92 protein-coding genes and 2 pseudogenes (1 of these 94 only partly in view) are annotated in these 115,343 nt (G+C 69.9%); 28 read left to right on the top strand and 66 right to left on the bottom strand.

Going from position 1 to position 115,343, the window contains the following annotated elements; all coding sequences use genetic code 11:
- A protein-coding gene (locus AC5DRG_RS39875) for a glycosyltransferase family 2 protein (RefSeq protein WP_491804722.1) crosses the window boundary here: on the bottom strand, positions 1–949 show its 5' portion. 134 nt of this gene lie to the left of the window's left edge; the window shows 949 of its 1,083 coding nt (coding positions 1–949); the start codon lies at positions 947–949; the stop codon falls past the left edge of the window.
- A gap of 607 nt (positions 950–1,556) precedes the next feature.
- Between AC5DRG_RS39875 and AC5DRG_RS39870 the strand changes: the two genes are divergently transcribed.
- The 4 genes from AC5DRG_RS39870 to AC5DRG_RS39855 are packed head-to-tail and all read left to right on the top strand — an operon-like array spanning position 1,557 to position 4,728.
- Positions 1,557–2,645 carry an LCP family protein gene (locus AC5DRG_RS39870; protein WP_491804721.1) on the top strand — a complete coding sequence of 363 codons (1,089 nt, stop codon included), beginning with the start codon at positions 1,557–1,559 and terminating at the stop codon, positions 2,643–2,645.
- A 20-nt stretch (positions 2,646–2,665) separates the two neighbouring features.
- Positions 2,666–4,189, top strand: a complete 1,524-nt coding sequence (locus AC5DRG_RS39865; RefSeq protein WP_491804720.1) for an FG-GAP-like repeat-containing protein — start codon at positions 2,666–2,668, stop codon at positions 4,187–4,189.
- The gene (locus AC5DRG_RS39860; RefSeq protein ID WP_491804719.1) at positions 4,137–4,340 is read left to right on the top strand and encodes a hypothetical protein; all 204 of its coding nucleotides are present in this window, start codon (positions 4,137–4,139) and stop codon (positions 4,338–4,340) included. Before AC5DRG_RS39865 ends, AC5DRG_RS39860 begins: the two co-directional genes overlap by 53 nt.
- Before the next feature lie 22 nt (positions 4,341–4,362).
- Positions 4,363–4,728 (top strand): PIN domain-containing protein, encoded by a 366-nt coding sequence (locus AC5DRG_RS39855; RefSeq protein WP_491804718.1) that lies wholly within the window; start codon positions 4,363–4,365, stop codon positions 4,726–4,728.
- A gap of 4 nt (positions 4,729–4,732) precedes the next feature.
- Here AC5DRG_RS39855 and AC5DRG_RS39850 read toward each other — a convergent pair whose 3' ends face one another.
- From AC5DRG_RS39850 to ngcE, 10 genes are all read right to left on the bottom strand, one after another.
- Positions 4,733–6,208, bottom strand: coding sequence for an ArnT family glycosyltransferase (locus AC5DRG_RS39850; RefSeq protein ID WP_491804717.1), 1,476 nt, complete (start codon positions 6,206–6,208; stop codon positions 4,733–4,735).
- 73 nt (positions 6,209–6,281) lie between these two features.
- Complete coding sequence (locus tag AC5DRG_RS39845; RefSeq protein ID WP_491804716.1) at positions 6,282–7,808, bottom strand: amino acid permease; 1,527 nt, start codon at positions 7,806–7,808, stop codon at positions 6,282–6,284.
- A gap of 148 nt (positions 7,809–7,956) precedes the next feature.
- Positions 7,957–9,885: a 1-deoxy-D-xylulose-5-phosphate synthase gene (gene dxs, locus AC5DRG_RS39840; protein WP_491804715.1), complete on the bottom strand. Its 1,929-nt coding sequence runs from the start codon at positions 9,883–9,885 to the stop codon at positions 7,957–7,959.
- A 192-nt stretch (positions 9,886–10,077) separates the two neighbouring features.
- On the bottom strand, positions 10,078–11,400 hold the full coding sequence (locus AC5DRG_RS39835; RefSeq protein ID WP_491804714.1) for a sugar ABC transporter permease: 1,323 nt from the start codon (positions 11,398–11,400) through the stop codon (positions 10,078–10,080).
- The gene (locus AC5DRG_RS39830) at positions 11,397–12,188 is read right to left on the bottom strand and encodes an ATP-binding cassette domain-containing protein (RefSeq protein ID WP_491804713.1); all 792 of its coding nucleotides are present in this window, start codon (positions 12,186–12,188) and stop codon (positions 11,397–11,399) included. Before AC5DRG_RS39830 ends, AC5DRG_RS39835 begins: the two co-directional genes overlap by 4 nt.
- 246 nt (positions 12,189–12,434) lie before the next feature.
- Positions 12,435–13,535 (bottom strand): sugar ABC transporter substrate-binding protein, encoded by a 1,101-nt coding sequence (locus tag AC5DRG_RS39825; RefSeq protein WP_491804712.1) that lies wholly within the window; start codon positions 13,533–13,535, stop codon positions 12,435–12,437.
- 122 nt (positions 13,536–13,657) lie between these two features.
- Positions 13,658–14,857, bottom strand: coding sequence for an ROK family transcriptional regulator (locus tag AC5DRG_RS39820; protein ID WP_491804711.1), 1,200 nt, complete (start codon positions 14,855–14,857; stop codon positions 13,658–13,660).
- A 202-nt stretch (positions 14,858–15,059) separates the two neighbouring features.
- On the bottom strand, positions 15,060–15,995 hold the full coding sequence (locus tag AC5DRG_RS39815) for a carbohydrate ABC transporter permease (protein WP_491804710.1): 936 nt from the start codon (positions 15,993–15,995) through the stop codon (positions 15,060–15,062).
- A 17-nt stretch (positions 15,996–16,012) separates the two neighbouring features.
- Positions 16,013–16,948, bottom strand: a complete 936-nt coding sequence (locus AC5DRG_RS39810; protein WP_491804709.1) for a carbohydrate ABC transporter permease — start codon at positions 16,946–16,948, stop codon at positions 16,013–16,015.
- A 30-nt stretch (positions 16,949–16,978) separates the two neighbouring features.
- The gene (gene ngcE, locus AC5DRG_RS39805; protein WP_491804708.1) at positions 16,979–18,424 is read right to left on the bottom strand and encodes an N-acetylglucosamine/diacetylchitobiose ABC transporter substrate-binding protein; all 1,446 of its coding nucleotides are present in this window, start codon (positions 18,422–18,424) and stop codon (positions 16,979–16,981) included.
- Positions 18,425–18,749: 325 nt separating this feature from the next.
- Here ngcE and AC5DRG_RS39800 point away from each other — a divergent pair, with 325 nt between their 5' ends.
- Positions 18,750–22,565 carry a GH92 family glycosyl hydrolase gene (locus tag AC5DRG_RS39800; protein ID WP_491804707.1) on the top strand — a complete coding sequence of 1,272 codons (3,816 nt, stop codon included), beginning with the start codon at positions 18,750–18,752 and terminating at the stop codon, positions 22,563–22,565.
- A 54-nt stretch (positions 22,566–22,619) separates the two neighbouring features.
- On the opposite strand, the gene AC5DRG_RS39795 is transcribed toward AC5DRG_RS39800, so the two are convergent.
- From AC5DRG_RS39795 to AC5DRG_RS39785, 3 genes are all read right to left on the bottom strand, one after another.
- The gene (locus tag AC5DRG_RS39795; protein WP_491804706.1) at positions 22,620–25,892 is read right to left on the bottom strand and encodes a GH92 family glycosyl hydrolase; all 3,273 of its coding nucleotides are present in this window, start codon (positions 25,890–25,892) and stop codon (positions 22,620–22,622) included.
- 363 nt (positions 25,893–26,255) lie between these two features.
- Complete coding sequence (locus AC5DRG_RS39790) at positions 26,256–27,326, bottom strand: lytic polysaccharide monooxygenase (protein WP_491813278.1); 1,071 nt, start codon at positions 27,324–27,326, stop codon at positions 26,256–26,258.
- Positions 27,327–27,571: 245 nt separating this feature from the next.
- A complete protein-coding gene (locus tag AC5DRG_RS39785; RefSeq protein ID WP_491813277.1) occupies positions 27,572–31,651 on the bottom strand; it encodes a bifunctional nitrate reductase/sulfite reductase flavoprotein subunit alpha in 4,080 nt (1,359 codons plus the stop codon).
- Positions 31,652–31,909: 258 nt separating this feature from the next.
- Between AC5DRG_RS39785 and AC5DRG_RS39780 the strand changes: the two genes are divergently transcribed.
- Together AC5DRG_RS39780 and AC5DRG_RS39775 are read left to right on the top strand one after the other, a co-directional pair.
- Positions 31,910–32,842, top strand: a complete 933-nt coding sequence (locus AC5DRG_RS39780) for a LysR family transcriptional regulator (RefSeq protein ID WP_491804705.1) — start codon at positions 31,910–31,912, stop codon at positions 32,840–32,842.
- A gap of 131 nt (positions 32,843–32,973) precedes the next feature.
- Complete coding sequence (locus tag AC5DRG_RS39775) at positions 32,974–34,134, top strand: NAD-dependent formate dehydrogenase (protein WP_491804704.1); 1,161 nt, start codon at positions 32,974–32,976, stop codon at positions 34,132–34,134.
- Positions 34,135–34,164: 30 nt separating this feature from the next.
- Here the strand turns inward: AC5DRG_RS39775 and AC5DRG_RS39770 are convergent, their stop codons facing one another.
- Both AC5DRG_RS39770 and AC5DRG_RS39765 read right to left on the bottom strand, forming a co-directional pair.
- Positions 34,165–35,700 (bottom strand): sensor histidine kinase, encoded by a 1,536-nt coding sequence (locus AC5DRG_RS39770; protein WP_491804703.1) that lies wholly within the window; start codon positions 35,698–35,700, stop codon positions 34,165–34,167.
- Positions 35,697–36,422 (bottom strand): response regulator transcription factor, encoded by a 726-nt coding sequence (locus AC5DRG_RS39765; protein ID WP_491804702.1) that lies wholly within the window; start codon positions 36,420–36,422, stop codon positions 35,697–35,699. Before AC5DRG_RS39765 ends, AC5DRG_RS39770 begins: the two co-directional genes overlap by 4 nt.
- Before the next feature lie 204 nt (positions 36,423–36,626).
- Here AC5DRG_RS39765 and AC5DRG_RS39760 point away from each other — a divergent pair, with 204 nt between their 5' ends.
- The 3 genes from AC5DRG_RS39760 to AC5DRG_RS39750 all read left to right on the top strand — a co-directional run bounded on the left by AC5DRG_RS39760 (position 36,627) and on the right by AC5DRG_RS39750 (position 41,088).
- A complete protein-coding gene (locus AC5DRG_RS39760) occupies positions 36,627–40,295 on the top strand; it encodes a S8 family peptidase (RefSeq protein ID WP_491804701.1) in 3,669 nt (1,222 codons plus the stop codon).
- Positions 40,296–40,370: 75 nt separating this feature from the next.
- A complete protein-coding gene (locus tag AC5DRG_RS39755) occupies positions 40,371–40,658 on the top strand; it encodes a hypothetical protein (RefSeq protein WP_491804700.1) in 288 nt (95 codons plus the stop codon).
- Between the two features lie 22 nt (positions 40,659–40,680).
- A complete protein-coding gene (locus AC5DRG_RS39750) occupies positions 40,681–41,088 on the top strand; it encodes a hypothetical protein (RefSeq protein WP_491804699.1) in 408 nt (135 codons plus the stop codon).
- Here the strand turns inward: AC5DRG_RS39750 and acnA are convergent.
- Positions 41,078–43,792: an aconitate hydratase AcnA gene (acnA, locus tag AC5DRG_RS39745; RefSeq protein ID WP_491804698.1), complete on the bottom strand. Its 2,715-nt coding sequence runs from the start codon at positions 43,790–43,792 to the stop codon at positions 41,078–41,080. The genes AC5DRG_RS39750 and acnA overlap by 11 nt on opposite strands.
- A 369-nt stretch (positions 43,793–44,161) precedes the next feature.
- On the opposite strand from acnA, the gene AC5DRG_RS39740 reads away from it, so the two are divergent.
- Both AC5DRG_RS39740 and AC5DRG_RS39735 read left to right on the top strand, forming a co-directional pair.
- Positions 44,162–44,359 carry a DUF4236 domain-containing protein gene (locus AC5DRG_RS39740; RefSeq protein WP_491804697.1) on the top strand — a complete coding sequence of 66 codons (198 nt, stop codon included), beginning with the start codon at positions 44,162–44,164 and terminating at the stop codon, positions 44,357–44,359.
- A 64-nt stretch (positions 44,360–44,423) separates the two neighbouring features.
- Positions 44,424–45,953 (top strand): helix-turn-helix domain-containing protein, encoded by a 1,530-nt coding sequence (locus AC5DRG_RS39735; RefSeq protein ID WP_491804696.1) that lies wholly within the window; start codon positions 44,424–44,426, stop codon positions 45,951–45,953.
- Between the two features lie 154 nt (positions 45,954–46,107).
- Here the strand turns inward: AC5DRG_RS39735 and AC5DRG_RS39730 are convergent, their stop codons facing one another.
- From AC5DRG_RS39730 to AC5DRG_RS39670, 13 genes are all read right to left on the bottom strand, one after another.
- Positions 46,108–47,577 (bottom strand): FAD-dependent oxidoreductase, encoded by a 1,470-nt coding sequence (locus AC5DRG_RS39730; RefSeq protein ID WP_491804695.1) that lies wholly within the window; start codon positions 47,575–47,577, stop codon positions 46,108–46,110.
- The gene (locus AC5DRG_RS39725) at positions 47,574–48,575 is read right to left on the bottom strand and encodes an ABC transporter ATP-binding protein (RefSeq protein ID WP_491804694.1); all 1,002 of its coding nucleotides are present in this window, start codon (positions 48,573–48,575) and stop codon (positions 47,574–47,576) included. The genes AC5DRG_RS39730 and AC5DRG_RS39725 overlap by 4 nt, the downstream gene beginning before the upstream one ends.
- Positions 48,572–50,302, bottom strand: coding sequence for a dipeptide/oligopeptide/nickel ABC transporter permease/ATP-binding protein (locus AC5DRG_RS39720; RefSeq protein WP_491804693.1), 1,731 nt, complete (start codon positions 50,300–50,302; stop codon positions 48,572–48,574). The genes AC5DRG_RS39725 and AC5DRG_RS39720 overlap by 4 nt, the downstream gene beginning before the upstream one ends.
- The gene (locus AC5DRG_RS39715; protein WP_491804692.1) at positions 50,299–51,240 is read right to left on the bottom strand and encodes an ABC transporter permease; all 942 of its coding nucleotides are present in this window, start codon (positions 51,238–51,240) and stop codon (positions 50,299–50,301) included. The genes AC5DRG_RS39720 and AC5DRG_RS39715 overlap by 4 nt, the downstream gene beginning before the upstream one ends.
- 2 nt (positions 51,241–51,242) lie before the next feature.
- Positions 51,243–52,634, bottom strand: coding sequence for an ABC transporter substrate-binding protein (locus AC5DRG_RS39710; RefSeq protein ID WP_491804691.1), 1,392 nt, complete (start codon positions 52,632–52,634; stop codon positions 51,243–51,245).
- Positions 52,635–52,820: 186 nt separating this feature from the next.
- Positions 52,821–53,135, bottom strand: a complete 315-nt coding sequence (fdxA, locus tag AC5DRG_RS39705; RefSeq protein WP_491804690.1) for a ferredoxin — start codon at positions 53,133–53,135, stop codon at positions 52,821–52,823.
- Entirely contained in the window at positions 53,132–54,217 is a 1,086-nt protein-coding gene (locus AC5DRG_RS39700) for a 2-oxoacid:ferredoxin oxidoreductase subunit beta (RefSeq protein ID WP_491804689.1), read from the bottom strand. Before AC5DRG_RS39700 ends, fdxA begins: the two co-directional genes overlap by 4 nt.
- Complete coding sequence (locus AC5DRG_RS39695) at positions 54,214–56,097, bottom strand: 2-oxoacid:acceptor oxidoreductase subunit alpha (protein ID WP_491804688.1); 1,884 nt, start codon at positions 56,095–56,097, stop codon at positions 54,214–54,216. Before AC5DRG_RS39695 ends, AC5DRG_RS39700 begins: the two co-directional genes overlap by 4 nt.
- Positions 56,098–56,183: 86 nt before the next feature.
- Positions 56,184–56,906, bottom strand: coding sequence for a nuclear transport factor 2 family protein (locus AC5DRG_RS39690; protein ID WP_491804687.1), 723 nt, complete (start codon positions 56,904–56,906; stop codon positions 56,184–56,186).
- Positions 56,907–56,943: 37 nt separating this feature from the next.
- On the bottom strand, positions 56,944–57,666 hold the full coding sequence (locus AC5DRG_RS39685; RefSeq protein WP_491804686.1) for a nuclear transport factor 2 family protein: 723 nt from the start codon (positions 57,664–57,666) through the stop codon (positions 56,944–56,946).
- A gap of 10 nt (positions 57,667–57,676) precedes the next feature.
- The gene (locus tag AC5DRG_RS39680) at positions 57,677–58,417 is read right to left on the bottom strand and encodes a nuclear transport factor 2 family protein (protein WP_491804685.1); all 741 of its coding nucleotides are present in this window, start codon (positions 58,415–58,417) and stop codon (positions 57,677–57,679) included.
- Between the two features lies 1 nt (position 58,418).
- Entirely contained in the window at positions 58,419–59,117 is a 699-nt protein-coding gene (locus tag AC5DRG_RS39675) for a nuclear transport factor 2 family protein (RefSeq protein ID WP_491804684.1), read from the bottom strand.
- 282 nt (positions 59,118–59,399) lie between these two features.
- Positions 59,400–59,702, bottom strand: coding sequence for a hypothetical protein (locus AC5DRG_RS39670; RefSeq protein ID WP_491804683.1), 303 nt, complete (start codon positions 59,700–59,702; stop codon positions 59,400–59,402).
- Between the two features lie 457 nt (positions 59,703–60,159).
- Here AC5DRG_RS39670 and AC5DRG_RS39665 point away from each other — a divergent pair, with 457 nt between their 5' ends.
- Positions 60,160–60,900, top strand: a complete 741-nt coding sequence (locus AC5DRG_RS39665; RefSeq protein WP_491804682.1) for a multicopper oxidase domain-containing protein — start codon at positions 60,160–60,162, stop codon at positions 60,898–60,900.
- Here the strand turns inward: AC5DRG_RS39665 and AC5DRG_RS39660 are convergent.
- The 6 genes from AC5DRG_RS39660 to AC5DRG_RS39635 all read right to left on the bottom strand — a co-directional run bounded on the left by AC5DRG_RS39660 (position 60,841) and on the right by AC5DRG_RS39635 (position 68,621).
- Entirely contained in the window at positions 60,841–61,686 is an 846-nt protein-coding gene (locus tag AC5DRG_RS39660; protein ID WP_491804681.1) for an SDR family NAD(P)-dependent oxidoreductase, read from the bottom strand. The genes AC5DRG_RS39665 and AC5DRG_RS39660 overlap by 60 nt on opposite strands.
- Positions 61,687–61,742: 56 nt before the next feature.
- Entirely contained in the window at positions 61,743–63,251 is a 1,509-nt protein-coding gene (locus tag AC5DRG_RS39655) for a sensor histidine kinase (protein ID WP_491804680.1), read from the bottom strand.
- A gap of 8 nt (positions 63,252–63,259) precedes the next feature.
- Positions 63,260–64,003: a response regulator transcription factor gene (locus tag AC5DRG_RS39650; protein WP_491804679.1), complete on the bottom strand. Its 744-nt coding sequence runs from the start codon at positions 64,001–64,003 to the stop codon at positions 63,260–63,262.
- A 50-nt stretch (positions 64,004–64,053) separates the two neighbouring features.
- Positions 64,054–66,312: an ArnT family glycosyltransferase gene (locus AC5DRG_RS39645; RefSeq protein ID WP_491804678.1), complete on the bottom strand. Its 2,259-nt coding sequence runs from the start codon at positions 66,310–66,312 to the stop codon at positions 64,054–64,056.
- A 17-nt stretch (positions 66,313–66,329) separates the two neighbouring features.
- On the bottom strand, positions 66,330–67,619 hold the full coding sequence (locus tag AC5DRG_RS39640; protein ID WP_491804677.1) for a bifunctional glycosyltransferase family 2/GtrA family protein: 1,290 nt from the start codon (positions 67,617–67,619) through the stop codon (positions 66,330–66,332).
- Positions 67,620–67,772: 153 nt separating this feature from the next.
- Entirely contained in the window at positions 67,773–68,621 is an 849-nt protein-coding gene (locus tag AC5DRG_RS39635) for a DUF2236 domain-containing protein (protein WP_491804676.1), read from the bottom strand.
- 212 nt (positions 68,622–68,833) lie between these two features.
- On the opposite strand from AC5DRG_RS39635, the gene AC5DRG_RS39630 reads away from it, so the two are divergent.
- From AC5DRG_RS39630 to AC5DRG_RS39620, 3 genes are all read left to right on the top strand, one after another.
- Positions 68,834–70,060 carry a glycosyltransferase gene (locus tag AC5DRG_RS39630; protein ID WP_491804675.1) on the top strand — a complete coding sequence of 409 codons (1,227 nt, stop codon included), beginning with the start codon at positions 68,834–68,836 and terminating at the stop codon, positions 70,058–70,060.
- Between the two features lie 202 nt (positions 70,061–70,262).
- A complete protein-coding gene (locus tag AC5DRG_RS39625) occupies positions 70,263–71,852 on the top strand; it encodes a right-handed parallel beta-helix repeat-containing protein (protein ID WP_491804674.1) in 1,590 nt (529 codons plus the stop codon).
- Between the two features lie 245 nt (positions 71,853–72,097).
- A complete protein-coding gene (locus tag AC5DRG_RS39620; RefSeq protein WP_491804673.1) occupies positions 72,098–72,979 on the top strand; it encodes a hypothetical protein in 882 nt (293 codons plus the stop codon).
- Between the two features lie 82 nt (positions 72,980–73,061).
- On the opposite strand, the gene AC5DRG_RS39615 is transcribed toward AC5DRG_RS39620, so the two are convergent.
- The 12 genes and pseudogenes from AC5DRG_RS39615 to AC5DRG_RS39560 all read right to left on the bottom strand — a co-directional run bounded on the left by AC5DRG_RS39615 (position 73,062) and on the right by AC5DRG_RS39560 (position 83,760).
- The gene (locus AC5DRG_RS39615) at positions 73,062–74,510 is read right to left on the bottom strand and encodes an MFS transporter (protein WP_491804672.1); all 1,449 of its coding nucleotides are present in this window, start codon (positions 74,508–74,510) and stop codon (positions 73,062–73,064) included.
- A gap of 80 nt (positions 74,511–74,590) precedes the next feature.
- Positions 74,591–75,415: an SDR family oxidoreductase gene (locus AC5DRG_RS39610; protein ID WP_491804671.1), complete on the bottom strand. Its 825-nt coding sequence runs from the start codon at positions 75,413–75,415 to the stop codon at positions 74,591–74,593.
- 134 nt (positions 75,416–75,549) lie between these two features.
- Positions 75,550–76,257, bottom strand: a complete 708-nt coding sequence (locus AC5DRG_RS39605; RefSeq protein ID WP_491804670.1) for a response regulator transcription factor — start codon at positions 76,255–76,257, stop codon at positions 75,550–75,552.
- Between the two features lie 72 nt (positions 76,258–76,329).
- Positions 76,330–76,836, bottom strand: coding sequence for a MarR family winged helix-turn-helix transcriptional regulator (locus tag AC5DRG_RS39600; RefSeq protein ID WP_491804669.1), 507 nt, complete (start codon positions 76,834–76,836; stop codon positions 76,330–76,332).
- 103 nt (positions 76,837–76,939) lie between these two features.
- Positions 76,940–77,441, bottom strand: a pseudogene (locus AC5DRG_RS39595) (gluzincin family metallopeptidase); the annotation flags it as partial.
- Positions 77,442–77,486: 45 nt separating this feature from the next.
- Positions 77,487–78,212: a GntR family transcriptional regulator gene (locus AC5DRG_RS39590; RefSeq protein WP_491804668.1), complete on the bottom strand. Its 726-nt coding sequence runs from the start codon at positions 78,210–78,212 to the stop codon at positions 77,487–77,489.
- Between the two features lie 98 nt (positions 78,213–78,310).
- Complete coding sequence (locus AC5DRG_RS39585) at positions 78,311–78,577, bottom strand: hypothetical protein (RefSeq protein ID WP_491804667.1); 267 nt, start codon at positions 78,575–78,577, stop codon at positions 78,311–78,313.
- A gap of 22 nt (positions 78,578–78,599) precedes the next feature.
- On the bottom strand, positions 78,600–79,601 hold the full coding sequence (locus AC5DRG_RS39580; RefSeq protein WP_491804666.1) for a proline racemase family protein: 1,002 nt from the start codon (positions 79,599–79,601) through the stop codon (positions 78,600–78,602).
- 46 nt (positions 79,602–79,647) lie between these two features.
- A complete protein-coding gene (locus tag AC5DRG_RS39575) occupies positions 79,648–80,550 on the bottom strand; it encodes a dihydrodipicolinate synthase family protein (protein WP_491804665.1) in 903 nt (300 codons plus the stop codon).
- A gap of 111 nt (positions 80,551–80,661) precedes the next feature.
- Positions 80,662–82,086: an FAD-dependent oxidoreductase gene (locus tag AC5DRG_RS39570; RefSeq protein WP_491804664.1), complete on the bottom strand. Its 1,425-nt coding sequence runs from the start codon at positions 82,084–82,086 to the stop codon at positions 80,662–80,664.
- A 193-nt stretch (positions 82,087–82,279) separates the two neighbouring features.
- A complete protein-coding gene (locus AC5DRG_RS39565; protein ID WP_491804663.1) occupies positions 82,280–82,594 on the bottom strand; it encodes a (2Fe-2S)-binding protein in 315 nt (104 codons plus the stop codon).
- Positions 82,591–83,760 (bottom strand): NAD(P)/FAD-dependent oxidoreductase, encoded by a 1,170-nt coding sequence (locus AC5DRG_RS39560; protein ID WP_491804662.1) that lies wholly within the window; start codon positions 83,758–83,760, stop codon positions 82,591–82,593. The genes AC5DRG_RS39565 and AC5DRG_RS39560 overlap by 4 nt, the downstream gene beginning before the upstream one ends.
- A gap of 164 nt (positions 83,761–83,924) precedes the next feature.
- Between AC5DRG_RS39560 and AC5DRG_RS39555 the strand changes: the two genes are divergently transcribed.
- Positions 83,925–85,277, top strand: coding sequence for an aminopeptidase P family protein (locus AC5DRG_RS39555; RefSeq protein ID WP_491813276.1), 1,353 nt, complete (start codon positions 83,925–83,927; stop codon positions 85,275–85,277).
- A gap of 5 nt (positions 85,278–85,282) precedes the next feature.
- Here the strand turns inward: AC5DRG_RS39555 and AC5DRG_RS39550 are convergent, their stop codons facing one another.
- Positions 85,283–85,705 carry a DUF6299 family protein gene (locus tag AC5DRG_RS39550; RefSeq protein ID WP_491804661.1) on the bottom strand — a complete coding sequence of 141 codons (423 nt, stop codon included), beginning with the start codon at positions 85,703–85,705 and terminating at the stop codon, positions 85,283–85,285.
- A gap of 255 nt (positions 85,706–85,960) precedes the next feature.
- Here AC5DRG_RS39550 and AC5DRG_RS39545 point away from each other — a divergent pair, with 255 nt between their 5' ends.
- On the top strand, positions 85,961–86,155 hold the full coding sequence (locus AC5DRG_RS39545) for a DUF5999 family protein (RefSeq protein ID WP_491804660.1): 195 nt from the start codon (positions 85,961–85,963) through the stop codon (positions 86,153–86,155).
- 31 nt (positions 86,156–86,186) lie between these two features.
- On the opposite strand, the gene AC5DRG_RS39540 is transcribed toward AC5DRG_RS39545, so the two are convergent.
- The 3 genes from AC5DRG_RS39540 to AC5DRG_RS39530 are packed head-to-tail and all read right to left on the bottom strand — an operon-like array spanning position 86,187 to position 88,258.
- Positions 86,187–86,696 (bottom strand): hypothetical protein, encoded by a 510-nt coding sequence (locus tag AC5DRG_RS39540; RefSeq protein ID WP_491804659.1) that lies wholly within the window; start codon positions 86,694–86,696, stop codon positions 86,187–86,189.
- 9 nt (positions 86,697–86,705) lie between these two features.
- The gene (locus AC5DRG_RS39535; protein WP_491804658.1) at positions 86,706–87,104 is read right to left on the bottom strand and encodes a RidA family protein; all 399 of its coding nucleotides are present in this window, start codon (positions 87,102–87,104) and stop codon (positions 86,706–86,708) included.
- Positions 87,101–88,258 (bottom strand): acyl-CoA dehydrogenase family protein, encoded by a 1,158-nt coding sequence (locus AC5DRG_RS39530; RefSeq protein ID WP_491804657.1) that lies wholly within the window; start codon positions 88,256–88,258, stop codon positions 87,101–87,103. Before AC5DRG_RS39530 ends, AC5DRG_RS39535 begins: the two co-directional genes overlap by 4 nt.
- Before the next feature lie 160 nt (positions 88,259–88,418).
- Between AC5DRG_RS39530 and AC5DRG_RS39525 the strand changes: the two genes are divergently transcribed.
- From AC5DRG_RS39525 to AC5DRG_RS39505, 5 genes are all read left to right on the top strand, one after another.
- The gene (locus AC5DRG_RS39525) at positions 88,419–90,044 is read left to right on the top strand and encodes an AMP-binding protein (RefSeq protein WP_491804656.1); all 1,626 of its coding nucleotides are present in this window, start codon (positions 88,419–88,421) and stop codon (positions 90,042–90,044) included.
- A 31-nt stretch (positions 90,045–90,075) separates the two neighbouring features.
- Positions 90,076–90,888 (top strand): PaaX family transcriptional regulator, encoded by an 813-nt coding sequence (locus tag AC5DRG_RS39520; RefSeq protein ID WP_491804655.1) that lies wholly within the window; start codon positions 90,076–90,078, stop codon positions 90,886–90,888.
- Between the two features lie 116 nt (positions 90,889–91,004).
- Positions 91,005–91,568 carry an adenylyl-sulfate kinase gene (gene cysC / locus AC5DRG_RS39515; RefSeq protein WP_491804654.1) on the top strand — a complete coding sequence of 188 codons (564 nt, stop codon included), beginning with the start codon at positions 91,005–91,007 and terminating at the stop codon, positions 91,566–91,568.
- A 5-nt stretch (positions 91,569–91,573) separates the two neighbouring features.
- Entirely contained in the window at positions 91,574–92,509 is a 936-nt protein-coding gene (gene cysD / locus AC5DRG_RS39510; protein ID WP_491813275.1) for a sulfate adenylyltransferase subunit CysD, read from the top strand.
- A 2-nt stretch (positions 92,510–92,511) separates the two neighbouring features.
- Positions 92,512–93,750 (top strand): sulfate adenylyltransferase subunit 1, encoded by a 1,239-nt coding sequence (locus AC5DRG_RS39505; RefSeq protein WP_491804653.1) that lies wholly within the window; start codon positions 92,512–92,514, stop codon positions 93,748–93,750.
- A gap of 20 nt (positions 93,751–93,770) precedes the next feature.
- On the opposite strand, the gene AC5DRG_RS39500 is transcribed toward AC5DRG_RS39505, so the two are convergent.
- Complete coding sequence (locus tag AC5DRG_RS39500) at positions 93,771–96,053, bottom strand: bifunctional salicylyl-CoA 5-hydroxylase/oxidoreductase (RefSeq protein WP_491804652.1); 2,283 nt, start codon at positions 96,051–96,053, stop codon at positions 93,771–93,773.
- A gap of 65 nt (positions 96,054–96,118) precedes the next feature.
- Positions 96,119–96,946, bottom strand: coding sequence for an enoyl-CoA hydratase family protein (locus AC5DRG_RS39495; RefSeq protein WP_491804651.1), 828 nt, complete (start codon positions 96,944–96,946; stop codon positions 96,119–96,121).
- 262 nt (positions 96,947–97,208) lie between these two features.
- Here AC5DRG_RS39495 and AC5DRG_RS39490 point away from each other — a divergent pair, with 262 nt between their 5' ends.
- Positions 97,209–97,664, top strand: coding sequence for an ATP-binding protein (locus tag AC5DRG_RS39490; protein ID WP_491804650.1), 456 nt, complete (start codon positions 97,209–97,211; stop codon positions 97,662–97,664).
- Between the two features lie 21 nt (positions 97,665–97,685).
- Here the strand turns inward: AC5DRG_RS39490 and argF are convergent, their stop codons facing one another.
- Both argF and AC5DRG_RS39480 read right to left on the bottom strand, forming a co-directional pair.
- Positions 97,686–98,693 (bottom strand): ornithine carbamoyltransferase, encoded by a 1,008-nt coding sequence (gene argF, locus AC5DRG_RS39485; RefSeq protein WP_491804649.1) that lies wholly within the window; start codon positions 98,691–98,693, stop codon positions 97,686–97,688.
- Between the two features lie 109 nt (positions 98,694–98,802).
- Positions 98,803–100,026 (bottom strand): arginine deiminase, encoded by a 1,224-nt coding sequence (locus AC5DRG_RS39480; RefSeq protein WP_491804648.1) that lies wholly within the window; start codon positions 100,024–100,026, stop codon positions 98,803–98,805.
- Positions 100,027–100,165: 139 nt separating this feature from the next.
- On the opposite strand from AC5DRG_RS39480, the gene AC5DRG_RS39475 reads away from it, so the two are divergent.
- The gene (locus AC5DRG_RS39475) at positions 100,166–101,203 is read left to right on the top strand and encodes an SPFH domain-containing protein (RefSeq protein WP_491804647.1); all 1,038 of its coding nucleotides are present in this window, start codon (positions 100,166–100,168) and stop codon (positions 101,201–101,203) included.
- Positions 101,200–102,102: a hypothetical protein gene (locus AC5DRG_RS39470; protein WP_491804646.1), complete on the top strand. Its 903-nt coding sequence runs from the start codon at positions 101,200–101,202 to the stop codon at positions 102,100–102,102. Before AC5DRG_RS39475 ends, AC5DRG_RS39470 begins: the two co-directional genes overlap by 4 nt.
- Here the strand turns inward: AC5DRG_RS39470 and AC5DRG_RS39465 are convergent.
- The 8 genes and pseudogenes from AC5DRG_RS39465 to AC5DRG_RS39430 form a co-directional block, all read right to left on the bottom strand.
- A complete protein-coding gene (locus AC5DRG_RS39465; protein ID WP_491804645.1) occupies positions 102,041–103,336 on the bottom strand; it encodes an MFS transporter in 1,296 nt (431 codons plus the stop codon). The two genes, AC5DRG_RS39470 and AC5DRG_RS39465, sit on opposite strands and share 62 nt — an antisense overlap.
- Positions 103,337–103,339: 3 nt before the next feature.
- Entirely contained in the window at positions 103,340–103,933 is a 594-nt protein-coding gene (locus tag AC5DRG_RS39460) for a DUF5825 family protein (protein ID WP_491804644.1), read from the bottom strand.
- Positions 103,930–105,864 (bottom strand): RiPP maturation radical SAM C-methyltransferase, encoded by a 1,935-nt coding sequence (locus tag AC5DRG_RS39455; RefSeq protein WP_491804643.1) that lies wholly within the window; start codon positions 105,862–105,864, stop codon positions 103,930–103,932. The genes AC5DRG_RS39460 and AC5DRG_RS39455 overlap by 4 nt, the downstream gene beginning before the upstream one ends.
- 241 nt (positions 105,865–106,105) lie before the next feature.
- Positions 106,106–108,649, bottom strand: coding sequence for a polynucleotide kinase-phosphatase (locus AC5DRG_RS39450; RefSeq protein ID WP_491804642.1), 2,544 nt, complete (start codon positions 108,647–108,649; stop codon positions 106,106–106,108).
- Positions 108,646–110,124, bottom strand: coding sequence for a 3' terminal RNA ribose 2'-O-methyltransferase Hen1 (locus tag AC5DRG_RS39445; protein ID WP_491804641.1), 1,479 nt, complete (start codon positions 110,122–110,124; stop codon positions 108,646–108,648). Before AC5DRG_RS39445 ends, AC5DRG_RS39450 begins: the two co-directional genes overlap by 4 nt.
- 101 nt (positions 110,125–110,225) lie before the next feature.
- Positions 110,226–110,432 carry a serine/threonine kinase C-terminal domain-containing protein gene (locus tag AC5DRG_RS39440; protein ID WP_491813274.1) on the bottom strand — a complete coding sequence of 69 codons (207 nt, stop codon included), beginning with the start codon at positions 110,430–110,432 and terminating at the stop codon, positions 110,226–110,228.
- A gap of 15 nt (positions 110,433–110,447) precedes the next feature.
- Positions 110,448–110,938, bottom strand: a pseudogene (locus AC5DRG_RS39435) (serine/threonine-protein kinase); the annotation flags it as partial.
- A gap of 139 nt (positions 110,939–111,077) precedes the next feature.
- The gene (locus tag AC5DRG_RS39430) at positions 111,078–111,752 is read right to left on the bottom strand and encodes a TetR/AcrR family transcriptional regulator (RefSeq protein WP_491804640.1); all 675 of its coding nucleotides are present in this window, start codon (positions 111,750–111,752) and stop codon (positions 111,078–111,080) included.
- 175 nt (positions 111,753–111,927) lie between these two features.
- Between AC5DRG_RS39430 and AC5DRG_RS39425 the strand changes: the two genes are divergently transcribed.
- Positions 111,928–113,409, top strand: a complete 1,482-nt coding sequence (locus tag AC5DRG_RS39425) for an MFS transporter (protein WP_491804639.1) — start codon at positions 111,928–111,930, stop codon at positions 113,407–113,409.
- 90 nt (positions 113,410–113,499) lie between these two features.
- Here AC5DRG_RS39425 and AC5DRG_RS39420 read toward each other — a convergent pair whose 3' ends face one another.
- Positions 113,500–114,423 carry an LLM class F420-dependent oxidoreductase gene (locus AC5DRG_RS39420; RefSeq protein WP_491804638.1) on the bottom strand — a complete coding sequence of 308 codons (924 nt, stop codon included), beginning with the start codon at positions 114,421–114,423 and terminating at the stop codon, positions 113,500–113,502.
- A gap of 77 nt (positions 114,424–114,500) precedes the next feature.
- Here AC5DRG_RS39420 and AC5DRG_RS39415 point away from each other — a divergent pair, with 77 nt between their 5' ends.
- Positions 114,501–114,656: a hypothetical protein gene (locus tag AC5DRG_RS39415; RefSeq protein WP_491804637.1), complete on the top strand. Its 156-nt coding sequence runs from the start codon at positions 114,501–114,503 to the stop codon at positions 114,654–114,656.
- Between the two features lie 75 nt (positions 114,657–114,731).
- On the opposite strand, the gene AC5DRG_RS39410 is transcribed toward AC5DRG_RS39415, so the two are convergent.
- Positions 114,732–115,199 carry a DUF6099 family protein gene (locus AC5DRG_RS39410; protein WP_491804636.1) on the bottom strand — a complete coding sequence of 156 codons (468 nt, stop codon included), beginning with the start codon at positions 115,197–115,199 and terminating at the stop codon, positions 114,732–114,734.
- Between the last annotated feature and the right edge of the window lie 144 nt (positions 115,200–115,343).

Genomic DNA, 115,343 nt, shown 5'->3' with positions numbered 1-115,343 from the left:
TCTCGCGCGCGGAGTTGATCAGGTTGGCGCGCTTCTCACCCATCTCGTCCAGGGTCTTGTCGAGCAGTTGCTGCGGCAGCCGGTCGAGCGACCGCGCCACGCCCGTCTTCAGCTTGGCCCTGACGTCGTCCTCGTACGTGTCCGCCCGGTCGAGGTGGATGGCCATCATGGCGCAGTACGTCCGGATCACCTTGGGCATGATGTTGCGTCCCCAGGGGTGCGCCGCCACTTCCTGGACGACCTGGTCGAAACACGGCATGAAGTCGAGCTGACGCTCGTCGGGGATACGAGTCAGGGACGTGGTGACGTCGCGCCGGTAGAAGATGCCCGCGAGGTCCACCGCCACATAGCTATGCGTGTAGAGGTGCAGCCGCCAGGTCCACATTCGGTCCTCGGCGGTGCGCAGCTTCTGGTCGAAGAACAACAGCCCGCGACGCGCGAGCACCTCCCGGTTGAAAATGCCGGCCCAGACCAGCGGATAGTCGACCATGGTCGACGCGTCCACCGGCATGATCGACTTGATCGGCGGGAGCAGGGTGTTGCGCACGGCCTGCGGCGAGCGGACGATCTCCCGCTTCTTGCCGACGACTCGAATGTGATCGGTCCGTACGAAGTCGGCGCCGAAGTGCTCGATCGCGTCGACCAGTTGGCTCAGATAGCCGGGTGCGAACCAGTCGTCGCCGTCGAGGAAGGCGATGTACTGCCCCCTGGCCATCCTCAGCCCGGTGTTTCGGGTGGCCGAAATACCCGAGTTCTGCGGATTTTGATACAGCACCCCACCGGGGACCTTGCGGATCTCTCGCTGGAGGAGCTCGAAGGTGCCGTCGGTGGAACAGTCGTCAACGACGATGAACTCGAAGTCGCGCCGAGCGTTGAACGCCAGCGACTTCAAGGTGGTGACGGCGTAGTTGCGCACGTTGTACATCGGCACGATGACGGAGAGCTTCACGGGCTGCGCCTCGACTCCCAATTCTCTTGGCCAGCCGGAACGCCTCCGGTCAGCGGACTCACAACACGAGCAGCGGGGTCGTACGCGACATCACTGTCCTTGCTGAACTCCACCTGCCCCCCTGAGCACCCTTTGCGCATCACCGTGCACACCGAGCTGCCTCACGAGATATTCACACCAGATTCAAGCTTCTGTCTAGAACAGATCTGATCACCCGGGCACTTCTGCCCCTTTTTGATCACTTTTCTCACTAGGGCTGACCCATGTGAAGGTGCTCACTCAAGCCATCAACCACCTGTCATTCACACCTGGGCCCGCCCCCAGGGGCCTCGGCACCACCTGTCAGACCGGCGTTCCGAAATCACGGAAGCCCTGTCTATAGTTCTCCGGCACCAGCCTGAATCATCGCGGGCTCTGGCCACTCCCCTCGCGATGACGTCCCGCACGGACCCCCCACACGGTGCGCACTCGCGCGCCGAACCGCTCGGGGCTGCCGATGCCGCGGCACATCACGCGGCGGCTCAGTACCAAACCGTTTGCGGTACCAAACCCTTGTCGACCACCGTGCGGTCGCGCATGATCGCCGGGCACAAAGGAATCGAGCGAAATGAGCCTGGACACCGCCGCTGCCACCAAGCACCGCGGAGTTCGCCGCGTGCGCAAGAACCGCACCGGCAAGCCCCGCCGACTGCGTCGGGTGATCGGCTGGGGGCTACTCGTCCTGGTGCTCGCCGGTGCCGGCACCGGCTACTGGCTCTACAGCAGCATCGACGGCAACATCAAGGGCGTCGACATCGACAAGGCGCTCGGCGACGACCGTCCCGAGAAGCTGGCGACATCGGGCCAGAACATCCTGATCCTGGGCTCCGACTCCCGCTCCGGACGGAACGCCTCGCTCGACACGGGCAACGTCTCCGGCGCCCGCTCCGACACCGCGCTGGTGATGCACATACCCGAGGGCCGCAAGGAGGCCGTCGCGATCAGCATCCCCCGCGACACGCTCGTCACCCGCCCGAAGTGCACCAAGTCCGACGGCTCCACGCTCGCCTCCGCGAAGCGCGTGATGTTCAACTCCGTGTACTCGCTGGCTGGTCCGGCCTGTGTGGTGAAGACCGTCGAGCAGATGTCCGGGGTCCGCATGGACCACTTCGTAGAGATCGACTTCGCCGGTTTCAAGGGGCTGGTCGACGCGATAGGCGGCGTCACGGTCACCCTCGACGAGGCCATCGAGGACGGGGCCAGCGGCCTCGACCTGAGCGCCGGCACGCACAAGCTGGACGGCACCCAGTCCCTCGCGTTCGTCCGGACCCGGTACGGCGTCGGCGACGGCAGCGACCTCGGGCGCATCGGCCTCCAGCAACAGTTCATGCTCGCCCTGCTCAGCGAGATCAAGAAGCAGGACCTGCTGGGCAGCCCCACCAAGTCCTTCAAGATCGCAAACTCGCTGACCGAGGCGCTCACCACCGACTCCGACCTCGCCTCGCTCACCGCACTGGCCAAGTTCGGCCGCAGCCTGAACGGCATCGACCCGTCCACCATGGAGACGATCATGCTCCCGGTGGAGTACGACAAGACCGACCCGAACCGGGTCGTGGCCGCCCAGCCGCAGGCGAAGACCCTGTGGAAGGCGATCCGCACGGACTCCGAGATCCCGGAGTCGGCGAAGAAGTCGCCGGCCACGGGCGGGACTTCCTGACGCGTCACATCCCCTGGCTTGTGGCAGGGCTCGCGCTCTGCGCGGCCCTGTTGCTGCCGGGGACCGCACGAGCGGACGAGGTCGATCCGGCGACGGCGCCCACGGTCCGCTCGCTCACCTACAACGTGTGCGGCGCGTACAGCGTGTGCCAGGACGACTCCTCCACCGCGGTCTGGGTGGACGCGATGGTCGGCCAGATCGAGGCCTGGGACGCCGACGCGGTGATGCTCCAGGAGTTGTGCATCGGGCAGTGGATCGGTCTGCGGGACGCGCTGCCCGGCTACAGCGCGGTGTGGACGGGCACGACGACGGCGTCGGGCTGCGCGAAGTGGGACGCCGACGGTGACAGCCGCTTCGACCTCGGAGTGGTGGTGAAGGCCGACTCCGTGGAACGGTACGCGGCGAGCCTGACCGTCCCGAGCGGCGAGGAACCCCGCTCCGTGCTCTGCGCGAAGGGTCCGACCGACGGCCGTACGACGGTGGCGTGCACCACGCACCTCGCCCAGTACATCGGGCCGGACAACGGCTCCGCCGAGGCCCTCGCCCACATCGACGGCTGGGCCCTGGGCCTGCCGGTAATCCTGGGCGGCAACTTCAACGCCGGGCCCGACTACAGCGCGCTGGACCCCATCCGTACGGGGGTTCCCGGCACCGGGCGCTTCGCCGAGGTCGACGAGAACGACAAGGACTACTTCACGGCCGCCTGCCTGACCGCCTCCGCCCCGGAGTGCCGCTCGGGAGAGCCGACCGTGGACATCAACGGCACGCCGAAGAAGTTCGACCACGTCTTCGTCACCGCCGGCGACTTCTACGGCGTACGCGGTGATGTCGTCGACGGCGGTCTCTCCGACCACCAACTCCCGCGCGGCGCCGCCTATCCCGAGCCCCGGCCCGGCTCCGGTGTGCCGGGTGACCTCACCAACGACGGCCGGCCCGACCTCGTCGCGGTCCAGGACGAGGGCAACCTGCGTCTGTACTCCGGGCTCGGTGACGGCCTGCTCGCCGACGGCTACCGGCAGATCGGCACGGGCGGCTGGACGAACGCCCTGGTCACGCATCGCGGCGACTGGACCGGTGACGGGCGCGAGGATCTCGTCGTACGCATCGGCGACCGGCTGTGGGTCTACCCCAACACCGGGAGCGTCGCTCTCGGCACGCGTATCGCGATGGGCGGCCGGCCCACCGGCTGGACCTCCGCCACCGCCGTGGTGAGCGCCGGCGACCTGGACGAGGACGGCACCGGCGACCTCGTGGTGCGCGACGGCTCGGGGCTGTGGCTGTACCCGGGCGATATGGCCGCCACCGCACCCGCCCTTTCGACCAGTACGCCCGTGCGGTTGAGCGACACGGACTGGAGCGGGCTCGACGTGCTCGCGCCGGGCGACGCCGACGGGGACGGCGCCCTGGACCTCTGGGCGCGGGACCGGACCACCGGCACGCTGTGGCTGTACCCGAACCAACGGCGACGGAACGCTCGGGACGCGTCAGACGGTGGCCGGCGGCACCTGGACCGCCGCCGACCGTCCCCTGCTGACGGCGGGTGACGTCAACACCGACGGCCGTCCCGGCCTGTGGGCGACCACGAACCCCGGCACGTCCAGTTCGCTTCTCTTCCATCCCGGCACGGACACTGGTCTCGGTGAACCGACCACGGTGGGTACCGGCGGTTGGCAGTGGATCCTGCGCCTGGCCTGAGGCGGAGCCGAGGAGGCAGCACGTGACGACTCTCGTGATCATCGACGCCGCCAACGTCGTAGGCTCCGTCCCCGACGGCTGGTGGCGCGATCGTCGCGGCGCCGCCGAGCGGCTGCGGGACCGGCTGGCCCGGGACGGCATCCCGGGTCACGATGAGCCGGTGGAGCTCGTGCTCGTGGTGGAGGGCGCGGCCCGTGGTGTGGAGTCCGTCCCCGGTCTACGGGTCGAGTCGGCACCCGGCAGCGGCGACGACCGCATCGCGGAGCTGGCGGCCGCCGCCCACGGCCGCCCCTGTCTCGTCGTGACCGCGGACCGCGAACTGCGGCGCAGGGTGACCGAGTCGGGCGCCGAGGTCACCGGGCCGCGTGCGCTGCGGGCGGAGGGCTGAGGCCTTACGGCCGGATTCCCGGCACCCTGGCGTACAACACCGCCCCCTCCACCCGCCCCACCTCCTCGTACTCCGCCGCCAGGATCCGCCGTAGCGACGGCAGTCGGTCGGGGGCGTAGCGCTCGCCCCGGGAGTCGTCCACGATCAACGCCGGGGGGTGGGTTGCCAGTTCCTCGCGGAAGGTTGACCAGGTGCCTTCCACCGCGTATTTCTCGCCTACCTGGGGGCCGTCTCTGCCTCCGCTGTAGTTCGTGAGGAGGCCCGCCGTGAGGTAGCGCGAGGCGGGGGTGCGGGCGGACAGCCAGTACGTCTCCGGGTGTATGCCCCAGAAGAGGACGCGGTCCGACGGGGTGGTGCGGCCGGCCGCCGTGGCCGCGAGGCGTTGGGCGTGGGTCAGTTCGGGGTGGGGGGTCAGCAGGCCCCAGGTGAGGAACAGGGTGCAGCATGCCGCCGATGTGAGGATCGCGCTCATCAGGCGGTCGCGGGGCAGGATTTGCAGGGCTGCGGTCGCCAACAGGGCCACTGGCGGGATGAGTTGCAGGTAGTAGTGGCCGAAGAAGTGGAGGCCGAGCAGGACCGCCCCGGCCGAGGAGGCGAGCCACAGCCACAGCTCCGCCGAACCCGTGCGGGCGCTGCGCAACACCCGTACCACCGGCGGGATCAGGCCCGCGCAGGCCACGGCCAGGATCGCGGTGTTGGTCAATCCCCGTGCCAGTACGTGGAGTTCGGAGCCGGTGAAGGTGGCGTACGCGCCGGATCCCGTGACCGTCCAGAACAGGAAACCGGCCGGGTCCGTGAGCAGGGCCGCACAGAGGACGGGGGCTGTCAGCCCAACGCCCAGGCGTAGCAGGGCACTTCTCGGGGCGCCCGAAGTGACGTACAGCCATGCCACCGGGACCAGGACCGCCCCGCCCGTCTGTTTGGTGAGGAAGGCGCACGCGACGGCCGCTCCCGCTCCCGCCCAGTGGCGGCGGTCCGCGCACCACATCGCGGCCGCCGTGCAGGGCAGCATGAACACCTCGAAGCCGGCGGCCTGGGCGTCCTCGGGGTTGAGGCCGACCGAGACGAGGAGGTACAGCACGCCTGCCGTACGGCCCGCTGTGTCGCCCCAGCGGCGGCGGGCGAAGGAGGACAGGAGGACGGCCGTGAGGAGCTGGGCCAGGACCGCCAGGACGCGGACCGAGGTGAGCGACTCGGAGCCCGTCAGCGCGAACGCCGCCTCGTACAGCCACGGCACGAGCGGTGGCTTGCGGTCCACGACCGTCTCGTACAGCTCTCCACCGTGTGCCAGCAGCCTTGCCTGTACGGCGAGATAGCCCTCGTCGGGGTTCCACAGCGGTACCGCGAACGAGGGGATCCGGGTGACGCAGGCCAGTGCCGCCAGCAGGGGCGCCAGTCGCTTCCAGTAGCCGTGGTCCGGGGGTGGTGCGTGCGGTACGGCGCGTGGTGGGTCCAGACAGGCCTGGGGCTCGGCGAGCATGAGGTGCACGCTATCCGGCCCCGCAGTCTCCGCCGAAACGGGACATACGGGGCCGGAGCGCAGGCTGGGTCGACTACTCGGTGTCCCCGGAGGCCGGCGGCTTCATCACCTGGCCGAGCGTGGTCTCCTCGTGCAGGCCGAGACGGCTGTGGGAGCGGCCGTAGAGGAAGTACACGAAGAAGCCGACCACCATCCAGATGCCGAACCGCAGCCAGGTCTCGGCGGGCAGGTTCAGCATCAGCCACAGACAGGCCAGGACGGAGAGGACAGGGAGGAACGGTACCCAGGGGGTGCGGAAGGCGCGGTGCAGGTCGGGGCGGGTGCGGCGGAGGATGATCACGCCGAGTGCGACGACGACGAAGGCGAACAGCGTGCCGATGTTGACCAGTTCCGCGAGTTCACTCAGGCTGGTGAAGCCCGCGAGGATCGCGATGACCACGCCGAGCAGGATGGTCGGCCGGTGCGGGGTCTTGAAGCGCGGGTGGACCTGGGAGAAGAAGCGGGGCAGCAGTCCGTCGCGGCTCATCGCGAAGAAGACCCGGGTCTGGCCGAGGAGCAGGATCATGCAGACCGTGGTCAGGCCGACGGCGGCGCCGAAGCTGATGAAGCCCGCGAACCAGGGGTGGCCGGTGGCCTTGAACGCGTCGGCGAGCGGGGCGTCCACGGAGAGCTGGGTGTAGTTCTGCATGCCGGTGACGACGATGGACACGGCGACGTAGAGCACGGTGCAGATGAGCAGGGAGCCGAGGATGCCGCGCGGCATGTCCCGCTGGGGGTTCCTGGTCTCCTCGGCGGCGGTGGCGACGACGTCGAAGCCGATGAAGGCGAAGAAGACGACCGACGCGGCGGTGAAGATGCCCATCGCGCCGAAGTTGGAGGGCGCCCAGCCGAACATCAGCTGGATCAGCGGCGCCTGGAGGTTTCCGCCGGCCTCCACGGTCTGCGACTTGGGGATGAACGGGTCGTAGTTGTCGCCCACGATGAAGAAGGAGCCGGCGATGATCACGACGAGTACGACGGTCACCTTGATCGCGACGACCAGCGTGGTGATCCGCGCGGAGAGCTTCATGCCGAGGACGAGGATGCCGGTGAGCACCAGGACGAGCGCGGCGGCGAGGAGGTCGAAGCCGAACCCGTCGGCGCCCTCCCGCCCGCTGAGCGCCTCCGGCAGATGCCAGCCCGCGTTGTCCATCAGCGAGGCGATGTAGCCGGACCAGCCGACGGCGACCACCGCCGTGCCGAGTGCGAACTCCAGGACGAGGTCCCAGCCGATGATCCAGGCGGGCAGTTCACCGAGGGAGGCGTACGAGAAGGTGTACGCGGAGCCCGCCACCGGCACCGTGGACGCGAACTCGGCGTAGCAGAGCGCGGCGAGCCCGCACACGACGCCGGCGACGACGAAGGACAGGGCGACGGCGGGGCCGGCGTTGTTCTTGGCGACCGTGCCGGTGAGGACGAAGATGCCGGTGCCGATGATGACACCGACGCCGAAGACGGTCAGATCCAGCGCCGACAGGGACTTCTTGAGCGCGTGCTCGGGTTCCTCGGTGTCGAGGATGGACTGCTCGACCTTCTTCGTCCTGAAGAGGGTGTTGCTCACGGGCGTACCTCCCACGCTGTGTCGTCCCGGACATGATCGAGAGGGGGCGTGGTCCGTATGCCCCGGCACGGGGAGTTTCACGCGAATGGGCCGGTTTCACCACCGTGACGGGTGCTGAAACCGGCCCACATGGACGCGGAGAGCCGTGTCAGTCGCGCGCGGGCTCCACCGAGTCGACCTCGGCGGCGGCACGGTCGAACCGGCCGTCGAGCTTGGAGACGAGCCCCGTGACCTGGCGGGCGATGTCGGGTGCGGTGAGGCCGATCTCCGCCATGACCTCGGCGCGGGAGGCGTGGTCGAGGAAGCGGGGCGGGATGCCGAAGTCGCGCAGCGGGATGTCGACGCCCGCGTCGCGCAGGGCCTGCGCGACGGCCGAACCGACGCCGCCCACGCGGGAGTTGTCCTCGACGGTGACGACCACGCGGTGCTGCTCGGCGAGCGGGGCCATCGCCTCGTCGACCGGCTTGACCCAGCGCGGGTCGACGACGGTCGTGGAGATGCCCTGCTTGTCGAGGAGGTTGGCGATCTCCAGGCACATCGGCGCCAGGGCGCCGACGGAGACCAGGAGCACGTCCGGTGCGTCGGTGCCCGGCTCGCGCAGTACGTCCATGCCGCCGACGCGGCCGACGGCGGGTACGGCGGGGCCGACGGCGCCCTTCGAGAAGCGGACGACGGTCGGCGCGTCGTCGACGGCGACGGCCTCGCGCAGTTGGGCGCGGACCTGGTCGGCGTCGCGCGGGGCGGCCAGTCTGAGGCCCGGGACGACCTGGAGGATCGACATGTCCCACATGCCGTTGTGGGAGGCGCCGTCGGTGCCGGTGACGCCGGCCCGGTCCAGGACGAACGTCACACCGCACTTGTGGAGGGCGACATCCATCAGGACCTGGTCGAAGGCACGGTTGAGGAAGGTCGCGTACACCGCGAAGACGGGATGCAGACCGCCCGTGGCGAGGCCCGCCGCGGAGACGGCCGCGTGCTGCTCCGCGATGCCCACGTCGTAGACCCGGTCCGGGAAGGCCTTGGCGAACTTGTCGAGGCCGACCGGCTGGAGCATCGCGGCCGTGATGGCGACGATGTCCTCCCGCTCCTGGCCGAGCTTGACCATCTCAGCGCCGAAGACGGAGGTCCAGTCGGCGCCGGAGGAGGCGATCGGCAGGCCCGTGTCGGGGTGGATCTTGCCGACGGCGTGGAAGCGGTCCGCCTCGTCCTGGAGGGCGGGCTGGTAGCCGCGGCCCTTCTCGGTGAGGCAGTGCACGATCACCGGGCCGCCGAAGCGCTTGGCGCGGGCCAGCGCCGACTCCAGGGCCTCGATGTCGTGGCCGTCGATGGGGCCGACGTACTTCAGGCCGAGGTCCTCGAACATGCCCTGCGGGGCGATGAAGTCCTTCAGGCCCTTCTTGGCCCCGTGGAGCGTCTCGTAGAGGGGCTTGCCGACGACCGGGGTGCGCTCCAGGAGGTCCTTGCCGCGGGCCAGGAAGCGCTCGTAGCCGTCGGTGGTGCGCAGGGTCGCGAGGTGGTTCGCGAGGCCGCCGATGGTCGGCGCGTAGGAGCGCTCGTTGTCGTTGACGACGATGACCAGCGGGCGGTCCTTGGCGTCGGCGATGTTGTTGAGCGCCTCCCAGGCCATACCGCCGGTCAGGGCGCCGTCACCGATCACGGCGACGACGTGGTCGTCGCGTTTGAGCACCTCGTTGGCCTTCGCGAGGCCGTCGGCCCAGCCGAGGACCGTGGAGGCGTGCGAGTTCTCGATCACGTCGTGCTCGGACTCGGCCTGCGCGGGGTAGCCGGACAGGCCGCCCTTCATCTTCAGCTTGGAGAAGTCCTGGCGGCCGGTGAGCAGCTTGTGGACGTAGGACTGGTGCCCCGTGTCCCACAGGACCTTGTCCTTGGGCGAGTCGAACACACGGTGCAGGGCGATGGTGAGCTCGACCACACCGAGGTTGGGGCCGAGGTGGCCGCCGGTCTTGGAGACGGCGTCGACGAGGAAGGTCCGGATCTCCTCTGCCAGCTGGTCCAGCTGCTCCAGGCTGAGCCGGTCCAGATCGCGCGGTCCCCTGATGCGGGTCAGCAGCGGCACCCGTGCCTCCTTGCAGTAGAGCTGATCGAGCTTTCGCCGGGCTTGTCGAGTCTAATGTTCCGCCTTTGAAGTCGGCGCCCGGGCTGTGCGTCGTACATCACGCGAACGGCCGTACGACAGGACTGTGCCCGGCGCCGCCATTGGCACCGGGCACAGGTCTGAAGGGGCAGTACCGCAGCTTGCCCGACCGCGCTACGCGCGACCCGCGGCCTTCTGGCTCCTACGGGAGACGGAGTCGATGACGACCGCACCCAGCAGCACCGCACCGGTGATCATGTACTGGATGGACGTGTTCATGTTGAGCAGGTCGAGACCGGTCTGGATCGACTGGATGACCAGCATGCCCAGCAGGGCCGACCAGACACTGCCCCGGCCACCGAAGAGGCTCGTACCGCCGATGACCGCGGCCGCGATGGCCAGCATCAGCGTGTTGCCGCCACCGGCGTTCAGCGTCGCACTGGCCGTCTGACCGGCGAAGAACATACCGCCGATCGCCGCGAACATGCCGGAGATGGCGAACACGGTGATCCGGACCATGGGCACGTTGATACCGGCACGACGGGCCGCCTCGATGCCGCCGCCGACCGCGAAGACCTTGCGGCCGTACGTGGTGCGCCGCAGCACGAAGTCCACGATCACCAGCGCCGCGAGGAAGAGCACCAGGGAGTTGGACACACCGGCGGCGTTGTTCAGCACGGCCGCGGCGGCGAAGGCCGCCACCGCGAGCGCGACGACGCGCACCAGGATCTCGCTGGTGGGCCGGAAGGGCACTCCGGCCGCCTTGCGGCGACGCTGCTCACCGAAGGAGCCCACGAGCATGGACAGGACGGCGAGGCCGGCCAGCAGGTAGGCGCCGATGACGGCCTGGTCCATGAAGAAGGAGCTCTGGCCGAACAGGTGGATCGGACCGTCGTCGGACGGGATGTTGATGGTGCCGCTCGAACCGAGCAGCCACAGCATCATGCCGTTCCAGCCGAGGAAGCCGGCCAGGGTGACCACGAAGGCCGGTACGCCGATCTTCGCGAAGAACCAGCCGTGCAGCGCGCCGATGGCGATACCGGTGATGACCGCCAGGAACAGCGCCAGCCAGGTGTTCATCCCGTGGTTGACGACGAAGACGGCGAAGACCGTGGAGGCCAGACCGCTGACCGAGCCGACGGACAGGTCGATCTCGCCGAGCAGCAGCACGAAGACCAGGCCGATGGAGAGCATGCCGGTGGCCGACAGGTAGTAGCTGATGTTGGAGAGGTTGTCGGCGCTGAGGAAACGGTCGTTCTGCAGCTGGAAGATCGTCCAGATGACGATCAGGCCGATGAAGACCGGCAGCGAGCCCAGCTCGCCGCCCTTCACCTTGCGCTTGAACTCAGTGACGTAGCCCTTCAGGCCCTCGTCACGGATGAGGAGGCGCGGGTCGACGACGGTCACCGCCGCGGCCGTGGGGTCGTCAGAGGGGGCGACCGTGGTCTGATCCTCCACCACGCCGTCCGACTTCGAGATCTTGGACGTGTCGCTCACTTTGCCGCCTCCGTGGTGCGACGCCCCGCACGACGGGTCACGGCGTTGTCCGTGGCTCCCGTGATCGCGGCGATGATCTCTTCGTGACTGGTGCTCTTCACCGGGAAGGCGCCGTTGTTCCTGCCGAGGCGCAGGACGTGGACGGTGTCCCCGACCGCCTTCACGTCGGCCATGTTGTGGCTGATGAGGATGACGCCGAGGTCCCGCTCGCGCAGCCGCTCGACCAGGTCGAGGACCTGAGCGGTCTGCTCGACGCCGAGGGCGGCGGTGGGCTCGTCGAGGATGACGACCTTGGGGTCACCGATCAGGGCGCGGGCAATGGCCACGACCTGGCGCTGGCCACCGGAGAGGCTCGCGATCGGGATGCGCACGCTCGGGATGCGGATGGAGAGCGTGCTCAGCAGCTCCCGGGCGTTCTTCTCCATCGCCACCTCGTCGATGACGCCGCGGCGCAGCAGCTCACGTCCGAGGTAGAGGTTGCCGACCACGTCGAGGTTGTCGCAGAGCGCGAGGTCCTGGTAGACGGTGGCGACGCCGAGGCCCTGGGCGTCGTGCGGCTTGTTGATGCTGACGGGCTTGCCGTCCCACTCGATGACGCCCTCATCGATGGGGTGGACGCCCGCGATCGTCTTGACCAGGGTGGACTTTCCTGCGCCGTTGTCGCCCACCAGGGCGACCACTTCTCCGGCGTGAACCTCCAGATCGACATCGGTGAGGGCCTGAACCGCACCGAATCGCTTGGAGACTCCGCGCAACGCCAACACGGGCGTAGCGGACACGTGAACCATCTCCTTCGCCGCCTGACCGGCGGGGATGCCGCGCTTGGGGGTGAGGCAAGGCGCGGAGGGGTGTGCGAAATGCACAAGTTTACAAGATGAACATGCGCGAATCCGCTGCCCTTGGCAACGGTTCCGTCCGACGCCCGGCCCGGCAGCGGGGTATGAAAGCCGGGGCGGGCGTCGGAGGGGTTCGCGGGACCGCCGGGCGGTTTACCCCCGGGGGATCGCTCCCCCGGGACCGGCGGTGTGGTGCGCTTACTCCAGGCCGGCGGTCTTGCAGGCCGCGGCGTAGTCGGCGGTGCAGATGTCGGCGACGGTGTACAGCCCGTCCTTGACCACGGTGTCGTTGATGTTGTCCACGGTCACCGAGACCGGGGTCAGCAGCTGCGAGGGCACCTTGTCGCCGGAGCCGCTGGTCTGCGTCGAGGTCGCGAGCGAGTCGATGCTCTTGCCCTGGAGCAGGTTGACCGCGATGGTCGCTGCGGCGTCCGCCTCCGGCTTGTAGGCCTTGTAGACGGTGCTGGACTGGGTGCCGGCGATGATGCGCTGGATACCCGCGAGCTCCGCGTCCTGACCCGTCAGCGGGATGCCGCTGATGCCGGCGCCCTTGAGGGTGTTGGCGATACCACCGGCCATGCCGTCGTTGGCGGCGTAGACGCCCGCGATGTTCTTGGCGCCGAGCTGGGTGATGGCCGCCGACATCTTCTGGGCGGCGACGGTGTCCTTCCAGAGGCCGGACTGCTCGTAGGCGATGTCGACCTTGCCGTCGAGGGCCTTGTGCGCGCCCTCCTTGAACATCGCGGCGTTCGGGTCGGCGTCGTCACCGTTGATCATGACGACCTTGGACTTGGTGGTCGCCTTGTCGCCGAGCGCGGAGAGCAGGGCCTCACCCTGGAGCTCGCCGACCTTGACGTTGTCGAAGGAGACGTACGCCGAGACCGGGCCCTGGGCGAGACGGTCGTAGGCCACGACCTTGACGCCCTTGTCGACGGCGGTCTGGATCGAGGACTTGATCGCGGCGGAGTCCTGGGCGCTGATCGCGATGACCTTGACGCCCTTGGTGATCATGCTGCTGACCTGCTGGGCCTGCTTGGCCGTGTCCGCGCCGGCGTTGGCGTACTCGACGGTGCAGTCGGAGCAGAGCTCCTTGACCTTGGCCTCGAAGTACGGCTTGTCGAACTTCTCGTAGCGCGCGGTCACGCTGTCGGGGAGCAGCAGGCCGATCTTCTTGCCACCGGTGTCGCTGCTGCTACCAGAGTCGCTGTCGTTGTCCCCGGCCTTGCCGCAGGCGGCCATGGCCAGTGCCATGGAAACCGCGGCGGTACCGATCACGACTCTACGCATCGTTGCGTTCATTTGGGGGTGCCTCCCTGACAGGGCCGCAACGCTGCGGCCGAGGTGGCTGGAAGTCAACTCGGCCACGCGTGCGACGTCAAGAAGTAAATACTTAACGAGATGGCAACGGCCTCGTGCGTTCTCTAAGTGAAGGCAGGGGTTGCCGCATGCAGCGTGCCGTCCAAAAGGGTCGAATCGCCCATCTCGCTAAGTGCGAGAGCGAGCGCTCCGAGCACCTCCGCACGGCCCCCAAGTGCCCCCGGGAGAACGGACAGTTGGCGTGCCGCACTGGGGATCGCGTAGCGGCCGACCGACTCCCTGATCGGCCCGAGCAGCAGCTCACCGGCCTCGGCGAGATCACCGCCCAGGACCACCCGGCTCGGGTTCAGCAGATTGCAGAGATTCGCGACTCCACTGCCGACGTGTCGGCCGACGTCGGCGATCACCCGACGGCAGCCCGGGTCTCCGTCCCTGGCCAGCCGTACGACGCCTTCCATGGTCAGGTCGGTGCCGTGACTGGACTGGAGCAGCGGGAGCACATAGCGCGCGGCCGCGAAGGTCTCCAGGCAGCCCCGGTTTCCGCAGCGGCAGACAGGGCCGGACTCATCAAGAGTAATATGCCCGATTTCTCCCGCAGTGCCACCCGGGCCCCGGTAGATCTTGCCGTCGATGACCAGGCCGGCGCCGACACCGCTTGCGACCTTGATGTACGCCAGGTCCCTGACCCCCCGGCCGCTGCCCCAGACCATCTCGCCCAGGGCGCCCAGGTTGGCGTCGTTGTCCACGTGCACGGGCACCCCGAGCCGGGCTCTGAGCTCCTCGGCGGGTCTGGTGCCGCTCCAGCCCGGCAGGATCGCGCCGGAGCCCAGGGTGCCGGACTCGACGTCGATCGGACCGGGCACACCCAGGCCCACCCCTGCGATCTTGGAACGGTCGACTCCGGTCGCCGCGATCAGGCGGTTGACCAGCTCTTCCGCCCGGTCGAAGCCCTGCGCCGAGGAGGCGTCCACGTCCAGCGGCTCGGACTCCTCGGCCAGCACCTGGTGGGCCAGGTTCCCGACCGCGACGCGCAAATGCGTGTGCCCGAAGTCCACGCCGATCACGATGCCGGCGTCCCCGCTCAGCGAGACGCTGCGGGCCCTGCGGCCACCCGACGAAGTGGGCGTGACCTCGACGGTTCCGCCGTCCTTGAGCTCCCGCACGATGTTCGAGACCGTCGCCGCGGACAGGCCGGTCGTCCGAGCGATCTCCGCCTGCGTGAGCGACCCGGCCAGGCGTACGGCGCGTACGACCCGCTCCAGGTTGGCTCGGTGCAGCGACGACTGCGACCCTGGAGTCTCCACGACGACCTCCTGCGCACGGGGCCGCTTCGATGAGACCCCGTCTATGTCCAACTAGTGAACTCTAAGCTGAGCCGTTCGGGTTGCCTCCCGTCAAGAGGTTGAACTGTTTCCAGGGCGTTGCGGACGCGCGCGCACCCCGCTCCCGGGGGCGGGAACGGCGTGCGCGCGGATGGTCGCGGAGCGTTAGTTCAAGATCCAAAGGCTACTTCAGGGTCGCCGAGGTCAGACCCGCCTGCACCTGCCTCTGGAAGGACAGATAGACCACCAGCATCGGGATCATCGCGATCGTCACACCCGCGAAGAGGACGGGCAGGTCGGAGGCGTACCCCTGCTGCTGTTGCAGCTGGATGAGGCCCTGGGTGAGGACGTAGCGCTCGGGGTCGTCGCCGCTTTGCGGCTGCATCAGGACCGTCGGCAGGATGAACTGGTTCCACTGGCCCAGGGTGTTGAAGATGCCGACGCTGATCAGACCCGGCTTCGCCATCGGCAGCATCACCTGGAAGAAGGTCCGGGTGTGCGAGGCGCCGTCCAGGATCGCCGCCTCGAAGATCGCCGTGGGCAGGGTCCGGAAGAAGGCGTGCATGAAGAACACCGTGAACGGCAGCGAGTAGGCGACGTACACCAGGATCAGACCCTGGTAGGTGTTCAGCATGTCCAGCCGCTTGACCATGAAGAACAGCGGGACCAGCGCCAGGAACACCGGGAACATCGCGCCCGCGACGAAGAAGTAGTACAGGAGCCGGTTGCCCCAGAACTGGTAGCGGGCCAGCACATAGGCGGCCATCGAGCCGAAGAGCATCGTCAGCGGCACCGAGAAGGCCAGCACGATGACGGTGTTCAGGAAGTAGTCGCCGATGCCCTTGTCCCAGGCGCGGGAGAAGACGTCCAGCGACCAGTTCTGCGGCCAGCCGAAGGCCGAACCGCCGATCTGCGTATCGGTCTTGAAGGAGCTGAGCACCAGCCACAGCAGCGGCAGCACGATCAGCAGGGCCCACAGGGCGAGGAAGCCGTGCGAGAAGGCGTTCAGTACGACGCCCTCGCCACGCTGGTCACCGGGGCGGCCGGCGGTCTTGGTCACCGGGGGCGGGGGCGGCACGGCGTCGCTCGTGGCGGCCGTCTCCTTGAGGGGTGCGCTCATCGTCTCGTCTCTCCCGCTCAGAACTCGATGCGCTCGCGGCGGGTGGCGCGCAGCGTGATCACGGACAGGACCAGGGTGAGCAGGAGCATGACCACGCCCATGGCGCAGGCGTAACCGCTCTTTCCGAAGTAGAGGAAGTTGCGCATCATCACGGTCGACATGACGTCGCTGTGGTGGTCCGGACCGCCGCCGTACGCGCCCATGTTGGCGGTCATGGAGGAGACCAGGACGAACATGTCCATCGCGACAATGCCCAGGTACACCCAGGCCGTCTGCACGGAGTCCCACAGCAGGGGAAGCGTGATCCGGAAGAAGGACTGGGAGCGGCCCGCGCCGTCGATGAGGGCGGCCTCGTAGATGTCCTTCGGGATGGACTGCATGGCGGCCGAGAACAGCACCAGGTAGAAGCCGACGCCGTGCCAGATGACGACCACCATCAGCGCCCACAGCACGATGTTGGGCTCGTTGAGCCACTCCACCGGGCTGTCGGTATCGACCAGGCCGATTTTGATCAGAAAGCCGTTCAGCAGTCCGCCGCCGTCGCTGCGATACACCGCGTTGAACAGGACCGCGAGAATCGCGAGCGACAGGACCTGCGGAAAGAAGTAGACGATTTTGTAGAACTTGGACCCGCCGACGCCCTGCACGCCTCCGGCCCGGCTGCGCCCGCCCGCGTTCAGCATGAAGGCGAAGAACAGGGCGAGCAGAATGGTGATCACCGGGATGAACACCAGGAACAGGATGTTGTGCCAGATGGCCTTCAGGAAGACATCGTCCTCGAACAGCGCCTTGTAGTTGTCCAGGCCGATGAAGTTGAAGGTCTGCGACTGTCCTCTCCAGTCGGTCAGCGAATAGCCGAACGTCTGGATGTACGGCCAGATGACGAAGATCAGATAGAGCGCCACGGGAACGAAGAGAAATCCCGCGACGAACCGATACTGCCCTTTGCGCATGGCGTTCCTGTCCCTGGTGTCCCGCACGAATCAGTCGCGGTGGTTCTTCTTCGAGGCCGGGTCCTTGGCCTGCTTGTCGACCGCGGCCTGGCACCGCTTGAGCCATTCCGCGGGCTGAATGCGCTTGGCCATCAGCTCGTTGGACGCGGCCTCGATGGCGGCGCCCATCTCGCTGTACCACTCCGTGTACAGGAAACGGAAGGTGTTGTCGCCGGCCGCCTTGGACGCCTCGACCGTGGACTGGGTACCGGGACGCAGCTGGACGCCGGAGTCGACACCGTCCTTGAGGATGGTCAGCGAGTTGGCCTCCTTGGCGAACAGCGTCGACCACTCCTTGGAGAGCATCAGACGCATGAACTCCTTGGCGCCGGCCAGGTTCTGGGCCTTGGCCGGGATGATGAAGGGCTCGCCGGAGCCGGCCCGGATCGCCTCGAACGGCAGCACGCTGTCCGGCAGCAGCGGCATTGGCAGGAACTTCATGTCGAAGTCGTCCGGCGTCTGCTTGAGCTGCTCGTTCTCCAGCCAGGAGCCGCTGGTGATGAAGACGGCGTCGTACTGGTTCCAGCGGGTCTGGGACTCGGTGTGGGTCAGGCCGTTCGTTCCGGGCATCAAGTAGCCCTTCTCGACGACCTCGTAGATCGCCTCGACACCGGCCTTCGCGGCGTCGGAGCCGACGAACGCCTTGGGGTCGAGGTTGTCGATCGCCTTCATGGCGTCCAGGCCGCCCGTCTTGGCGATCAGGTCCATGATGGCGACGTTGATGTAGTACGGGTACTTGCCCTGGTGCGCGAGGCCGCCGATGCCCTGGGACTTGGCGTCCTTGCAGATGGCGAGGAAGTCGGCCCAGGTCTTGGGCTCCTCCCAGCCCTTCTCCTTGAAGAGCTTGCCTGAGTACCACAGGCCCCACACCGTGTAGATGTAGTTGAGGGCGACGACCTTGCCCTCCTGCAGGCCGGCGTCGAGCGTGCCGGCGATGAGGGTGTCGCGCACCTTCTTCGAGGGGTCGTCGACCGACGGGGCGTCCAGGACCTCGGCGAGGTCGAGGAGTGCTCCGTTCTTGTAGAGGACGTCCACCTTGATCTGCTGGGCGCCGGAGTCGTCGACGATGTCCGGCGGGGTGCCCGCGTTGAGGCGGGGCTGGAGCTTGCCCGTGATCTCCTGCGTGCCGGTGTGGGTGGAGGTGACGCCCCACTTGGTCTTGAAGGCGGCCTCCCATGCCTTGGCGTAGTCGTCGCCGTAGCCGCCCTTGAAGATCATGACGTCGAGCTTGCTGCCCTTCTTCACACCGAAGGGGTTCGACTCGGACGTCTTGCCCGTGCTGTCGTCGGAGGCGGAGTCGTCGCCTCCGCCGCTGGCGCACGCGGACAGGAAACTCATGGTGGGGACGGTGATCAGGCCGAGTGCGGCAGACTTCTTGATCAGATCGCGGCGGCCGACGCCGTTGGAGTCATTGTGATCGGCGGAAGTGGATCCCATGCTCAAGTCCTCGCCTTCTCCAGGACTCAGGCGGTGAACCGGATCCCCGGCACCGCGGTCAGGTCAAGCAGGGTCGAACGCCGACAGGTATAGTCCACTTCCCGCCAGCGGAGCAAGATCGAATGCACTTTTGGTCGTTGGTCTTATCCGAGTTGAGACCTCGCGGAAATGTGGGCCGTCTGTGAGTTTCGATGCGGAGAAATCCCGGCCATTGCCCCCGAATGCCCCACCCAACACCCTTGACATCACTCACCACTTGACGCACTACTGGTCCTTGCGCACCGAGTTGACAACGTTGTCTGGTGTTCAGGGAGGGTGCCCGCACATGAAGCGGAGTATTCGGCACAGATGGGGTTCGGCGGTCGTGTTGGCGACCGCCTTCGCTTTGGCCGTGGGCTCGCAGGGCGTGGCGGTCGCCCTGCCCGTGCAGGCCGCTGCCGCCGACCGGGAGTTCGCGTCCTCCTTCGAGGCGGACGATCCGGCGCCGGACTGGCAGAGCACCGTCGACACGGCGGCGGACGGCACGAAACGCGCGTCGGGCGTCGACGGCGGATACAGCAGCGGCATTCCGGGCAATGTGACCGACCATGTCACGGACGTCAGGGCGAGCGCCGAGAACACGGCGGGCGGCGAGGTGAAGGAGAACCTCGTCGACGGCGAGCCGAGCACCAAGTGGCTGGCCTTCGAGGCCTCCGGCTGGGCCGAGTTCGACCTGGACGAGCCGGTCAAGGTCGTGACGTACGCCCTCACCTCGGCCAACGACTACGCCGAACGCGACCCGCGCGACTGGACCCTCCAGGGCTCCACCGACGGCACCGACTGGAAGACCCTGGACACCCGCACCGGCGAGACCTTCGCCGAACGGTTCCAGACGAAGACGTATGCCATCGACGCTGTCGCCGACGCGGCCGCCGAGTACCGGCACTTCCGGCTCGACATCACCCGGAACAACGGCGCTTCGGGCATCACGCAGCTCGCCGACGTCCAGTTCTCCAAGGGCGGCAGCGCCGACCCGGTGCCGCCGGACATGCTCTCGCTGGTGGACCGCGGCCCGAGCGGCTCCCCGACCGCGAAGGCGGGCGCCGGCTTCACCGGCAAGCGGGCGCTGCGCTACGCCGGCCGGCACAACGCCGACGGGAGGGCGTACTCGTACAACAAGGTCTTCGACGTGAACGTGGCCGTCCGCCGGGACAGCGAACTGTCGTACCGGATCTTCCCGTCGATGGCGGACGGTGACCGCGACTACGACGCCACGAACGTGTCCGTGGACCTCGTCTTCACCGACGGCACCCATCTGAGCGACCTGTCCCCGACCGACCAGCACGGCTTCCCGCTCACCCCGCAGGGGCAGGGCGGCGCCAAGGGGCTCTACGTCAACCAGTGGAACAACGTCGTCTCGGGGATCGGGTCGGTCGCTGCGGGCCGGACCGTCGACCGGATCCTGGTGGCGTACGACTCCCCCGGCGGGCCGGCGAAGTTCCGGGGCTGGCTGGACGATGTGGCGATCAGGTCGGTCGCGCCCGAGAAGCCGAAGGCGCATCTGTCCGACTACGCGCTGACGACCCGGGGCACCAACTCCAGCGGCGGCTTCTCGCGCGGCAACAACTTCCCGGCGACAGCCGTGCCGCACGGGTTCAACTTCTGGACGCCGGTGACGAACGCGGGCTCGCTGAGCTGGCTGTACGACTACGCACGTGCAAACAACGCGGACAACCTGCCCACCATCCAGGCGTTCAGCGCCAGCCATGAGCCGAGCCCCTGGATGGGTGACCGGCAGACCTTCCAGGTCATGCCGTCGGCCGCGTCAGGCACCCCGGACACGGGGCGCACGGCACGGGCGCTGGCCTTCCGGCACGAGAACGAGACCGCGCGGCCGTACTACTACGGGGTGACCTTCGAGAACGGTCTCAAGGCGGAGATGACTCCGACCGACCACGCGGCCGCGCTCCGCTTCACCTACCCGGGCGACGACGCGAGCGTCCTCTTCGACAACGTCACCGACCAGGCCGGGCTGACGCTCGACAAGGAGAGCGGGACGTTCACCGGCTACTCCGACGTGAAGTCCGGGCTGTCGACCGGGGCCACCCGACTCTTCGTATACGGGGTGTTCGACGCGCCTGTGACGGACGGGAGTTCCTCGGGGGTCAAGGGCCATCTGCGGTTCGACGCCGGTGCCGACCACGCCGTCACGCTGCGCATCGCCACCTCGCTCATCAGCGTCGACCAGGCCAGGGACAACCTGGCCCAGGAGATCCCGGACGGCACCCCGTTCGACGCGGTCAAGGTGGCCGCCCGGCGGCAGTGGGACCGGCTGCTCGGCAAGGTCGAGGTTCAGGGCGCGACGCCCGACCAGCTGACCACGCTGTACTCCAGCCTGTACCGGCTGTACCTGTATCCCAACTCCGGCTTCGAGAAGGTCGGTTCGAAGTACCAGTACGCGTCGCCCTTCTCCCCCATGCCCGGCCCCGACACCCCGACGCACACCGGCGCGAAGATCGTGGACGGCAAGGTGTACGTCAACAACGGCTTCTGGGACACGTATCGGACGACCTGGCCGGCGTACTCGTTCCTGACGCCCAGTCAGGCGGGTGAGATGGTCGACGGGTTCGTGCAGCAGTACAAGGACGGCGGCTGGACCTCGCGCTGGTCCTCGCCCGGGTACGCCGACCTCATGACCGGCACCTCCTCGGACGTCGCCTTCGCGGACGCCTACGTCAAGGGCGTCGACTTCGACGCGGAGTCGGCGTACGACGCGGCCGTGAAGAACGCGACCGTCGTCCCGCCCTCGTCGGGCGTCGGCCGCAAGGGCATGAGCACCTCGCCCTTCCTCGGCTACACCAGCACCGACACGCACGAGGGCCTGTCGTGGGCGCTGGAGGGATACCTCAACGACTACGGCATCGCGCGGATGGGACAGGCGCTCTACAAGAAGACGGGCGAGAAGCGCTACCAGGAGGAGTCCGAGTACTTCCTCAACCGCGCCCAGGACTACGTCAGTCTCTTCGACACGAAGGCCGGCTTCTTCCAGGGCCGGGACGCCGACGGAAGCTGGCGGGTGGAGTCCTCGGCCTACGACCCGCGCGTGTGGGGCTACGACTACACCGAGACCAACGGCTGGGGGTACGCCTTCACCGCCCCGCAGGACAGCCGCGGCCTGGCCAACCTGTACGGCGGCCGGAGCGGCCTCGCGGACAAGCTCGACGAGTACTTCGCGACCCCCGAGACCGCCTCACCCGAGTTCGTCGGCTCCTACGGCGGTGTCATCCATGAGATGACGGAGGCGCGGGACGTCCGGATGGGCATGTACGGGCACTCCAACCAGGTGGCCCACCACGTGAATTACATGTACGACGCGGCCGGACAGCCATGGAAGACACAGAGGAACGTTCGCGAGGTCCTCTCCCGCCTCTACACCGGCAGCGAGATCGGACAGGGCTACCACGGCGACGAGGACAACGGCGAGCAGTCCGCCTGGTACCTGTTCTCCGCGCTCGGCTTCTACCCGCTGGTGATGGGCAGCGGCGAATACGCCGTCGGATCACCGCTGTTCAAGAAGGCGACGGTCCATCTGGAGAACGGCAGGGACCTGGTGGTCAGGGCGCCGAAGAACAGTGCGCGGAACGTGTACGTGCAGGGTCTGAAGGTCAACGGCCGTACCTGGACGTCGACTTCACTCCCCCACTCGCTGCTGGCGAAGGGCGGGACCCTGGACTTCGACATGGGGTCGCGGCCGTCGTCGTGGGGCACGGGCAAGAACGCGGCGCCCGTCTCCATCACCCAGGACGACAAGGTGCCGACGCCTCGGACGGACGCGCTCAAGGGGGAGGGTGCCCTCTTCGACAACACGTCGGCGACGGACGCGACGGTGACGTCGGTGGACCTTCCGGTGTCCGGGCCGGTCAAGGGAGTCCAGTACACGCTGACTTCGTCCTCGGACCACACGAAGGCGCCGACCGGCTGGATCCTCCAGGGTTCGGACGACGGGGCCGAGTGGACGACGCTCGATGAACGGTCGGGCGAGTCCTTCGCCTGGGACAGCCAGACACGGGCGTTCAGCGTGGGGTCTCCGGGTACGTACGGGAAGTATCGACTGGTGCTCGACGGCGAGGCGGTCGTGTCGGAGGTCGAACTGCTCGCCTGAGCATGCGTGTTGGGGGGGAGGCGTCGAGTGTGACGCCTCCCCCGGCCCGTTCGTTCAGCTCACGGCGAGCGCGAACACGTGCAGGTCCGCGTTGCCCGGCAGCTTCACCGACTTGATGCTCTTGCCTTCCGGCGCCGCGAAGGGCTTGGTGGCGAAGACGTACGTCGCCACCGGGTCCCGGTCCGCGCCCGCGACGTTCCGGTACGCGGTCCTCGCGACGATCTCGTTGCCGTACTGAACGCTGCCCCCTCCGCCCCCGACGGTCCAGTCGGTGAAGGAGAGGTCGACGGGGGCGGTGGTGCCATCGGTGTAGGTGACGGTCGCCGTCGTCTGCTGGTTGCCGTTGACCGCGCTGCCGACAAAGGACAACTGGGTTGCGGGAGTGGGCAGTTCAATGGACTGGCCGTTCGCCGAGGCGTTGTCCGGGCGGGCCGCCGGTGAGTTCGGCCAGGTGAAGGTGAGGCCGTTCACCGTCCCTTGCGCACCCGCTGTCAGGCCCGCCGCCGCGAGGGCCTGGCGGGAGTAACTCCAGCCGCCCCCGTCGTAGTCGGCCTCGTCGTGGTCGCCCTCGTCGTCCGAGACACCGGTGTTGTTGTAGGCGGCGAGGAGGGAACCCGGTGCGGCCACCGTCAGGGACACCGGCTGCTCGTACGAGGTGTCGCCCGACGTCACCGTGATCCTGACGTCGTAGAAGCCCTGCGGGGTGTCCGTGGCGGTGGTGAGGGTGATCTCCTGGGAGCCGTCGACGACCGTTCCCTCCGCGGGAGTCGACTGGATGCCGTCGGGTGCGTCGACGCGGAAGCGCACCTCGGGGCCCTGGCCGCCGCTCAGCGAGAGCGCGCGGACGCCGACCTTCGTGCTCTCCCCCGGCGCGAGCGTCGCCGTGGTCGGGCCGACGCCGATCTGGTACGGCTGCTCGCCCGCCCGGAAGGACGGCGGGGCCTCGGTCGCGCCCCAGGTGCGGTTCGGCGTGCCGGAGAGGGTGTAATCCAGTCGGCCGCCGTCCCGTACGAAGGATGCCGGGAGCCAAGGGCGGTCACTGGTACGGCCGTTGAGCTTGAGGGACTGGATGTACGGCGCGTCGGCCGCCGCTCCCGTCGCGCTGATGGAGATGTCGTTGCCGTGCGGGCGGTCGATCTCGATCCTGGGGAACAGCGGTGAGGCCAGGACGAGTTCGGCGCGGGAAGGGACCTGGGGGTACATGCCGAGCGCGGAGAAGACGTACCAGGACGACATCTCGCCGAGGTCGTCGTTGCCGGGGATGCCGCCCGGCTGGGTCGACCAGAGTGCGCCCATCGCCGCCCGGACCGTCTCCTGCGTCTTGTAGGGGGCTCCCGCATACGCGTACAGGTAGGGCACGTTGATCGACGGCTCGTTGTCCAGCTCTGATTTCGCGCCGCCGCTGCCGGTGAACGCCCAGCTGCCGTCGGCGTTGTGGAAGAAGTCGTCGAGGCGCTCGACCGCCTTGCTCTGTCCGCCCATCGCCGCGAAGAGGCCGGCCGGGTTGTGCTGCACCATCCACGTGTACTGGGCCGCCGTGCCCTCGACGAATCCGTTGCCCGTGGCCGGGGTGAAGCCGGTGACCCAACTGCCGTCGGCCTTGCGGTTGGCGATATAACCGCCGGTGGGGTCGGCGGCGATGTTGAAGTTGTTCTGCCACCACTGGGAGCGGCGTGCGAAGGTCGCCGCCGTCTCCTTCTCCCCTGCCGCGGTGGCGAGTTGGGAGAGTGCGAAGTCGGCGCCCGACATCTCCAGGGTCTCGGCGGCGCCGCCCCAGGCGTTGGAGACGGACGGCATGTAGTGCTGCGCCAAGTACTTGTCCAGGGACGGGCGTTGGCCGACCGAGAGGACCGGCTTGCCCGCCGGGGACAGGTCCTGTGCCGTCGGCACGGTCGCCGCCTTCACCAGCGAGGCGAGTGCTCCGCGCAGGTCGAAGTCCGTGCCGCCGAAGGCCCGGATGCCGGCCAGGGAGGCGGGTGAGGGGTCGCCGTTCATGACGTGGGTGCCGCTCGCGCCGTGCAGCCAGCGGTCCCAGATTCCGCCGTTCTGGCGGGCGAGTTCGTAGAGCGACTGGGCGATGTCCGAGCCGGTGCGCGGGCTGAGCAGGGTGAGGAGCTGGACCTGGGAGCGGTAGACGTCCCAGCCGGAGAAGGTGCCGTACTGGGCCCGGTGGCCGGCGCCCACGGTGTGCACCTCGCCGTCGCTGCCCCGGTATCTGCGGTCGGCGTCGCTGATGACGTTCGGGTGCAGGAGGGAGTGGTAGAGCGCGGTGTAGAAGGTGGTGCGCTCGGTGTCCGTGCCGCCGCCGACCCTGATGGCGTCGAGCTGCTCGCGCCAGGCACGCCGGGCCGCGTCCTGGACCGACGCGAAGTCGCGGCCGGGCGGGTTCTCCGCCGCGAGGTTGGCCTCGGCGCCGGCCTGGCTGACGTACGAGATGCCGACCTTGACGTTGACCGGGCCGGTGCCGGGCGCGAACTCGACGTAGCCGCCCGCTCCCTTGCCCGCGACGGGACGGCCGCCGTTCGTGAACCCGCCCGTGCCGCCGCTCGCGGAGGTCGACCCGGGGGTCAGTTCGCCGTCCTGCCAGGTGCCGGTCGTCTTGAAGGCGCGGTCGAAGCGGGCCGTGAAGTGGAGGGTGTAGTAGGCGCGTTGGCCCTCGGGGTCGAGGTAGCCGCAGAAGTTGCCGGAGGTGACGGAGCCGGAGACCGTGCGGGTCGCCGGGTCGATCGTGACCGTCGAATCGGCCGAACCCACCTCGGAGTTGGCGGTGCGGATGAGGAGGGAGGCGGGCTTGTCCGCCGGGTAGGTGAAGCGGGCCGAGCCCGTGCGGGTCGTCGCCGTGAGGTCGGCCGTGACGCCGGAGGAGAGGCCTACCTGGTAGTGGCCGGGCTCGGCGGTCTCGGCGGCGTGGGTGAAGTCGGCCGCGTACACAGCGTCCTTGGTGTCACTCGCGGGGGACGAGGTGACCGCGCCCGCGTACGGGAAGAACGGGATGTCGCCACTACCGCCCGCGCAGCCCGTGCCGGACATGTGGGTGAGGCTGAAGCCGCGGATACGGGTGGCGTCGTACTGGTAGCCGCCGGGGGCCGCGGTTCTGGTCGCGTCGCCGCGGGTGTTCTCGGGGCTCCAGGAGAGCATGCCGAAGGGGACGACGGCGCCGGGGAAGACGTTGCCGCCGTTCTTGGTGCCGATGAGCGGATCGACGTAGGTGGTGGGGTCCCGGACCAGGTCCGGTGGTGGTGCGGCGGAGCTCGCCGCGAGCGCGGGGGTGGTGCCGCCTAGCGCCAGAACGGCCGCCAGCAGCAAGGACATAGGGCGGAATCGCATGACGCGGCCCCTCCTTCTCGGACGGGTCGCGCACCACAGGTCGCACAAGCCGCAGGGACAGTAACCTGCGCCACCGGTACCACGGAAGAGCGCGTACGGCCGTGGTGGCGCGCGTGTCGGCCACCCGCACGGAGCAGCGCCTCCCCCACAGCGCTTCCCCACAGCTCAGCGCAGCCTCAACTGACTTGACATCGTTGTCCGTTGAGGCGGTAGAGTCGCTGTACAGACCATTCGATAACGTTGTCGTCGCATCGCAGGACGACTCACAAGCCACCCACCACCCAGGCAGGTAACTCCCCCGTACCCTGCCCGGCTCGCGGACCCGGTGGGGCACTGTCCACCGGGTCCGCCCAGAGCAGCCGTTCAGCCGACCTGGCAGGGAAGTGCTGTCGCCGTGTCGCCGCCGTCACCGGTGACGACATAGCCGAAGGTCGTACTCGCCCCCGGAGACAGTGAGCCGTTCCAGTCCGCGTTGTGGACCATCACGTCCTGCCCGCTGTAGGTGGCGTTGCCGTTCCACAGGCTGGCGACGGTCTGGCCGGTCGGCAGCGTCCAGTCGACCATCCAGCCGAGCATCGGGACATCGCCGGTGTTGGTGACGGTCACCTCGGACTGGTAGCCGCCGGTCCAACTCCCCGTGGTCTTACGGGTTGCCGAGCAGGTGCCGGGCGGGGGCTCGGTCGGGTTGCCCGGGTCGTGGATGCCGGTCACCTCGCCGTTGCCGCCGTCGAAGACGACGTCGGAGCAGGAGTAGAAGGTCTCCGCACTGTCCGAGCGCTGCCAGACCATGTAGATGATGTGGCGGCCGGACTTGTTCGCCGGAAGCTGCCCGGTCCAGGAGTAGTTGGCCTCGACCGTGCCCGGAGTGCCGTTGAGCGGCGGGTGGTCGACGCTCAGGAACGGCGAGTCCTCCATGTCGTCCCAGGTGAGTGTCTGCGTCGGGTCGAAGCCGTCCTTGGTGACATAGACGTAGAACCAACCCGGGTGCGCGGCCCAGGCGTTGTAGGAGAAGTCGACCGTCGCGCCCGAGGTGAGATGGGTGAGCGGCCAGTCGTCGCGGGCCGCGTTGAAGCCCGTGAAGTTGGTGTTGCCACCGCTGCACAGCTCACCGTCCGGCACGAAGCCGCGGGTGCGGCCTGCGCCGTCCGAACGCAGCACCGAGAACCAGTTGTAGAACGGTGTGGTGCCGCTGACCGCCTGCGCGTTCTTGCAGGCCGGGTTGATCGGCTTGATCTCGCCGGTGTCGGTGAGTCCGTCCTGCCAGCACAGGAAGGTGCGGCTGGCGGGCTTCATCGGGGTGCCGTGGGCTTCCGCCGTGCCGCCGGTCGTGACGACGATCAGGCCGAGGGCGGGGAGTGTGGTGAGCAGGGCCAGGAGGACCAGGAAGAAGGCTCTGCGGGTGGTGGGGCGCGGTAATGGAACGGGGATTGTCATAGGCATGACAGATTTACGTCCCTTCGCTCGAAGGATGCGTGAGGTGGGAGCGGCCGCCCTGCGGGTTCCGGTCCGCTGGGTGTGGGAGCGCTCCCACCTCACTCGTTGGTGAAGTTAGCGCGGAGCGGGAGAGCTGTAAATGATTGGCGCGTGAGGGGTGGTCGAGGCAGCCATCACAGTGCGGGCCGGTGGGGGCTGGTCGCGCAGTTCCCCGCGCCCCTGACGGACGGGCTGCGCCCTGTCCGTCAGTACACGTCCCGGACGTACCTTCGCTCGGCAGCTAGCTGCTTGACGTAAGCCGCTGCGCCGTCCTCGCTCAAGTGGCCGTGGGTGGTGGCTATGTCGCGTAGGGCCTGGTCTACGTCCTTGGCCATACGGGAGGCGTCGCCGCATACGTAGAAGTGGGCGCCGTCCTGGAGCCAGGACCAGAGCAGGGGGCCGTGTTCGCGGATGCGGTCCTGGACGTAGATCTTGGCGCGCTGGTCGCGGGAGAAGGCGGTGTCCAGGCGGCTCAGGGTGCCGTCGGCCAGGAAGGCGGTGAGCTCGTCCTCGTAGTAGAAGTCGGTGGCCCTGTGCTGTTCGCCGAAGAACAGCCAGTTGGGCGCGCGGTGGCCGAGTGCGCGGCGTTCGTCGAGGAAGCCGACGAAGGGGGCGACTCCCGTGCCGGGGCCCACCATCACCATCGGTGTGTTCGGGTCGGCCGGGGGGCGGAATTTCGGGGAGGGCTGGACGAAGACCGGTACAAGGGTGTCGGGGGCCGCGTCGGCGAGGAAGGGTGAGCAGACGCCCTGGCGTGGGCGGCCGGCCCAGTTCTCGTAGCGGACGACGGAGACCGTCAGCGACACCATGTGGGGGTCGGTGCGCGGGCTGGAGGAGATGGAGTACAGGCGGGGCTGGAGCGGCTTCAGTACCTCGGCCCACTCCTGGGCGGCGGCACGGACGGGGTGTTCGGCGATGACGTCGACGGCCTGGCGGCCCCAGGACCACTTGGCGAGTTCGTCCTTGTTGTCCGGGCGCAGCAGCTTCTTCAGTACGCGGTCGTGGGTGCGCTCTTCGACGAAGCGCAGCAGGTCGGGGGTGACGCGGGTGATGTCCAGGTGCCGGTGCAGGGCCTCGTGGAGGGAGACCTCGCCGATGCCGTTCAGTTCCACGCCGGTCGCCGGGTCGAGGCCGGTGGTGGCCAGCCATTCGGTGACGAGGTCCGCGGAGTTGACCGGGCGTACGCCGAGGGCGTCCCCGACCTCGTAGGCGAGCGGGGTCTCGCAGTCCCGGGTGTCGAAGGTGAAGCGGCGGACCTCCTTGCCGGCGCCGGGCAGGCTGAGCAGCTGGTTTCCGGTGAGGCGGGCCGTCAGCGGGGCCGGTTTCGTCGAACGGGTCGGCCTGGGGGCCGGCGCCGACGCCGGGGCCGTTTCCGCTTCGTCGGCGGTGGTCAGGGCGGTGAGGACCTGGTCGAGCCAGGCCGTCGCCGAGGGCTCGTAGTCGGGTTCGCAGTCCGTGCGCGGGGCGAGGCGTAGGGCGCCCAGCTCGTCCAGTCGCTGGTCCAGGCGTCGGCCGTGGCCGCAGAAGTCGTCGTAGGAGGAGTCGCCGAAGGCGAGCACCGCGTACCGCACACCGTCCAGGCGGGGGGTGTCGGGGGCGGCCAGGGCGTCCCAGAAGCCGGAGCCGTTGTCGGGGGCGTCACCGTCTCCGAAGGTGCTGGTGATCAGCAGGATGTCGGCGCCGGCGGGCAGTTGGCCGGGGTGGGCGTCGTCCATGTCGGTGAGGACGACCTTGTGGCCGGTGCCGGTGAGCCGGTCGGCGGCGGCCGCGGCGAACTCCTCGGCGTTGCCGGTCTGCGAGGCCCACAGGACGACGACCTCCCGGACGGGTGCGACCGGGGGCAGGGGGGTGTCAGGTGTTCCGGTCGCGGCCCGGGAGTACAGGCCGGCGAGCACTCCGTTCACCCACAGCGCGTGCTCGGGCGTGAAGGGCGCGCCCGGCGGCAGTACGGGCACGCCGGGGGCGCCCGAGTCGATCCCGGCGAGGAAGCCGATCAGGTACTGGCGCTCGTGCTCCGCGAGTACGGGGGGCGGGGTGGGGGCCAGCCCGAAGGCGCCGGCCGGACCTGCGGGGCTCGTGGTGAAGGTGGCCGGTGCGGTCGTCACCGCTGGGACCGGAACCACCGCGCTGCCGGGCCGGGTGTCGGCCCCGGCTCCGGGACGGGTGTCGCCCGCGGCCGGTGCCGGAGTCGCCACGGACACTGGCGTCGCCACCTTCGTCAGGGACACCGCGCAGACCTTGAACTCCGGCTGGAAGGAGATCGGGTCGACGGCGTCGCTGGTGACGGCGTTGACGCTCAGGTATTCGCCGAAGAGGTCGTTCCAGTGGAAGGGCGCGAAGCAGCACCCCGGCCGCACCCGGTCGGTCACGAGCGCCGGCAGCAGGGCCCTCCCGCGCCGGGAGGCGACCTCCACCGAGTCGCCGTCGGTGATGCCGAGGGCGGCCGCGTCCTGCGGGTGCAGTTCCACGAAGGGCCCGGGGTTGAGCTTGTTGAGCTTGGCGACCTTGCCCGTCTTGGTGAGCGTGTGCCACTGGTGCTGGAGCCGCCCGGTGTTCAGGACGTACGGGTAGTCGTCGTCGGGCATCTCGGCGGCCGGGATGTGCGGGCGGGCGTGGAACACCGCCCGGCCGCTCGCCGTGGGGAAACGCAGGCCGGTGTTCTCGTCCAGGTACCGGATGGGATTGCGGTCGGGGCCGTCCTCGCTCGCCGCCGGCCACTGCACCGGGGTGGAGCGCAGCCGCTCGTAGGTGACGCCGCGCAGGTCCCAGCCGGTCTTCGGGTTCCAGGCCTGCTTGATCTCCTCGAAGATCTCCTCGGCGCTGTCGTACGAGAACCCCTTCTCGTAGCCCATCTCGCGGGCGACGGCGGCGATGATCCGCCAGTCGGCCATCGCCTCGCCGGGCGGTTCCACGGCGGGCTGGGCGAGGGTGAGGTTGCGCTCGCTGTTGATGAGGACGCCCTCGGTCTCGGTCCACAGCGCGCCGGGGAGGACGACGTCGGCGTACGCGTTGGTCTCCGTCTCGGCGAAGACGTCCTGGGCGATGACGAACTCGGCCCGCTCCAGGCCCTCGATCACGGTCTTGCGGTTGGCGACGGAGGCGACCGGGTTGGTGCAGATGATCCAGCAGGCCTTGATGTCCCCGTCAGCCATCTTCTGGAACATCTCGATCGTGCCCTGGCCGACCCCGTCCTTGCGGACCGTGCCCGGGGGCAGATCCCACAGCTCCTCGACGAAGGCGCGCTCGTCGTCCACCAGCACCGAGCGCTGTCCGGGCAGGCCCGGGCCCATGTAGCCCATCTCGCGGCCGCCCATGGCGTTGGGCTGGCCGGTCAGCGAGAAGGGGCCGCTGCCGGGGCGGCAGATCGCGCCCGTCGCCAGGTGCAGGTTGACCAGCGCGTTGGTGTTCCAGGTGCCGTGCGTGGACTGGTTGAGGCCCATGGTCCAGCAGCTCATCCACTCCCCGGCCTCGCCGATCAGCCGGGCCGCCTCGCGGATGTCGTCCTCGGGGACGCCGGTGATCTCGGCGACCGTGGCGGGCGGGTAGTCGGCCAGGAACTCCGGCAGCGCCTCCCAGCCCTCGGTGTGCGCGGCGATGAACTCGGGGTCGGTGTGACCGTTCTCATGCAGGAGGTGGAGCAGGCCGTTGAGCAGCGCCAGGTCGGTGCCGGGCCGGACCGGCAGGAACAGGTCCGCCTTGTCGGCGGTCGCGCTGCGACGCGGGTCTACGACGATCAGCTTGGCGGCGCCCGATTTGACCCGTTCCATCATCCGGAGGAAGAGGATGGGGTGGCAGTCGGCCATGTTGGAGCCGATGACGAGGAAGACGTCCGCATGCTCGAAGTCCTGGTACGAGCCGGGCGGGCCGTCCGCACCGAGCGACAGCTTGTAGCCGGTGCCGGCACTGGCCATGCACAGCCGTGAGTTCGACTCGATCTGGTTGGTGCGCACGAAGCCCTTGGCCAGCTTGTTCGCCAGGTACTGGGCCTCCAGGCTCATCTGCCCGGACACATAGAGGGCGACCGCGTCGGGCCCGTGCTCGTCGATCACCGCCCGCAGCCGTCGTGCCGTCTCGGTGATCGCCGCGGCCACCGGGGCGGGCTCGGCCTGCGCCCCGCGTTCGGCGCGGATCAGGGCGCTGGTCAGCCGGCCGGGGGCGGCCAGCATGTCGGCCGTGGTAGCGCCCTTGGTGCACAGGCGCCCGAAATTGGCGGGGTGCGCCTTGTCGCCGGACGCCTTCAGGACCGTACGCCGTCCGTCGGGGCCCATCCCGATGTCGAGGACCATCCCGCAGCCCACACCGCAGTACGAGCACACCGTCCGCACCTGAGTGGTGGTCGTCGTGGTCACGGGCGGCCCTTCCAGGTGATCGGATCCTTCTCCCCCGACGCTACGAAATGCCCGTTGCGTCGTTGTCACGTCTTTCGATCACCCGGGGTTACGCGCTCCACACAACCGTACGTCAGAGCGTGTGAGGGCCGGCCTGGCCGATGCTGTACGACGACACACCTGAACTGGTCGTCGTGATCCACCCGGGAGGGGCGCATGCTGCTGCGTCAGCTGGAGTATCTGGTCGCGCTCGCCCGCGAGCGGCATTTCGCCCGGGCGGCGGCCGCCTGTTTCGTCTCGCAGCCCTCGTTGTCCGCCGCGATCCGGCGTCTGGAGCACGAGCTGGACGTGCCGATCGTGCGGCGCGGGAGACGGTACGAGGGGCTGACGCCCGAAGGTGAGGTGGTCCTGGCCTGGGCACATCGCATTCTCGCCGAGCAGGACGGTCTGCGGCAGGAGCTGTCGGCCTTGCGCGGCGGGCTGACCGGCACGCTGCGCCTGGGTGTCGTGCCGACCGCGCTGCCCGCCGCGTCCCTGCTCACCACGCCGTTCTGCGAGCGCCATCCGCGGGCCCGGGTGAGCCTGGAGTCGCTGTCGTCCGCCGACATCACCCACGGGCTCGCCGAGTTCGAGCTGGACGCGGCGATGACCTACCTCGACGACGACAGCCTCAGGAACGTACGCCGGTTTCCGCTGTACGAGGAGCAGTACGTGCTGCTCACCCCGGCCGACAGCCCACTCGCCGCTGAGCCGACGGCCCGGTGGGCGCGGGCGGCTGCGCTGCCCCTGTGTCTGCTCGGTCCCCGGATGCGCAACCGTCGCATCATCGACGAGTACTTCGCCGCCGACGGTGCCACGGCCACCCCCGCCATCGAGTCGGACAGCGTCGCCGGGCTGTACGCGCATCTGCCGGGCGGCCGTTGGTCCAGCGTGATCTCGCACGCCTGGCTGCACATGTTCGGCGTGCCGGACGGGATGCGGGTGGTCCCGCTGGAGGGGCCCGCGCACGGACCGCGGGTCGGGATCGTCGTCGTACGGGAGGAGCCGAGGTCCGTGCTGGCCGAGGCGCTGCTGAAGGTGGCGCGGGAGGCGGGGGTGCGCGATGCGCTGGACCGGCTGCTCAACACCTATCTGGGCAGGGAGAGTTGAGGGTCGGTGTTGATGGTCGGTGTTGATAGTCGGCGGCTATCCCGACATAGCGACGTTCGCTTTGACCTGCGGAATCGACCCCGAGGATCGTGAAGGGCACCTTCCCGCAACGCCAGTTGAGGAGCCGCGACATGGCCAAGGTGCTCTGCGTTCTGTACGACGACCCGACCGACGGATACCCGACCACGTACGCCCGCGACGACCTGCCCGTCATCGACCACTACCCCGGCGGCCAGACGACCCCCACGCCCGAGGGCGTCGACTTCACCCCGGGGCAGCTGCTCGGCAGTGTCTCCGGTGAGCTCGGGCTGCGCCGCTTCCTGGAGGAGGCCGGACACACCCTCGTCGTCACCTCCGACAAGGACGGCGACGGCTCGGTCTTCGACCGTGAGCTGCCCGACACGGACGTCGTCATCTCGCAGCCGTTCTGGCCGGCGTATCTGACCCCCGAGCGCATCGCCGCCGCCAAGAACCTCAAGCTGGCGATCACCGCGGGCATCGGTTCCGACCACGTCGATCTCGACGCGGCGATCGCCCACGGGGTGACGGTCGCGGAGGTGACGTACTGCAACAGCATCAGCGTCGCCGAGCACGTGGTGATGATGACGCTCTCGCTCGTCCGCAACTACCTGCCCTCGCACCAGGTCGTGCTCGACGGCGGCTGGAACATCGCGGACTGCGTGGCGCGTTCGTACGACCTGGAGGGCATGCAGGTCGGCACGGTCGCCGCCGGGCGGATCGGGCTCGCGGTGCTGCGCCGCCTCGCGCCCTTCGACGTGGGGCTGCACTACACCGACCGGCACCGGCTGCCCGAGGACGTCGAGCGGGAACTGGGTCTGACCTTCCACGAGAGTGCCGAGGACATGGCCCCGCACTGCGACGTGGTGACCATCAACGCGCCGCTCCACCCGGAGACGGAGGGCCTGTTCGGCGACAAGCTGCTCGCCATGATGAAGAGGGGCGCGTATCTGATCAACACGGCCCGGGCGAGGATCGTGGACCGTGACGCCGTCGAACGTGCCCTGCGCAGCGGCCAGTTGGCGGGGTACGCGGGCGACGTCTGGTATCCGCAGCCGGCCCCGGCCGACCACCCCTGGCGCACCATGCCGCACCACGGCATGACCCCGCACATCTCGGGTTCCTCGCTCTCCGCGCAGGCCCGTTACGCGGCGGGTACCCGGGAGATCCTGGAGTCCTGGCTGGCGGGGCGCGCGATCCGCGACGAGTACCTCATCGTCGACGGCGGGGCACTCGCCGGCACCGGGGCGCACTCGTACTCCGTGACGAAGTGACGTAGGCAGAGGGCCACTGCCCTGATGCCGTTACGGCACCCGGGCAGTGGCCCTGTTCATGGATGTCACCGACAGGTCAACCGGGTCCGAGGACAGGGACGCGGTGGGCAGGCCGATCGTGAACTCCGTTCGTCCCGGGGTGCTTTCTACGGTGATGCGGCCGCCGTGTGCCGTCACGATGGCGGAGACGATGGCGAGGCCGAGGCCCGAGCCGCCGTCGTGCGGGGTGCTGCGGGAGCGGGAGGCGTCGCCTCGGGTGAAGCGTTCGAAGACCGTCGGGAGGAGTGCGGGCGGGATGCCCGGGCCGTCGTCGGCGATGCGGATGACGCAGTGGGTGTCGGTGGACTCGACGGACGCGGTCACCGTCGTGCCAACAGGTGTGTGCACACGCGCGTTGGCCAACAGGTTGGCCACCACCTGGTGGAGACGTGCCTCGTCGCCGACGACCAGTGCCGGGGCATCGAGGAGCAGGGCGAGCTGCCACTCGTGCCCGCCGCCGGCCGCCCGCGCGTCCCACACCGACTCGGCGACCAGCGCGGCCAGGTCCACCTCGGTCGCATGCAGGGGCCGCCCCTCATCCAGCCGGGCCAGCAGGAGCAGATCCTCCACCAGGCCCGTCATCCGCGCCGACTCGGCCGAGACCCGACGCCAGGCGAGGACCGGCTCGATCTTCTCGGTGCCGCGGTTCATCAGCTCCGCGTATCCGGCGATCGACGCGAGTGGCGTACGGAGTTCATGGCTGGCGTCGGCGAGGAAGCGCCGCATCCGCTCCTCGCTGCGCTGCCGTTCGGCGAACGAGGACTCGACGTGGTCGATCATCCGGTTGAGGGCCGCGCCGACCTGGCCGGCCTCGCTGCCGGGATCGGTGTCGCGCTCCGGCACCCGGGTCAGACCGGTGACGGCGCCCCGCCCGAGCGGCGCGTGCGAGACCTCGACCGCGGTGGCGGCGACCCGGCCAAGGGGCCGCAGCTGGCGTCGTATGACCACGGCGCAGGCGATGCCCGCGACCGTGAGTCCGGCGGCGGCGACCACGGCCTCGACCACCACCAGTCCGCCGATCATGTCCTGTACGTCGTCCATCGGGAGGCCGGCCAGGACGCGCACCCCATTGTTGTCGAGCGCGGTGACCCGGTAGGTGCCCAGGCCGGGGACGCTCACGGTGTGCTTCGAGCCGTCGGCGTCGACGGCCGCGAGCGCGGTCCGCTGGGCGTCGGTGAGGTTCTGCGGCGCGGCGTCCTGGCTGACGACGGCCGCGGCGACGATCTTCCCGTCGTCGTCGAGCCGGGCGGCGAGCATGCCCGCGGGATGGCCGCTCTCGTTGAGGAAGCCCAGCTCCGTTTCGAGCTCGGGGTGCAGCGAGGCCCCGCCCAGGCTGCGTTCGGCGGCGTTGTCGACCCGGTCGTCCAGGTTGCCCAGGAGATAGGCGCGTTGGACGAAGACGGTGGTGAGGGCCATCGCGAGGCACACGGCGACGAGGGCGGCGCCGATGAAGACGAGGAGGCGGGTGCGCAGCGAGTGGCCCACAAGGCGGGCCCACGGCGAACGCTTCCGCTGCCGGGCGGTCATCTGCCGTCCTCCACGGGCCGGATGGCGTATCCCATCCCGCGTACGGTGTGGATCATCGGGGCCCGTCCCTTGTCGATCTTGCGGCGCAGACTGGAGATGTAGACCTCGACGAGGTTCCCGCCGCCGTCGAACGACGTGCTCCACACATGGTCGAGGATCTGTGCCTTGCTCAGGACCTGGCGCGGGTGGCCCATCAGCAGGGTGAGCAGGTCGAACTCCTTGGCGGTGAGCTTGATCGGATGCCCCGCGCGGTGCACTTCGTGGGTGTCCTCGGCGAGCACGAGGTCGCCGAGGACGCGTACGGAGTCGTCGGTGCGGGTCTCCTCGGCCCCGGCCCGGCGCAGCAGTCCGCGCAGCCTGAGCACGACCTCCTCCAGCGAGAAGGGCTTGGTCACGTAGTCGTCGGCGCCGGCTTCGAGTCCGTCGATACGGTGCTCAAGGGCGTCGCGCGCGGTGAGCATGAGGACGGGCAGCTTGGGGTTCTCGTAGCGCAGCCGGCGCAGTACCTGGAGTCCGTCGAGGTCGGGCAGCATGCCGTCGAGGACGACGGCGTGCGGGGCGCAGCCGCGGGCGACGCGCAGCGCGGTCTGTCCGTCGGGGGCCGGATAGGGCCGCCAGCCCGCCTCGGTCACCGCTACGGAGAGCAGCTCGGTGAGTCCGGGCTCGTCGTCGACGATGAGCACACGGACTCGGCCGGTTCGGGACCCAGTGGCGCCAGTCATGTCCCGATTCTGTCCCCGTCCGCTGGGGGAATCCTGTGTTCCGACTTTGCCGCAGCCGTGCGAAGGGTCACAGATTGGCTCGATCCGCGTGACCGAAGGGGGCATTGGCACAGCCCGGCCACAGCATTCCCTTGAGCCCCTTCACCCCCTCCCCGCACGCTGGTCCAGACCTCACCAGGTCTCTGAAGGGGAGGAAGCACACCAATGCGAAGACTCCACGCCCTGTGGGCCATGGCAGGCGCCGCCGCGCTGTTCACGGGGGCGGTCGCGCCCTCGGCAGCGGCGCCGACCCCCGTGCCGGACGCCCTGATGGGCTCGGCGCAGGGCAGTACTCGGACCGTCACTCTCATCACCGGGGACGCCGTGTCCCTCACCACGGCCGCCGACGGGAAGTACGCCGTCGACGTGCGGCACGGCCAGGGCCGCGAAGGCGTCAACTTCGTGACCACCGAACAGCACGGCCAGGTCAGCGTCTTACCCGAGGACGCGATCCCGCTCGTCCAGGCCGGCCGCCTGGATCCGGCCCTCTTCAACGTCAGTGAGCTCGTGAAGCAGGGCTACGACGATGAGAAGACCGGCGCCATCCCGCTGATCGCCGGCTACCGCGAGGGCTCCGAGACCCCCGAGGGCGCCCGCCGGACGCTCACGCTGCCCGGTATCGACGGCGCCGCGTTCAGCGCGCGGAAGTCGACCGCCGCGACCACCTTCTGGGCGGACATCGCCCCGGCCCCCGGCACCGCCCCCACCGCCAAGGCGGCCCGGCAACTCGGTGACGGCATCGACAAGCTGTGGCTGGACGCCAAGGTCTCGGCCTCGCTCGACGTCAGCGTGCCGCAGATCGGCGCACCGGAGGTGTGGGCGGCGGGCTACGACGGCAAGGGCGTCAAGGTCGCCGTTCTGGACACCGGTGTGGACACCGGGCACCCGGACCTCGCGGGCAGGATAGCCGGGTCCCAGAGCTTCGTACCGGACGAGAGCGTGCAGGACGGGCACGGCCACGGCACGCACGTCGCCTCCACCGTCGTCGGCTCGGGCGCGGCCTCGGAGGGCCGGTTCAAGGGTGTGGCACCGGGCGCGGAGCTGATGGTGGGCAAGGTCCTGGACAACACCGGAAGCGGCCAGCAGTCGTGGATCATCGCGGGCATGGAGTGGGCCGCCACGTCCGGCGCGAGGATCGTCTCCATGTCGTTGGGCGGCACGGCGTACGGCTCCTCGGATCCGCTGAGCGAGACGGTGGACCGGCTCTCGGCGTCCACCGGAACCCTCTTCGTCATCGCGGCCGGCAACAGCGGCCCCTCCGACCAGACCATCGGCACCCCGGGCATCGCGGACTCGGCACTCACCGTCGGCGCCGTCGACAAGTCGGACAAGCTGGCCTCCTTCTCCAGCCGCGGCCCCCGGGTCGGCGACTCGGCGGTCAAGCCGGAGATCACCGCGCCGGGCGTGAGCATCACGGCGGCCCGCGCCTCCGGAACCGCCCTGGGCACGCCGGTCGACGACAACTACACGACCTTGAACGGCACTTCGATGGCGACCCCGCATGTGGCGGGCGCGGCGGCACTGGTGGCGCAGGCGCATCCGGACTGGACGGGCGAGCAGATCAAGCAGTCCCTGGCCAGTACGGCCAAGACCCAGCCGGGCGCCGATGTCTTCCAGCAGGGCAACGGACGGGTGGACGCGGTTCGGGCGGTCGAGCAGGGCGTGTTCGCCACCTCGACACTGAGTTTCGGCCTGTACGAGGACGGCGACACCGGGGTCGACAGCAAGGACATCACGTACACCAACACCACTGACGAGGCAGTGGAATTGAAGCTCGCCTCGACCCTGGCCGAGGCCGCTCCCGGCGCGAGCTCCGTGACCGTACCGGCGCACGGCACCGCCACCGTCCCGGTCTCCGTCGACCCGGAGCAGCTGCCCGAGGGCCGGTACTCGGGGGACATCACGGCGAGCGGTGACGGCGTCCTGGTCACCACGGGTGTCGGCTTCGAGAAGGCGCCGAAGACGTACGAGTTGAAGGTGAACCTGGTCGGCCGCGACGGGCAGCCGATCCCCGGGTGGGCGCTGTACGTCATGCAGGAACTGAACGGCGCGATCTACAACGAGTACGGATATCTGCGCGCCGACAACACCTGGCAGGTCCCGGCCGGCACATACTCCCTCGCCACCTGGATCTACGACCTCGACGCGGGCGGCGCGGCCGTCGGCACCTCGGTCGTCGGCGATCCCGAGATCAAGGTCGACGGGGACACCGAGATCACTCTCGACGCCCGCAAGGCGGTGGAGATCAAGCCAAAGACCAAGGAGGACTCCGAGTTCAGGGGCTTCACCACCGCCTGGCACCGCGAAGGACCCGGTAGCTCCTTCGGGTTGTCGTACGGCCAGGGCTGGTACACGAAGCACATCTATGTGGCGCCGACCGAGCCGGTCACCGAGGGGACCTTCGAGTTCTTCTCCAAGTTCCGCCTGTACGCGAAGGAGTTGACGTCGAGCGTCGTCGGCCCGGAGAGACTTCCGCTGTCGCTGTACTACTCGCAGACCTACAACGGCTTCCCGACGAAGATCAGCGGTGAGCGCACGGTTCGGGCGGTGGACGCGGGCGGCGGCACCGAGGCCGACTTCGCGGGGCTCGACGTCAAGGGCAAGGTGGCGGTGGTCGCACTCGGCGCCACCGAGCGGTCGGACGCCGCCCTGGCCAACGCGACCGCGGCCGGGGCCGGTTACCTCATCACGTACCGCAAGAAGCCCGGCCTCTGGGTCGAGGCCGTGGACCACGCGACCGCCGTCCCGCTGATGATCGCCACCGGCGAGGAGGGCGCCAAGCTCACCAGCCTGCTGCAGAGCGGCAAGAAGGTGACATTGAAGCTGGGCGGCACACCGGTCAGTCCGTACGTCTACAACGCGCTGTTCCCACAGACCGGCGCCGTCTCCGCGAACCAGACCTACCGTCTGGGCGCCTCCAACACCGTGAAGAGCAAGGCCCGTTACCACGCAGGTGAGGCCGGCGAGACGGGCATGGACGCGCTGTACACGTTCCGCCCCTGGAGTCGCGTGGGCATCGACTTCGGAACGTACATGGCGGTCGGCACCGAGCGCACCGAGTACAACTACGTCGACCCCGACACCCGCACCTGGCACGCCGTGTACCCCGACTGGCGGGCCGCCAGGGCCCAGTGGAGTTTGCTGCGGACCTTCGACGAGGCGGGCACGGCGCCCGCCGAGGACTGGTGGCGCCAGGTCGTCCGCCCGGCGTCCAGCGAGGAGTACGGCCTCTCGGTCCGCACCGGTGACAAACTGACCATGTCCATACCGGAGTTCAGCGACTCCGGGTCCGGCCACTACGGATACGCCGACGGCACCCAGAACTCGGCGAAGGGCACCCTGTACGCGGACGGACAGCCGGTCGGTGACGCCGCTTACGGCGGCTACGGCGTCTTCGACGTCCCGGTGGCGAAGACCTCGTACCGCTTCGTACTCGACACCGGGCGCACGGGCGACTGGGCGCGATACTCCACCAGTACGCACACCGAGTGGTCCTTCGGCTCGGCGCACACGGACACCGAGACGGCGCTGCCGCTGCTCTCCGTCGACTACGACCTGCGCGGGCTCGATCTGCTCAACCGCGCCAGTTCCCGCGGCAAGGTGGGGCTCGGACTCTCGGTCCGGGACCAGGCGGGGAGCGTCGAGGCCGACGAGCTGAGGGCCTGGGTGTCGTACGACGACGGCACGTCCTGGAAGGAGGTGAGGGTCCGGGGCGGCCGGACGGAGATCGGGCACCCGAAGGGGGCGGAGTTCGTGTCGCTGCGGGTGCTGGCTTCCGACGCAGCCGGAAACCGGGTCGACCAGACGGTGCTGCGGGCCTACGGCCTGCAATAGAAGCACGGCCTGGAACAGAAGCATCGCGCACAGCGGGACGGCAGCCTCAACAAAGATCCTTTAGCGTGCCGGGCCATGGCGAACACGGCACATGAACCGGCACTGAGACGGACCCCCACCGCGAGCCCCTGGGCCGCGGTGGGGGTCTCCGCCTTCGACGAACGGCGCTACCGGGCGGTCCTGCACCAGCCCGACGCGGGCACGGCGGGCTGGGCCTTACTGACCGGCGGCTCCCGGTCCCAGGTCCGGGACGCCTGCGAACGGCTATTGGACCTGGGGCTGTTGCAGCCGCCACCCGCGGGTCGGCGGGCTGCGGGCCGTCGACCCGCGGGTGGCGATCCGGGCCCTGATCCGGCGCCGTGAGACCGAGTCTGAGCTCGAGGTGGTGGACGGCGAGGGCGCCAACGCCGCACGCCTTGAGGAGCTGTACGCCCGCGCCGAGCACGAGGTGTGTCTCTTCGACTCCCCGCCGTATCTCGCCCCGCGCACCCCGCAGTTGGACCTCCAGGCCGATCTGCTGGAGCGCGGTGTGTCGTATCGCTCGGTCTACGCGGCCACGGCGCTGGAGGATCCGGACGTCCTGTGGCACGCACTGCGGAGCCTGCGGACGCTGCGCCGCCGGGTGAGCGACCTCCAGGAACGGCTGGGCGCGGCGAGCCGTTTCCAGCTGGGGGTGCGGGCGGGCGGCGCAACGCGGCTGGGTGTGAGCCACCCGCGCGGGAACGGCGAAGGGCCGCACCCCCCTTGGCGGGGAGTGCGGCCCGACTGCCGTACCGGATCGCTTACTTGTTGATCAGGCTGCGCAGCACGTACTGCAGGATGCCGCCGTTGCGGTAGTAGTCCGCCTCGCCGGGGGTGTCGATCCGGACGACCGCGTCGAACTCCACACCGGTGTCGGTGGTGACCTTGACCGTGGGGGGCGTGGTGCCGTCGTTCAGCTCGGTGATGCCGGTGATGGAGAAGGTCTCCTCGCCGGTCAGGCCGAGGGACTCGGCGGTCGCGCCCGCCGGGTACTGGAGCGGGATGACGCCCATGCCGATGAGGTTCGAGCGGTGGATGCGCTCGTACGACTCGGCGACGACGGCCTTGACGCCGAGGAGCGCGGTGCCCTTGGCGGCCCAGTCACGGGACGAGCCGGAGCCGTACTCCTTGCCGGCCAGGATGACCAGCGGGGTCCCGGCGGCGATGTAGTTGCGGGAGGCGTCGTAGATGAACGACACCGGACCGCCGTCCTGCGTGAAGTCGCGGGTGTAGCCGCCCTCGGTGCCCGGCGCGATCTGGTTGCGCAGGCGGATGTTGGCGAACGTACCGCGGATCATCACCTCGTGGTTGCCACGGCGGGAACCGTAGGAGTTGAAGTCACGGCGCTCGACACCGTGCTCCGTGAGGTACTTGCCTCCGGGGGTGTCGGCCTTGATCGCACCGGCCGGGGAGATGTGGTCGGTGGTGACCGAGTCGCCCAGCTTGGCCAGGACGCGGGCGCCGGCGATGTCCGAGACCGGGGTGGTCTCCATCGTCATGCCCTCGAAGTACGGGGGCTTGCGGACGTAAGTCGACTGCGCGTCCCACTCGAAGGTGTTGCCGCTCGGGATCGGCAGCGCCTGCCACTGGGCGTCGCCCGCGAAGACGTCCTGGTAGGACTTGTTGAACATGTCCTCGCCGATGGCGTTCGCCACGACGTCGTTGACCTCGGCCTCGGTCGGCCAGATGTCGGTCAGGAAGACCGGCTTGCCGTCCTGGTCGGTGCCGAGGGCGTCGCGGGTGATGTCCACCTTCATGGAGCCCGCGAGGGCGTACGCGACGACCAGCGGCGGGGAGGCCAGGTAGTTCATCTTGACGTCGGGGTTGATCCGGCCCTCGAAGTTGCGGTTGCCGGAGAGCACCGCGGTCACGGCCAGGTCATGATCGTTGACGGCCTTGGAGACCTCCTCGGGCAGCGGGCCCGAGTTGCCGATGCAGGTGGTGCAGCCGTAGCCGACGAGGTTGAAGCCGACCTTGTCGAGGTAGGGGGTGAGCCCCGCCTTGTCGAAGTAGTCGGTGACGACCTTGGAGCCCGGGGCGAGGGTGGTCTTGACCCACGGCTTGCGGGTCAGGCCCTTCTCCACGGCCTTCTTCGCGACGAGCGCGGCGGCGACCATGACGTACGGGTTCGAGGTGTTGGTGCAGGAGGTGATGGCCGCGACCGTCACCGCACCGTGGTCGATCTCGTAGGTCGAGCCGTCGGGGGCCGTGACCGTGACCGGGTTGGTCGGCACGCCGTTGCTGGAGGCCGGGGAGTCGGAGGCCGGGAAGGACTCCTTGCCCGCCTCGTCGTCGTCGGCGACGTAGTTGCGGACGTCCGACTTGAACTGCTCGGCGGCGTTCGCGAGGACGATGCGGTCCTGCGGGCGCTTCGGGCCGGCGATCGAGGGGACGACCGTGGCGAGGTCGAGCTCCAGCTTCTCGGAGAAGTCGGGCTCGGCGGCCGGGTCGAGCCAGAGGCCCTGCTCCTTGGCGTACGCCTCGACGAGCGCGAGCTGCTGGGCGTCGCGGCCCGTCAGCTTCAGGTACTTGATGGTCTCGCCGTCGATCGGGAAGATCGCGGCGGTGGAACCGAACTCCGGCGACATGTTGCCGATGGTGGCGCGGTTCGCGAGGGAGGTGGCGGCGACGCCCTCACCGTAGAACTCGACGAACTTGCCGACCACACCGTGCTTGCGGAGCATCTCGGTGATGGTCAGCACGAGGTCGGTGGCGGTGGTGCCGGGGGTCAGCTCACCGGTGAGCTTGAAGCCGACGACGCGCGGGATGAGCATCGAGACCGGCTGGCCGAGCATCGCGGCCTCGGCCTCGATACCGCCGACGCCCCAGCCCAGCACACCGAGGCCGTTGACCATGGTGGTGTGGGAGTCGGTGCCGACCAGGGTGTCGGGGTACGCCTGTCCGCCCCGGACCATGACGGTGCGCGCGAGGTGCTCGATGTTGACCTGGTGGACGATGCCGGTGCCCGGCGGGACGACCTTGAACTCGTCGAACGCGGTCTGACCCCAGCGCAGGAACTGGTAGCGCTCCTTGTTACGGCCGTACTCCAGCTCGACGTTCTGCGCGAAGGCCTCGTTGGTGCCGAACTTGTCGGCGATGACGGAGTGGTCGATGACCAGCTCGGCCGGGGCCAGCGGGTTGATCTTCGCCGGGTCGCCGCCGAGCTCCTTGACGGCCTCACGCATGGTGGCGAGGTCGACGACACAGGGCACGCCGGTGAAGTCCTGCATGATCACACGGGCGGGGGTGAACTGGATCTCCTGGCTGGGCTGGGCCTGCGAGTCCCACCCGCCGAGCGCCCGGATGTGGTCGGCGGTGATGTTCGCGCCGTCCTCGGTCCGGAGCAGGTTCTCCAGCAGCACCTTCAGGCTGTACGGAAGGCGAGCCGAGCCTTCCACCTTGTCCAGCCGGAAGATCTCGTACGACTCGTCGCCCACCTGCAGCGTGCTGCGGGCGTCGAAGCTGTTCGCCGACACGACAGTCTCCTTCATTGATGTGCGCGTTCCCACCGCATCCTGCCGCCACGACGTCTTGGCCGATCCGCTAAGGTAAGGCTAAGTTAGGCAAGCCTTACCACTAGACGGTCGATACTGTGCGGCTGCGGTACGCCTCGGCAGATATCTCGATGTCGAGATAACTCTAGTACATGGGGGCGGGCTGGTCATGCCCGGAGGTCGCCCATGTAGCCGCGAGTCCTCGGCGGCGATCACTTCGGGGTCGGCGGCCGGATGGGGGGACACCCGACCCGTACGGCCCTCAAGGCGCTGACGGAGCCTCAACAGGACGACTCGGGGTAGTCGGAGAGACAGAGGGGCGCATCCCGCGCCCCCTGGGAGGAGAACGGCATGCCGCTCACGTTCCGCAAGAGTTTCCGGATTCTCCCCGGAGTGCGACTGAACATCGGCCGGCGCTCCATGTCCATCACCACCGGCGGCGAGCACGGGCCGCGGCACACGCGCAGCACTACGGGACGTCGTACGACATCGATGAATTTGCCCGGACCTTTCGGGTGGCGTCGCACCCGTACCGCCAAGCGACGTTGACGGGCCGTCACCCGAACGGCCCCCTCAGGAGGCGCCATCTCATATCTGAGATAGCCTCAACCTCATGGCAGACGACTACCTCGTACGCATCGGCAAGCTCATCCGTGACGCCAGGCAGCACCGGGGCTGGACACAGACGCAGCTCGCCGAGGCTCTCGGCACCAGCCAGAGCGCCGTCAATCGGATCGAACGCGGCAATCAAAACATCAGCCTTGAGATGATTGCCCGAATCGGCGAAGCTCTCGACAGCGAAATCGTCTCTCTGGGCTACGCGGGTCCGATGCACCTGCGCGTGGTCGGCGGTCGCCGGCTGTCGGGCTCCATCGACGTGAAGACCAGCAAGAACGCGTGCGTGGCACTGCTGTGCGCCTCGCTGCTCAACAAGGGGCGCACGGTGCTGCGTCGGGTCGCCCGCATCGAGGAGGTGTACCGCCTTCTGGAGGTGCTGGGCTCGATCGGCGTCCGCACCCGTTGGATCAACGACGGGGTCGACCTGGAGATCGTGCCGCCGGCCGAGCTGGAGATGGCGGCGATCGACGCGGACGCGGCCCGCCGTACGCGGTCGATCATCATGTTCCTCGGCCCGCTGCTGCACCGTATGGACCGCTTCAAGCTGCCGTACGCGGGCGGTTGCGATCTGGGGACGCGGACGATCGAGCCGCACATGATCGCGCTGCGGCGGTTCGGGCTCGACATCGCGGCGACCGAGGGGATCTACCACGCGCAGGTGGACCGGACCGTCTCCCCCGGCCGGCCTATCGTGCTGACCGAGCGCGGCGACACCGTGACCGAGAACGCGCTGCTTGCCGCCGCCCGGCACGACGGCATGACCGTCATCCGCAACGCGTCCTCCAACTACATGGTCCAGGACCTCTGCTTCTTCCTGGAGGCCCTGGGCGTACGGGTCGAGGGCATCGGCACCACCACGCTCACCGTGCACGGCGTACCGGACATCGACGTCGACGTGGACTACTCGCCGTCCGAGGACCCGGTGGAGGCGATGAGCCTGCTGGCCGCGGCGGTCGTCACCGAGTCCGAACTGACCGTGTGCCGGGTGCCGATCGAGTTCCTGGAGATCGAGCTCGCGGTGCTTGAGGAGATGGGCCTCGATCACGACCGTACGGCCGAGTACTTCGCGGACAACGGCCGTACGCGCCTGATCGACCTCACCGTCCGGCCCTCCAAGCTGGAGGCGCCGATCGACAAGATCCACCCGATGCCGTTCCCTGGTCTGAATATCGACAACGTCCCGTTCTTCGCGGCCATCGCGGCCACCGCGCAGGGCCAGACGCTGATCCACGACTGGGTCTACGACAACCGCGCGATCTACCTCACCGACCTCAACCGCCTCGGCGGCCGCCTCCAACTCCTCGACCCGCACCGCGTGTTGGTAGAGGGCCCGACCCGCTGGCGCGCCGCCGAAATGATGTGCCCGCCGGCCCTGCGACCCGCCGTGGTCGTCCTGTTGGCGATGATGGCGGCCGAGGGCACGTCCGTACTGCGGAACGTGTACGTCATCAACCGGGGTTACGAGGATCTCGCCGAGCGACTGAACTCGATCGGGGCGCAGATCGAGATCTTCCGGGACATTTGATATGCGAGTGCCGCCGCACCCCGTCTGACCTGCCATTTAGTGGGTCAGGGTGGGGTGCGGCGGCACTCGTGGGACTTCTCTGGGACTTTGAGGCCGGGCCGGGCTCCTACGACCTGTTTCCGGGCCGGGCGCCTCCCGAGCGTGAACCCACTTCCTACCGCCCCGTGGCAGCGCGGATCCCGGCGATACGACCCGAACTGATGGCCCAGGACAGCGGAGTGCCGAACCGGTGCTCGTCAGAGCCGATCCAGCCGCCGACGACCGAGCCGGCCCCGAACAGTCCGGGGATGGGCCGGGACTGCGGGTCGAGCACCCGCAGGTGCTGGTCGATCCGCAGCGGCCCCGCGGTGTCGATCATGAGTGGCCGGAACCGCAGTGCGTAGAACGGCGGCTTGCGCAGCGGGACCAGGTGCTCGGGGTCCTTCGCCCACAGCGCGTCACGCCCGGCGTCGCAGTAGCCGTTGTATTCCTGCACGGTCGCGCCCAGCGCCTCCGGGTCGGCACCGATCCAGCGCGCGATCTCCGACCAGTCATCGGCCGAGACACACCACTCCTTGTTCGCCGGATCGGCCAGAGTGTCACGCAGCGTGGTGCGGTAGCCCCCGGCGACCCAGGTGCCCGGATCCTCCTCGCCGGGACGCGCCTCTCCGGCGAACGGGTCCGGCTGGTCGATGACGTACTGCACCAAGTCGTCGTCGAACAGCGCGAACCCGGCCATGCCGGGCTGGACGATCAGCGCGTTGGTGGTGGCGTTGACCCTGCCGCTCGATTCGTCGAGGAACCGATCGCCACGTGCGTTCACCCACAGGCAACGAGGCTCCATGCCCGCGCGGTTCGGCTTGTTCTTCTTGGTCTTGAAGCTGTAGCAGTTCTCTTTGATGAGGAACGAACGGCCGCCTGTGTCGGCCCCGACCGCGCGGGCGAGGGCGATCCCGTCGCCCGCAAGTCGCTTGGTGTCGGTCCAGTAGACGTCCTCGTCGTAGATACCGGGGAACTTCTCGTGCAGCAGGTCGACGTTTCCGGTGAAGCCCCCGGTGGCGAGCACGACCCGCGGGGTCTCGATCGTGATCCTGCCGTCCCTGGTGTCGGCCACCACCGCGCTCACCCCGGTGTCCGGCGAGCCGATGATCTCGGCCGCTGCGGCCCTGGTGAGAATCTGGCCGCCCTTGGCGGTGAAGCGCTGGCTGAGCGCCTCCATCACCCGCTGGAAGCTGCCAGGGTGGTTGGACCATCCGCTGGGCTCCACGCCCAGGTCCATGCCCGTCATGGGCCGGTAGCCGATACCGCGATCCTCCAGCCAGTTCACGGTCTCGTCGGCCTCGTCCACCCACAGCCGGACCAGCCGGGGATCCACGCCGTCGTAATGGTGGTACGCCATCGTGTCCCGGAAGACGGTGTCGGGCGAGTTCCCGAGGCCGGCCTCACGCTGGGACCTGCTCTGGACCGCGAACAGGAACCCGCCGGACATACCGGCGTTGCCGCCCACGAGCGGGCGCTTCTCCAGCACCACGACCCGGTCCAGTCCGTGCTCCTGTGCGGTGATCGCGGCCGGCAGCCCGGCACCACCGGCCCCGATCACCACCAGGTCCGCTGTCAGTTCGCGTTCCAGGGTCATCTCGCTCATGCGGTTGCTCCCTCAGGTGTGGGGTTGTCGGCGGTGAAGAGGTGGCAGGCGACCGTCCGGCCATCGACGGGGGTGACGGCCGGCCGCTGGATCCGGCACGTCGACGTGGCGTGCGGGCAGCGTGGTGCGAAGGGGCAGCCCTGCGCTGTGAGCCCTGTCCCCTCGCCGGCGGCGACCGGGTCGGCCTGCTTGCGGGCTGCTCGCCGTTTGCGTTGGCGGAGCGGGTCGGCCACGGGTGAACTGGCGATCAGCGCCTGGGTGTAGGGGTGCAGCGGCCGGCACAGGACGTCCTGCGTGGTTCCGGTCTCCATGACTCGCCCGCGGTAGAGCACGACCACTCGTTGGGCGATGGCTGCGACCACCGCGAGGTTGTGCGCGATGAACAGCAGTGCTGTCCCTCGTTCGCGGCTGAGGTCGGTCATCAGGTCGAGCATCCGTGCCTGGGTGACCACGTCGAGGGCGCTGGTCGGTTCGTCGCAGATGACCAGCGCCGGATCGGTGGAGATCGCCCTCGCGATGGCGATGCGCTGACGCTGGCCTCCCGAGAACGCGCTCGGGTAGCGGTCGATGGCGTCGGCGGGCAGGCCGACCCGGGTCAGCAGCTCCCCGATCCGCGTTCGGGCGTCCGCGGCGCTGAACTTGCCGTGGACTTCGAGGGGTTCAACCAACGTCCTGCCGATGGTGCGTGCCGGATTGAGCGAGGCGTAGGGGTCCTGGAAGACGACCTGGAGCCCGGTGGACAGATCCCGTCGGTCGGCGGCGTACTGGTGGGTGATGTCCTGGCCGCCCAGGTGGATGGTGCCCCGCGCCGGGGCGGCCAGGCCGAGAATCGCCCTGCCCACCGTCGACTTGCCCGAGCCCGACTCGCCCACCAGGCCCACGATTTCCCCGTGGCCCACCGTGAGGCTCACGTCGTCGACCGCCTTGGTGGGACTGGAGCGCCACCCGCTCCTGTACTCCACGCGGAGATCCCTGACGTCCAGCAGCGGTGTGTTCATCCCCAGCTCCTTTCCTCGCCTGCGTCGACCGGAAGCCGGGGTGTGGCCGCGACCAGCGTGCGGGTGTACTCCTGGGCGGGCGACAGCAGCACCGCCTCTGTGGTGCCCTCCTCGATCAGCCGGCCGTCCGACATGACCGCGACCCGGTCGCAGATGTCGGCGACCACACCCAGGTCGTGTGTGACCAGCAGAAGCGTGAGTGAGGACTCCTCCCGCAGGTGCAGCAGGAGATCGATGATTTCCGCCTGCACGGTGACGTCGAGCGCCGCGGTGGGTTCGTCGGCGACCAGCACATCGGGCTCGCCGCTGAGGGCGAGCGCGATGGCCACCCGCTGTGCGATGCCCCCGGAGAGCTGGTGCGGATAGCGGCGGGCGACCGCGGCCGGATCGGGCAGGCCGACGCGGGTCAGCAGACTCAGCGCGATCCGCCGGGCCTCCCGCCGACAGACGCGCCGATGCAGGCAGATCATCTCGTCCAGTTGCGAGCCGACCGTGAAGGAGGGGTCGAGCGCGGCCATCGGTTCCTGGGCGACAAGGCCGATCCGGGACCCGCGGACCTTGCGAAGTTGCGCCTCGTTCAGGCGCAGCAGGTCCTCGCCGTGGAGCAGCACACGGCCGGAGGTGACCCGCCCGGGCGGCGGTACAAGGCCGAGGATGGACAGCGCGGTGGTCGTCTTGCCGGATCCGGACTCGCCGACCAGGCCGAACACCTCGCCGCGCCGCAGCTGGAAGCCGACGTCCCGGACCACGGCTCGGTCGCCGCCGTCCTGTCCCGGGTAGCACACGTGCAGGCGATCGACCGTCAGCACCGCGTCCGACGCCGGCGTGGGCGGGGCCACCGCGTCCTCGGGCTCATCCGGCAACGGCCGTCGCGGGTCGGGCAGTTGCGAGGGACGCCGGTGCCCGCTCAGCGTGTCCAGCAGGGCGTGGCCGACGAGATTGAGGGCCAGCACGGTCGCGGTGAGGGCGACGCCGACCGGCACCATCAGCCATGGGTGCTGATCCAGGTTCTGTGCGGCGTTCAGGGTCATCTGACCCCAGCTCGGCGTCTCCGGCGAGAAGCCGAGGCCGAGGAAGGACAGGGAGGTCAGAAAAAGGAACGTGCCGCTGTACTGCACTACCGCCTGGGCGATGAGGGGACCGGTGACGTTGGGCAGGATGTGCCGGGCCAGGATCCGATGGCGCGACAGCCGGGCGACCAACGCGGCGTCGACGTACGGCAGTTCGCGTGCGGCGGCCGTCGAGGTGCGCACGACCCGGAAGACGGCTCCGCTGGTCAACACGCCGAAGGAGATGGCCATCACGGTCAGGTTGTTGTCGGTCACCGCGGCGATGGCCAGCACCACCACCAGGCCCGGCAGCGCGAACAGGATGTCTACGACGAAGGTGGCGGCGGCGTCGACCCGCCCCGACAGGTAGCCCGCGAGCAGCCCGCCGGGTACGGCGAGCAGCAACGAGACGCCCACCGGGATGAGCGCGGTCAGCAACAGTCCGCCTCCGCCGTGCAGCAGCCGCGAGAAGATGTCGCGGCCGAGCGCGTCGGAGCCCAGCCAGTGCTGCGCGCCGGGCCCGCTGAAGGTGTGGGAGAGGTCTTGCTCCAGTGGGTCGATGGGCGCGAGCACCGACGCCATCGCGCACGCCACGCTGATCCCGACAAGCCAGGTGAGGCTCACCCAGACCGCCGGGCGGGCGAGCGTCCTGCGCAGGGCTGTGATGGACGGGGTCATGAGAACCGGATCCTTGGGTTGAGGGCCGCGGCCACCATGTCGGTCAGCAGGTTGACGGCGACGATGATGAGGCTGAACGCCAGCACCGCGCCCTGCACGACCGGAAGATCGTGTTGGCGGATCGAGCTGAGCATCAGCGTGCCCACGCCGGGCAGGTTGAAGATCGCCTCGATCACCATGACCCCGCCGAGGGCGAACACGAATCCGAGGCTGGCCACGGTCACCACCGGGCCGCCGGCGTTGCGCAGCACGTGCCTGCACACGATCCGCCTGCGGGACAGCCCATTGGCCGCGAGCGTGCGGACGTAGTCGCGCGAGACCTGGTCGACAACACCCACGCGCGTCTGGAACGCCACCGGTCCCACCCCCGCCAGCCCCACGGCGACCATCGGCAGGATCAGGTGCGACAGCCACTCCCCCGGTGAGGTGGTGAAGGCGACGTACCCGGTGGCCGGAAACACCGGAAGCCGGATGGCGAAGGCGAACACGAGCAGGCCCGCGAGCCAGAAGCTCGGAACCGCCATGCCGATGCTGGCCCCCCACATCACCGCGCGGTCCACCAGGCCGCCCCGCACGGCCGCGACCGTCCCAAGGGTGACGCCGACCAGGAGCGTGAACGCCGTGGCGAGCACGGCGACCGACAGCGTGACCGGCAACGCGCTGACGAGAGCGTCGGCCACCGTCTGGTTCGACACCAGCGACACTCCAAGGTCGCCGTGGAACAGGCCGCCGAGCCAGTCGCCGTACTGGACGAGTGCCGGCCGGTCCAGTCCCAGCGAGGCCCGGAGTTCGGCCACCTGGTCCGCCGTGGCCCCGGTACCGAGCAGAAACGACGCCGGGTCCCCGGGAACGAGCTGGACCAGGAGAAACGTCAACGTGGCGACGATCGCCATGATGGGCACCACGGACGCCAGCCGCCGCAAGCACAGTCGGAGCATGGTCACTCACCTCCGACCGGCGTCAAGTGGTACAGCATCGGGCCACCGGCTCGCTCGGGTTCGACCACCTTGACGACGTCCGGGTTGTAGGCGTGCAACTGGCTGCTCAACGCCGGGACCACGTACCACGCCTGTTCCGCGGCGTACTCGGCCAGCTCCGCGTAGAGCCGCTTCTGCTCGTCTCCTTCGGCTGCCACGGCCTCGGCCAGCAGGGCATCCACCTTCGCGTCGCTGTTGCCGAGCGGGTTCATCGACGAACTCTTCGTCATCAGGAAGGTGAAGTCGCTGTACGGGAGTCCGGTCACCGACTGGAGAGACGTGGACATCGCCCACTTGCCGGAGTTGGTCTGCTGTACGAGGTCGTCACCGTGGTTGCTGAGCTGCACGTCGATGCCGACCTTGCGGAGATAGCCGGCGAGGGCCTGGGCCATCTGGTCCCACTGCGGGTTGTTCAGCACCTTGACCGAGAACCCGTTCGGGTAGCCGGCCTGGCGCAGGAGTCGCTTGGCCTTGGCGACGTCGTAGGTGTAATAGCTGTCGATGTTCCGGCTGTAGCCGAGGCTGTCCGGTCCGAACGGCGTCGAGGCGTTGGCGGTCCCCTGACCGTCGAGCACGGACTTGAGGATCGCCTGCCGGTCGATCGCGTAGTTCATGGCCTGCCGGACGCGCACATCGCCGAGCGGCTTGTTGATCTCGCCTTCGGTGTCGAAGATCGTGAAGCCGTGGAAGGCGCATGCGGCGCCCTGGGAGATCTTCCACCCGGTTATTTCCGTTCCCGCCGACACGATCGTGTAGTCGATCTGGCCGCTGCGCGCGGCGTTGTCGGAGGCGGTGGAGTCGGTCATCAACTGCACCACCAGCTTTTCGAAGCGGGGCCATTTGGCGGTCGGCGCCCAGTAGTTCTTGTTCCGGGTGAACGTGTAGGTCTTGTTCGTCGTCGTGCCGCTCTTGTCGAGGACGTAGGGGCCGGATCCGACCGCTGTGTCGGCGAGGGCGTCGGGGTTCTTGAGCGCGGTGGGGCTCACCATCCAGCCCGCATGCTGGGAGAACCCGTAGGGCAGGTCGGGCTGCGGAGACGTCAGGTTGAAGCGCACCCTGCTCTTGGACACGACCTCGACCGACCGGATGTAGGCGAGGTAGGGCTGCGCCGCCACGTTCGACGGGGTGACCGACTTGGCGTACTCGATATTGGCCTTGACGGCCTCCGCGTCGAAGCTCGCGCCATCGGTGAAGACCACATCGGTACGCAGGTCCATCACCAAGGTCGTGGCGTCGCTGTAATTCCATGAGGTGGCCAGCCACGGGGCCACGGTGCCGTCGGCGTTGAGATGGGTGAGCGTGTCGTACGTCGCGGCTGCCACGTACTGGCTCAGCTGCGTCTTCCACGGGTCCATTGAATTTCCCGTCGGGAACGCGGACATCGTGAAGGTTTTCTTTCTGGACGCTCCCGTGCCCGAGCCGGCGCAGCCGGTGGCTGCCACCAGGACGGACGTTCCGATAAGCGACAATGCTGTACGCCTCAACACCATGAACTCCTCAACGTCGACGCTGACTGAATGAGATATGTGGTGGCCCCGAATTCAACGCGCCGGAAACTCGGCGACGAGCGGGGCGTCCGCCGATATCGGGCCGGTCCCCGAAGCACCTCCTGGAGAGCCGAGGCCGGTGAAGAAGACCTCGCCGGCGTCGGTGAAGGCGGCCCATTCCGGCGGCACATCCTCGGAATAGAAGATCGCCTCGACCGGGCACACGGGTTCGCAGGCGCCGCAGTCGACGCATTCCTGCGGGTGGATGTAGAGCATGCGCTCGCCCTCGTAGATGCAGTCCACGGGGCATTCCTCCAGGCATGCCCGGTCCTTCACATCCACGCAGGGCTGTGCGATGACGTACGTCATGCGGTGTTCCTCCGATGCGGTTCCACGGTCCAGGCGTCGCGGCCTCGCAGCAGGTCCCGCAGGGTGCCGCCGCCCCCGCTCAGGCCCGCCTGTTGCCGTACCAGGTCGTCGTAGGTGGGACGCCGCGCCGCCCGGAACACCCCGACGGGCACGACGGGGCCGTGGTCCCCGCTGTCCAGTCGGGACAGGGCGAACGCCTGCGTGGGGTCACCCGCCGCGGCATCGTGCACGACCAGAGCGTCCTCGCCCGTCTCGGCGACCGGGGCCACGCGCAGTCCGCCGGTACGGGGATCGCGCACGACGCCGTACTCTCCCTCGGCCCCGAAGCGCACCGGCTCCCCGTCGCGCAGCGGGACGATCCGTTGGACGCGCTCCCGGGGGTCCTTCACAGCGTCGAAGGCGCCGTCGTTGAAGACCGGGCAGTTCTGGTAGATCTCCACCAAGGCCGTCCCCCTGTGCTCGGCCGCCGCCCGTAGCACCTCGGTGAGCTGCGCCCGGTCGGAGTCCAGGGCCCGGGCCACGAAGGTCGCCTCCGCGCCGAGGGCGAGCGAGACCGGGTTGAAGGGGTGGTCGACCGAGCCCAGTGGGGTCGACCTGGTGACCGTCCCGGGTTCCGAGGTGGGTGAGTACTGGCCCTTGGTCAGTCCGTAGATCCGGTTGTTGAAGAGCAGGATCTTCAGGTTGACGTTGCGCCGCAGGGCGTGGATGAGGTGGTTTCCCCCGATGGACAGCGCGTCGCCGTCACCGGTGACCACCCAGACGCTGAGATCCGGGCGGGTGACGGCGAGGCCGGTGGCCAGGGTGGGGGCGCGCCCGTGCACGGAGTGCATGCCGTAGGTGTTGAGGTAGTACGGGAAGCGGGACGAGCAGCCGATGCCCGAGATGAAGACGATGTTCTCGCGGCGCAGTCCGAGTTCGGGCAGGAAGGACTGGACCGCGGCCAGTACGGCATAGTCGCCGCAGCCGGGGCACCAGCGGACCTCCTGGTCCGAGCGGTAGTCCTTGGCGGTCTGCGGCCCGTCGGCCGAGGGCACGCCGTCCAGGCCGTGCGTGCCCGGCATGCCGAGCTCGGTCGTGGTCATGCCGATTCTCCTTTGATCACGGATACGAGGGCGTCGGCGAGTTCCTCGGCTCCGAAGGGCCGGCCGGTGACCTTCGAACGGCTGACCACGTCCACTCCGTACGCGGCGCGCAGGAGTCCGGCGAGCTGGCCGAGGTTCATCTCGGGCACCACCACCTGCCGGTAGGCACGCAATACCGCGCCGAGATTGGCCGGGAAGGGCCGCAGATGCCGCAGATGGGTCTGGGCCACGGGCAGTCCGCGGGCTCGCACCCGGCGGCAGGCCGCACCGATCGGCCCGTACGTCGAACCCCAGCCGAGCACCAGGACGTCCGCCCGCCCGTCGGGGTCCTCGACCTCGACGTCGGGCACGTCGATGCCGTCGACCTTCGCCTGGCGCAGCCGGACCATGCGCTCGTGGTTGGCGGAGTCGTAGGAGATCGCTCCTGGGCCGTCGGACTTCTCCAGGCCGCCGATGCGATGCTCCAGGCCCGCGGTGCCCGGGATCGCCCACGGTCGGGCGAGGGTGGTCCGGTCGCGCAGATAAGGCCAGAACGCCCCTGAACCGTCTGGGGAGTTGGGCTCGGTCGCGAATTCCACGCGCAGGTCCGGCAGGTCGTCGGGCTCCGGAATCCGCCATGGTTCGGAGCCGTTGGCCAGCGCTCCGTCCGACAGGAGCAGGACCGGCGTGCGGTAGGCGAGCGCGATCCGGGCCGCTTCCAGGGCGGCGTCGAAGCAGTCGCCGGGCGAGCGCGGAGCGATGACGGGCAGCGGGGCCTCACCGTTGCGGCCGTGCATGGCCTGCAGCAGGTCGGACTGCTCGGTCTTGGTGGGCAGCCCGGTGGACGGGCCGCCGCGCTGCACGTCGATCACGACCAGTGGCAGCTCGGTCATCACCGCCAGGCCGAGGATCTCGCTCTTCAGGGCGAGCCCCGGCCCGGAGGTGGAGGTGACTCCCAGCGCCCCGCCGAAGGCCGCGCCGAGGGCGGCTCCGATCCCGGCGATCTCGTCCTCCGCCTGGAGGGTGAGGACGCCGAACTCCTTGTGCCGGGCGAGTTCGTGGAGGATGTCGGAGGCCGGGGTGATCGGGTAGCTGCCGAGCAGCACGGGAAGGCCCGCTCGCTGCCCGGCGGCGGTCAGCCCGAGGGCGAGTGCGGTGTTGCCGGTGATCTGCCGATAGGTGCCGGGCGGCAGATCGGCGGGGGCGATCTCGTAGGTGGTGGCGAACGCCTCCGTGGTCTCGCCGTAGTTCCAGCCCGTCCGGAAGGCGGTGACGTTGGCTTCGGCCACCTCCGGGCGGTCGGCGAACTTCCGCCGCAGGAAGGTCTCCGTACCGGCGGTGGGGCGGCCGTACATCCAGGCGATCAGGCCGAGGGCGAACATGTTCTTCGCCCGCTCCGCGTCCTTGCGGGACACGCCGCTGTCGGCGAGCGCACCACGCGTCAGGCTGCTCATGGGCACCTGGTGCACGACGTGCCCGCTCAGGGTCGCGTCCTGAAGCGGTGACGTCGCATAGTCCGCGCGCTGGAGATTGCGACGGGTGAACTCATCGGTGTTGACGATCACGGTCGCGCCGAGCGGCAGATCGGCGGCGTTGGCCTTGAGGGCTGCCGGGTTCATGGCGACGAGCACGTCGGGGCGGTCGCCGGCGGTGAGGATGTCGTAGTCGGCGAAGTGCACCTGGAACGAGGAGACACCCGGCACCGTGCCCTGCGGGGCACGGATCTCGGCAGGGAAGTCCGGGCGGGTCGCCAGGTCGTTGCCGAACGCGGCGCTGTCGGCGGACAGCCGGTCACCCGCGAGCTGCATGCCGTCGCCGGAGTCGCCGGCGAAGCGGATGACGACGCGTTCCAACGGCACGGGAGGACGCGGGACGGTTCCTGAGGTGATGCGCGCGGTCACGGCAGTCCTCCAGTACGTCGGGATTGGGGAGCGAGTCGGGATGCCACGTGCTGGGCGGCGGACACCCGCGCTGTCAGTAGCTGCTGTCAGTAGCTGAAGGTCTCGCTGAAGGTGCGGTAGGGCTCGGGCATGCGCGGCAGGTCCTGCGGCAGCTGGGTGTGGCCGTAGACCTTGTAGGTCTCCTCCTCGACATCCGGGCGCGGCATTTCCACCGAGGAGTCGCCGACACCCATCGGCGCGTCGGCGGTCAGGTCCGCCCAGCTCGCGCCGACCGGCGTGAAGAAGTCCGTGTAGACGTGCAGGTGCCAGATCCTCCACTGGCCCCGCTCGCGGACGAGGTCGACGCCGTATTTCTCCCAGATCCAGTGCGCGACGGGCTTGTGGTCGGGCGGCATGATCTCGGTGACCTGGCCCGGGGAGTACCACATGCCCTTGGCCGTCTCTCCGTCGCCGGCGATCTCGATGATCGGGGTGGTCAACGGGTGCGTGAGCAGGGTGCCGGCGCCCAGGTTGTCGTCGGAGTCCGCCAGTTCGGGGTAATGCCTGCGCAGCAGCTTGAGGTTGGCCCGCTGCATGATGCGGTTCAGCTCGCCGTAGTAGTAGGCGATCGACTCGTAGCCGACGTAGTAGCCCTGGTTCTGCGCGAAGGTGGGCTCCGGGGTCTCCTTGACCCAGATCGCGTCGAGTTCCTCGGCGTTCTTGCCGAGCCCGTGGTAGTAGGCGTGGCGGCTCATCACGTTCTGGACCTCGTGGATGTCCAGGACCTTCTGGAGCTTCTGCTCGGCGGTCAGCTGCGCGGTGTCGCTCATGTACGGCTCCTCGGTGACGGGGCTTGCTGACGGGGGCTCAGGTGGGCTGGTCGGTGTACGACCAGGTCTCGTCGAACGTCCGGTACGGCACGGGCGGGAGCGGCGCCAACTCCTGGGCCGTGTCGACGCCGTAGGGCTGGTGGAAGGTGACCGGGCGCGACGGGGGCGTCATGCCCTCCATGAGCTGCCCGGGTTCGGGGAAGTGGGGCGGCCGGTTGATCGAGGACTCGACCCAGCTCTGGCGATAGGGCGTGCGGAAGGTGGTGTAGATGTGGAAGTGCCAGAACTTCCACGCGCCGCTCTCCTTGACGAAGTCGATGCCGTAGCGGCCCCACGACCAGTGGGCGATGGGCGGACCGTCCGGCTGGGGAAAGGTCTCGTGGCCCGGGGAGATCCACACGCCCTTGGCGGTCAGGCCGTCCTCGGCGATCTCGATCACGGGGGTGGTGGCGGCATGCTCGGTCATGAGTCCCGGGATTTCGGGCGGGGCTCCGTCGACGTAGCAGCCCTTGACGGTCTCCGCGCCCTCGAAGACACCCCAGTCCTCGGGCTCGAAGGTCAGGCCGGGCGCGTCCTTGGCGAAGAGCTGCTCGAACTCCTCGCCGTTGCGCCCCGCGGCGTGCAGGTACTCGTGCATACCCATGAGGTTGTGGATCTCGTGGATGTCCTCCAGGCGTCGCAGCCGCCTGTCGAAGTCGTCCTGGTCCTGTGCCGTCTGTTCCTGTGCCGTCTGTTCCTGTGTCGTCTGGTCCTGGGCCATGGGGGGCTCCTTACAGGGGCGGGAGGTCGTCGAGGGTGCGGTACGGCTCCGGGGGCCTGGGGTCGTACGTCGGCACGCGGGTGACGGAGTAGTCGTTGAGGGGCGCGGTGGGCGGCCGGTCGGACGTCGTGGTCAGCGGCGGCGGCGACGGTCGGCGCAGGGAGCTCTCGACCCAGCTGCTGCCGTACGCGGTACGGAAGCGCGGCACGACCCGCAGCCGCAGGATCCGCCAGGCGCCGTCCTTCCCGTTCTCCTCGTCCGCCTCGTGGACGAAGTCGACGGCGTGGTGCGCCCACGCCCAGCCGGCCTCGGGCCGCCCCGCGTCAGGGTCGAAGCCCGTCTGCGCGGCCAGCACCATCCACACGCCGCGGGCCGATCCGCCGTCCTCGGCGACCTGGACGACCGGGGTCGTGAACGCACTTTCCAGCAGCATTCCGGCACGGTCGTCCCGGACGTCCAGCTCCGGGAACGCGGCCCGCATGCCCTCCCCGTTGCGGCGGGCCATCTCCAGCAGCGGCCCGATCAGCGCGGCGCGGGCGCCGGCCAACCCCTCGTACACGCCCCAGTCGGCCAGCTCGACCGTCACGCCGGGGGTGTGGCGAGCGAAGGTGTCGATGAGGTCGTCGTAGTGACCGGCCGCGTTGAGGAAGGCGTGGCGGCCGATGAGGTTGTGGATCTCGTGCACAGCCCTGATCCGGTGCAGCCGCTGCGCCCTGGTCAGGGTCGTCGGAGTCTCGGTCGATGTCGTCAACTCAGGCCTCCTTCGGCGGGTCGGTGTAGCCGGTGGTCTCCTGCCAGGTCCCGTACGGTTCGGGCGGCGGGGGCTGGAGGACGGGGGCCGCGTCGAGCGCGTACGGCTGGTTGAAGGTCACCGGCCGGTCCACCACCGGCATCCCGGGAACGACCTCCCCCTCCGTCGGGAGATGGGCGGGGCGATTGACCGAGGAGTCGACCCAGTCCTGGTCGTACGGGGTGCGGAAAGTGGTGTAGACGTGGAGATGCCATATCCGCCACTCACCGCCCTCCTTCAGGAAGTCGACGCCGTAGCGGCCCCATGACCAGTGGGCGGCGGGAAGGCCGTCCGGCACCGGAAAGGTCTCGTGCCCCGGGGAGATCCACACCCCCTTGGCGGTCAGGCCGTCACCGGCCACCTCTATGACGGGCGTCGTCAGGGTGTGCTCGATGAGCAGGCCCGGGGTACCGGCGGGGAAGGGGTTCTTCTCCACGTACGCGTTCCATATGTGGTCCCAGCCGTCCCACACGCCCCAGTCCTCGGCCTCGAAGGAGACGCCGGGGGCGTCGGTCGCCCAGCACTCCAGGAGTTCGCGGTCGTTGAGGCCGGCCGAGTGCAGGTACGCGCGTCGGCCCATGAGGTTGTGGATTGCCTGGACGTCCTCCAGGCGCCGGAGTTCCCTCTCCAGATCGGGTGTGACGGTGTCGTGGTGGTTCAACTCTTCTCATCCCTGCGTGGTCGAAGGTCGCGGTCGGAGCCGTCGTGGTGGGAGCGAGTGCCCTGGGCAGGCGGGCGCGCGGCACTGCTCGGGATGGGTGTTGATGGGCGTCACGGGGCAGCTCACCGACGGCTTGTCACCAGCCCGGTCACCAGTCCTGCCGCCGGCTCCGTCATCGGCGGAAAACAGCCGGGACGCGTGTTCGGCGGATACGGGGGCCGCGATCGTCGCCGGAGAAGGCGAGGGCGGGGTGACGACAGTGAAGGGTGTGGTGATGCCGTGTCAGGCGTGACGCGCGAAGCCGCGGACCGGCCCGGGGCGGGATCCGTTTCTCAGCAACGTACGGGCGCTGGGCGTCGCGTGAGCGGGGCGGCACGGCCGGCCCGTGTGCATCACCGTGGAAGCCTTCTTGCAGCCGGTCGGCGTGGGCATCGAGCCGCCGAGAGCGCTCTTGGACGGTCCCGCGTCATGGCGACGGCCGTCGGGGAAGGAAACGGGCCGCCGAGTGCCATCGGACCGGACCGGCACGCACCGCACGACGAGCCTGCCGCCGCAGCGGCCCCGCTCGGACGTGATGGTGGTCATGCGGCGTTCCTTCGGCTCTGGGGACCGCACCGACCGCGGGCCGGTGCGAGCGGGGCCGCATCGGCGGCTCCGGTGTCGTCACAGTAGCGAGCGATGTCCGTGGCCGGAAGCAGTCGGAAATCGCGTCACGGCATGCATGGCATGCGACATGAATATGTGCCCTACGACCCCTTGTGCGGCGTCCGGGGGATGGGGCAGGCGCCCTCACGCCTACGTGTGGCGCACCACACCTACGCGCCGGCGGCCGACGCACCCACGCTCAACCCGAAGCCGCCCTCGCCCTTCGCGGCATCTCGTGATCAAAACAGGCAATTAAAACATCCCCGCGACCCTGCGGATCAACGCCACCAAAACCTCGGCGGTTTACTGCGGCATACTCTCCAACCCGCCACATTTTATCTTCCTCTTATCATCCGCCAAGAGTCCGTAAAGGAGAGCGCGTACAACATCACGGCCCATGGCGAACAACACGAACCCGCCCAACGATTCGGGCAAGCACGGGAAAACATTCAACCGCCGACGGTTCCTGAGCACCGTCGCAGGCGGCGGAGCAGCACTCGGCACGGGCACGCTCCTCGGAACGTCCATGTCGGCCAGTGCCGCGGAAGAGGCGACGGCCGCGGACGGCGGCTCCCTCACCATCCCGGACCTGCTGTCCGGTGAGAAAACCGGCGGCGCGCTGGTCTACGACCTGACCATGCAGACCGGCACCCACGAACTGCTGTCCGGCGTCACCAGCAAGACGGCCGGATACAACGGATCGTTCCTCGGGCCCACGCTGCGGATGGCCAAGGCCGACCAAGTGAAGATCAACGTCACCAACAGCCTGGGTGTCGAGACCACCACCCACTGGCACGGGCTCCACATCCCGCCGAGCATGGACGGCGGCCCGCAGAACACCATCGCGGACGGCGACACCTGGTCCCCCACCTGGGAGGTACTGCAGGACGCCATGACGTGCTGGCTCTCGTACCGCCGAGCCGCCGAGATCTTCGAAGCGGCCACCAGGCCGTTGGCGAACCCGCTCTCCGGCGGGAAGGACATCGACACCCTCGACGGCTGGAGCCTCCACCAACTGCGCCGCAGGGATGCGTCTCCCAAGACCGGGCGGACAGCGGGATCAGCACGCGCGGGCCGGTCAGCCCGCCATCGCACTGTCGCCGCCGTCGACCATGAGGTTGGCGCCGTTGACGAATGAGGCCTCGTCGGAGCAAAGGAAGGCCGCAGCTCGCGCGATGTCCTCCGGCTGCCCCACGCGCCCCACTGGGATACGCGCCTCCAGTTGGGCTTTCGGCCCGTTCGGGTCATCGAGGAAGGGCGCGGTCGCGGAGGTGCGGGTCATGCCGGGCGCGACGGTGTTGACTCGGATGTGGTGCGGGGCGCCGGCCGCGCAGAGGTGCTTGCTCATCGCCAGTACCCCGCCTTTGGCGGCGCCGTGCGGCACCATCGGCATGAACGGGGCGCCCCGCACGGCGGCGACCGACGCGACGTTGAGGACAGCACCTCCGCCCCGGGCGATCAGGTGCGGCCAGGCCGCCTGCGTGCAGAAGTACGGGATGTCGAGTTCGTTCTTGATGGTGAAGTACCAGTCCTCGGCGGGCATCGTCTCGAACGGCCCGTTCCGCAGCGCCGAGGCGTTGTTGTAAAGGATGTCGATACCGCCGAAGGTGGCTATGCCGGCTTCGATCCACTCCCGGGCACCGTCCTCGGTTGACAGGTCGACGCCGGCGAGGGACTTCATGGCGCCCCCGGCTTTCTCCACAAGCGCGACCGTTTCGGCGGCGGAGTCGGGATCGATGTCGCAGCCGAATACCGTGGCGCCTTCCGCAGCGAATATCTGGGCGGCGGCCCGCCCTATTCCGGCACCCGTTCCGCTGATGAAGGCGATTTTTCCAGCCAGTCGATCCATGATTGCCATGCCCTTTGTCCAATGCCGCCGGAGTGCGGTGCTGAAAGCGTAGTTACGCCTTATGTGCAGGAACAAGAATTCGCGCCGCCAGAGGCATCGCACCTTCGGATGGCTGGTATGACCGCCTCTGCCTAGGCGGCTGAGGGAAGGACCAGGCGGAAGGTGCAGCCTTGCCCGGGGGCGGTGTCGAGTTCGAGACGGCCGCCGTGGCCCTCGGCGATGGTCGCGGCGATGGCGAGGCCGAGGCCGCTGCCTCCGTGGACGCGGGAGCGGGCGGGGTCGGCGCGGTAGAACCGCTCGAATACGAGCTCGGCGTCGGCGGGTTCGAGGCCCGGCCCTTCGTCCGCCACCTCGATCACACTGATCGGGAGGCGCTCCGGTAGAGGCGCCGAGGCCGTGGTACGCCCGGGGCGGTCGGTACCGCCGGTGCGTGGGCCCGCCTCGGTCGTGCCTACCCGTACGTGGACGCGAGTGCCGGGCGGGGTGTGGATGCGGGCGTTGGACAGGAGGTTCTCGAGGATCTGACGCAGTCGGTGCGGGTCGCCGACGGTCTCCGCGACGTCGAGTTCCTCGGCGCCGGTGGGATCGGCCGGGGTGCGCAGCGGGCCGAGGTCGACGGGGTGGGACTCGCTGTGGACGGCGGCCGCGCTGACGGCGTCCGCCGCGAGGGACAGCAGGTCGACCGGCTCTCTCCGGTACGAAGGCTCCTTGTCCAGTGTGGCGAGCAGTTGGAGGTCGTCGACGAGCAGACTCATGCGTTCCGCGTTCTGCGCGATGAACCGGTTGGCCTCCCGCCGGTCCTCGTCCGGGCGCGGCTCCGGGCGGAGGGCGAGTTGGGCGTAGCCCTGGATGGCCGTGAGCGGAGTGCGCAGCTCGTGCCCGGCGTCCGCGACGAAGCGGCGCAGTCGGGCCTCCGAGGCTTCACGCGCCAACAGCGCCTTCTGGAGGCGGTCGAGCATGGAGTTCAGAACCCGGCCAAGCCGTCCGATCTCGGTACGCGCATCGGTGTCGGGCAACCGCAGATCGAGCCGGCCCGCGGTGATGTCCTGAGCCGTCCGTTCCATTCTGGTCAGGGGCAGCAGCCCCAGACGAACCACCCACCGGCCCAGCGCGATCAGGGCGACGACCGTGACGGCGAGCAGCACGGCGTTCAGCCACAGGAGCTTCGACATGGCGCCGTCGACGGTGTCGAGCGGAAGGGTGACCACCGCGCTCGTGCCGTCCGGGCCGGGACTCAGCAGTACGCGCCAGCGGCCGTCACCACTGATGGCGGGCACGGTTTCGGGGTGACCGTCCCGCAGCCCGAGGTCCCGCGCCTGATCGGCCAGCCGGGGTCCGGGCTTGGTCTCGGAGCCCAGGGAGTCGTTCAGCCGGCGCCCGGTGGAGTCGTAGAAGTAGACGTGGAAGTCCGAGGGCAGCACGTCCGAGCCTTCCCCTGGATCCGGGAGTGTGCCGTTGAGCGCGTCGTAGAAGGCGGGAGCCGGTGGATGGAACTCGACGAGCTGCTCGTCCACCCGGTCCAGCAGCCAGGTTCGAAGGACCACGTAGCCGATGGCCTGGGAGGCAAGGACTGCCGCGGTGGCGAGCACGGTGGCCCCGAGGACGAGGCGCCGTCGCAGCGATTTGGGCGGCCTGGGCACGTACCGGGTCACTGGTCCGAGGGCCCTGTGTGGTCACGGGGAAGCCTCAGGCAGTAGCCGACGCCGCGCACGGTATGGATGAGTGGCGGCGCGAAGCAATCGATCTTCCTGCGCAGGTATCTGACGTACGTTTCGATGATCCGGGAGTCGCCGGCGAAGTCGTAGCTCCAGACGTGGTCGAGGATCTGGACCTTGGTCACGACCTGGCCCGCGTTCGACAGGAGGTAGGCGAGGAGTTTGAACTCGGTTGGTGACAGGGCGATGTACTGCCCCGCGCGGTGCACCTCGTGGGCGCCCTCGTCGAGTTCGAGGTCGGCGAAGCGCAGAACACTCTGCGCCGCCTGCCATTCGGTGACCGACACCGTGCGACGCAGAATGGCCTCGATGCGCAAGAGCACCTCCTCGATGCTGAACGGTTTGGCGACGTAGTCGTCCCCGCCGGCACTCAGGCCGGTGATCCGATCATCGATGCCGGTGCGGGCGGTCAGGAACAGGATCGGACAGTCGTTGCCTGCCGCCCGCAGCCTGCGGGTCACCTCGAAGCCGTCCAGGTCGGGCAGCATCACGTCCAGCAGCACCAGGTGCGGTCCCAGGCGTTCGATCTCCAGGAGGGCCGACTGTCCGGTGTCGGTGCTGCTCACCTCGTATCCGGTCAGGCGAAGCGTTGCCTCCAGCAAGGTACGGATGCTGGGCTCGTCCTCGACCACGAGGAGCCGATGTCGCGGCCTCGCTGCTGCGGGCTGCTCGGTCATGACGTGTGCTGGTCCGTTCTGCCGAGTGGTGGCCGGCATCTGGGCGTCGGTTACTTGGCGGCGCAGTCGTAAAGCACGCTGCTTCCGCCGAATCCCATCGCACCGCCGCCGTTGTTCTGTGACGACGTGCCGGAGGTGCCGCCGTATGCCGACGCCGGCACCTTCGTGCAGTGGTCGGCGATCCAGTCGGAGCGCTGCTCGGTGTAACCGCCGGACAGGGCCGGCAGGCCGCCGCCATTCGGGTCGGAGCCCAGGATGTAGCGTAGTTCGCCGTCCTTGGTCCACTTCTCCAACTGGGCTACCGACGGCGCGTTGTCGCTGTTCGTGAAACCTCCCATGCCGATGACGGTCTCGTCTGTCCCCAGGATGAAGGTGCTGGCGACGGTGGCACCGCCCTCGATGGCCAGCTTGATACGTGCGTCGGGTGCGTGCTCGACGGCGTACTCAACGATCTTGCGCTGGTCAGCGGTGAGTTCCGTACCGCCGCCGAAACCGCCGCGTCCGCTCGGTGCCTCTCCTGAGCCTGCACCCGGCAACGAAGGTGTGGCGCGGTCGTCCGAGCCCGATCCTCCGGGCGCGCCGGTCATGCCGTTGGCTCCCTGCGGGGGCATGCCGGAAGGCATCCCGGACGGCATGCCTCCTGATGAGGGTTCCCCGGACTGTCCCGAAGAGTCGTCACCACCGCCGAATCCCGGCATGTTCGACGGCATCCCGGACGGCATCCCCGACGGAAGGTCTCCGCCGTTCGAACCCTGCTGGGGCATGCGGCCGCCTCCGCCGAAGCCGAACGTCAGCGGACCGGCCGTCGGATTGGTGCCTCCCATGTTGGTCGAGCCGGGCACGGTCACCGCCCAGGCTCCCGGGGCCACCAGAACCGATGCGAGCGCGGCGCCCACGGCGGCCGTCAGCAGCCGGCCATGTCGTCGTGAAAGCACCAGGAGGCCGACCGCGGCGCAGCCGATGAACAGCACCGGCCACACCAGCCAGCCGTTCCATTCGGGCTCACGGCGGATGAGCACCACGGCCCAGGCCACGCTCACCGCGACCGCGCCCACTCCGACCAGGGGCGCCCAGCGCAGGCCGGCGCGGTGGGCTCGGGCCAGCGCGGCCATCAGGCCGCCGCACAAGGCGGCGATCGCCGGGGCAAGCTGAGTCGTGTAATAGGGATGGAAGATGCCCTTCTGGCTGGAGAACACCGCCGCGCACACCACCAGCCAGGTCCCCCAGAGCAGCCAGCCGGAGTTGGGCAGGAGGACGGATCCGGGCACCCTGTCGCGCCGACGCAGCACCGCACCGACGACGGCGACGACCAGGGCCAACGCGCAGACCGGAAGCAGCCAGCTGATCTGACCGGCCACCTGGTCGTTGAACAGCCTGCCCAGGCCGGACTGCCCGCCGAATCCGCCGGCCATCCCGCCCATCGTCTGGGACGCGCCGTCGCTGGAGCCGAAGACCCGGCCCAGCCCGTTGTAGCCGAGCACCAGATCCCACGCCGAGCCGTCCGTGCTGCCCCCGATGTACGGCCGGTCGCCCGGCCACAGAGCCACCATGGCGACCCACCACAAGGAGGACGCCGCCAGGATGGCCCCCGCGCCCAGCAGACGCCGCACTCGCGGTATCCAGGCGCCGCTTCCTCCCACGAGCCAGGCGACGGCGAACGCGGGAACGACCATCCAGGCGGCGAGCATTTTGGTGAGGAATCCGCACCCGATCAGGAAGCCGCTCGCGCACAACCACCAAGTCGCGGCCCGCCCTTCGGCCTGAAGTGCCCGGGTGAGCGCGTACGCCGCCGACACCAGCAGCAGGACCAGCAGCGTGTCCGGGTTGTTGTCCCGGTTGATGGCCACGGTGATGGGCGTCAGGGTGAGCACCAGCGCGGCGAGGAGTGCCGCCCCCTCCCCCGCCCAGCGGCGTACGGTGCGGTGCAGCACCAGGACGCCGGCCACTCCTTCGAGGACCTGAGGCAGGATCAGCGCCCAGCCGTGCATCCCGAAGATCTTGCTGCTGACCACCTGCGGCCACAGCGCGGCCGGGGGCTTGTCGACGGTGATCACGCCGGCCGGGTCGAAGGCACCGAAGAGGAAGTTGGTCCAGCTCTTCCCCATCGACTTCACCGCCGCCGAGTAGTAGCTGTTGCCCCACCCCAGGGAACCCAGCGCCCATCCGTACAGAACGGTCGCGAGCACGAGGACGGCGCCGAGCGCCGCGGGTGCCGCCCAGGCGGGCAGCGAGCGGACGGACGTACCGGTATGCCGACCGTCGTCGTCCGACGCCACGGGTACGGCCTTGATGTGCGCGTAATTGCTCATGTCGGGATTCGCTCTCGTCAACGGGTACGGCTACGGGGACCGGCGAAAACGGCTGTCCGCAGCACGGTGAAGCGCACGCAGGTGACCGCGACGGACGCCATGGCGAGGACCACGGTCTCCGCGGCCGGTGAGGCACCGGGATCCATCCACTTGAACGACAGCACCGCGCCGGAAGTGATCAGGTAGCCGAGGACGAACAGGCCGCCGGCACCGAGGTGTGCGCGGGCGGGCGGAGCGGTGGAGTTCCGGAAGGTGAGACGTCGGTTCGCCTCGGTGTTGAGGACGGTGAGGACGAACAGCGAGACCAGGTTGGCGATGGCAGGTGTCCACCAGCCGCGCAACAGCCAGTAGAGCAGGGCCTGCCCGACCGTGGAGACGACGCCGATCGCGAGGAAACAGCCGACCTCCCACGACAGCGCACCGCGCCGCGCGGGCGGTGCGAGGACGGCGTCGGGATGCTCGGCGGCCGGTTCGGGACGCGGCCGCACCTCGACCCGGGCGTCACCGGACGCCTTGAGCCGCGCCATGCGCCACAGGCCCCGCAGGTCGTCCCTGGCGGTGCTCACCACGTCCACCCGGGTGTCCATGTCCTCGACCCAGTCGACCGGGATCTCGTGGATGCGCAGTCCGTTGTGCTCGGCGAGCAGGAGCAGTTCGGTGTCGAAGAACCACGCGTCGTCGCGGGTCACCTCCAGCAGCGGCCGGAGCACCTCCGTGCGGGCCGCCTTGAATCCGCACTGGGCATCGGTGAAGCGGACACCGTGGGTGAACCGGATGATGCCGTTGTAGCAGCGGGAGACGAACTCGCGGCGCGGGCCGCGCACCGTGCGTGAACCGGGCGCCAGCCGGGAGCCGATCGCGAGGTCCGAGTGCCCGCTGGCCAGCGGGGCGACCAGCGGGAGCAGCCCGTCGAGGCCGGTGGACAGGTCCACGTCCATGTACGCCACGATGTCCGCGTCGCTGGCGCCCCAGACCGTGCGCAGAGCGAGCCCGCGGCCCTTGCGGTCCAGGTGGACGACGCCGACGCCGGGCAGCTCGTCCGCGAGGCGGCGGGCGGTGGCGAGGGTCGCGTCGGTGCTGGCGTTGTCCGCGACCGTGATCCGCCAGGGGAAGGGAAAGCTCTCGGACAGGCGTGCGTGGAGGGTACGCAGGCAGCCGGGCAGGGCTCGTTCCTCGTTGTAGACCGGAACGACGATGTCCACCGTCGCGGTACCGGCATGTTGAAGCAGTGAACGTTCGACGGGTTGGAACGGGGCCGGACGCTCCGTACGGGCGACGCACTCGGTGAGGTGGGGGGTGGGAGTCATGGCTTCCTCAGGCATGAGGGGACGGCAGACTGCGGCTCACAGGCCCTGATCCAGGGCCGCGGCCTCACTGTTGCCAACTCGCCTGTGGGGGTGGGGGGAGAAAGCAGGGAACTGACGGGGAGTCAGATCAATGGCCGAAAGCGCTCCCACAGTTCACTGTGTGCAGGAAAGGGTGCGGCGGGTTCGCCGGAGGCGTTCCGGGAGTGGTGTGCGGTAGTCCGGCAGCAGGCGCTGGATGCGGAACGCGGACTTCAGGAAGGCTCGGACTACGCGTTCGCGGCCGGGGCTGATCCAACCGATCCGGTGGAGTCGGCAGACCCGCTCGCCGGCGAGGTAGCGGGTCGGGTCTCTGCCGAACGGGCGTAACGGGGCGGGGAACCAGCGGTCGGCGAAGAAGTTCATCATCGCGGTCGCCACACGGTGGCCGGAGTCCGTCTGCTCGTACGGCCGGGCGTCGAACTTCAGGGCGAACTCGGTCATCGCGTCCCAGTCCTCAGGGAACGCCTCGTCGGCCAGGGGGCCGGACTCGCGTTCCAGGAGGCGGAAGAGGGTCTGGGCCCAGCGGTGCCACGCGGTCTTCATGGGTTCGCTCGTGCCGGGCAGGCCCAGCGAGGTCTGCAGGCGGTCGCCGAACGTGGCCAGCAGGACGAGCGGGTAGACGAAGTCGTCGACGTCGTCGAAGTTGCCCGGCAGGTGCGGGGTTCCGCGGGCGATGCCCAGGTGGATGCGGTTCAGTCGGTCGGCGGCTTTGCGGCCCGCCTCGCTGGACAGGCCGTCCACCATCCAGGCCAGCAGGAAGTCGTTGCCGTCCTGGAAGCGGCGGTGGGGCCTCGTCTCCAGCTTCGCTGTGTGGGCCAGGGTGGCGGACCCCATGCTCGGCTGCATCATGCGCATGGTGCCCGGATAGATCATCATCGCCAGGGCGAACTCCGGGACGCGGTGGCCGACATAGAGCGAGATCCCCTTCAGGGCGACCGGGAACGGCACCCTGCGACTGGGCATCAACGACGCCGCCGGGCCGTGCTCCGAGGACAACAGGGGCGCGCTGACCGTGCAGGTGAGCATTACGCGCCAACGTTGAGAAGGGAAAGGGGAGTTACCCGCTCCTTTCCCTTCTCAACGTATAGCGCACCAGGGGGCTTGCCACAAGGTCCCCGTTGTGCCGCAGAATCTCCGGCCTGAGGCCAGGAACTGCGGAAACGGGGAGTCGCGAAGTGCGTGTTCTGTTGTCGACGTATGGGTCGCGCGGGGATGTCGAACCGCTGGCGGGGCTCGCGGTGGCGTTGCGGGAACTCGGTGTGGAGGTGCGTGTATGCGCGCCGCCGGACAAGGAGTTCGCCGAATTGCTGGCCGGTGTCGGGGTGGAGCTGGTGCCGTTCGGGCAGTCGGTGCGGGCGCTGGTGGCCGGGGCGGCGGTGGACTCGTTCAAGGTCGCGGCCGAGTTGGTCGCCGAGCGGTTCGAGACCATCGGTGCGGCGGCCGAGGGGTGTGACGCGGTGGTGGCGACCGGCCTGATGCCGGCCGGCACCCGTTCGGTGGCCGAGAAGCTCGGCATCCACTACGTGTACGCCTGCTTCCACCCCTTCGAACTGCCGTCGCCGCACTACCCGGCGCCGCAGCGGCCGGGCCGGCCGTTCCCGCCGGAGGAGACCGACCAACGGGTGCTGTGGGACCTGGACGGCGAGAAGGTGAACGCGCTGTACGGCGAGGCGCTCAACACCCATCGGGCGGCGAACGGGCTGCCGCCGGTCGACAGCGTCCGCGACCACGTCTTCACCGACCGGCCGTGGCTGGCGGCGGACCCGGTCCTCGGTCCGTGGCGGGACCTGCCGGATCTCGACGTCGTACAGACCGGCGCGTGGATCCTCCCCGACGAACGCCCGCTGCCCGCAGACCTGTTGGCGTTCCTGGAGGCCGGTGAACCGCCGGTGTACGTGGGCTTCGGCAGCATGCCCATGCGCGCCTCGCAGGACGTCGGCCGGGTGGCCGTCGAGGCGGTCCGCGCTCAGGGCTGCCGCGTGGTCGTGGCCCGTGGCTGGGCGGATCTGTCCCTGATCGACGACCGGGGCGACTGCTTCGTGGTCGGCGAGGTCAACCAGCAGACACTGTTCGGTCGGGTGGCCGCCGTCGTGCACCACGGCGGCGCTGGCACGACGACGACGGCCGCCCGGGCCGGCGCACCCCAGGTGGTCGTTCCCCAGATGGTGGACCAGCCGCACTGGGCAGGCCGCGTGGCCGAGTTGGGCATCGGCGCGGCACATGACGGTCCGACGCCGACCTTCGAGTCCCTGTCGGCCGCGCTCGCCACAGCCCTGAACCCCGAGACCCGCGCACGCGCGGCCGCCGTGGCCGGGATGGTCCGCACCGACGGGGCGACGGTCGCCGCGAAGCTGCTGCTCGGCGAGATCGGCGGCCGGGACAGGTCGCGCGTGTCCGCGTAAGGCGAGGCGGATCCCTTCCGAGCGTTCATATCCGTGAAGAGTATTCACGTACGCACTCATTGACGCGCACACAGCAAGCGCTTACGGTCCGGGGAAATCGCTTTCTCCCCCTCCGGGTGCGGTATCTGGCCGAGCCGCCTGTTCATGCACTCGAACGGCCACGTTGCCACACCCGAAGCCGCGACAGGAAGGGGTCATCCCCATGCAACGCCCCACGCAGCTGAGACCGTTCGTCGCGTCCGTCGGGTCCGTCGGCCTTCTGGTCGGCGCACTCGTCGCGCTGTCCGGAACCACCGCACAGGCCGCCACCACCCGCTACGAGGCCGAGACCTCACCGGCGGCATGCACCGGCGCCATCGAGTCCGAGTACGCCGGCTACTCCGGCACCGGGTTCTGCAACGGCACCAACGCCACCGGCGCGTACGCGCAGTTCACCGTGACCGCACCCGCATCGGGCACGGCGACCCTGAGCGTCCGCTTCGCCAACGGCACGACCACCGCCCGGCCCGCGGACGTCGTGGTGAACGGTACGACGGCCACGTCCGCGTCGTTCGAGTCCACCAGCGCGTGGACCGGCTGGACGACGAAGACGCTCACGGTGCCGGTGAACGCGGGCAGCAATACCGTCCGGTTGAACCCGACGAGCGCGGGCGGTCTGCCCAACGTCGACTATCTCGACGTGACGACGGCCGACGACACCACGACCCCCGAGGCCGGCGCGATCTACGTCTCGCCCAGCGGCACCGACAGCGCGGCCGGCACGTCGAGCGCCCCGACCACCCTCACCTCGGCGATCAGCCGGGTCACCTCCGGCGGGACGATCTACCTGCGCGGTGGGACGTACAACTACTCGTCCACGGTCACCATCCCGGCCGGCAGCAACGGCACGTCGGGCGCCCTCACCCAGCTGTCCGCATACCCGGGCGAGACGCCGGTGCTGAACTTCTCGGCGCAGAGCGAGAGTTCGTCGAACCGCGGGCTCCAGCTGAACGCCTCGTACTGGCACGTCTACGGTGTCGTCGTCGAGCACGCCGGTGACAACGGCATCTACGTCGGCGGCAGTGACAACGTCATCGAGCGCACGGTGACCCGCTACAACCGTGACACCGGGCTGCAGTTGGGGCGCATCTCCTCCAGCACCCCCAGCAGCGAGTGGCCCGCCGACAACCTCATCCTCAGCGCCGAGTCGCACGACAACGCCGACTCCGACGGCGAGGACGCGGACGGATTCGCGGCGAAGCTCACCACCGGCACCGGGAACGTGTTCCGCTACGCCGTCTCCCACCACAACATCGACGACGGCTGGGACCTCTACACCAAGACGGACACGGGCGCGATCGGCCCGGTGACCATCGAGTACTCCCTCTCCTACGGCAACGGAACCCTCAGCGACGGCTCCCAGGCCGGCAATGGCGACCGCAACGGCTACAAGCTCGGCGGCGACGACATCGCGGTGAACCACGTCGTCCAGCACAGCATCGCCTACGACAACGGCCATCACGGTTTCACCTACAACAGCAACCCGGGCTCGATGACCATCACGAGCAACGTCTCCGTCGGCAACACGGAACGCAACTTCAACTTCGAGACGGGCACCTCCGTCTTCCGCGGCAACACCTCGTGCGACAGCGGCGCGACCGACAGATACGTCGGTGACGCCGACAGTTCGAACCAGTTCTGGTCCGGCACGAACGGGTCCCGGTGCTCCTCGTACGCCGGCGCCCTGGGCTGGTCCCTCGCCACGGACGGCCACCTGGTGGTGACCTTCGGCGGCACGGTCGTAACGCCGTAACGGCTTTGCTCGGCCCGTCCGGTTCGTCCGGGCGGGCCTGCCTTCGGGCGCGGAGTTGAGATGTGGCTTGCCTCACGTCCGAGCGCTGTCAGGGAACGGTCCGGCAACCGTCAGTCCGCTCTGCTGAACTGAGTTCACCTGTGCCGGACGTCCCGTCCACCGCCCCCTCACCCACTCCCCCCAACCGGGCTTGACCCGTGGGCGGTTGGTCTCGGCACGTCTCTCCCCCACAGGAAGGAACGACCATGTTGGACCGCGTCAACGTCCAGGAACTGCTGGGCACTTCGGATCTCCAGGTGCGTACCGGGAACATCGCCTGGAAGCACGTCCGGGCCGAGTTCGTGGATGTCGTCGAGGACATCCTGGAGACCCTCGCGCCCAGCGGACCGTACGCCTACACGGTGGCTCCGCGGATCGAGGCGGGCAAGGAGCTCCCGACCCAGGTCATCGCCACCACCTACGAGCAGATCGAGGCGACCTACCGCGGTCTGCACCGCTACGCCGCCGTGGTGGACATGCGCCCCATGACGGAGATCCGCGGCTCCTGGTACACGTTCATCAGCGGCATGGGCCGGGGCCGGGACAAGTCGACGGGTGCCGAGAGCGAGCGGCCCATCATCGTCATCTTCCCGACGATGGGTTCCGAGGGCATCACCGGCGAGCTGTTCTGGGGCCGGACCCAGCAGGCGACGATGCCCGGCGAGGCGGCCGACGGACCGCAGGCGGGCCGGCTCGCCATGGCCCGGTTCCGCGAGCGGCTCGTCGAGGCGCTCGGCAAGGGTGACGTCGACACGATCGTCGAGCTGGCCCACCCCGAGATCCAGACCGGCGTCCGCGACTACATCTCGCACTCCGGCACCCTGGTCGAGCTCCACGACAAGGAGGGTCTGCGGGCCCACCTCCAGGACTTCTACGACCACTACACCGTCCACGGCATCGACACCATCCAGCAGGCCTACGAGGACTGGTTCTTCTTCCACGAGCTGCGCTGGACGGTCGAGGCACGACGCGGTCCCGACGCCGGAAGCCTCTTCCGATACCACACCGCCGAGTACAGCGAGGTGTCCGCCGCCGGCCTCGTCACCGCGAACATCGGCCACGGCACCGACCAGATCAAGCTCGCCTGACCCGCGCCAGGCATAGCCGCTGCCGCCGGTTCCGTAGACCAGGAACCGGCGGCAGCAGGCTTTTTGACGGAGTCTCAGGTTCTTAGGCCTTCGCGGGCGCGGGCTCGGCCGCCGCGTCCTCGTCCTGCGAGGTGTCGGTCTTGGCGGACGGGATCGTCAGTGTCACGGCCGCTGCGGCGAGTGCGACTCCGCAGCCGATGAGCAGGCCGGTGCGGAAGCCGTTCTCGCTGGGCACGGTGTAGCCGCCCAGCGACGTGGTCATCTGCGACAGGACCGCGCCGACGACCGCCGCGGAGACGGACGTACCGACGGACCGCATCAGGGTGTTGAAGCTGTTGGCGGAGGCGGTCTCCGACCTCGGTACGGCGCCCATGATCAGGGCAGGCATCGCCCCGTAGGCGAGGCCCACGCCGGAGTTGCAGACGCAGGACACGACCAGCAGGCCCCAGGTCGATCCGAGGAGGACCGTGGAGGCGGCGTAGCCGCAGGCGATGACCAGGCTTCCGGTGAACAGGGTGATACGGGGGCTCCTGGCCGCCGACAGCCGGGCGCCCAGGGGCGAGACCAGCATCATCATCAGGCCGGAGGGCGCCATCCACAGGCCCATCGTCATCATCGACTGGCCCAGGCCGTAGCCGGTGGCCTCGGGCAGCTGCCGCAGCTGGGGCACGATCAGCGCCTGGGCGTACATCGCGCAACCCACCACGATGGAGGCCGCGTTGGTGAGCAGCACCTGCCGGCGCGCGGTCACCCGGAGGTCGACCAGCGGGTCGTGAGTGCGCACCTCCCACCAGCCCCAGGCCAGGAACACCACGACGGCGACGGCGAACAGGCCGAGGGTCGTGCCGCTCCCCCAGCCCCAGTCGGAGCCCTTGGACACGGCCAGCAGCAGACACACCAGACCGCTGCCCAGGCCGAGGGCCCCGACGTAGTCGAAGCGGCCGCGCGGGCCTTCGACCGGGGTGGCGGGCACCAGCCACCTGATGAGGACGGCGATCACGACGGCGAGCACCGCCGAACCCCAGAACAGCGCACGCCAGTCGGCGTGTTCGGCGACCGTCGCGGCGATGGGCAGGCCGAGGGCGGCGCCGATGCCCAGCGACGAGCTCAGCAGGGCGATGGAGGAACCCAGCCGCTCGGGCGGCAGCAGATCGCGCAGGGCGCTGATCCCGATGGGGACCATGCCCATGCCCATCCCCTGGAGGCCCCGTCCGATGACCATCGGGGTGAGGGACGAGGCGAGGGCGCAGACCACGGAGCCCAGAAAGAGGGGCACCGAACAGACCAGCAGCATGCGGCGTTTGCCGTACAGGTCGCCGAGCCGCCCGGTGACCGGCGTGAACACCGCCCCGGAGAGCAGCGTGGCCGTCACGACCCAGGTCGCGTTCGCGGATGAGGTGTCGAGCAGCCTGGGCAGCTCTCCGATGAGCGGGACCACCATGGTCTGCGTGAGCGCCGCGAAGATGCCGGCCACTGCGAGCACGGTGATGATGCCGGTGGGGCGGCGGTCGGCGGATGCCGAATCGGCCACGTGCTTACTCCCTGTTCTCTTGTATCCGGGTTGTCCGGGTTGTTCGGGTTATCCGGAGGCTCTTGTGTCCGGTGTGCGGGTCAGGCGCCGCGTACGGCCGCGCACACGCCGCCGTCGACGAGGATGTCGACGCCGTTCAGGAAGCCGGCCTCGTCGGACACCATGAAGGCGACGACGGCGGCGACCTCCTCGCTCTCCCCGGTCCGGCCGAGCGGGGTCATGTCGATGAGCCGCTGCATGGACGCGTGGGCCGCCGCCTCCTGCTGCCCCTGCGGGGTGAGGATGATCCCCGGCGAGAGGGAGAGGGCCCGCGCGCCGGCCGGTCCGAGCCGTACGGCTTCCTTCCGCGCGAAGCGGAACACGCCGTGCTTGGCCCACGGGTAGGCCGTCGCGGACTCCTCCACGGCGGGTCCGACGGCCTCGCGGATCCGGTCGAGGAACTCCGGGTGGAGCGGGTCGTCCAGGATCGCCGCGGTGGCCGGGTCGGGGTCGACGCCGGCGAGCAGGTGCGACATGGAGGCGAAGTAGACCATCGCCGTTCCGGTGGTGGCGAGCGGGCGGAGCGCGTCGGCGAGCAGCGCGGTCCCGACGAGGTCGACCTCGAAGATGCGCCGCCAGTCCGCCATGGTGGGCGAGATGCCGGCGGCGTGGACGACGGCCCGCAGCGTGCCGAGTTCGGCGACCTTGGCGGCGAGGCGGGCCAGGCCCTCGCGGTCGGTGACGTCGAGGCCGAACGGTTCGGCGGTGGCCCGGTGGCCGGCGGCGTTGAGGTCCTTGGCGACCGCGGCGACGCCGGCCTCGTCCCGGTCGACGAGCAGCAGCACGTCGACCATGTCGGCGAGCCGGCGCGCGCACGCCTCGCCCATTCCGCGTCCGGCTCCGGTGGCGATTCCTACGGTCGTCATGCGTGACTCCTTGCTGGAAGGTACGCGGTGCATGAAAGCGGAGCGGACTGACGACCCTCGGACGCGTTCCTGACAGAAACCGGACGTGACGTGGTTCACGCGGCGCGAGGTCCGTCAGGGTCCTCCACGGTGCTTCAGCAGCCGAGCCAGTAGCCGAAGCCCCGACGCGTGTGGATCAGGGCGGGATCCTCCTGGTCCACCTTGTGGCGGAGCCGGGAGACGAGTTTCTCGATCGCCTGGTTGGCCCGGAGCTCGCCCCACACGTGCCGGCTGATCTGTTCCTTGGACAGGACGCGTTCGGCGTTGGCCAACAGATGGCCCAGCAGCCGGTACTCGGCGGAAGTGAGGTCGAGCGGCCTGGGTCCGCGCTGGGCCTGGCATCTGGTGGAGTCCAGGACGAGGTCTCCGTAGCAGGGCGAGCCCGCGTGCCGGCCCGTGGGGCGGTCCCGCATCAACACTCGTGCCCTGGCGAGGACTTCGGCGATCCGGAAGGGCTTGAGGACGTAGTCCTCGGCGCCGACGCCGAGTTCGGGGAGGAGGCCGGAGAGGGTGTCGAAGTTGGCCAGGAAGAGGATCGGGGGCCGGTCCGTGGGCGGCATACGGCGACCGCGGGCGAAGCGGGCCGCGTCGGGCAGGGTGGTGTCCCAGACGACGAGGTCGTAGCGGTGTTCGGCGACCCGCATCACTCCCTCGGTGCTGGTGACCGCCGTGGCGACCCGGTAGCCCGCCAACTCCATTGTGGTGGCGAGGAGATCGATGGTGGCCGGGTCGTCGGCGACGACCAGGACGTGTTGCCCGACGCCTTGCGTCGGCGAGGGCTTCTCGCGATGACTCGTACGCATGACAAGGCCATTCGTGGGGGGTCTCACTTGACACGTGGAGACGGGACACAGCCCGGGAGCACGGCTGAGCCGTCAGGCGGTGGGCCGCGCATCGGCTTCCTCCTCGGTATGGGCGACGAAGTCGTCGACCAACCGCCGGAAGAGGTCGGCGAGTTGTCTGCGGTCCTCGGGCTCCCAGCGGGCCAGCACCGTCTCGATGCCCCGGCGGCTCACCTCCCGCATCCGCAGGACGGCGTCCAGGCCGGCGTCGGTGAGCTGGATGCGCTGGGCGCGCCCGTCGTCCGGATCCGGGACCCGGATCACATAGCCCGCCCGCTCCAACTGCCGTATCTGCCGCGTGACATGGGACGCCTCCACCGACAGCCGGACCGCAAGCACGCCGGGGCGCTGCGGGTCGCCGCTCTCCGCGATGTGCCGCAGGATCGCCGCGGCGGCCCGGTCCAGCGGCAGGCCGGTCACGGCCATCAGACGCTCGTGCTGCCTGGCCCGTCCGGCCAGATACGTGATGCGGGTGAGGGCGCGGTCGATCTCGGCCACGTCCGCCGAGACGGATCCCGCCGCCGCTGGTGGTGAGGGCATACGACCACCGTAGCAGCTACTTGCCTAACTTAAGCAAGATACTTCACAGATTGCTTACCTGCGGTAATACGGCGGTGATGGCAAGGCAACGGCGTCCCTCGATGCCGTCCGGGGCTCGTTCGGCGACGGCGTTGCCCAGGACCGTCCAGGCGGGCGGCGCGGTGACCGTCACCTCGAACTCGGCCTTGAGGTCGGGCTGGTCGAAGCAGGCGGCGATGCGCGGGAGTTGGTCCGGGAAGGACTTGCGGTAGACGTATGTCTCGCCGTCGGCGGGGTCCGTGAAGCGGTGCAGACCCTCCCCCGTCCGGGAGTACGCCATGTCCGCCTCGACGTACAGCTCGTGCGGCGGCCGGGGGCGAGGCCGGGAAGGGGGAGGCGGCCGTCGGCCAGGGTCGTCAAGTCGAGGTCGTGGCCGTCGAGTTGGGCTCGGTGCAGGCGGACCGTTCTCAGCTCGACGAACGTGTCGCCGGCCGTGCGGGCGGTGAAGCGGACAGTCGTCGTCGAGGGGAACAGCGCGTCGCCCCGGGGGGGTCGAGGTCGACGGTGTACCGCTGGACGGCGAGCAGCCGCGCGCGGGCCTCCGCCTCGGCGCGGGTGAGCGACATGGCCTGCCCTTCAGGCCTTCCGACAGGTCAGTCGGTTCAGTCGGTTCAGTCAGTCGAATTGGCCCATTCGCCACGCACATGGCCGAGGTGCCGGGTCATGACGGTGCGGACCCGCTGCTCGTCCCGGGCGAGGAGGGCGTCGAGGATCTCCAGGTGCTCCTCGGCGGAGGAGGTGAGCAGGTCCCGCTCGACCAGTGCGGTGAGCCCGTACAGCCGGGACCGCTTGCGCAGGTCGCCGACGACCTCGACCAGGTGCTGGTTGCCGGCGAGGGCGAGCAGGCCGAGGTGGAAGCGGCGGTCGGCCTCGACGTAGGCGATGAGGTCCCCGGCGGCGGCCGCGGTGACGATCTCCTCGGCGTCCGCGCGGAGGGCCTCCAGGGCGACCGGGTCGGCGGTGGCGGCCAGGCCCACGGTGGTGGGGATCTCGATCAGCGACCGGATGTGGGTGTACTCGTCGAGCTGCGCCTCGGAGACGGCGGTGACCCGGAAGCCCTTGTTGGGCACGGGGTCGACCAGCCCCTCCTTCACGAGGTCGAGCATCGCCTCGCGCACCGGGGTCGCCGAGACGCCGAAGCGGGTCGCGAGCGAGGGGGCGGAGTAGACCTCACCGGGCCGCAGCTCACCGGCGACGAGCGCGGCGCGCAGGGCGTCGGCGACGCTCGCCCGGTAGCTGGGGCGCGGCCCGCCGAGGCTGGGCAGGGCGGGGCCGGACTTGCCGGCGGTCTTGCCGGCTGTCTTGGCGCCCCCGGCACCGTTGCGCTGAGCGGCCATGGGGTGGTCCTCCTGTGTGCCCTGATGTATGTCACGCGTGCAATGCCACGTATGCAATGTCACGTGCCATCAGTATCGCTGGCTGGATCAGGCGGCGGTCAGCAGGGTGACCGTCCGTGTGCGGGTGTAGAAGTCCAGGGCCGCCTTGCCCTGCTCCCGGGGGCCGAAGCTGGACGCCTTCTCGCCGCCGAAGGGGAGGCGAGGCGGTCGGCGCAGCGCAGGGCTGCGTCCAGGTCGGCGGTGTGGACGGAGGCGACCAGGCCGTGGGCGACGGCGGCGAGGACGCCGGGGCGGCCGGTGGCGGGGGTCTCGGTGAGGATCTTGTCGGGGTGGGCGGGGTTGTGGCTGACGACAGTTGCCGGCATGTGCGGGTTTCCTGACGGGCGATCAGAGGACGAAGCCGGCCGGGAACGGATCGGTCGGGTCGAGGAGGTACTGGGCGGTGCCGGTGACCCAGGCCCGGCCGGTGATCGTGGGCACCACCGCGGGGCGTCCGGCGACCTCGGCTTCTTCGACCAGCCGGCCGGTGAAGGACGTACCGATGAAGGACTCGTTCACGAAGTCCTGGTGGAGCGGGAGTTCGCCGCGCGCGTGCAGTTGCGCCATGCGCGCGGAGGTGCCGGTGCCGCAGGGCGAGCGGTCGAACCAGCCGGGGTGGATGGCCATCGCGTGGCGGGAGCGTTCGGCGTTCGAGCCGGGTGCCGCCAGGTACACGTGGTGGACGCCGTTGATGGACGGGTTCTCCGGGTGTACGGGCGGGTCCTCGGCGTTGATGGCGTCCATCAGGGCGAGTCCGGCGGCGAGGATGTCGTCCTTGCGTTCGCGTTCGAAGGGCAGGCCGAACTGGTCGAGGGGCAGGATCGCGTAGAAGTTGCCGCCGAAGGCCAGGTCGTACGTGACTGTGCGGCCGTCCGCGAGGGTCGCCTTGCGGTCGAGGGCGACGCTGAACGAGGGCACGTTACGGATGGTGACCGCCTTGGCGGCGCCGTCCTCCACCGCCACCTCGGCGACCACGAGCCCGGCCGGAGTGTCGAGGCGGATGGTGGTCACCGGCTCGACGACCGGGACCATGCCGGTCTCGACGAGGACGGTGGCGACGCCGATGGTGCCGTGGCCGCACATCGGGAGATAGCCGGAGACCTCGATGTAGAGGACGCCGTAGTCGCAGTCGGGGCGGGTGGGCGGCTGGAGGATCGCCCCACTCATGGCGGCGTGTCCGCGCGGCTCGTTCATGAGGAAGTTGCGTACGTCGTCGCGGTGTTCGCGGAACCACAGGCGGCGTTCGTTCATGGTGGCGCCGGGGACGGTGCCGATGCCGCCGGTGATGACCCGGGTGGGCATGCCCTCGGTGTGCGAGTCGACGGCGTGCAGGACGAGTTTGCTGCGCATGAGCGGGACGTTCCTCTCAATCCAGAGGGCCGGAGGGGCTGGTGGGTCAGGAGAGACCGAGGGCGACGGCCTTCTCGGTGGCCTCGCGGATCGCCTTCTCCTGCTCCGGCAGCAGCGGCACGCGGGGCGGACGGACCGGGCCGCCGCGACGCCCGACGATGTCCATGGAGAGCTTGATCGCCTGCACGAACTCGACCTTGGAGTCCCAGCGGTGGAGGGCGTGCAGCTGCTGGTAGAGGGGTACGGCGGTGGCCAGGTCGCCCTTGATCGCCGCGTGGTACAGCTCGACCGTCGACTTCGGAAGGGCGTTGGGGTACCCGGCGATCCAGCCCTTGGCACCGGCCACGGCGAGTTCGAGGAGGACGTCGTCCGCGCCGATCAACACGTCCAGTTCCGGGGCGAGTTCGTTGATCTGGTAGATGCGGCGGGTGTCGCCGGAGAACTCCTTGACGGCCTTGATGAGCCCGGCCGCGTGCAGTTCGGCGAGGAGTTCGGGGGTCAGGTCGACCTTGGTGTCGTGCGGGTTGTTGTAGGCGACGATGTCGATGCCGACCTCGGCGACGGCGGCGTAGTGCGCGCGCACCGAACGCACGTCCGCCTTGTAGGAGTTGGGCGGCAGCAGCATGACGGCGGCGCAGCCGGCCTCCTTGGCCTGCTCGGCCCAGCGGACGGACTCGGCGGAGCCGTAGGCGGCGACGCCGGGCATCACCTTGTCGCCGCCGATGGCCGCGACCGCGGTCTCGACGACCTTGGCCCGCTCCTCGACGGTGAGGACCTGGTACTCGCCGAGGGAGCCGTTCGGTACGACGCCGTCGCAGCCGTTCTCGACAAGCCAGCGGCAGTGGTCCGCGAAGCCCTCGAAGTCGACGCTCAGGTCGTCGTTGAGGGGCAGGGCGGTGGCGACGAGGACGCCACGCCAGACGGGGGCTGAGTGGTCGGTGGTGGTCATGGGAGCCTCGGCTTTCTCATGGGGTGTGACATATCACTGGGAGGTGTGGTGAGGGGCGTGTGGTGCGCAGGGGCGCCGGTCGCTGTCGGGGGTGGCGTGTCGAGGGTGGCGTCAGGATCCCTCCGGTTCCCGGGCCAGCACGCCCAGCGGTACCGGCCGCGCGAACGGCCGCTTGGCGGGTTCCGCCGGGCAGCCCGCGACGCCTGCGACGCCGGGGGCGCAGATCCGTCCCTGGCACCAGCCCATTCCGGCGCGGGTGAGCAGCTTGACGGTCCGCAGATCGGTGGCGCCCAGCTCGTCGACGGCCTCACGGACCGCGCCGGCCGGCACCTCCTCGCAGCGGCAGACGACGGTGTCGTCGGTGACCTGCTCCGCCCAGTGCGCGGGCGGGGCGTAGGCGGTGTCGAGGGCGGCGAAGAAGCTCCGCAGTCGGGTACGGGTCCGGGCGGCCGTCGCCCAGTCGGCGGACCGGGGCTCAACTCCCTTGATCCGGGCGGCGATCGAGTGCCCGGCGATCTCGCCCTCGGCCAGCGCGAGCACCGCTCCCCCGATCCCGGTGGCCTCGCCGGCCGCCCAGACGCCGTGGACGTCGGTGCGCTGCTCGGCGTCGGTGACCACGAACGGGTCCCCGGCGGCGTGGATCGCGCACCCGAGCGACTCGGCGAGGTCGGTGTGGGCCAGCATGCCGTGTCCGACGGCGAGGGTGTCGCAGACGATCCGCCGCTCGGTGCCCGGCCTCACCCGACCGTCCGCGTCCAGGGCGGCGACGGTGACGGCCTCGACGCGGTCGGTGCCGTGGGCCGCCACGACGGCGTGACTGACCATCACCGGGACTCTGTGGCATAGGAGTTGGGCCGCGTACTGGGCACCTTCGACGACCTTCGCCGGGTTGGCGGCGAGCGTCTTGGCATGCCGTACGAAGCTCGTGGGACGCGCGGACTCGACGTACGCGGCGACGGTGGCGCCCGCTGCGGCGAGCCCGGCGGCGACGGGCATGAGCAGCGGGCCGGTCCCGGCTACGACCGCGATACGACCCGGGAGGACGAGCCCGCCCTTGAGCATGGCCTGAGCGCCGCCCGCGGTGAGGACCCCGGGGAGGGTCCAGCCGGGGAAGGGCAGCACCTTCTCGTAGCCGCCGGTGGCGAGGAGTACGGCGTCGGCGGTGACCGTCTGCGAGTCGGTCTGGGCGGGGCCGATGAGGGCGTGGACGCCGAACACGTTCTTGCCGGCGACATTGGCGAACTCCCTTTCCACGAACCACACATGATGGTCCGACAGGTGGGTGATCCGCCCGGCCGCGACATGCGCCGCGAGCCGGTCGCGCAGTCGCTCCCAGGTGCCCCAGGCGTGGTGGAGGGCCTGCGGTCGGCGTGCGCCGAGTGCGGTCGCGGGCTGGCGGTAGAACTGCCCGCCCGCCTGCGCGGCCGAGTCGAGCAGGGTTACCTGCACACCGGCGTCAGCCGCGGTCAGCGCGGCGGCGAGTCCGGCGGGACCGGCGCCGATGACCGCGAGAGCGGTGCTAGGGCCTGTCGTCACATTCCCGTGGTCCGCCCGGAGGGCGGGCTCTGCGGCGTCAGGTGCGTGCTCTCGGCGTGCCGGGCGGGGTCCCTCGTACTGGTTGTACGTGGGTCCGCGCCCGGTGCGGCGAGTGGGGGCACCTCCCACGCCGTTTAGGCAGTGGGGGAGCGTGCATGGCGTCGCGGAGCAGACGGGAATGTGACGACAGGCCCTAGGCGAGCTCGTCATGGCCGGTGCCTTCCTGGGTGCGGATCGTGTCGCCGGGCGCGGCCGGGACGAGGCAAGCCCGTTGGTTGGGGCGGTCGTTGACGGTGACGAGGCAGTCGTAGCAGACGCCGATGCCGCAGAAGATCCCGCGCGGGGAGCCGCTGCCCCGGGTGCTGCGCCAGGAGGTGATGCCGGCCGACCAGAGGACGGCGGCGACGGTCTGACCGGGCAGCGCGTCGGTGTCGCGGCCGTCGACGGTGACGGTGAAGGGGGGTCCGGGGTGGGCCTGGGCCAACTCCAGCGGGGTCCTCTGTTTCACTGTTGCCCCTCCTTGAAACGGTCCGGGCGGAACGGCGTCAGGTCCAGGTCGGGCGTCTTGCCGGTCAGCGACTGCGCGATCAGATGCCCGGTGCCGACCGCGAGCCCGATCCCGGCGCCCTCGTGCCCGCACGCGTGATGGAGTCCCGGCACCCGGGGGTCGGCCCCGATCGCCGGCAGGTGGTCCGGCAGGTAGGGCCGGAAGCCCAGATAGGCCCGCATGGCGTTGACCGTGCCGAGTACCGGGAACAGGGCCGTGGCCTGCGCGGCCAGCCGCCGTACGACCGGAAGCGCGAACGTCCGGTCGAAGCCGACCCGTTCGCGGCTGGCGCCGATCAGCACCGGGCCCGCGTCCGTGCTCTCGACGACCGCCGAGGACTGGAGCCCCGCGTCCCCGCTGGCGACGTCGGCTACATAGTCGGCGGCGTACACCTTGTGCCGGACGACCCCGCGCGGCAGCGGCTCGGTGACCAGGACGAAGCCGCGGCGCGGCAGCACCGGCAGGTGTACGCCGCCCAGTGCGGCGACCTCTCCGCCCCAGGTGCCGGCCGCGTTGATGACGACCGGGGCGTGGATGTCGCCCTGCGCGCTCCGTACGCCGCGCACGGAACCGTCCTTCGCGCGCAGGATGTCCGTGACGGCGGCGCCCGTGCGCAGTTCGGCTCCGGCCCGCCGGGCGGCTCGTACGACGTGGGCGGCGGCGAGGGTCGGCATGACCTGGCAGTCCTGCGGATAGAGGATGCCGCCCGCGAGGCCTGGGGCCAAGTGCGGTTCCAGGTCGCAGAGTTGGTCGGCCGGGATGCTCTGCGCGTCGACTCCGGCGGCCCGCTGTCCCGCGGCGAAAGTCTCCAACGCGGCCATGCCCTCGCCGGCGGAGGCGACGACGATGCCGCCCTTCGGCTCGAACTCCACGGCCGCGCCCATGCCGGGTTCGGCCGCGAGGTCGTTCCAGAGGCGGCCGGACAGCAGGGCGAGGTCCAGCTCGGGGCCGGGTTCCTTGTCGGAGACCAGCAGGTTGCCCTCGCCCGCTCCGGTGGTGCCGCCGGCCACGGGGCCACGGTCCACCAGCACGGTCGTAAGGCCCGCCCGGCTGGTGTAGAGGGCGCACGCGGCGCCCACCATTCCGGCGCCGATGACCACGACATCGCAGGTCAGTCGGTTGCTCACGCCAGTACAATGTCACATGTTTCTTTTCTCGCCAAGGGCCCATAGGCTTCGACTCGCCGATCGGCCTACGACGAAGAAGGTGCCCAACAGTGAGCGACCCCGGGGAATCCACGGTCCGCAAGAACGGCCTCTATCCCTCCGTCTCCCCCGAACTGGCCAAGCTGATGACGACGGGCTGGGCCGACACCGAGCTCCATGACCTCCAGCCCATCGAGCAGGCCGCCCACACGGCCGAGCGCCGGGCCGCCCTGTCCGCCCGCTTCCCCGGCGAGCGCCTGGTGATCCCGGCCGGCAACGCCAAGGTCCGCGCCAACGACACCCACTACCCCTTCCGCCCCTCCACCGAGTACGCCCACCTCACCGGCGACCAGACCGAGGACGCCGTACTCGTCCTGGAGCCGCGCGAGGGCGAGGGCCACGACGCCATCGCGTATCTGCTCCCCCGCTCCGACCGGGAGAGCGGCGAGTTCTGGCAGGGCGCCGCCAAGGGCGAGCTGTGGGTCGGCCGCCGCTACTCCCTCGCCGAGGGCGAGCGCCGTCTCGGCCTCCCCTGCCGCGATGTCCGCGAGGCAACCGAGGAGTTGGGCCGGGCCGCGAAGGTCCCCACCCGGATCGTGCGCGGCTACGACGCCGGGCTGGAGGCCGCCGTGGAGACGGACGAGGCCCGCGACACCGAACTCAAGACCTTCCTCTCCGAGTTGCGCCTGGTGAAGGACGCCTGGGAGATCGGCGAGCTGCGCAAGGCCGTCGACTCCACGGTGCGCGGATTCACCGATGTCGTACGGGAGTTGGCGGGCGCGATCGCCACCTCGGAGCGCTGGATCGAGGGCACCTTCTACCGCCGCGCCCGCGTCGAGGGCAACACCGTCGGCTACGGCTCCATCTGCGCCGCCGGCGACCACGCCACGATCATGCACTGGGTCCACAACGACGGCGAAGTCCGCCCGGGCGAACTCCTGTTGCTCGACGCGGGCGTGGAGACCCACTCCCTCTACACCGCCGACGTCACCCGCACCCTCCCCATCAGCGGCACCTTCACCCCGCTCCAGCGCAAGATCTACGACGCGGTGTACGAGGCCCAGCAGGCCGGCATCGCGGCGGTCAAGCCGGGCGCGGCCTACCGGGACTTCCATGTCGCCGCCCAGCGCCACCTGGCCGAAAAGCTCGTGGAATGGGGCCTGTTGGAGGGCGACCCGGACACCATGTACGAGCTGGCCCTCCAACGCCGCTTCACCATGGCCGGCACCGGTCACATGCTCGGCATGGACGTCCACGACTGCGCCAAGTCCCGTACCGAGCTGTACGTCGACGGCACCCTGGAGCCCGGCATGGTCCTGACCGTCGAGCCCGGCCTGTACTTCCAGCGGGACGACCTGACCGTCCCCGAGGAGTACCGCGGCATCGGCGTCCGCATCGAGGACGACATCCTGGTCACGGCCGACGGCAACGAGAACCTGTCGGCCGGCCTGCCGCGCACCGCCGACGAGGTGGAGGCCTGGATGGCGTCCCTCGTCTGACCGGTTCAGCCTTCGCTGAGCACGACGTCCTGCCGCTGCTGCGCGTGGAACGCGGGCAGCGGCAGGCCGCCCTGCGGGCGCAGCTCCATCACGGTGGCCTCGACCTGGGCCCGACCGGGCTCGATCGCGCCCGGCGAGGGCTTGCCGGTGTTCTCCCAGCGGTGCTCGACACCGTCACAGACCGCGCGGGTACCGCCGATGCCGTGCCGGACGGTCGGGGAGCTCTGCCCGACGGAGGAGCTGACGAAGACGGGCCCCGTGCCGCCGACGCATCGATAGGTGCCGGAGAGCGTGACGGTGCCGTCGTCCGCGATACGGCCCGTGGAGTCGACGGTCACGGTCTCGAAGGGGCCGGCGGTCGCGGGGGCGGCCAGCGCGAGGGCGGCGGCGGCCCAGGCGACGGCGCCGAGGGCAGGACGGAAGAACATGGGGAATGCCTCCTGGAGTCGAGAATCGGGAATCGGGGCTTCCACTGGTACCGCTCCCGGGCCGCCGGGGCCGTGATCGTCACCCCTTCGGTGGCGAGTCCGCACCGAGCGTCGTGGAACGGTCCGAGAGTTGTCCGCGTGTTGTCACGCTTCACAGCCTTCTGTTCCGATGACTTCGCTCCGGGAGGATGGTCTGTCTATGCGAGGCGGTGAGGAAGCCGCCAACACTCACCGCATACGACGTGGAGGTGCGCCATGTGTACCCACCAGCCTTCGTGCCCCTCGGCCGACAGCAACGCCCCGCACATCATGTCCGCCCACCCCGAACAGGGCTGGAGCCTCCTGTGCAACGGCGCGATCGTCTTCGACGACACAGGCGAGCTCCTGCCCGACGGCAGCGTGATCGCTCCGCGCCGGGTGCCGGCTGCGGGGCTGGCGATCGCGGCCTGAGCCGCCCTGCCGCGTCACCCTCGACGCGGAGTCATTCGCTGTCTCCCCGTACGACCGCGGCGTATCTGTCACCCAACTTGGCGCGCATTTCCCCCAGTTGGTGTGCGGCAGTGGCCGCGACATGCGATGCGGCGGGTTGCCTCGCGGTCGTCACCCACCAGTCGTCGTCGGGCCTGCCATTACGGATCTGTGCCCGGACCAGGGTGTCTATCTCTGTCACGTGCTGAGCGAAAGCCTGCGCCCATTCCTGCTCGTCCGGCCGGAGAAACGGCGAACGCCGGAGCAGGAGAAGGTTGACCTGTCTCACCCTGCTCGCTTCAGGCGCGGCGAAGGGGTCCCGGCCGGCAATGGACGTACGTTGGGCCTCCTCGAGAGCGGACAGTGCCTCCCACACCTCCTTCAGAGCCTCCACCCGCTGGATGCGGAAGTTCGCCCGTGCTTCGCGGGCCTGGGCCCGCTGCCACTGCCACAGTCCGGTCGCCGTGGCCAACCCGGTTCCGAGGAACGTGAGGACGCCCACGGCGACCGTGTCCGAGACCATCCTGCGAGGCTACTGAAGCACCGCGAAGCCGTCGAGTTCCACCAGCGCCTGCTCGTCCCACAGGCGTACGACCTCCACGACCGCCATCGCCGGATAGTCCCGGCCCGCCAACCTCCGCCAGATACGGCCGAGTTCGGGGGCGTGTGTGCGGTAGTCGACGATGTCGGAGGCGTAGACGGTGACTCGGGCGAGGTCGGCCGGGGAGCCGCCCGCCGCGTGCAGGGCGGTCAGGAGGTTGGTGAGGGCCTTCTCGAACTGGGCGGGGAGGGTGTCGCCCACGACCTTGCCGTCCGTGTCGAGGGCGGTCTGGCCGGCCAGGAAGACCAGACGGGAGCCGGTCGCGACGACGGCGTGGGAGAAGCCGGTGGGTGGGGAGAGTTCGGGCGGGTTGATGCGGTCGGCGGTCATGCGGGCTCCCCGGTTGTCGCGGGCGTCGCGGTAGTCGCGTACAACTCCTTGGCGATGATGGCCCGTTGGACCTCGCTCGCGCCCTCGTAGATGCGCGGTGCGCGGACCTCGCGGTAGAGGTGTTCCAGGAGGTGGCCGCGGCGCAGGGCGCGGGCGCCGTGGAGTTGGACGGCGGCGTCGACGACGTACTGCGCCGTCTCGGTTGCCAGCAGCTTCGCCATCGCCGCGCGCTTGGGGACGTCCGGGGCGCCTTCGTCGTACGCCGTCGCCGCCGCGTACACCATCAGGCGGGCCGCCTCCGTGCGCAGGGCCATCTCGGCGGCCTGGTGGGCGACGGTCTGCAGGTCCTTCAACTTGCCTCCGAACGCCTGCCGTTGGGCGGTGTGGTCGAGCGTCGCGTCCAGGGCCGCCTGTGACATGCCGACCCCGAAGGCGCCGACGCTGGGGCGGAACAGGTTGAGGGTGCCCATGGCGACCCGGAATCCGCGGTCGGGCTCGCCGAGTATGTCGTCAGCTGTGACTCGTACGGCATCGAAGTCGAGGGCTCCGATGGGGTGTGGGGAGAGCATGTCGAGGGGCGTGCCGGTGAGGCCGGGGCGGTCGGCGGGGACCAGGAAGGCGGTGACGCCTCGGGCGCCGGCGCCGGGGGTGGTGCGGGCGAAGACGGTGTAGAAGTCGGCCTCGGGGGCGTTGGAGATCCAGCACTTCTCACCGGTGAGGCGCCAGGAGGGTTGGGCGGACCCCCCGTCCCGGTCCGCCGTCAGGGACAGCGCCGCCGCATCCGACCCCGCCCCCGGCTCGCTCAGCGCGAACGCCGCCACCGCCGTGCCCTCGGTCACCCCGGGCAGCCAGCGGGCGCGTTGGGCCGGAGTGCCGTGGGCGTGGACCGGGTGGGCGCCGAGGCCCTGGAGGGCGAGGGCCGTTTCCGCCTCGGTGCAGGCGTAGGCGAGGGACTCTCGCATCAGGCACAGGTCGAGGGCGCCGGACGTGAACAGGCGGGCGAGCAGGCCCAGTTGGCCGAGTTCGGCGAGGAGGGGTCGGTTGACGCGGCCCGGTTCGCCCTTCTCCGCGAGTGGGCGGAGTCGGTCGGCGGCCAGGGTGCGCAGCTCGGCACACCAGGCGAGCTGTGCCGGTTCGAGCGAGAATGCGGGCATCGCCGGTCCTCCCTCCGAGGCGGGCCCCAGCGGCCTGGGCGGCCCTCCCTCACGACGGTATCGCGCACCGTTGACTGTCGTCACCAACACGATACGCTCGTAGCGCGAGCCCACCACCCCTTCGCACCACCCCGCCCACACGGCAAGGGGGCGAACCGCCATGGACCACCTGGGCGCCGACAACCTCCGGCGGCCGACCGCCTCGGCCCACATCGACACCTTCGCGCGCGAGCACCTCCCGCCCCCCGAGCAGTGGCCCGAACTCCGCTTCGACCTCCCGGAGCTGCATTACCCCGAGCGGCTGAACTGCGCCGCCGAGCTCCTGGGCCGCACCGACCCCGGGCGTCCGGTGTTCCACACCCCGGTCGGCGAGACATGGACGTACGGCGAACTGCGCACCCGGGTCGACCGCATCGCGCACGTCCTCAGCCGCGATCTCGGTGTCGTCGCCGGCAACCGGGTGCTGCTGCGCGGCCCCACCACTCCCTGGCTGGCCGCCTGCTGGCTGGCGGTGCTGAAGGCGGGCGCGGTGGCGGTGACGGTGCTGGCCCAGCAGCGCCCGCACGAGCTGGCCACGATGTGCGAGATCGCCCAGGTGCGGCACGCGCTGTGCGACATCCGGGCCGTCGACGACCTCGCGAAGGCCGAGATCCCGGGGCTGCGGATCACGACGTACGGCGGCGACTCCCTCGACGACCTGCTGAACCGTCCGGTGCCCGGCACGCCGTTCGCCCCCGTGGACACCGCGGCCGACGACGTCGCGCTGATCGCGTTCACCTCGGGCACCACCGGCCGCCCGAAGGGGTGCATGCACTTCCACCGGGATGTGCTGGCGATCGCCGACACCTTCTCCAAGCATGTGCTCAGGCCACATGTGGACGATGTCTTCGCCGGCAGTCCCCCGCTCGGGTTCACCTTCGGGCTCGGCGGGCTGGTCGTCTTCCCGCTCCGCGTCGGCGCCAGTGCCCTGCTCCTCGAACAGGCCGGGCCGAAGCAGCTGTTGCCCGCGATCCCCGCGCATCGCGTCTCCGTGCTGTTCACCGCGCCCACCGCCTATCGCGCGATGCTCGACGAACTCGACGCCCACGACACCTCGTCCCTGCGCCGCTGTGTCTCCGCCGGCGAGAACCTGCCCGCCGCGACCTGGCGGGCCTGGCACGAGCGGACCGGGCTGCGCATCATCAACGGCATCGGCGCCACCGAGCTGCTGCACATCTTCATCTCGGCGGCCGACGGGGACGTAAGGCCTGGCACCACCGGTGTCCCCGTGCCGGGCTGGCACGCGCGCGTGGTCGACGACGCGGGAGAGGAGAAACCCGACGGCGAGCCCGGGCTGCTGGCCGTGCGCGGGCCGGTCGGCTGCCGCTATCTCGCCGACCCGCGCCAGCGCGAGTACGTGCGCGGCGGCTGGAACATCACCGGCGACACCTACGTCCGCGAGCCCGACGGCTACTTCCGTTACGTCGCCCGCGCCGACGACATGATCATCTCGGCGGGGTACAACATCGCCGGCCCGGAGGTCGAGGACGCGTTGCTGCGTCACCCGGACGTAATCGAGACAGCGGTGGTCGGGCGGCCCGACGAGCAGCGCGGGCAGGTCGTCGTCGCGTACGCCGTCCTCAAGGAGGGCGCGCCGCAGGACACGGAGGCGCTGCGCGCGTTCCTCAGGGCCGAGCTGGCGCCGTACAAGTGCCCGCGCGAGTTCGTCTTCCTCGACGCGCTGCCGCGCACGGCGACGGGCAAACTCCAGCGGTTCAGGCTGCGCACCGAGGGTGACCAGCGATGATGGTGACCCGCAGCGATACCGAAGACCTAAGATGATCAACGTGTCCGACCAGCATGCTCCACGGTCCCTGATCGTCACGCTCTACGGCGCGTACGGCCGCTTCGTGCCCGGCCCGGTGCCCGTCGCCGAGCTGATCCGGCTGCTCGCCGCGGTGGGCGTGGACGCGCCCTCCGTACGCTCGTCCGTGTCCCGGCTCAAACGGCGCGGGCTGCTCGTGCCCGCTCGTACGGCGCAGGGCGCGGCCGGATACGAGCCGTCACCGGACGCGCTCCAGCTGCTCGACGACGGCGACCGGCGCGTCTACGCGACGACGCCTCCCCAGGACGAGGGCTGGGTGCTCGCCGTGTTCTCCGTGCCCGAGTCGGAGCGGCAGAAGCGGCATGTGCTGCGCTCACGGCTGGCCGGGCTCGGCTTCGGTACGGCGGCTCCCGGCGTGTGGATCGCCCCGGCACGGCTGTACGAGGAGACCCGGCACACACTCGCGCGGCTGCGCCTGGACCCGTACGTCGACTTCTTCCGGGGTGAGCACCTCGGCTTCGCGCCCACGGCCGAGGCGGTCGCCCGCTGGTGGGACCTGGCGGCGATCGCCAAGGAGCACGAGGCGTTCCTGGACCTCCACGCGCGCGTGCTCCACGAATGGGAGCAACGGGCGGACACCCCGCCAGAGGAGGCCTACCATGACTACCTCCTCGCCCTGGACTCCTGGCGCCATCTCCCCTACGTCGATCCCGGGCTGCCGGAGCACCTGCTCCCCGCGGGCTGGCCGGGCGCCCGTTCGGCGGCGGTGTTCCGAGGTCTGCACGCGCGGTTGCGGGACGCGGGAGCCGTCTTCGTCGGGGTGTGACCTCACCCACAACATTGGCCCCTAAGACAACCTTCAGCCTCTTCATTAACTCTTCTAAGGTTTCTTACTTAGCATGCACCCAGTCGTATGCCGGGTAAGAAAGAGGACTGTTGCGCATGACCACCACGGCAAGGGCCTGCCCTTCGGCTCAGGGAGCCACCGTCTGGCTCACCGGGCTGCCGAGTGCTGGAAAGACCACCATCGCCCGTCTTCTCGGTGACCGTCTGAAGGCCGAGGGACACCGCGTGGAGGTCCTCGACGGCGACGAGATACGCCGCTTCCTCTCCGCGGGCCTCGGCTTCTCGCGGGAGGACCGGAACACCAACGTGCAGCGCATCGGACTCGTCTCCGAGGTGCTGGCCCGCAACGGCGTGCTGTCCGTCGTCCCGGTCATCGCGCCCTACGCCGACAGCCGCGAGGCCGTCCGCAAGCGGCACGACGTGAGCAACACCCCGTACTTCGAGGTGCATGTGGCGACCCCGGTCGAGGTGTGCAGCGAGCGCGACGTGAAGGGGCTCTACGCCAGGCAGGCCGCGGGCCGGCTGACCGGGCTCACCGGGGTCGACGACCCGTACGAGCCACCGACCGACCCGGCGCTCACGCTGCGCACGCAGGTGCAGACGCCCCAGGAGTCGGCGGACGCGGTCTACGCGCTGCTGGCCGAACGGAAGCTGGTGTGACCGCGGTGACTGCCGAAACGACCCTCGACACGACCTCCGACAAGGGCTTCACGCTGTCCCATCTGGACGCGTTGGAGTCCGAGGCGGTGCACATCTTCCGCGAGGTGGCGGGTGAGTTCGAGCGGCCGGTGATCCTCTTCTCCGGCGGCAAGGACTCCATCGTCATGCTGCACCTGGCGCTGAAGGCGTTCGCCCCGGCGGCGATCCCCTTCTCCCTGCTGCACGTCGACACCGGGCACAACTTCCCCGAGGTCCTTGAGTACCGGGACCGCACGGTCGCACAGCATGGGCTGCGCCTCCATGTGGCCTCCGTACAGGACTACATCGACCGCGGTGTGCTGCGCGAACGCCCCGACGGCACCCGCAACCCGCTGCAGACCCTCCCCCTCACCGAGAAGATCCAGTCCGAGCGCTTCGACGCCGTCTTCGGCGGCGGACGACGGGATGAGGAGAAGGCCCGCGCCAAGGAGCGCGTCTTCTCCCTGCGGGATGAGTTCTCCCAGTGGGACCCGCGCCGCCAGCGGCCCGAGCTGTGGAACCTCTACAACGGCCGGCACGCGCCCGGCGAGCACGTCCGCGTCTTCCCGCTGTCCAACTGGACCGAGTTGGACGTGTGGCAGTACATCGCCCGCGAGGGCATCGAGCTGCCCGACATCTACTTCGCCCACGAACGCGAGGTCTTCCAGCGCGCCGGCATGTGGCTGACCGCCGGCGAGTGGGGCGGCCCCAAGGCCGACGAGAGTGTCGAGAAGCGCCAGGTCCGCTACCGGACCGTCGGCGACATGTCCTGCACCGGCGCCGTCGACTCCGACGCGACCACGCTCGACGCCGTCATCACCGAGATAGCCGCCTCCCGGCTCACCGAGCGGGGCGCCACCCGCGCCGACGACAAGATGTCCGAGGCCGCGATGGAAGACCGTAAGCGCGAGGGGTACTTCTAGACATGACCGCCACGACCAGCGCCGCGCTCGACACCGGCGCCACGATCGACACGCTGCGGTTCGCGACCGCCGGGTCCGTCGACGACGGCAAGTCCACCCTCGTCGGACGCCTGCTGCACGACTCCAAGTCGGTCCTCACCGACCAACTGGAAGCCGTCGAGCACGCCTCCCGCAAGCGCGGCCAGGAGGCCCCCGACCTGGCCCTCCTCACGGACGGCCTGCGGGCCGAGCGCGAGCAGGGCATCACCATCGACGTGGCCTACCGCTACTTCGCGACCCCGCGCCGCCGCTTCATCCTCGCCGACACCCCGGGCCATGTGCAGTACACCCGCAACATGGTCACCGGCGCCTCCACCGCCGAGCTGGCGATCATCCTGATCGACGCCCGCAACGGCGTCGTCGAGCAGACCCGCCGGCACGCCGCCGTGGCCGCCCTGCTGCGCGTCCCGCACGTGGTCCTCGCCGTCAACAAGATGGACCTCGTCGGGTACGAGGAGAAGGAGTTCGAGCGGATCGTCGAGGACTTCGCGGGCCACGCGGCCGAGCTGGCCCTGCCCGGCTTCACGCCGATCCCGGTCTCCGCGCTCGTCGGCGACAACGTCGTCGACCGCTCGGCGCACATGGACTGGTACCACGGTCCGGCTCTCCTGGAGTACCTGGAGAACGTCCCCGTGGGCACCGGCCCCGCCGACGCTCCGGCCCGCTTCCCCGTCCAGTACGTCATCCGCGACGGTGAAGTCCGGCACTACGCCGGGCAGTTGGTGTCCGGATCGCTGCGCGTCGGCGACCGTGTCACGGTCCACCCGTCCGGCGAGACCACCGAGATCACCGGCATCGACGTGCTCGGCACCGAGGCCGAGGTGGCGTACGCGCCGCAGTCGGTCAGCCTGCGCCTGGCCGACCAGCGGGACGTCTCACGCGGCGACATGATCACTGCCGGCGTCGACGCGCCCGCGCTCACGCAGGACGTCAGCGCCGCCGTCTGCCACCTGGCCGACCGTGCGCTGCGCGTCGGCGACCGCGTCCTGCTCCGGCACACGACCCGGACCGTCAAGGCCATCGTGAAGGACCTGGGCGGCGCGACCGAGCTGACCGCGAACGACCTGGGCCGCATCACCCTGCGCACCGCCGAGCCCCTCGCGCTCGACGACTACGCGGTGTCGCGCCGCACGGGCGCGTTCATCCTGATCGACCCGGCGGACGGCGCGACACTGACCGCCGGCATGGCCGAGCTTCAGTAGCTCTGGCGTATCAGTCGCCCTCAAGTCCCCAGCGTCAGCCGGGGCTTGGGGGCGTCCGTGCGTCCGGTGCGCGGGGGCCGGCTGCCCGCCCGGTACGGGTCGGGCCAGGCGACGCCCGGGCCGTCGTAGCCCTGCTCGGCCGCCGCGTGGAGGGTCCAGTGCGGGTCGTAGAGGTGGGGGCGGGCCAGGGCGCACAGGTCCGTACGCCCGGCCAGGATCAGCGAGTTGACGTCGTCCCAGGAGGAGATCGCGCCGACCGCGATCACGGGGACGCCGGTCTCGTGGCGGATGCGGTCGGCGAAGGGGGTCTGGTAGGACCGCCCGTACTCGGGGCGTTCGTCGGCCACGACCTGCCCTGTCGACACGTCGATCGCGTCGGCGCCGTGCGCGGCGAAGGCGCGGGCGATCTCCACGGCGTCCTCGGCGCTCGTGCCGCCCTCGGCCCAGTCGGTGGCGGAGATACGGACGGTCATCGGCCGTTCCTCCGGCCACACGCCCCGTACGGCGTCGAAGACTTCGAGCGGGAAGCGGAGGCGTGCGGCGAGGGAGCCGCCGTAGGCGTCGGTGCGCTGGTTGGTGAGCGGGGAGAGGAAACCGGAGAGCAAGTAGCCGTGGGCGCAGTGCAGTTCGAGGAGGTCGAAGCCGGCGCGGGCGGCACGCCAGGCGGCTGCCGCGAACTGCTCGCGGATATCGGTGAGTTGGGCTCGCGAGAGCTGGCGCGGGGTCTGGTTGCGTGAGGTGTACGGGATCGGGGACGCGGCCACGAGGGGCCAGTTGCCGTCCTCCAGGGGCTCGTCGATGCCCTCCCACATCAGCTTGGTCGAGCCCTTGCGGCCGGAGTGGCCGAGTTGGATGCCGATCGCGGTGCCGGGGGCCTGGGCGTGCACGAAACCGGTGATCCGCTTCCAGGCTTCGGCCTGCCGCCCGGTGTAGAGGCCGGCGCATCCGGGGGTGATCCGTCCCTCCGGGCTCACGCACACCATCTCGGTCATCACCAGACCCGCGCCGCCCAGCGCCCGCGCGCCCAGGTGAACGAGGTGGAGGTCGCCGGGGACGCCGTCGGTGGCCGAGTACAGGTCCATCGGTGAGACGACGACCCTGTTGCGCAGGGTCAGGCCGCGCAGCCGGAACGGCGTGAACATCGGGGGTGTGCCGGGCGGGCAGCCGAACTCGTCCTCCACGGCGCCGGTGAAGTGCGGGTCGCGCAGGCGCAGGTTGTCGTGGGTGACGCGGCGGCTGCGGGTGAGGAGGTTGAAGGCGAACTGGCGGGGCGGCTGGTCGAGATAGCGCGGCAGGTTCTCGAACCACTCCAGGCTGGCGCGGGCCGCGCGCTGGGTGGAGGCGACGACGGGTCGCCGTTCCTCCTCGTAGGCGGTCAGCGCCTCGGCCAGGGTCGGCCGCTCCTCCAGGCAGGCGGCCAGCGCGAGGGCGTCCTCTACGGCGAGCTTGGTGCCGGAGCCGATGGAGAAGTGGGCGGTGTGGGCCGCGTCGCCGAGGAGGACGACGTTGCCGTACGACCACTGTTCGTTGACGACCGTGCGGAAGGTGGTCCACGTGGAGTTGTTGGACTTGAGCGGGCGTCCGCCCAGCGCGTCCGAGAAGATCTTCGCGCAGCGGTCGATCGACTCCTGCGGGGCGAGCTCCTCGAAGCCGGCCGCTCGCCAGACCTCCTCGCGCATCTCGACGATCACGGTGGAGGCGTCGGGTGCGTACGGGTAGCCGTGCAGCTGCATCACGCCGTGTGCGGTCTCGGCGATCTCGAAGCGGAAGGCGTCGAAGGGGAAGTCCGCGGCGAGCCAGATGTAGCGGCAGTGGTGGGTGGCCACATGGGGGCGGAACACATGGGCGTAGGCCTCGCGGGTGGTGCTGTTGACTCCGTCGGCTGCGATGACGAGGTCGTACGACTCGGCGAGCCAGGCCGGGTAGGGGGCCTCGGTGTTGAAGCGGAGTTCTACGCCGAGGTTGCGGCAGCGCTGGTGCAGGATCTCAAGGAGGCGGCGTCGACCGAGTGCCGCGAAACCGTGGCCGCCTGAAGTGTGGCGCGCGCCACGATGCACTATGTCGATGTTGTCCCAGCGGATGAACTCCGCCTGCATCGCTTCGTAGACAATCGGGTCTGCGTGTTCGATGCCGCCCAGGGTTTCGTCGGAGAGGACTACTCCGAAGCCGAATGTGTCTTCGGGGGCGTTGCGTTCCCAGACGGTTACTTCTCGGGTTGGGTCGAGGCGCTTCAGCAATGCCGCTGCGTAGAGGCCGCCTGGGCCGCCGCCGATGATCGCGATGCGTGGGGGGTGGCTGGTCATCGGTGGCGGCTGCGGGCTCGTTGTGGCTGGTCGCGCAGTTCCCCGCGCCCCTGAGGTGGGCACAGTTACCGTCCCCTCCATTTTGGCGGCCGCTTCTCCTTAAAAGCCTCGTGGAACTCCGCGTAGTCCTCGCCGTTCATCAGGAGGGCCTGGGTCGCTGCGTCCAGTTCCACCGCTGCCGCCAGCGGCATGTCCAGTTCCGCCGTCAGCAGGGCCTTTGTCTGGGCGTACGCCAAGGCCGGGCCCTCTGCCAGGCGGCGGGCCAGCGCCTGGGCGGCCTCGTCTGCCTGGCCCTCGTCCGTCAGTTCGCTGATCAGGCCGATTCGCTCGGCCTCCGGGGCGCGTACCGGGTCGCCCAGCATCAGGAGTCGGGTCGCGTGGCCCAGGCCCACCACCCGGGGGAGCAGGTACGCCGCGCCCATGTCGCCGCCGGAGAGGCCGACCTTGGTGAAGAGGAAGGCGAAGCGGGCGGAGGGGTCGGCCACCCGGAAGTCCGCGGCCAGGGCGAGGACGGCGCCGGCGCCCGCCGCCACTCCGTGTACCGCCGCGATCACCGGGAACGGGCATTCCCGTACCGCCCTCACCACCTGGCCGGTCATCCGGTTGAAGTCGAGGAGCTGGGCGGTGTCCATGGACAGGGTCGCGCCGATGATCTCGTCGACGTCGCCGCCCGAGCAGAAGCCGCGGCCCTCGCCGGCCAGCACCAGGGCCCGTACCGTCCGCTCCCGGGACAGCTCGGCGAGCAGGTCGCGCAGGTCGGCGTAGGCGCCGAAGGTGAGCGCGTTGAGTTTCTCGGGGCGGGCCAGGGTGACGGTGGCGACGCCGTCGGTGTGCTCGACGCGCAGATGCCGCCAGTCGGAGGTGCGGGCGGCGGAGCCGGTGAAGGGACTCATACCTCGAAGCTAACACCCATCTGTGACTGTCGTCACGAGTGCGCGATAGAGGCGCCCTGATGTGAGCGGTTCCCGTCACATCCGTCACGGGACGGCACGGCTCGTTAATAAAGCGGTAACGACGGGAGCAACGGTGCGAGGCAAGCCGTTGCTCTGGGTATACCGCCCGGTATCGGGGCCGAAGGTCCCGTGCGGCGCCCGTCGAGCGTCCCTACGGGGGAGTCGTACCATTCCTACTGTTGAAAGCAGGACATCCTGCTCCATGAACGGACCCGCCTTGCAAGAACGACCCCCCGCCTCAGCCTCCTGGCGCATCGCGCTGCCGCACACCGCCGCGGCCGTGCCCGTGGCTCGTGCACTGGTCCGTACCGCACTGGCCGAACTGGAGCACGCGGCCGACAGCGACACCGCCGAGCTGCTCACGGCGGAGCTGGTCGCGAACGCGGTGGAGCACACCGAGGGGGACGGGCCCATAGAGCTCGTGGTGGAGCTGCTGCCGAGCGGCTGCCAGGTCGAGGTGCACGACCCGGACCCGGCCCCGCCGGGCAACCTCACCCGCCCCTCGGAGGACGTGGACCCCGACCCGTGGCAGGAACACGGGCGCGGACTCCTCCTCATCCGCGCCCTCAGCTCCTCCTGCGGTCACCGGCCCACCGAGTCCGGCAAGGCGGTGTGGTTCAGGCTGCCCGTGGTGCCGCATCAGTGGCATCCGGCGTGAGCGTCGCCCGTACGAGAGTGCTCAGGCGAGCGTGGCGACCAGGATCGCCTTGATCGTGTGCAGCCGGTTCTCCGCCTCGTCGAAGACGACCGAGTGCGCCGACTCGAAGACCTCGTCGGTCACCTCGAGGGAGTCGAGGCCGTGGGTCTCGTATATCTCGCGGCCGACCTTTGTGCCGAGGTCGTGGAAGGCCGGCAGGCAGTGCAGGAACTTGACGTCCGGGTTGCCGGTGGCGCGCAGGACGTCCATGGTCACGGCGTACGGGGCGAGGGCGGCGATCCGCTCGTCCCAGACCTCCTTGGGCTCCCCCATGGAGACCCACACGTCGGTGGCGACGAAGTCGGCGCCGCGCACGCCCTCCTCCAGTGACTCGGTGAGCGTGACGCGGGCCCCGCTGGTCGCGGCGAGCTCCCGGGCCCGGTCGACGATCTCCTGGGCGGGCCAGTAGGACTTCGGGGCGACCAGGCGCACGTCCATGCCGAGCAGTGCGCCGGTGACCAGGTAGGAGTTGCCCATGTTGAAGCGGGCGTCGCCGAGGTAGGCGAAGGCGATCTCCTTGAGGGGCTTGTCGCTGTGCTCGACCATCGTGAGCACGTCGGCCAGCATCTGGGTGGGGTGCCAGTCGTCGGTGAGGCCGTTGTAGACGGGGACGCCGGCATAGGCGCCCAGCTCCTCTACGGCGGCCTGGCTGTCGCCGCGGAACTCGATCGCGTCGAACATCCGGCCGAGGACGCGCGCGGTGTCCCGTACGGACTCCTTGTGGCCGATCTGCGAACCCGAGGGGTCGAGGTAGGTCGTCGAGGCGCCCTGGTCGGCGGCCGCGACCTCGAACGCGCAGCGGGTGCGCGTCGAGGTCTTCTCGAAGATCAGCGCGATGTTCCTGCCCCGCAGGTACTGGGTCTCGGTCCCGGCCTTGTTGGCCGCCTTCAGCTCGGCGGCCAGCTCGATCAGGCCGCGGAACTCGTCCTCGGTGAAGTCCAGCTCCTTGAGGAAGTGGCGGCCGGCGAGGGCGGTCGGGACTGTCGCCATGGGGGCGCTCCAACGGTTACGGGACACGGACCCTTGGAATTCTATACGACGCCCAGCATGCCTATACGGAAGCACGTATGACTATCGCTCCCCTGTGCGCCTCGCTCGCCTACACGGCATCCCGTTGCACCGGGCAGCTCATGCAGCGCGGTCCGCCCCGGCCCCGCCCCAGCTCGCTGCCCGGGATCTCGATCACCTCGATGCCCTGCTTGCGCAGGTGCGTGTTGGTGGTGGCGTTCCGCTCATAGGCGACGACGACACCCGGCTCGACGGCGAGGACGTTGCAGCCGTCGTCCCACTGCTCGCGCTCGGCCGCGTGCACGTCCTGGGTCGCGGTCAGGACGCGGATCTCGTTCAGCCCGAGCGCGGCGGCGATCGCCCGGTGCATGTGCTCCGGCGGATGGTCGGTGACCTTCAACTCCTTGCCGTCGACGCCCGGTTCGATGGTGTACGAGCGGAGCATGCCGAGCCCCGCGTACTGGGTGAAGGTGTCGCCGTCGACCATCGTCATCACGGTGTCGAGGTGCATGAAGGCGCGCCGTTTCGGCATGTCGAGGGCCACGATGGTGCGCGCGGAGTCCGCGGCGAACAGCTTGTGCGCGAGCATCTCGACGGCCTGCGGGGTGGTGCGCTCGCTCATGCCGATGAGGACGGCGCCGTTGCCGATCACCAGGACGTCCCCGCCCTCGATGGTGGAGGGGTAGTCGGCCTGTCCGTCGGACCAGACGTGGAACGTTTCGTCACGGAAGAGGGGGTGGTGCCGGTAGATCGCCTCGAAGTGCACGGTCTCGCGCTGGCGGGCGGGCCAGCGCATGGCGTTGATGGAGACGCCGTCGTAGATCCAGGCGGAGGTGTCGCGGGTGAAGAGGTGGTTGGGGAGGGGGCCGAGGAGGAAGTCGTCGAGGTCCATCACATGGAAGCGCACGGAGGTCGGTTCCGGGTGGGCCTGAAGGAACTCCCGCTTGGTCATCCCGCCGACGAGGGCCTCGACGAGCTCGGGCGTCGACAGGGACTCGAAGGCGGCCCTGAGGTGGTCGGTGGCGAGGGGGCCGTACTCCTTCTCGTCGAAGACCCGGTCCAGTACGAGTGACCGGGCCGCCGGGATCTCCAGCGTCTCGGTGAGCAGGTCGCCGAAGAGGTGGACGGCGACACCGCGGTCCCGCAGGACGTCGGCGAACCCGTCGTGCTCGGCGCGCGCCCGGCGCACCCACAGCACGTCGTCGAAGAGGAGGGTGTCCTTGTTGCTGGGGGTGAGCCTTTTGAGCTCAAGATCCGGCCGGTGCAGTATGACGCGGCGCAGCCGCCCGGCTTCGGAGTCGACGTGGAATCCCATGTCTCCATCCTGACCATCGGGGGCCGGGTTCACCCACTTCTTTCACACCCCAACTCTTTCTCGTCCCCTTGACGACAAGTGGGGCGGGAGGTTATCGTCTTACTGACGAGATCAGTGAGGGGATCCGAGGGGGATCTGCATGGCCGACATCACCCGGCGCCTTGGCCTGCGCCATCTGCGCGGGGCTCCGACGGCGCACATACGGCACCACCGCTCCGGCAAGCTGCTGCATGACGGGCCCGGGCTCAGTTTCTGGTTCCGCTCGCTGACCGCCGCGCTCTCCGAAGTGCCGGTCGACGACCGGGAGTTGGCGATGACCTTCCATGCTCGTACGTCCGACTTCCAGGACGTGGCGGTGCAGGCGACCGTCACCTACCGGATCAGCGACCCGGCCGTGGCGGCCGCGCGACTCGACTTCTCGATCGACCCGGACACGGGCGTGTGGCGGGGCGCGCCCCTTGAGCAACTGGGCACCCTGCTGACGGAGACGGCCCAGCAGCACGCGCTGGCCGTGCTGGCCCGTACGCCACTGTCGGCCGCGCTGGTCGACGGGGTGACGGCGGTGCGGGAGCGGATCGCGGAGGGGCTAGGTGCCGAACCACGGCTGCCGGCCACCGGAATCGAGGTGGTCGCCGTACGCGTGATGGCGCTGCGGCCCGAGCCCGAGGTGGAGCGGGCGCTGCGCACCCCGGCGCGCGAGCAGATCCAGCAGGAGGCGGACCGGGCGACGTACGAGCGGCGGGCGGTCGCCGTCGAGCGGGAGCGGGCCATCGCCGAGAACGAGCTGGACAGCCAGATCGAACTCGCCCGCCGCGAGGAGCAGTTGGTCGACCAGCGTGGCACCAACGCCCGCCGCGAGGCCGAGGAACACGCGGCGGCGGACGGGGTACGGGCGGAGGCCGAGGCGGCTCGTACGGTACGGCTCGCCGACGCCGAGGCGGCGCGTTCCGTACGGCTGGCTCGCGCAGAGGCCGAAGGGGCGCGCGGGTTGGGTGAGGCACGGGCGCAGGCCCAGGCGGCGTGGCTGCGGGTGCATGCCGAGGTCGATGTCGCCACTCTGCACGCGCTGACCGGGACACGACTCGCCGAGAACCTGCCGCACATCGACAGCGTCACGATCTCGCCGGACGTGCTGACGGGGCTGCTCGCCAGACTCGGCACCGGAGAGCAGGCGTGAGTCTCGCGCCGCGTGCCGTGCTCGTCCATCGCACCACGGAGTACGAGGAGTTGGTGGCCCGGCACGGCACGCACGGCCAGGCCGCGTTCTTCTTGCGGTCGCGGGGTCGTGACATCGAGGAGGTCGCCGAACGGCACCGCCGCACGCGGCGGGCGCTGGCCGAGGTCGCGTCGGCGATTCCGTTGACGTGGCGTCAGGCTCGGGTGGAGCGGGGCGACTTGGACCGATTCCTGTTCGCATCCGAGGACGTGGTCGTCGTGGTCGGGCAGGACGGGCTGGTGGCGAATGTCGCCAAGTACCTCGCGGGGCAGCCGGTGGTGGGGATCGACACCGACCCCGGACGCAATCCGGGGGTGCTCGTGCGCCACCGGCCGCAGGACGCGGCGGCCCTGCTTCCGGCGGTGCTCGCCGGGGGCACGGGCGCCGACGAACTGACCATGGTCGAGGCCGTCGCGGACGACACACAGCGGCTGGTCGCGCTCAACGAGATCTATCTGGGCGCGGCCGGGCATCAGACCGCCCGCTACCGGCTGGGCCTCGACGGCGACGGGGGTGCCGTCGAGGCCCAGGCCTCCTCCGGGGTGCTGGTGGGGACGGGGACCGGGGCGAGCGGCTGGCTCCGGTCTGTGTGGCAGGAGCGGGGCGGGGGCGGCCTGCGTCTGCCCGGGCCGACGGAGAACCGTCTGCTGTGGTTCGTGCGGGAGGCGTGGCCGTCGCCGGTGACCGGGACATCCCTGGTATCGGGGGAGCTCGCCGCCTCCGCGCGGCTTGGGCTCACCGTCGAGTCGGAGCGGCTGATCGCGTTCGGCGACGGGATGGAGGGGGACACCCTGGAGCTCACGTGGGGGCAGACGGTGCGTGTGGGGAGGGCGGCGACGGCTCTGCGGCTGGCGGGCTGACGCCCTCCCGCGTCCCCGACGGCGCCCACATCGTCGCCGCCGACACCAGCGCCACCGCCGCCGACGCGACGAGCACCGGCACATTGCCCAGCCAGGCCGCCAACGCCCCGCCGCCCAGGGCTCCGACCGGCACGGTCACCAGGAGCGCGGCCTGTGTGAAGCCCGCGACACGGCCCTGCATGTCCGCCGGTGTGACCAGTTGCTGCGTGGTGGTCATGGAGATCGACCAGACGGCGCCGGACAGGCCGTAGAGGAACTGGTAGGCGAGCAGGAGCGGGAAGGCGGCGCCCCAGGACGCGGCCGGGATCAGGAACACCGAGGCGCCCGTGAGCAGCCCGCAGATCCGGGTCGCCCGCCACAGTCCGATGGTCCGGCCGAGCCGCCCGGCCAGCAGGATTCCGATCACCGTGGCCACGCTCAACATCGCGAAGACGATGCCCAACTGCCAGGCGGGCAGCCCCAGATCACGGGTCGCGTAGAGCACGAAAAGAGCGCCCGCGGCCCCGCTGCCGAGGTTGAGCCCGGCGCCCGCGAGGACCATCCGCCACAGCTGCCACTCGGCACGTACGACGGCAAGTCCCGCCCGTAGCGCGGCAGTCGGCGACTCCCGGGGGTCGTCCCGTCGGCCGACCGGGGCGTTGAGGGCGACGGGCAGCGCGAACAGCAGCAGCGCCTCCACGGCGTACGCCACGCTCCCCGCCTCCAGCGCGGGGGCGGCGCCGACGAGCCCTACGAGCACACCGCCGAGCGCCGGTCCACCGATCTGACCGCCGGTACGGGCCCCGGTCAGCACCGAGTTGGCGGCCAGCAGCCGTTCGGGGCCGACGACCCGGGGCAGTGCGGCCTGGAGACCGACCGAGAGGGTGAAGGTCAGGGCGCCGGAGACGCCCGCGACCACGTAGACGTGCGGCCAGGTGACCCGCCCCACGGCCGCCGCGAACGGCACCGATCCGACGACGAGGGCCTGCACGGACGTGGCCAGCACCAGCAGCCGGCGCAGCCGGACCCGGTCGACCAGCACTCCCGCGAACGGGCTCAGCAGCGCCCCGGGCAGATAGGTGAGGGCCATGATCACGGCCGCGCCGAACGGCCCGGCGTCCAGCTCGGTCACGGCCAGCAACGTCAGCGCGAGCGCCGCGATCTGCCGGCCGACGGAGCCGACGGTCTGCTCCGCGCACAGCAACACGAAGGGGCGGTGCCGCCACAGCGGGCGGTCGTCGGGCGGCAGGGTCACTCGTCAGATTCCCGTGCAGGGAACCGGCCAGCGCCTCAGGCGCGGCGGCAGGGCCACCGCCCAGCCGTCGGTGACCAGGGCGAGCCGCTCGGCCGCCAGCAGGTCGAGGGCCTCCCGGTGCACGGGGCTCAGCGTGTCGACGGGGGTGGCCGCCAGCAGCGTGTCGAACGCGGCGAGCAGGTCGGGGTGGTCGAGGGTGAACCGCGCCGAGGCGGGGCGGTTCCTGCGGTCCATGACAGAGACGAAGTCCGGGCCGCGGCGGTGATAGAACATCCCGTACGCATACCCGGCCCGCCAGTCCCTCAACTCGTGTGTCTCACCGGGGCGTTCGGCGGGCGGCGGAAGGTGGCGCAGAATTCGTACGTCGAACGTCGCCTCCCCGTACGACGTCTCCCCGTACGACGTCTCCTTGTCCGCAGTCTCCTTGTCCGCCGTGCGCCAGTGCGTGTCGAGGCCGCGGCTCTGGCACTCGCGCAGGAACTGGACGGCCACCGCCGTCTCTCGCCCTCCCGCGCCCAGCCGGAGCGGCTCCACCACGTCGATCCGTCGGCCGGTGGTGCGATACGCGACGCCCTCGGGCAGCCCGGGCCCGGTCATCCCGCCGCCGCCTGCACAGCCGGGGCACCGTCGGCCGGACCGCGGTCGATGCGGACCGGCAGAGCACGCGTCGGCAGGGCCACGTACGTCCGCCCGTCACGGAACAACAGCCCCAGCGACAGGACGTGTCGCAGCCACTCGCCCAGTGCGCCGGCGGGAACGTCGTGTCCGTCTCCCGTCAGCAGTCGGTGCAGCGCGGGCTCGGTCCGGCCGTCCTCCAGGCGACGCAGCGCGGAGGCCTGCCAGCCGGTGAAGCGGTGGGTGCGGTGCGGTCGGCCGTGCCGGCGGTCGTGGACCAGCAGCGCGCCACCGCCGCCCCCTGCGCCCTCCCCCTCCTCCGTCTCGTCCTCCCTCTCGTCCTCCCTCTCGTCCTCCATGAGGAGGCTCGATGCCGGATGCTCGGCGATCCACGCCTCGACGGCCTTCTTGAGCTGCTCCTCCGTCTCCCCGCCGACGCCCGCGTCCTCCGTGTCGAACAGGTAGACCAGGTCGGTGAGTTCGTCCTCTGGCAGGTCGTAGACGTGCTGGTACATCTCGGCCGGCCGGCGTTTGCCGAAGCCGAGGCCGGGGTCGGTGAAGTGCGGGCTGAACCGTTCGAGCTGGATGCGGTGGGCGCCGCCCGGCGGCTGGAGGTGGACGAGCGCGGGCATCTGCTCGATGACGGAGGCGTAGTCCTCGGCGGTCTCCCCGGGGAATCCGTACAGATAGTTCCAGGTGCAGGTCACCGAGTGGTTCTCGAACTCCCGGAGTGTACGGATGTTGCGGGCGCCGGCGACCCCCTTGTCCATGAGGTCGAGGACCCTGCTGCTCAGGCTCTCGATGCCGGGCTGCAGGAGCACCGCCCCCGCTCTGCCCAGCAGTTCGATCTGATCGCGGGAGAGGTTGGACTTGACCTCGTAGTGCATCCGCAGGTCCCAGCCGCTCTCGGCGGCGAGCGGAAGGAAGTCCTTGAAGTACGCCATGTCGATGATGTTGTCGACGGTGACGACGTCGAGGATGCGGTGCCGGCGCACCAGCCGGTCGACCTCGCTCCACAGCCGCTCCCCCGGCTTGGCGCGGAAGGCCATGGCGGAGCCGTTGAGCCCGCAGAAGGTGCAGTGGTGCTTCTCCCCCCACCAGCAGCCCCGCGCCCCCTCGACGACCAGTTTCGGGTACACGTACTCGATGACGGGGGACGCCTCCAGGGCCGCCTGCCACTGGTCGTAGTCGGGCGAGGGGATGTCGGCGGGCGCCACGGTCCGCCGGGTCTCCGTGTTGGCCCGGGACACCTCGCCGTCCCACCAGCACAGGCCCGGGACGTCCACGGGCGGCGTGCCGTCGTCGAGGTGACGCAGGAGGGCGGGGAAGGCGTACTCCCCTTCGCCGCGCACCACATGGTCGACGAACGGGTGGTTGCGGTGCAGGGCGTGCCCCATGGGGCCGTCGCAGTTGCTGCCACCGAAGACGACGACCAGTTCCGGGCGGCGGCGTTTGAGCTCCTTGGCCAGCGCGAGCGAGGGCACGTTCTGCATGAACGTGGTGGTGAATCCGACGACCTCGGGTTCGTCCGCGAGCACCTCGGCGGCGCTGCGGTCGATGAACTCGGCCGCGTGGAGCCGCATTTCGGAGGCGGTGTCAACGCCGATCCCGCGTTCCGCCGCGTAGTCCCCGAGGCGGGCGACGCCCCAGTCCGGATCGTCGTAGAGCACGCCCGAGAAGACCCAGTCGCCGAGCCCGTGGAAGATCGAGTCGCTGCCGACCGCCTCGTAGTCGCCGGGACGCAGGTGCCCGCCGGACCGCTCAAGGAGCAACTCCGCGAAACTTAGCGACCCGTGGTACTCGCTCACCTCGTCGTCCGGACGGGCCTGCCGCAGCAGACTGTGCAGCAGGCCCACCTGAAGCGAGGGCAGATCGATCGGATGCCAGGGCATGGTCACCAGCCGAACGCGCATACCGCCCTCTCCGCGGACATCTGCCTCCGCTCCTCGCCCGGTCAGCGGGTCGGCCGCTTCTCCATCACGGCCGGTCGGCGGTTCGTGCGTTCTTCCTCGCGGATCACTGTCTTCTTGATGTCCATCGACGCGCCCCTCCCGAACTCCCATACACAGCAAGGCTGTTCACCCTACGGACGGAGACGGGAGGGGCACAAGGGTGCCGTGTGCATCCTGTGGGCGCCCCGGCCCACGGGCCGGGTCACAGACGCGGGTCCACCGGCTCCGACTCCAGCGCCAGCACCCCGAACACCGCCTCGTGCACCCGCCACAGCGGCTCGCCCTCCGCGAGCCGGTCCAGGGCTTCGAGCCCCAGCGCGTACTCGCGGATCGCCAGTGACCGCTTGTGGTTCAGGAAGCGTCCGCGCAGGCGGGCGAGGTTCTCGGGGCGCGTGTACTCCGGGCCGTAGATGATCCGCAGGTACTCGCGACCCCGGCACTTGATGCCGGGCTGCACCAGGCGGCCCTGGTCACTGCGGACCACCGCGCCGACCGGCTTGACGACCATGCCCTCGCCGCCCCGCCCGGTCATCTCCAGCCACCAGTCGACGCCGGCCCGCACCGAATCCGGGTCGCCGGGTTCGACGAACAGGCGGCGCGTCGTCTGGAGCAGCCCGCTTCCGTCGTGTTCGACGAGCCGGTCGATCAGGGCGAGCTGCTCGTCGTGGGGCAGGTCCGCGAGGCTGCGGCCCTGGACGGCGAGGATCTGGAACGGGGCAAGGCGGACGCCGTCCAGGCCGTCCGTCGTCCAGCAGTAGCGGCGGTACGCGTCCGTGAACGCGGCGGCGTCGGTGGCCCGTTCGCGCTGGCGTGCCAGCAGGTCGCCCACCTCGACGCCCCGTGCCGCCGCGCCCTCCAGCGCGGCCAGCGCCCCCGGGAACACCGCCCCGGACGCTGCACCGACGGCCGCGTACTGCGAGCGCAGCAGCCCGGACGCCTTCAGCGACCAAGGCATCAACTCGGCGTCGAGCAGCAGCCAGTCGGTCTCCAGTTCCTCCCAGAGACCGGCCTCGGTCACGGACGTCCTCACCCTCCCGAGGATCTCCTCCGTCACCGACTCGTCGTCGAAGAACGGGCGGCCGGTACGGGTGTACAGCGACCCGGTGGGCCCATCCACTCCGAACCGCTTCCGTGCCACCTCCGCGTCCCGGCACACCAGCGCCACCGCCCGCGACCCCATGTGCTTCTCCTCGCACACGACCCGCGCGACCCCATCCTCCTTGTACTGCGCGAAGGCCTCGGCCGGGTGCTCCAGGTAGCCCTCGATGTGGGACGTTGCCGTCGGTGCCATGGTCGGCGGGAGGTACGGGAGGAGCCTCGGGTCGACCGCGAACCGGCTCATGACCTCCAGCGCGGCGGCCGCGTTCTCCTCCCGGACGGCGACCCGCCCCGAGTACCGGGTCTCCACCGCCCTCTTGCCGTGCACGTCGTTGAGGTCGAGCGGCCGTCCGTCGTGCCCGCCCGGCGCCTCGGTCCGCAGCGGCCGCGTCGGCTCGTACCAGACCCGCTCGGCCGGTACGTCGACCAGCTCCCGCTCCGGCCAACGCAGCGCGGTCAGCTTGCCGCCGAAGACGGCACCCGTGTCGAGGCAGATGGTGTTGTTCAACCAACTGGCCTCCGGAACCGGGGTGTGACCATAAACAACCGCCGCGCGACCCCGGTAGTCCTCGGCCCACGGGTAGCGCACCGGCAGCCCGAACTCGTCCGTCTCCCCGGTCGTGTCGCCGTACAGCGCGTGCGAGCGCACCCGCCCCGACGTACGGCCGTGGTACTTCTCCGGCAGACCGGCGTGGCAGACGACCAGCCGGCCGCCGTCGAGGACGTAGTGACTGACGAGGCCGTCGATGAACTCCCTTACCCGCACCCGGAATTCGTCGCTCTCGCCCTCCATCTGCTCGATCGTCTCGGCGAGTCCATGGGTGTGCTGGACCTTGCGGCCCTTGAGGTAACGGCCGTACTTGTTCTCGTGGTTGCCGGGCACGCACAGGGCGTTGCCCGAGCCGACCATGGACATCACGCGGCGCAGGACGCCGGGCGAGTCCGGGCCGCGGTCGACGAGGTCACCGACGAAGACGGCCGTACGGCCCGCCGGGTGCACACCGTCGTCGTAGCCCAACTTGCCCAGCAGGGACTCCAGTTCGGAGGCGCAGCCGTGGATGTCGCCGATGATGTCGAAGGGGCCGGTGAGGTGGGTCAGGTCGTTGAAGCGCTTCTCGGTGACGACGCTCGCGCCGTCGATCTCCTCGACGCCCCGCAGGATGTGCACCTTCCGGAAGCCCTCGCGCTCCAACCCCCGCAGGGAGCGGCGGAGTTCGCGGGTGTGGCGCTGGATGACCCGGCGCGGCATGTCGGCCCGGTCGGTGCGGGCCGCGTTGCGCTCGGCGCACACGTCCTCGGGTACGTCGAGGACGATGGCGATGGGCAGCACGTCGTACCGCTTCGCCAGGTCGATCAGCTGGCGGCGGCTCTCCTGCTGCACGCTGGTCGCGTCGACGACCGTACGGCGGCCGGCCGCGAGCCGCTTGCCCGCGATGTAGTGCAGGACGTCGAAGGCGTCCCCGCTGGCGCTCTGGTCGTTCTCGTCGTCGGCGACCAGGCCGCGGCAGAAGTCGGAGGAGATGACCTCGGTGGGCTTGAAGTGCCGGTGGGCGAAGGTGGACTTGCCGGAGCCGGAGGCGCCGATCAGCACCACGAGGGAGAGGTCGGTGACGGGCAGGGTGCGCCCCTTGTTCTGCGTCTCGGTCATGCCGCGTTCGCCTCCTTCTCGTCCTTCGCGTCTTTCGAGGTAACAGTGAATGTGGCCATCTGGGTGGGCGGTCCCACCTCGGGGTCGTCCGGCCCCACCGGCGCGAACTCCACGTCGTACCCGTGCCGTTCGGCGACCGCCTGCGCCCACGCCCGGAACTCCGCCCGTGTCCACTCGAAGCGGTGGTCGCCGTGCCGCACGTGCCCGGCCGGGAGCGTCTCCCAGCGGACGTTGTACTCGACGTTCGGGGTCGTCACGAGGACCGTCCTCGGGCGGGCGGCGCCGAACACCGCGTACTCCAGGGCGGGCAGCCGGGGCAGGTCGAGGTGCTCGATGACCTCGCTGAGCACGGCGGCGTCGTAGCCCTTGAGCCGGTTGTCGGTGTAGGCGAGCGAGCCCTGGAAGAGCTGGACGCGCGCGGCCTGCCGCTCCCCCATCCGGTCGAGCTTGAGCCTGCGCGAGGCGATGGTGAGCGCCCGCATCGACACATCCACCCCCACGATCTCGGTGAACCGCGGGTCCTTGAGCAGCACCTGCACCAACTGCCCCTGCCCACACCCGAGATCGAGCACCCGGGCGGAGCCGGCCGCCTTGAGCGCGTCGACGATCGCGTCCCGCCGCTGCACCGCGAGGGGTGCCGGCTTCTCCTCGGTCTCCGCCTCCTCGGCGACGGCGTTGTCGATCTCCTCGACGGCGGTGTCGTCCGCCTCCGCCAGCCGTACCAGCTCCAGCCGCTCCATCGCCTCCCGGGTCAGCGACCAGCGCCGCGACAGATAACGGCTGGTGATCAGCTTCTGCTCGGGGTGGTCGGGCAGCCAGCCCTCACCTGCGCGCAGCAGCTTGTCGACCTCGTCGGGGGCGACCCAGTAGTGCTTGGCGTCGTCGAGGACGGGCAGCAGGACGTACAGATGACGCAGGGCCTCGGCGAGCGTGAGCTCGGAGGACTCCAGGACGAGACGCACGTACCGTGAGTCGCCCCACTCGGGGAACTCGGCGTCCAGCGCCACGGGTTCGACGGTGACGGTCCAGCCGAGCGGCTCGAAGAGACGCTCTACGAGCCCCGGGCCACCCCGGGCGGGCAGCGCGGGCACCTCGACACGCAACGGTCGTGCCTGCTGCGGGAGTTCGGGCCGCGGGTTGCACACGCCCTTCATCGCGCTGGAGAACACGGCGCTCAGCGCCACGGCGAGCAGCGAAGAGGCGGCGTACGGACGGTCGTTGACGTACTGGGCGAGCGCCGCGTCGGGCGCACCGCCCCGCCCCTTGCCCTTCCCTCGCCGCACCAGCGCCACCGCGTCGACCTCCAGCAGCAACGCCGCCGTGCACCGCTCGACGCCCGCCTCGGGGTAGAGGACGTGCGCCTGGCCGTAGGACGTGGAGAACGCCTGGGCCTTCTCGGGGTGCTTGTGCAGCAGGTAGCCGAGGTCGGTGGCGGGGCGGTCGGGGGTGCCGGTGGTGGTGATGGTCAGGAACACGGTGGGGTACCTCGAAACGTCTTCGAGCAGATCAGAGCGCTAAACGTACAGCGGACGCCGCTGGAGGACCCGGGAATTTCGAGGCGCCGGCGGGCAGCGCGTCAGCCGATGCGGAAGCCATCCCTGACCGTGTCGAACACGGGGCGGTGGGTGTCCCACTGGGCGTCCGGTGCCGACAGATAGATGTCGTACTCCTTGCCGCCCTCCTGGCCGAACCCGAGGTCGATGGCGCGGAACACGCGTACGCGGCCCTTGAAGGTGAACTCCCACACGGCCGCCGGCTGGTTCCGGAACGTGGTGGTCTGCATGCGGAGTTGGCGATAGGTGCTGCCGGTCGTCATGGCGATGCCGAAGTCGGTGAGTACGACGCGACCCTCGGCGCCCAGCAGCACGTTGCCGGGCTTGAGTCCCGGTGCAGAACCCCGGCCGCGTGCGCGGCGACCATGCCGAGTCCGATCCGGGCGGCCTCGGCGGGCGGAATGGCCCCACCGTCGCGGAGCACATCCGCCAGGGTGGTCGACGGCACGTGCTCCATGACGATGCAGGGCAGGCCCTCGTCGTCGTCCACCACGTCGTGGACGACGACCACGTTGGGGTGGGCGATGCGGGCTGCGCTGCGGGCCTCGCGGCGGGTGCGTTCGTAGAGGGTGGCGAGCTCGTCCGCACTGAGGTGGCGTTGGATGTGCAGCCGCTTGAGCGCGATCTCGCGGCCGAGGACCTCGTCCTCGGCACGCCACACGGTGCCCATGCCACCGCGGCCGATCTGCTGGATCAGCCGGTACCGCCCGGCGATCAGCCGCCCTTCGTCCGACACGGCCCGCCCTCACCGACTTTCTGCGTAGACGTATGCGAATCGCGTCGACACGATAACCGCCGAGAGGCGCCCGGCACTGTGACGCATTCGTCCCTCGCCTCCGGTCCCTCGACTCCGGCACGTTCCGCCGGACCAGGTCTTAGGACGGGAAACCGGCCGCCATGCGTTCCATCGTCGCGACCGTCTGTTCCACGACCGTGTCGAAGAGACGGGCGTGTGCGGCGGGCAGGCCGTTGAGCAGGGCGCGCATGTGCGCCGCCTCCGGGTCGTCGCCGAGGGTCTCGTCGGCCAGGTCCGCCAAGTTCGCCAGGTCGGCGTCGGGCCTGCGATAGCCGAGGTAGACGGCCTGGCCGATCACCGTCGAGCTGATGAGGACCACGGCGAGGGCCAGGTCGTCGTCGGTGAGGCCTGCCGGGGTGAGGATCTCGCGCAGGCGGTTGAGGCCGGGGATCCAGGCGGGCTGGGGCGTGGTCGTCAGGTACGGCACCAACTGCGGGTAGGGGCGCAGGCGCTCCAGTGCCGCGCGCATCCAGGCGGCCAGGCGTTCCTGCCAGGGGCCGGCGGCGAGGGGGGTGCGTTCCATGGACTCCAGGACGTGGTCGGCGGTCGCCTGGAGGAGGGCGTCGCGGTCCGGGAAGTAGCGGTAGAGGGCCATGGGGGCGGCGTCCACGGCGTCGGCGACGCGCTTGATCGTGAGGGAGACGGACGGTTCACGCTCCAGCACCTCGACCGCGCCGGCCACGATCCGCTCGCGTGACAGACGCGGCGGCCGTCCCCTGCCCCGGCGGCCCGGATCCGTCGCGACCTCCGTCATGAGCTGCGCCTTTCCGTCCACTGCAGCGCTGCGCGGACAGGGGCAGGCTACCTCGCCGGGCGCCTGACACCCTCCCCCGCCTTATTTTGCGTATGGCTTACGAAAAATATGCCAGACTCGTTTCGACACCGTGCCGTGCGCTGCCGTACGGCCTGCCCCAGACGGAGGCTTCGCCATGCCCGCGTCCGCTGTCCCCGCCGCCGCCACCCCCGACGAGTCGTCCCCGCCACCGCGGACCAACGCCGTCGTGTGGGTGCTGGCCCTCGGCGGGATCACGGTCTCGCTGATGCAGACGCTGATCATTCCGATCGTTCCCGAACTCCCGAAGCTGCTGGACGCCTCGGCCTCCGACACCACGTGGGCGATCACCGCGACCCTGCTCGCGGGCGCGGTCGCCGTCCCGGTCGTGGGCCGGCTCGGGGACATGTACGGCAAGCGGCGGATGCTGCTGCTCAGCCTGTTCCTGATGATCGCGGGCTCGGTCGTCGGCGCGCTCAGCGACACCCTCGCACCGATGATCGTCGGCCGGACCCTTCAGGGGCTCGCGGTCGGTGTGATCCCGCTCGGCATCAGCATCATGCGCGACGAACTCCCGCCCGAGCGGCTCGGTTCGGCCACCGCGCTGATGAGCGCCTCGCTCGGCGTGGGCGGCGCGCTCGGTCTGCCCACGGCCGCCTTCATCGCCGAACAGGCCGACTGGCATGTGCTGTTCTGGACGTCCGCGGGGCTCGGTGCGCTCGTCACCGTCCTCGTTCTGGCCCTCGTACCGGAGTCCGCCGTGCGCTCCGGTGGCCGCTTCGACTTTGTGGGCGCGCTCGGTATGACGGTGGGTCTGGTGTGTCTGCTGCTGGCCGTCTCCAAGGGCGCCGACTGGGGTTGGGGCAGCGGGACGACGACCGGGCTGTTCGCCGTGTCGGTCGTCGTGCTCCTGGCGTGGGGCTGGTGGGAGCTGCGTTCCGGGCAGCCGCTGGTGGACCTGCGCACCACCGCCCGCCGCCAGGTGCTGCTGACCAACCTCGCCTCTGTCGCGCTCGGCTTCGCGATGTTCTCGATGTCCCTGGCCCTGCCGCAGCTGCTCCAGCTCCCGAAGCTCACCGGCTACGGCCTCGGCCAGTCCATCCTCGCGGCGGGCCTGGTCCTGGGCCCCTCCGGCCTGATGATGATGGCGACCGCACCCTTCTCGGCACGCATCTCGGCAACGGCCGGACCCCGGGTGACCCTGATGATCGGCGCGCTCGTCGTCGCCGCCGGCTACGGCCTCGCCGTCGTCCTGATGGCCGCGGTCTGGCAGATCATCATCGCCACCTGCGTGATCTCCGCCGGCATCGGTCTCGCCTACGGCGCCATGCCCGCGCTCATCATGGGCGCCGTGCCGCTGTCGGAGACGGCCGCCGCGAACAGCCTCAACAGCCTGATGCGGTCCATCGGTACGTCCGTCTCCAGCGCCGTCGCGGGAGTCGTACTCGCCCATATGACCACGTCGTTCGGCACCTTCACCGCCCCCTCCGAGAACGGCTTCCGCGTCATCATGGCCATCGGCTCCGGCGCGGCCCTCGCCGCCTTCGCCCTCGCCGCGTTCCTGCCGGGGCGGCGGCCCACGTCCGACGCGGCGGCGGCTCCGGCGGGCGGCCTGGTGGAGGCCCGTACGGCGGGATAGCTCGTACGGCGGGACAGGCGAAGGGGCCGCCGGGAGCGGCCCCTTCGGTATGACGACAGCTGCGGTGCTGGTGCTACGAAAACCGCGATGCTACGACAGCTGCGACTGGACCTGGGACGAGATCAGCTCCAGGTGGTCCAGGTCGTGGAGGTCGAGCATCTGGAGGTAGACCCGCTGCGCGCCGGCCTCCGCGTAACGGCCGATCCGGTCGACGACCTCGGCCGGGGAGCCGGCCAGGCCGTTGGCCTTGAGCTCGTCGACCTCGCGGCCGATCGCGGCGGCCCGGCGGGCGACCTCCTGGTCGTCCTTGCCGACGCAGGCCACGAGGGCGTTGGAGTACGTCAGCTCGTCGGCCCTGCGACCGGCCTCCCCGGCAGCGTCGCGCACCCGGCCGAACTGGCGCTCGCTGTCCTCGATGGAGGCGAACGGCATGTTGAACTCGTCGGCGTAGCGGGCGGCCAGCCGCGGTGTACGGGTCGCGCCGTGGCCGCCGATGAGCACCGGTATCTTCTCCTGGGCCGGCTTGGGCAGCGCGGGCGAGTCCGTGAGGTCGTAGAACTTCCCGTGGAAGTCGAAGGTGTCGCCGGTCTTCGTCGCCCACAGCCCGGTGACGATCTCCAGCTGCTCCTCCAGGCGGGCTATCTTCTCCTTGGGGAACGGGATGCCGTACGCCTTGTGCTCTTCCTCGAACCAGCCCGCGCCCAGGCCCAGTTCGACCCGGCCGCCGGACATCTGGTCGACCTGGGCGACCTGGATGGCGAGCACGCCGGGGAGCCGGAAGGTGCCGGCGGTCATCAGGGTGCCGAGCTTGATGCGCTTGGTCTCGCGGGCGAGGCCGGCGAGGGTGATCCAGGCGTCCGTGGGGCCGGGCAGGCCGTCTCCGGAGCCCATGGCGAGGTAGTGGTCGGAGCGGAAAAAGGCGTCGAAGCCGAGGTCCTCGGTGGCCTTCGCCACGGCGAGCAAGGTGTCGTAGGTCGCCCCCTGTTGGGGCTCGGTGAAGATTCGAAGGTCCATGCATCCATCCTGCACGCCACCTTCCCCACCAGCCCCAGCGGTACCCCCGGCCCCGTCCGACCCCGGTCGGGGCCGTCATGCCCGATGAAGTGGTGGCTGCCGCGCAGCCCAAGGGGCTGTTGCAGCAGTTGGAGGAGTTGATGGCGGCGTTGAACGCGGACCTGACCGCGCTCGACGCGGACTTGCAGTCGGCGGGGAATCCGGGAGGGCCGTCGGCCGAAGACGGTGCCTGACCAAATCCAGCCCCTCAGGCGTTTGAGGAGCGGGGGTCCAGGGGGCAGAGCCCCCTGGGGGTCGGGGCAACCGGCCTAGCCCGCCTCCCGCTCCGGTAACCCCGGATCACGGTCCAACCGCCGCAACATCTCCACCACCCGGTCCCGCGACTCGTCCGCCGCGTCGATCGCCTCCATGCACTGCCAGTACGTGCCCTCGTCGTCCGCCGCACTGGCGACACCGACGAGGGCGATCCCCACTTCCCCGAGCAAACCACCGAGATACGTGAGCGCCTGGCGGGCATCGCCGAGTTCGGTCAGCTGAGCCGCCCGCAGGGCTCCCGCACCCAGCACCGGTCTGTCCAGCACCCCGCAGCCCCGGCCCGCCAGTTCCGTCAACCCCAGTGCCTCACCCCGTAGTTCGGGCGGGCCGGAGACGGCGAGGCGGCTGCCTATCGCCTGGGCGAGGGCCTGCGCCTGCCACACTTCCGCCATGGTTTCGGGCACACCGCCGCTCCCCACCAGAGCGCGCCTGCTCGTCACAATGAGACGCACCGCGTCCATGCGCTGCCCCCGTCTGCTCCGAACGCGCTTTCCACGCGCCCGCCCGAACTCCGTTACCCACTACCCAGAGTGAAGGTCCGTGAGGTGAAAAGCCAGAGGAAGACGGAAATCTGCGGACAACGATTCGGGTTCGTCCGGGTTAAC

This window comes from Streptomyces sp. JLBG701, from assembly GCF_058544905.1.
The sequence above is the reverse complement of the archived record's forward strand: the minus strand, read 5'-3'. Positions and strand labels throughout refer to the sequence as shown.

Excerpts from the sequence above, each read along its gene's own strand:
- AC5DRG_RS39530 (WP_491804657.1), bottom strand. The coding sequence starts at position 88,258 with ATGCCCGCATTCTCGCTCGAACCGGCACAGCTCGCCTGGTGTGCCGAG.
- AC5DRG_RS39810 (WP_491804709.1), bottom strand. The coding sequence starts at position 16,948 with ATGCGCAAAGGGCAGTATCGGTTCGTCGCGGGATTTCTCTTCGTTCCC.
- fdxA (WP_491804690.1), bottom strand. The coding sequence starts at position 53,135 with ATGACGTACGTCATCGCACAGCCCTGCGTGGATGTGAAGGACCGGGCA.
- AC5DRG_RS39605 (WP_491804670.1), bottom strand. The coding sequence starts at position 76,257 with ATGCGTACGAGTCATCGCGAGAAGCCCTCGCCGACGCAAGGCGTCGGG.
- AC5DRG_RS39770 (WP_491804703.1), bottom strand. The coding sequence starts at position 35,700 with ATGACCGCCCGGCAGCGGAAGCGTTCGCCGTGGGCCCGCCTTGTGGGC.
- AC5DRG_RS39825 (WP_491804712.1), bottom strand. The coding sequence starts at position 13,535 with ATGAACGCAACGATGCGTAGAGTCGTGATCGGTACCGCCGCGGTTTCC.
- AC5DRG_RS39415 (WP_491804637.1), top strand. The coding sequence starts at position 114,501 with ATGCCCGATGAAGTGGTGGCTGCCGCGCAGCCCAAGGGGCTGTTGCAG.
- AC5DRG_RS39795 (WP_491804706.1), bottom strand. The coding sequence starts at position 25,892 with ATGCGATTCCGCCCTATGTCCTTGCTGCTGGCGGCCGTTCTGGCGCTA.
- AC5DRG_RS39690 (WP_491804687.1), bottom strand. The coding sequence starts at position 56,906 with ATGAGCGACACCGCGCAGCTGACCGCCGAGCAGAAGCTCCAGAAGGTC.
- AC5DRG_RS39815 (WP_491804710.1), bottom strand. The coding sequence starts at position 15,995 with ATGAGCGCACCCCTCAAGGAGACGGCCGCCACGAGCGACGCCGTGCCG.
- AC5DRG_RS39775 (WP_491804704.1), top strand. The coding sequence starts at position 32,974 with ATGGCCAAGGTGCTCTGCGTTCTGTACGACGACCCGACCGACGGATAC.
- AC5DRG_RS39730 (WP_491804695.1), bottom strand. The coding sequence starts at position 47,577 with ATGAGCGAGATGACCCTGGAACGCGAACTGACAGCGGACCTGGTGGTG.
- AC5DRG_RS39665 (WP_491804682.1), top strand. The coding sequence starts at position 60,160 with ATGGCGAACAACACGAACCCGCCCAACGATTCGGGCAAGCACGGGAAA.
- AC5DRG_RS39600 (WP_491804669.1), bottom strand. The coding sequence starts at position 76,836 with ATGCCCTCACCACCAGCGGCGGCGGGATCCGTCTCGGCGGACGTGGCC.
- AC5DRG_RS39545 (WP_491804660.1), top strand. The coding sequence starts at position 85,961 with ATGTGTACCCACCAGCCTTCGTGCCCCTCGGCCGACAGCAACGCCCCG.
- AC5DRG_RS39715 (WP_491804692.1), bottom strand. The coding sequence starts at position 51,240 with ATGCTCCGACTGTGCTTGCGGCGGCTGGCGTCCGTGGTGCCCATCATG.
- AC5DRG_RS39685 (WP_491804686.1), bottom strand. The coding sequence starts at position 57,666 with ATGGCCCAGGACCAGACGACACAGGAACAGACGGCACAGGAACAGACG.
- AC5DRG_RS39670 (WP_491804683.1), bottom strand. The coding sequence starts at position 59,702 with ATGACCACCATCACGTCCGAGCGGGGCCGCTGCGGCGGCAGGCTCGTC.
- AC5DRG_RS39550 (WP_491804661.1), bottom strand. The coding sequence starts at position 85,705 with ATGTTCTTCCGTCCTGCCCTCGGCGCCGTCGCCTGGGCCGCCGCCGCC.
- AC5DRG_RS39420 (WP_491804638.1), bottom strand. The coding sequence starts at position 114,423 with ATGGACCTTCGAATCTTCACCGAGCCCCAACAGGGGGCGACCTACGAC.
- AC5DRG_RS39590 (WP_491804668.1), bottom strand. The coding sequence starts at position 78,212 with ATGGCCGCTCAGCGCAACGGTGCCGGGGGCGCCAAGACAGCCGGCAAG.
- AC5DRG_RS39740 (WP_491804697.1), top strand. The coding sequence starts at position 44,162 with ATGCCGCTCACGTTCCGCAAGAGTTTCCGGATTCTCCCCGGAGTGCGA.
- cysC (WP_491804654.1), top strand. The coding sequence starts at position 91,005 with ATGACCACCACGGCAAGGGCCTGCCCTTCGGCTCAGGGAGCCACCGTC.
- AC5DRG_RS39650 (WP_491804679.1), bottom strand. The coding sequence starts at position 64,003 with ATGACCGAGCAGCCCGCAGCAGCGAGGCCGCGACATCGGCTCCTCGTG.
- AC5DRG_RS39520 (WP_491804655.1), top strand. The coding sequence starts at position 90,076 with ATGATCAACGTGTCCGACCAGCATGCTCCACGGTCCCTGATCGTCACG.
- AC5DRG_RS39580 (WP_491804666.1), bottom strand. The coding sequence starts at position 79,601 with ATGCGCAGCAAACTCGTCCTGCACGCCGTCGACTCGCACACCGAGGGC.
- AC5DRG_RS39410 (WP_491804636.1), bottom strand. The coding sequence starts at position 115,199 with ATGGACGCGGTGCGTCTCATTGTGACGAGCAGGCGCGCTCTGGTGGGG.
- AC5DRG_RS39495 (WP_491804651.1), bottom strand. The coding sequence starts at position 96,946 with ATGAGTCCCTTCACCGGCTCCGCCGCCCGCACCTCCGACTGGCGGCAT.
- AC5DRG_RS39535 (WP_491804658.1), bottom strand. The coding sequence starts at position 87,104 with ATGACCGCCGACCGCATCAACCCGCCCGAACTCTCCCCACCCACCGGC.
- AC5DRG_RS39480 (WP_491804648.1), bottom strand. The coding sequence starts at position 100,026 with ATGGGATTCCACGTCGACTCCGAAGCCGGGCGGCTGCGCCGCGTCATA.
- AC5DRG_RS39540 (WP_491804659.1), bottom strand. The coding sequence starts at position 86,696 with ATGGTCTCGGACACGGTCGCCGTGGGCGTCCTCACGTTCCTCGGAACC.
- AC5DRG_RS39575 (WP_491804665.1), bottom strand. The coding sequence starts at position 80,550 with ATGACCACCACCGACCACTCAGCCCCCGTCTGGCGTGGCGTCCTCGTC.
- AC5DRG_RS39625 (WP_491804674.1), top strand. The coding sequence starts at position 70,263 with ATGCAACGCCCCACGCAGCTGAGACCGTTCGTCGCGTCCGTCGGGTCC.
- AC5DRG_RS39785 (WP_491813277.1), bottom strand. The coding sequence starts at position 31,651 with ATGGTCCTCGACATCGGGATGGGCCCCGACGGACGGCGTACGGTCCTG.
- AC5DRG_RS39475 (WP_491804647.1), top strand. The coding sequence starts at position 100,166 with ATGGCCGACATCACCCGGCGCCTTGGCCTGCGCCATCTGCGCGGGGCT.
- AC5DRG_RS39430 (WP_491804640.1), bottom strand. The coding sequence starts at position 111,752 with ATGACGGAGGTCGCGACGGATCCGGGCCGCCGGGGCAGGGGACGGCCG.
- AC5DRG_RS39555 (WP_491813276.1), top strand. The coding sequence starts at position 83,925 with ATGACGACGGGCTGGGCCGACACCGAGCTCCATGACCTCCAGCCCATC.
- AC5DRG_RS39640 (WP_491804677.1), bottom strand. The coding sequence starts at position 67,619 with ATGACTCCCACCCCCCACCTCACCGAGTGCGTCGCCCGTACGGAGCGT.
- AC5DRG_RS39850 (WP_491804717.1), bottom strand. The coding sequence starts at position 6,208 with ATGCTCGCCGAGCCCCAGGCCTGTCTGGACCCACCACGCGCCGTACCG.
- AC5DRG_RS39780 (WP_491804705.1), top strand. The coding sequence starts at position 31,910 with ATGCTGCTGCGTCAGCTGGAGTATCTGGTCGCGCTCGCCCGCGAGCGG.
- AC5DRG_RS39755 (WP_491804700.1), top strand. The coding sequence starts at position 40,371 with ATGGCGAACACGGCACATGAACCGGCACTGAGACGGACCCCCACCGCG.
- AC5DRG_RS39460 (WP_491804644.1), bottom strand. The coding sequence starts at position 103,933 with ATGACCGGGCCCGGGCTGCCCGAGGGCGTCGCGTATCGCACCACCGGC.
- AC5DRG_RS39700 (WP_491804689.1), bottom strand. The coding sequence starts at position 54,217 with ATGACCACGACCGAGCTCGGCATGCCGGGCACGCACGGCCTGGACGGC.
- AC5DRG_RS39585 (WP_491804667.1), bottom strand. The coding sequence starts at position 78,577 with ATGCCGGCAACTGTCGTCAGCCACAACCCCGCCCACCCCGACAAGATC.
- AC5DRG_RS39610 (WP_491804671.1), bottom strand. The coding sequence starts at position 75,415 with ATGACGACCGTAGGAATCGCCACCGGAGCCGGACGCGGAATGGGCGAG.
- AC5DRG_RS39710 (WP_491804691.1), bottom strand. The coding sequence starts at position 52,634 with ATGGACCCGTGGAAGACGCAGCTGAGCCAGTACGTGGCAGCCGCGACG.
- AC5DRG_RS39765 (WP_491804702.1), bottom strand. The coding sequence starts at position 36,422 with ATGACTGGCGCCACTGGGTCCCGAACCGGCCGAGTCCGTGTGCTCATC.
- argF (WP_491804649.1), bottom strand. The coding sequence starts at position 98,693 with ATGGCGACAGTCCCGACCGCCCTCGCCGGCCGCCACTTCCTCAAGGAG.
- AC5DRG_RS39635 (WP_491804676.1), bottom strand. The coding sequence starts at position 68,621 with ATGCCCAGTCGCAGGGTGCCGTTCCCGGTCGCCCTGAAGGGGATCTCG.
- AC5DRG_RS39800 (WP_491804707.1), top strand. The coding sequence starts at position 18,750 with ATGAAGCGGAGTATTCGGCACAGATGGGGTTCGGCGGTCGTGTTGGCG.
- AC5DRG_RS39505 (WP_491804653.1), top strand. The coding sequence starts at position 92,512 with ATGACCGCCACGACCAGCGCCGCGCTCGACACCGGCGCCACGATCGAC.
- AC5DRG_RS39440 (WP_491813274.1), bottom strand. The coding sequence starts at position 110,432 with ATGCAGACCACCACGTTCCGGAACCAGCCGGCGGCCGTGTGGGAGTTC.
- AC5DRG_RS39720 (WP_491804693.1), bottom strand. The coding sequence starts at position 50,302 with ATGACCCCGTCCATCACAGCCCTGCGCAGGACGCTCGCCCGCCCGGCG.
- AC5DRG_RS39490 (WP_491804650.1), top strand. The coding sequence starts at position 97,209 with ATGAACGGACCCGCCTTGCAAGAACGACCCCCCGCCTCAGCCTCCTGG.
- AC5DRG_RS39500 (WP_491804652.1), bottom strand. The coding sequence starts at position 96,053 with ATGACCAGCCACCCCCCACGCATCGCGATCATCGGCGGCGGCCCAGGC.
- ngcE (WP_491804708.1), bottom strand. The coding sequence starts at position 18,424 with ATGGGATCCACTTCCGCCGATCACAATGACTCCAACGGCGTCGGCCGC.
- AC5DRG_RS39870 (WP_491804721.1), top strand. The coding sequence starts at position 1,557 with ATGAGCCTGGACACCGCCGCTGCCACCAAGCACCGCGGAGTTCGCCGC.
- AC5DRG_RS39735 (WP_491804696.1), top strand. The coding sequence starts at position 44,424 with ATGGCAGACGACTACCTCGTACGCATCGGCAAGCTCATCCGTGACGCC.
- AC5DRG_RS39620 (WP_491804673.1), top strand. The coding sequence starts at position 72,098 with ATGTTGGACCGCGTCAACGTCCAGGAACTGCTGGGCACTTCGGATCTC.
- AC5DRG_RS39525 (WP_491804656.1), top strand. The coding sequence starts at position 88,419 with ATGGACCACCTGGGCGCCGACAACCTCCGGCGGCCGACCGCCTCGGCC.
- AC5DRG_RS39450 (WP_491804642.1), bottom strand. The coding sequence starts at position 108,649 with ATGACCGAGACGCAGAACAAGGGGCGCACCCTGCCCGTCACCGACCTC.
- AC5DRG_RS39760 (WP_491804701.1), top strand. The coding sequence starts at position 36,627 with ATGCGAAGACTCCACGCCCTGTGGGCCATGGCAGGCGCCGCCGCGCTG.
- AC5DRG_RS39645 (WP_491804678.1), bottom strand. The coding sequence starts at position 66,312 with ATGAGCAATTACGCGCACATCAAGGCCGTACCCGTGGCGTCGGACGAC.
- AC5DRG_RS39425 (WP_491804639.1), top strand. The coding sequence starts at position 111,928 with ATGCCCGCGTCCGCTGTCCCCGCCGCCGCCACCCCCGACGAGTCGTCC.
- AC5DRG_RS39790 (WP_491813278.1), bottom strand. The coding sequence starts at position 27,326 with ATGACAATCCCCGTTCCATTACCGCGCCCCACCACCCGCAGAGCCTTC.
- AC5DRG_RS39830 (WP_491804713.1), bottom strand. The coding sequence starts at position 12,188 with ATGGTTCACGTGTCCGCTACGCCCGTGTTGGCGTTGCGCGGAGTCTCC.
- AC5DRG_RS39455 (WP_491804643.1), bottom strand. The coding sequence starts at position 105,864 with ATGCGCGTTCGGCTGGTGACCATGCCCTGGCATCCGATCGATCTGCCC.
- AC5DRG_RS39725 (WP_491804694.1), bottom strand. The coding sequence starts at position 48,575 with ATGAACACACCGCTGCTGGACGTCAGGGATCTCCGCGTGGAGTACAGG.